The 107065-nt window shown below is 74.9% G+C and carries 97 protein-coding genes, 1 tRNA gene and 1 pseudogene; 66 read left to right on the forward strand and 33 right to left on the reverse strand.

The genetic code is table 11. The annotated features are described in order from the left end of the window. Together GD970_RS06265 and hpf are read left to right on the forward strand one after the other, a co-directional pair. On the forward strand, positions 1-297 hold a 297-nt coding region (locus tag GD970_RS06265), incomplete at its 5' end, for a phosphoribosyltransferase family protein (RefSeq protein WP_264372231.1). A 369-nt stretch (positions 298-666) separates the two neighbouring features. After that, positions 667-1362 (forward strand): ribosome hibernation-promoting factor, HPF/YfiA family, encoded by a 696-nt coding sequence (gene hpf / locus GD970_RS06270; protein WP_152202037.1) that lies wholly within the window; start codon positions 667-669, stop codon positions 1360-1362. Between the two features lie 180 nt (positions 1363-1542). On the opposite strand, the gene aroD is transcribed toward hpf, so the two are convergent. From aroD to GD970_RS06290, 4 genes are read right to left on the reverse strand one after another with little or no spacing between them, the layout of a single operon-like run. Further along, the gene (aroD, locus tag GD970_RS06275) at positions 1543-2304 is read right to left on the reverse strand and encodes a type I 3-dehydroquinate dehydratase (RefSeq protein WP_152202038.1); all 762 of its coding nucleotides are present in this window, start codon (positions 2302-2304) and stop codon (positions 1543-1545) included. 34 nt (positions 2305-2338) lie between these two features. After that, positions 2339-4231, reverse strand: a complete 1893-nt coding sequence (locus GD970_RS06280) for a sugar phosphate isomerase/epimerase and 4-hydroxyphenylpyruvate domain-containing protein (protein ID WP_152202039.1) — start codon at positions 4229-4231, stop codon at positions 2339-2341. Then, entirely contained in the window at positions 4228-5163 is a 936-nt protein-coding gene (locus tag GD970_RS06285; RefSeq protein ID WP_152202040.1) for a shikimate dehydrogenase, read from the reverse strand. Before GD970_RS06285 ends, GD970_RS06280 begins: the two co-directional genes overlap by 4 nt. 57 nt (positions 5164-5220) lie before the next feature. Continuing rightward, on the reverse strand, positions 5221-5982 hold the full coding sequence (locus GD970_RS06290; RefSeq protein ID WP_152202041.1) for an IclR family transcriptional regulator: 762 nt from the start codon (positions 5980-5982) through the stop codon (positions 5221-5223). 279 nt (positions 5983-6261) lie between these two features. On the opposite strand from GD970_RS06290, the gene GD970_RS06295 reads away from it, so the two are divergent. The 8 genes from GD970_RS06295 to GD970_RS06330 all read left to right on the forward strand — a co-directional run bounded on the left by GD970_RS06295 (position 6262) and on the right by GD970_RS06330 (position 17759). Then, positions 6262-7617 carry an MFS transporter gene (locus GD970_RS06295; RefSeq protein WP_170297262.1) on the forward strand — a complete coding sequence of 452 codons (1356 nt, stop codon included), beginning with the start codon at positions 6262-6264 and terminating at the stop codon, positions 7615-7617. A gap of 132 nt (positions 7618-7749) precedes the next feature. Next, positions 7750-8595 carry a DUF72 domain-containing protein gene (locus tag GD970_RS06300; RefSeq protein ID WP_152202043.1) on the forward strand — a complete coding sequence of 282 codons (846 nt, stop codon included), beginning with the start codon at positions 7750-7752 and terminating at the stop codon, positions 8593-8595. Positions 8596-8603: 8 nt separating this feature from the next. Then, complete coding sequence (locus tag GD970_RS06305; RefSeq protein WP_152202044.1) at positions 8604-9233, forward strand: UdgX family uracil-DNA binding protein; 630 nt, start codon at positions 8604-8606, stop codon at positions 9231-9233. An 81-nt stretch (positions 9234-9314) separates the two neighbouring features. Then, positions 9315-10622 (forward strand): winged helix-turn-helix domain-containing protein, encoded by a 1308-nt coding sequence (locus GD970_RS06310; protein WP_152202045.1) that lies wholly within the window; start codon positions 9315-9317, stop codon positions 10620-10622. 158 nt (positions 10623-10780) lie between these two features. Beyond that, positions 10781-13609, forward strand: coding sequence for a preprotein translocase subunit SecA (gene secA / locus GD970_RS06315; protein WP_152202046.1), 2829 nt, complete (start codon positions 10781-10783; stop codon positions 13607-13609). Positions 13610-13928: 319 nt separating this feature from the next. Continuing rightward, a complete protein-coding gene (locus GD970_RS06320; protein ID WP_152202047.1) occupies positions 13929-15125 on the forward strand; it encodes a CE1758 family FMN-dependent luciferase-like monooxygenase in 1197 nt (398 codons plus the stop codon). Between the two features lie 34 nt (positions 15126-15159). Beyond that, entirely contained in the window at positions 15160-15777 is a 618-nt protein-coding gene (locus GD970_RS06325) for an FMN reductase (RefSeq protein ID WP_152202048.1), read from the forward strand. 437 nt (positions 15778-16214) lie between these two features. Next, a complete protein-coding gene (locus GD970_RS06330; RefSeq protein WP_319593451.1) occupies positions 16215-17759 on the forward strand; it encodes an HNH endonuclease in 1545 nt (514 codons plus the stop codon). Between the two features lie 44 nt (positions 17760-17803). Here the strand turns inward: GD970_RS06330 and GD970_RS06335 are convergent, their stop codons facing one another. From GD970_RS06335 to GD970_RS06345, 3 genes are read right to left on the reverse strand one after another with little or no spacing between them, the layout of a single operon-like run. Continuing rightward, on the reverse strand, positions 17804-18829 hold the full coding sequence (locus GD970_RS06335) for an NADPH:quinone reductase (RefSeq protein ID WP_226925196.1): 1026 nt from the start codon (positions 18827-18829) through the stop codon (positions 17804-17806). Between the two features lie 48 nt (positions 18830-18877). Then, positions 18878-19486, reverse strand: a complete 609-nt coding sequence (locus tag GD970_RS06340) for an Rv3235 family protein (protein ID WP_152202050.1) — start codon at positions 19484-19486, stop codon at positions 18878-18880. Further along, a complete protein-coding gene (locus GD970_RS06345) occupies positions 19483-20412 on the reverse strand; it encodes a LysM peptidoglycan-binding domain-containing protein (protein WP_152202051.1) in 930 nt (309 codons plus the stop codon). Before GD970_RS06345 ends, GD970_RS06340 begins: the two co-directional genes overlap by 4 nt. 201 nt (positions 20413-20613) lie before the next feature. On the opposite strand from GD970_RS06345, the gene GD970_RS06350 reads away from it, so the two are divergent. Beyond that, positions 20614-21147: a hypothetical protein gene (locus tag GD970_RS06350; protein ID WP_152202052.1), complete on the forward strand. Its 534-nt coding sequence runs from the start codon at positions 20614-20616 to the stop codon at positions 21145-21147. A gap of 2 nt (positions 21148-21149) precedes the next feature. On the opposite strand, the gene GD970_RS06355 is transcribed toward GD970_RS06350, so the two are convergent. Then, positions 21150-21356, reverse strand: a complete 207-nt coding sequence (locus tag GD970_RS06355; RefSeq protein WP_152202053.1) for a helix-turn-helix domain-containing protein — start codon at positions 21354-21356, stop codon at positions 21150-21152. 119 nt (positions 21357-21475) lie between these two features. Here GD970_RS06355 and GD970_RS06360 point away from each other — a divergent pair, with 119 nt between their 5' ends. From GD970_RS06360 to GD970_RS06375, 4 genes are all read left to right on the forward strand, one after another. Then, entirely contained in the window at positions 21476-22171 is a 696-nt protein-coding gene (locus tag GD970_RS06360; RefSeq protein ID WP_152202054.1) for a hypothetical protein, read from the forward strand. Next, the gene (locus GD970_RS06365) at positions 22168-23772 is read left to right on the forward strand and encodes an AAA family ATPase (protein WP_152202055.1); all 1605 of its coding nucleotides are present in this window, start codon (positions 22168-22170) and stop codon (positions 23770-23772) included. The genes GD970_RS06360 and GD970_RS06365 overlap by 4 nt, the downstream gene beginning before the upstream one ends. Before the next feature lie 25 nt (positions 23773-23797). Next, positions 23798-24265: a DUF6912 family protein gene (locus GD970_RS06370; RefSeq protein ID WP_152202056.1), complete on the forward strand. Its 468-nt coding sequence runs from the start codon at positions 23798-23800 to the stop codon at positions 24263-24265. Positions 24266-24374: 109 nt separating this feature from the next. Continuing rightward, positions 24375-24680, forward strand: a complete 306-nt coding sequence (locus GD970_RS06375; protein ID WP_152202057.1) for a hypothetical protein — start codon at positions 24375-24377, stop codon at positions 24678-24680. Between the two features lie 21 nt (positions 24681-24701). Here the strand turns inward: GD970_RS06375 and GD970_RS06380 are convergent, their stop codons facing one another. The 7 genes from GD970_RS06380 to GD970_RS06410 form a co-directional block, all read right to left on the reverse strand. Then, entirely contained in the window at positions 24702-27869 is a 3168-nt protein-coding gene (locus GD970_RS06380) for an AAA family ATPase (RefSeq protein WP_152202058.1), read from the reverse strand. After that, positions 27869-29068: an exonuclease SbcCD subunit D gene (locus tag GD970_RS06385; protein ID WP_152202059.1), complete on the reverse strand. Its 1200-nt coding sequence runs from the start codon at positions 29066-29068 to the stop codon at positions 27869-27871. The genes GD970_RS06380 and GD970_RS06385 overlap by 1 nt, the downstream gene beginning before the upstream one ends. A gap of 120 nt (positions 29069-29188) precedes the next feature. Continuing rightward, entirely contained in the window at positions 29189-29995 is an 807-nt protein-coding gene (gene hisN, locus GD970_RS06390; RefSeq protein ID WP_152202060.1) for a histidinol-phosphatase, read from the reverse strand. Between the two features lie 63 nt (positions 29996-30058). Continuing rightward, complete coding sequence (locus tag GD970_RS06395) at positions 30059-31243, reverse strand: glycosyltransferase (protein WP_152202061.1); 1185 nt, start codon at positions 31241-31243, stop codon at positions 30059-30061. Continuing rightward, positions 31244-32266 carry a ribosome small subunit-dependent GTPase A gene (gene rsgA, locus GD970_RS06400; protein ID WP_152202062.1) on the reverse strand — a complete coding sequence of 341 codons (1023 nt, stop codon included), beginning with the start codon at positions 32264-32266 and terminating at the stop codon, positions 31244-31246. 2 nt (positions 32267-32268) lie between these two features. Continuing rightward, positions 32269-33609: a 3-phosphoshikimate 1-carboxyvinyltransferase gene (aroA, locus tag GD970_RS06405; protein WP_152202063.1), complete on the reverse strand. Its 1341-nt coding sequence runs from the start codon at positions 33607-33609 to the stop codon at positions 32269-32271. Positions 33610-33681: 72 nt separating this feature from the next. Then, positions 33682-34179 carry a DoxX family protein gene (locus GD970_RS06410; protein ID WP_152202064.1) on the reverse strand — a complete coding sequence of 166 codons (498 nt, stop codon included), beginning with the start codon at positions 34177-34179 and terminating at the stop codon, positions 33682-33684. A 134-nt stretch (positions 34180-34313) separates the two neighbouring features. Here GD970_RS06410 and GD970_RS06415 point away from each other — a divergent pair, with 134 nt between their 5' ends. From GD970_RS06415 to GD970_RS06435, 6 genes are all read left to right on the forward strand, one after another. Further along, positions 34314-35036 carry a sigma-70 family RNA polymerase sigma factor gene (locus GD970_RS06415; protein WP_152202065.1) on the forward strand — a complete coding sequence of 241 codons (723 nt, stop codon included), beginning with the start codon at positions 34314-34316 and terminating at the stop codon, positions 35034-35036. Next, on the forward strand, positions 35033-35368 hold the full coding sequence (rsrA, locus tag GD970_RS06420; protein ID WP_152202066.1) for a mycothiol system anti-sigma-R factor: 336 nt from the start codon (positions 35033-35035) through the stop codon (positions 35366-35368). Before GD970_RS06415 ends, rsrA begins: the two co-directional genes overlap by 4 nt. Before the next feature lie 260 nt (positions 35369-35628). Continuing rightward, positions 35629-35703, forward strand: coding sequence for a 50S ribosomal protein bL37 (locus GD970_RS22655; RefSeq protein ID WP_405002565.1), 75 nt, complete (start codon positions 35629-35631; stop codon positions 35701-35703). 139 nt (positions 35704-35842) lie between these two features. Then, positions 35843-36817, forward strand: a complete 975-nt coding sequence (locus GD970_RS06425) for a zinc-binding dehydrogenase (protein WP_152202067.1) — start codon at positions 35843-35845, stop codon at positions 36815-36817. 10 nt (positions 36818-36827) lie between these two features. Further along, positions 36828-37661, forward strand: a complete 834-nt coding sequence (locus tag GD970_RS06430) for a DUF4097 family beta strand repeat-containing protein (protein WP_152202068.1) — start codon at positions 36828-36830, stop codon at positions 37659-37661. Further along, positions 37658-38263 (forward strand): hypothetical protein, encoded by a 606-nt coding sequence (locus GD970_RS06435; protein WP_152202069.1) that lies wholly within the window; start codon positions 37658-37660, stop codon positions 38261-38263. The genes GD970_RS06430 and GD970_RS06435 overlap by 4 nt, the downstream gene beginning before the upstream one ends. On the opposite strand, the gene GD970_RS06440 is transcribed toward GD970_RS06435, so the two are convergent. Beyond that, on the reverse strand, positions 38260-39273 hold the full coding sequence (locus GD970_RS06440; RefSeq protein ID WP_152202070.1) for an NADH-quinone oxidoreductase subunit I: 1014 nt from the start codon (positions 39271-39273) through the stop codon (positions 38260-38262). The two genes, GD970_RS06435 and GD970_RS06440, sit on opposite strands and share 4 nt — an antisense overlap. Further along, on the reverse strand, positions 39270-39977 hold the full coding sequence (locus tag GD970_RS06445; protein ID WP_211489935.1) for a TorD/DmsD family molecular chaperone: 708 nt from the start codon (positions 39975-39977) through the stop codon (positions 39270-39272). The genes GD970_RS06440 and GD970_RS06445 overlap by 4 nt, the downstream gene beginning before the upstream one ends. Positions 39978-40179: 202 nt before the next feature. Between GD970_RS06445 and GD970_RS06450 the strand changes: the two genes are divergently transcribed. Together GD970_RS06450 and GD970_RS06455 are read left to right on the forward strand one after the other, a co-directional pair. Then, a complete protein-coding gene (locus GD970_RS06450; protein WP_152202071.1) occupies positions 40180-40515 on the forward strand; it encodes a DUF6457 domain-containing protein in 336 nt (111 codons plus the stop codon). Beyond that, positions 40512-40976, forward strand: a complete 465-nt coding sequence (locus GD970_RS06455) for a molybdenum cofactor biosynthesis protein MoaE (protein WP_193314894.1) — start codon at positions 40512-40514, stop codon at positions 40974-40976. Before GD970_RS06450 ends, GD970_RS06455 begins: the two co-directional genes overlap by 4 nt. Positions 40977-41082: 106 nt before the next feature. Here GD970_RS06455 and GD970_RS06460 read toward each other — a convergent pair whose 3' ends face one another. The 9 genes from GD970_RS06460 to GD970_RS06500 all read right to left on the reverse strand — a co-directional run bounded on the left by GD970_RS06460 (position 41083) and on the right by GD970_RS06500 (position 53710). Continuing rightward, complete coding sequence (locus GD970_RS06460; protein ID WP_152202073.1) at positions 41083-42012, reverse strand: dimethyl sulfoxide reductase anchor subunit family protein; 930 nt, start codon at positions 42010-42012, stop codon at positions 41083-41085. A 1-nt stretch (position 42013) separates the two neighbouring features. Beyond that, complete coding sequence (locus tag GD970_RS06465) at positions 42014-42628, reverse strand: DMSO/selenate family reductase complex B subunit (protein WP_152202074.1); 615 nt, start codon at positions 42626-42628, stop codon at positions 42014-42016. Positions 42629-42639: 11 nt separating this feature from the next. Beyond that, the gene (locus GD970_RS06470) at positions 42640-45087 is read right to left on the reverse strand and encodes a DMSO/selenate family reductase complex A subunit (RefSeq protein WP_152202075.1); all 2448 of its coding nucleotides are present in this window, start codon (positions 45085-45087) and stop codon (positions 42640-42642) included. A gap of 202 nt (positions 45088-45289) precedes the next feature. Beyond that, positions 45290-45586 carry a MoaD/ThiS family protein gene (locus tag GD970_RS06475; RefSeq protein ID WP_152202076.1) on the reverse strand — a complete coding sequence of 99 codons (297 nt, stop codon included), beginning with the start codon at positions 45584-45586 and terminating at the stop codon, positions 45290-45292. A gap of 1 nt (position 45587) precedes the next feature. Beyond that, on the reverse strand, positions 45588-46757 hold the full coding sequence (moaA, locus tag GD970_RS06480) for a GTP 3',8-cyclase MoaA (RefSeq protein WP_152202077.1): 1170 nt from the start codon (positions 46755-46757) through the stop codon (positions 45588-45590). 70 nt (positions 46758-46827) lie between these two features. Continuing rightward, positions 46828-47424, reverse strand: a complete 597-nt coding sequence (locus GD970_RS06485; RefSeq protein ID WP_152202078.1) for a GDSL-type esterase/lipase family protein — start codon at positions 47422-47424, stop codon at positions 46828-46830. A gap of 332 nt (positions 47425-47756) precedes the next feature. Next, entirely contained in the window at positions 47757-51596 is a 3840-nt protein-coding gene (locus tag GD970_RS06490; protein ID WP_152202079.1) for a multifunctional oxoglutarate decarboxylase/oxoglutarate dehydrogenase thiamine pyrophosphate-binding subunit/dihydrolipoyllysine-residue succinyltransferase subunit, read from the reverse strand. A gap of 295 nt (positions 51597-51891) precedes the next feature. Continuing rightward, positions 51892-52962 (reverse strand): HAMP domain-containing sensor histidine kinase, encoded by a 1071-nt coding sequence (locus GD970_RS06495; RefSeq protein ID WP_152202080.1) that lies wholly within the window; start codon positions 52960-52962, stop codon positions 51892-51894. Continuing rightward, entirely contained in the window at positions 52955-53710 is a 756-nt protein-coding gene (locus tag GD970_RS06500; RefSeq protein WP_152202081.1) for a response regulator transcription factor, read from the reverse strand. Before GD970_RS06500 ends, GD970_RS06495 begins: the two co-directional genes overlap by 8 nt. 205 nt (positions 53711-53915) lie before the next feature. Between GD970_RS06500 and GD970_RS06505 the strand changes: the two genes are divergently transcribed. The 8 genes from GD970_RS06505 (at position 53916) to GD970_RS06540 (ending at position 62959) form a co-directional block, all read left to right on the forward strand. Then, positions 53916-55220, forward strand: a complete 1305-nt coding sequence (locus GD970_RS06505) for a hemolysin family protein (protein WP_152202130.1) — start codon at positions 53916-53918, stop codon at positions 55218-55220. After that, positions 55217-56260 (forward strand): hemolysin family protein, encoded by a 1044-nt coding sequence (locus tag GD970_RS06510; RefSeq protein ID WP_152202082.1) that lies wholly within the window; start codon positions 55217-55219, stop codon positions 56258-56260. The genes GD970_RS06505 and GD970_RS06510 overlap by 4 nt, the downstream gene beginning before the upstream one ends. Before the next feature lie 236 nt (positions 56261-56496). Further along, on the forward strand, positions 56497-57849 hold the full coding sequence (locus tag GD970_RS22450) for a M23 family metallopeptidase (RefSeq protein ID WP_152202083.1): 1353 nt from the start codon (positions 56497-56499) through the stop codon (positions 57847-57849). A 346-nt stretch (positions 57850-58195) separates the two neighbouring features. Further along, a complete protein-coding gene (locus GD970_RS06520) occupies positions 58196-58957 on the forward strand; it encodes an ABC transporter ATP-binding protein (RefSeq protein ID WP_152202084.1) in 762 nt (253 codons plus the stop codon). Next, positions 58950-59642, forward strand: coding sequence for an ABC transporter ATP-binding protein (locus GD970_RS06525; protein ID WP_152202085.1), 693 nt, complete (start codon positions 58950-58952; stop codon positions 59640-59642). Before GD970_RS06520 ends, GD970_RS06525 begins: the two co-directional genes overlap by 8 nt. Positions 59643-59822: 180 nt before the next feature. Further along, entirely contained in the window at positions 59823-61043 is a 1221-nt protein-coding gene (locus GD970_RS06530; RefSeq protein ID WP_452179187.1) for an ABC transporter substrate-binding protein, read from the forward strand. Positions 61044-61100: 57 nt separating this feature from the next. Then, complete coding sequence (locus tag GD970_RS06535; protein WP_152202087.1) at positions 61101-61970, forward strand: branched-chain amino acid ABC transporter permease; 870 nt, start codon at positions 61101-61103, stop codon at positions 61968-61970. Then, complete coding sequence (locus GD970_RS06540; RefSeq protein WP_152202088.1) at positions 61967-62959, forward strand: branched-chain amino acid ABC transporter permease; 993 nt, start codon at positions 61967-61969, stop codon at positions 62957-62959. Before GD970_RS06535 ends, GD970_RS06540 begins: the two co-directional genes overlap by 4 nt. 157 nt (positions 62960-63116) lie before the next feature. On the opposite strand, the gene GD970_RS06545 is transcribed toward GD970_RS06540, so the two are convergent. Together GD970_RS06545 and GD970_RS06550 are read right to left on the reverse strand one after the other, a co-directional pair. Continuing rightward, a complete protein-coding gene (locus GD970_RS06545; protein ID WP_152202089.1) occupies positions 63117-64991 on the reverse strand; it encodes a helix-turn-helix domain-containing protein in 1875 nt (624 codons plus the stop codon). A 204-nt stretch (positions 64992-65195) separates the two neighbouring features. After that, the gene (locus GD970_RS06550; RefSeq protein ID WP_152202090.1) at positions 65196-65957 is read right to left on the reverse strand and encodes a 3-hydroxybutyrate dehydrogenase; all 762 of its coding nucleotides are present in this window, start codon (positions 65955-65957) and stop codon (positions 65196-65198) included. A gap of 103 nt (positions 65958-66060) precedes the next feature. On the opposite strand from GD970_RS06550, the gene GD970_RS06555 reads away from it, so the two are divergent. Both GD970_RS06555 and GD970_RS06560 read left to right on the forward strand, forming a co-directional pair. Continuing rightward, positions 66061-66831 (forward strand): glycerophosphodiester phosphodiesterase, encoded by a 771-nt coding sequence (locus GD970_RS06555; RefSeq protein ID WP_152202091.1) that lies wholly within the window; start codon positions 66061-66063, stop codon positions 66829-66831. Between the two features lie 71 nt (positions 66832-66902). Then, positions 66903-67496, forward strand: coding sequence for a TetR/AcrR family transcriptional regulator (locus tag GD970_RS06560; RefSeq protein ID WP_152202092.1), 594 nt, complete (start codon positions 66903-66905; stop codon positions 67494-67496). 170 nt (positions 67497-67666) lie between these two features. Here the strand turns inward: GD970_RS06560 and GD970_RS06565 are convergent. After that, positions 67667-67739, reverse strand: a tRNA-Arg gene (locus GD970_RS06565). Positions 67740-67899: 160 nt separating this feature from the next. On the opposite strand from GD970_RS06565, the gene GD970_RS06570 reads away from it, so the two are divergent. From GD970_RS06570 to prmC, 10 genes are all read left to right on the forward strand, one after another. Further along, a complete protein-coding gene (locus tag GD970_RS06570) occupies positions 67900-68586 on the forward strand; it encodes a hypothetical protein (protein WP_152202093.1) in 687 nt (228 codons plus the stop codon). Positions 68587-68683: 97 nt separating this feature from the next. Continuing rightward, positions 68684-70330, forward strand: coding sequence for an arginine--tRNA ligase (gene argS / locus GD970_RS06575; RefSeq protein WP_152202094.1), 1647 nt, complete (start codon positions 68684-68686; stop codon positions 70328-70330). A gap of 68 nt (positions 70331-70398) precedes the next feature. After that, complete coding sequence (gene lysA, locus GD970_RS06580; protein ID WP_193314896.1) at positions 70399-71766, forward strand: diaminopimelate decarboxylase; 1368 nt, start codon at positions 70399-70401, stop codon at positions 71764-71766. Between the two features lie 133 nt (positions 71767-71899). Continuing rightward, positions 71900-73207: a homoserine dehydrogenase gene (locus tag GD970_RS06585; RefSeq protein ID WP_152202095.1), complete on the forward strand. Its 1308-nt coding sequence runs from the start codon at positions 71900-71902 to the stop codon at positions 73205-73207. Beyond that, positions 73207-74307, forward strand: a complete 1101-nt coding sequence (gene thrC, locus GD970_RS06590; RefSeq protein WP_152202096.1) for a threonine synthase — start codon at positions 73207-73209, stop codon at positions 74305-74307. The genes GD970_RS06585 and thrC overlap by 1 nt, the downstream gene beginning before the upstream one ends. A gap of 16 nt (positions 74308-74323) precedes the next feature. Next, positions 74324-75214, forward strand: coding sequence for a homoserine kinase (gene thrB, locus GD970_RS06595; RefSeq protein ID WP_152202097.1), 891 nt, complete (start codon positions 74324-74326; stop codon positions 75212-75214). A 351-nt stretch (positions 75215-75565) separates the two neighbouring features. Then, complete coding sequence (gene rho, locus GD970_RS06600; RefSeq protein ID WP_226925197.1) at positions 75566-77584, forward strand: transcription termination factor Rho; 2019 nt, start codon at positions 75566-75568, stop codon at positions 77582-77584. 236 nt (positions 77585-77820) lie between these two features. Next, the gene (gene rpmE, locus GD970_RS06605; RefSeq protein ID WP_152202099.1) at positions 77821-78042 is read left to right on the forward strand and encodes a 50S ribosomal protein L31; all 222 of its coding nucleotides are present in this window, start codon (positions 77821-77823) and stop codon (positions 78040-78042) included. 105 nt (positions 78043-78147) lie between these two features. Then, positions 78148-79227 (forward strand): peptide chain release factor 1, encoded by a 1080-nt coding sequence (gene prfA, locus GD970_RS06610; protein ID WP_152202132.1) that lies wholly within the window; start codon positions 78148-78150, stop codon positions 79225-79227. 1 nt (position 79228) lies between these two features. Next, on the forward strand, positions 79229-80119 hold the full coding sequence (gene prmC / locus GD970_RS06615) for a peptide chain release factor N(5)-glutamine methyltransferase (protein ID WP_152202100.1): 891 nt from the start codon (positions 79229-79231) through the stop codon (positions 80117-80119). Here prmC and GD970_RS06620 read toward each other — a convergent pair. Continuing rightward, positions 80098-80517, reverse strand: a complete 420-nt coding sequence (locus GD970_RS06620; protein WP_226925198.1) for a VanZ family protein — start codon at positions 80515-80517, stop codon at positions 80098-80100. The genes prmC and GD970_RS06620 overlap by 22 nt on opposite strands. Before the next feature lie 4 nt (positions 80518-80521). Between GD970_RS06620 and GD970_RS06625 the strand changes: the two genes are divergently transcribed. The 20 genes and pseudogenes from GD970_RS06625 (at position 80522) to GD970_RS06720 (ending at position 97162) form a co-directional block, all read left to right on the forward strand. Further along, a complete protein-coding gene (locus GD970_RS06625; RefSeq protein WP_405002564.1) occupies positions 80522-81319 on the forward strand; it encodes an L-threonylcarbamoyladenylate synthase in 798 nt (265 codons plus the stop codon). Then, positions 81316-82500 (forward strand): annotated as a pseudogene (locus GD970_RS06630) (MraY family glycosyltransferase); the annotation flags it as partial. The gene GD970_RS06625 and the pseudogene GD970_RS06630, both read left to right, overlap by 4 nt. A 281-nt stretch (positions 82501-82781) precedes the next feature. Next, complete coding sequence (locus GD970_RS06635) at positions 82782-83255, forward strand: hypothetical protein (protein WP_152202104.1); 474 nt, start codon at positions 82782-82784, stop codon at positions 83253-83255. Positions 83256-83444: 189 nt separating this feature from the next. Further along, positions 83445-84230: a F0F1 ATP synthase subunit A gene (gene atpB, locus GD970_RS06640; RefSeq protein ID WP_152202105.1), complete on the forward strand. Its 786-nt coding sequence runs from the start codon at positions 83445-83447 to the stop codon at positions 84228-84230. Between the two features lie 83 nt (positions 84231-84313). Further along, entirely contained in the window at positions 84314-84517 is a 204-nt protein-coding gene (gene atpE / locus GD970_RS06645; RefSeq protein WP_152202106.1) for a F0F1 ATP synthase subunit C, read from the forward strand. Next, positions 84517-85092: a F0F1 ATP synthase subunit B gene (locus GD970_RS06650; protein WP_152202107.1), complete on the forward strand. Its 576-nt coding sequence runs from the start codon at positions 84517-84519 to the stop codon at positions 85090-85092. Before atpE ends, GD970_RS06650 begins: the two co-directional genes overlap by 1 nt. Beyond that, entirely contained in the window at positions 85092-85907 is an 816-nt protein-coding gene (locus tag GD970_RS06655; RefSeq protein ID WP_152202108.1) for a F0F1 ATP synthase subunit delta, read from the forward strand. The genes GD970_RS06650 and GD970_RS06655 overlap by 1 nt, the downstream gene beginning before the upstream one ends. A gap of 59 nt (positions 85908-85966) precedes the next feature. Further along, complete coding sequence (gene atpA, locus GD970_RS06660; protein ID WP_152202109.1) at positions 85967-87607, forward strand: F0F1 ATP synthase subunit alpha; 1641 nt, start codon at positions 85967-85969, stop codon at positions 87605-87607. Positions 87608-87609: 2 nt separating this feature from the next. Beyond that, positions 87610-88506 (forward strand): F0F1 ATP synthase subunit gamma, encoded by an 897-nt coding sequence (locus GD970_RS06665; protein ID WP_152202110.1) that lies wholly within the window; start codon positions 87610-87612, stop codon positions 88504-88506. A gap of 41 nt (positions 88507-88547) precedes the next feature. Next, the gene (gene atpD, locus GD970_RS06670) at positions 88548-90026 is read left to right on the forward strand and encodes a F0F1 ATP synthase subunit beta (RefSeq protein ID WP_152202111.1); all 1479 of its coding nucleotides are present in this window, start codon (positions 88548-88550) and stop codon (positions 90024-90026) included. 37 nt (positions 90027-90063) lie between these two features. Continuing rightward, complete coding sequence (locus GD970_RS06675; protein WP_226925203.1) at positions 90064-90339, forward strand: F0F1 ATP synthase subunit epsilon; 276 nt, start codon at positions 90064-90066, stop codon at positions 90337-90339. A gap of 35 nt (positions 90340-90374) precedes the next feature. Then, a complete protein-coding gene (locus GD970_RS06680) occupies positions 90375-90764 on the forward strand; it encodes a DUF2550 family protein (RefSeq protein ID WP_152202113.1) in 390 nt (129 codons plus the stop codon). Positions 90765-90938: 174 nt separating this feature from the next. Beyond that, positions 90939-91409 (forward strand): NUDIX hydrolase, encoded by a 471-nt coding sequence (locus tag GD970_RS06685; RefSeq protein ID WP_152202114.1) that lies wholly within the window; start codon positions 90939-90941, stop codon positions 91407-91409. Positions 91410-91466: 57 nt separating this feature from the next. Next, positions 91467-92162: an endonuclease NucS gene (gene nucS, locus GD970_RS06690; protein WP_152202115.1), complete on the forward strand. Its 696-nt coding sequence runs from the start codon at positions 91467-91469 to the stop codon at positions 92160-92162. A 167-nt stretch (positions 92163-92329) separates the two neighbouring features. Continuing rightward, positions 92330-93550, forward strand: a complete 1221-nt coding sequence (locus tag GD970_RS06695) for an N-acetylglucosamine-6-phosphate deacetylase (protein ID WP_152202116.1) — start codon at positions 92330-92332, stop codon at positions 93548-93550. Then, positions 93547-94950, forward strand: a complete 1404-nt coding sequence (locus GD970_RS06700) for a GH1 family beta-glucosidase (RefSeq protein ID WP_152202117.1) — start codon at positions 93547-93549, stop codon at positions 94948-94950. Before GD970_RS06695 ends, GD970_RS06700 begins: the two co-directional genes overlap by 4 nt. Positions 94951-95005: 55 nt before the next feature. Further along, positions 95006-95317: a hypothetical protein gene (locus GD970_RS06705; RefSeq protein WP_152202118.1), complete on the forward strand. Its 312-nt coding sequence runs from the start codon at positions 95006-95008 to the stop codon at positions 95315-95317. Between the two features lie 140 nt (positions 95318-95457). Next, on the forward strand, positions 95458-96270 hold the full coding sequence (locus GD970_RS06710) for an alpha/beta fold hydrolase (RefSeq protein ID WP_152202119.1): 813 nt from the start codon (positions 95458-95460) through the stop codon (positions 96268-96270). 47 nt (positions 96271-96317) lie between these two features. Beyond that, complete coding sequence (locus GD970_RS06715; protein WP_152202120.1) at positions 96318-96806, forward strand: GNAT family N-acetyltransferase; 489 nt, start codon at positions 96318-96320, stop codon at positions 96804-96806. Continuing rightward, complete coding sequence (locus GD970_RS06720; RefSeq protein ID WP_152202121.1) at positions 96806-97162, forward strand: GntR family transcriptional regulator; 357 nt, start codon at positions 96806-96808, stop codon at positions 97160-97162. The genes GD970_RS06715 and GD970_RS06720 overlap by 1 nt, the downstream gene beginning before the upstream one ends. 94 nt (positions 97163-97256) lie before the next feature. On the opposite strand, the gene GD970_RS06725 is transcribed toward GD970_RS06720, so the two are convergent. Continuing rightward, positions 97257-99215, reverse strand: coding sequence for a hypothetical protein (locus GD970_RS06725; protein ID WP_152202122.1), 1959 nt, complete (start codon positions 99213-99215; stop codon positions 97257-97259). Positions 99216-99479: 264 nt separating this feature from the next. On the opposite strand from GD970_RS06725, the gene GD970_RS06730 reads away from it, so the two are divergent. Genes GD970_RS06730 through GD970_RS06740 form a run of 3 tightly spaced genes read left to right on the forward strand, consistent with a single transcriptional unit; the run spans position 99480 to position 102866 of the window. Next, positions 99480-100844 carry a hypothetical protein gene (locus GD970_RS06730; RefSeq protein ID WP_152202123.1) on the forward strand — a complete coding sequence of 455 codons (1365 nt, stop codon included), beginning with the start codon at positions 99480-99482 and terminating at the stop codon, positions 100842-100844. After that, complete coding sequence (locus GD970_RS06735; RefSeq protein WP_152202124.1) at positions 100841-101866, forward strand: hypothetical protein; 1026 nt, start codon at positions 100841-100843, stop codon at positions 101864-101866. Before GD970_RS06730 ends, GD970_RS06735 begins: the two co-directional genes overlap by 4 nt. Positions 101867-101924: 58 nt before the next feature. Continuing rightward, positions 101925-102866, forward strand: coding sequence for a tetratricopeptide repeat protein (locus GD970_RS06740; protein ID WP_152202125.1), 942 nt, complete (start codon positions 101925-101927; stop codon positions 102864-102866). 189 nt (positions 102867-103055) lie between these two features. On the opposite strand, the gene glgB is transcribed toward GD970_RS06740, so the two are convergent. Both glgB and GD970_RS06750 read right to left on the reverse strand, forming a co-directional pair. Beyond that, the gene (gene glgB, locus GD970_RS06745; RefSeq protein WP_152202126.1) at positions 103056-105473 is read right to left on the reverse strand and encodes a 1,4-alpha-glucan branching protein GlgB; all 2418 of its coding nucleotides are present in this window, start codon (positions 105471-105473) and stop codon (positions 103056-103058) included. A 43-nt stretch (positions 105474-105516) separates the two neighbouring features. Further along, on the reverse strand, positions 105517-106935 hold the full coding sequence (locus tag GD970_RS06750; protein ID WP_152202127.1) for a maltokinase N-terminal cap-like domain-containing protein: 1419 nt from the start codon (positions 106933-106935) through the stop codon (positions 105517-105519). Positions 106936-107065 lie beyond the last annotated feature (130 nt).

Below are 107065 nucleotides of genomic sequence, written 5' to 3' on the forward strand. Positions count from 1 at the left end.
CCGGGCCCGGCCCGGGTGCTCGTCGTCGACCCCCTGCGCCGCCGCCGCGGCGGTGCGCACCAGGTCGGGCTGGGCGCGCGGGGGCGGGCGGCGAACCGGGCGGGCGCCGTCGTGGCGCTGGCCGCGCCGCCCGCCGGCGCCGTCGTCCTGCTGGTCGACGACGTGGTCACCACCGGCGCGACCCTCGCCGCCAGCCGGGCGGCGGTGGAGGAGCGCGGCGGACGGGTGGCGGGCGCGCTCGTGCTCGCCTCGACGCCGGCCCCCGGGCGTGCCGGCCGGGCGACACGCCGGTCCTAGAGCGGAGCGGTCCGGAACCGGGCCCGCGGCGGACTCATGTGTTCCGCTTCCCTCCCGCCGGGCCCGTCGCGCGATTTTCGGCCAAATTGCACGGAAATTCGAAATCGGCGCCATGGTGCGCTTTCCACGCTACCCCCAGCGGTGGACGCGCGGGTAGGACCAAGGAGATGATCGCCCTTCCTGATGCGACTAGCGTTGATGCATGGAGCCAGTCCCATCCCGCAGGCGAGGTGTCGAGACGGCGCCGCCCGGGTCCGGACGGGTCCTGGAGGAGGTGGTCCCCACCCCAACCGCTCGCCCGTGAGCCTGGCGAGCAGCACGAGTCCGGGGCCGCAGAGCCCCCACGTCTAAGGACCGCTGGAGGTCACCATGGAGATCGTCGTCAAGGGTCGCAACACCGAGATCGCCGACCGCTTCCGCACCACCGTCGAGGAGAAGCTCGCCAAGGTCGAGCAGCTCGCGCCGCGGGCGCAGCGCGTCGAGGTCGAGCTCACGCGCGAGAAGAACCCGCGACTGGCGGACCAGGCGGAACGCGTCGAGATCACCGTCCGCGACAAGGGCCCGGTCATCCGGGCCGAGGCGAAGGCCTCGGACCGCTACGGCGCCCTGGACCTCGCGACCGGCAAGCTCGTCGAACGGCTGCGGCGCGCGCGTGACCGGCGCAAGAACCACCATCGCTACGCCGCTCCGGCCCCGGCGGACGCCCTCGTGCCCGCCCCGGAGGCGCCGGAGGAGGAGACCGCGGAGCGGATGACCCCGCCCACCACGCCGGGCGAGGCGGTCGAGAGCCAGCTCGGCGACTCCCCGGTGGTCGTGCGCCAGAAGTGCCTCGAGGCGACCCCCATGACGGTGGACCAGGCCCTGTACGAGATGGAGCTCGTCGGGCACCCGTTCTTCCTGTTCATCGACGACGAGACCGGTCAGCCCTGCGTGGCCTACCACCGCCACGGCTGGACCTACGGCGTCATCCGCCTCAACGCGGTGATCGCCGACCACCAGCAGAGCGAGCCCGCCGCCGCGGAGAACGCCGCACCGGCCGAGCCCGTGGTCGCCAACCACGCCTGATCCCGCTGCTCACCGGGGCCCGTCGCCACCGCGGCGGGCCCCGGTCCGTGCCGGGAGGCGCCGGCCGCCCTTCGCTGGCACGGCGCCCGCTCACGCGGCCTCGCCCGCTCACGCGGCCTCGCCCGCTCACGCGGCCTCGCCGGCCACCGGACCCGGCGCCCGCTCGCGCGGGCCCGGCCCTCAGCTCGCCTGGTGAATGAGGTCCAGGGTGCGCCGCAGCGCGTCGGCGTCGACCTGCCCGGGCGCGGAGGCCGGGCCCACCGTCCCGAACGTCGCGGCCGAGCCGAAGACCTCCCCGGCCAGGCGGGAGACGACGCCGGTGCCGGCCATGGCCATGGTGATGAGCGGGACGTCCGGGAGCTCCCGGTGCATCGTCCAGGTCGCCTCGAGGAGGACGAGGACGTCGCCGGGGTCGGCCGGCATGACGGCGATCTTGGGGATGTCCGCCCCGAGCTCGTGCATGCGCCGCAGCCGGGCGAGGATCTCCGCCCGCGGCGGCGTGGCGTCGAAGTCGTGGCTGGACATGACGACGGCGACCCCGGCGTCGTGCGCCGCGGCGACCAGGTCGCGCACCACCGCGGCGTCGCGGAAGAGCTCGACGTCGATGAGGTCGGCCGCCCCCGAGGCCACGACCGCGCGGTACAGCGCGCCGTAGGCGGCGTCGTCGATGGCCCGGGCGCCGCCCTCGGCGGCGGTGCGGAAGGTGACGAGCAGCGGCAGGGCGCCCAGGGCGGCGGCGAGCTCGCGGGCGGCGGCGGCGACCCGGTCCGGCTCGGCCGGCCCGGTCAGGTGGTCCACGCGCCACTCGACGACGTCGACCGGTCGACCGGCCAGCGCGGCGGCCTGCGCGCGCAGCGCCGGGAGGTCGTTCCCGGTCAGCGGCACGATGATCTTCGGCCGCCCCTGGCCGATGATGACGTCCTTGACGGTGACGACGGGCATGGTGCTCCTCGGTGGTGGTGGGGTTTTCGGGCGGTCAGGCGTGCGTGCGCACGGCGGCGTGCGCGGCCATCCGGACGGGGGCGTCGGCGGCACCGTAGCCGCGGTAGCCGCCGCGACGCTGCGCCACCTCGAAGAAGACCTGCGACCCGATCACGCGGGTGAACAGGTGGAGGTACTCCCCGCCGTCGGCGTCCCGGTCGTACATGACGTCGTGCTCGCGCAGCGCGGCGAGCAGGCCCTCGTCGACGTCGAGCCGGGCGGCGAGGTCGTCGTAGTAGTTGGCCGGGATGCGCAGCAGCGGGGCGCCGCGCTCGCGCAGGGCCCGGGCGGTGGCGAAGACGTCGTCGGTGCGGAAGGTGACGCTCTGCGGGGCGGGCACGCCCGGCGCCCACGAGCCGCGGCGCAGCACCGAGGAGTTCAGGCCGACGGCGAGGTCGCCGGCGCCCAGGACGGTGGTGCGCACGAGCCCGAACAGGCCCGAGACCTCGGCGGCGTCCCGGACGGTGAGCCCGAGGACCGAGCGGAAGAAGAGGGTCGCCTCGTCCGAGCGGTCGAACGGCTGGGTGAGGGTGACGTGGTCGACCGCGACCAGGCCGACGGCGGCCGGACGCGCCGGCACGGGAGCGGGTTCGCCCGCGGCAGCCGGGACGTCGCCGGCCGGGACCGTGGCGCCGTCGGTGTCCTGCACCGGGGCGAAGTCGGCCCGCCAACCCCCGGGGCCGTCGTCGGGCCCGCACAGGAACACGGCGGTGCCGTCGGGGGCGATGAACGCCGGCAGCTGCGCCTCCCGGGCCCCCACGACCCGCGGCAGCGGCGGGGCGAGCAGCTCCTCGGCGCGGCGGGCGGCCCCCGCCGGGTCCTCGACGGCGACGCCCAGTGCCGTGATGGCCGCGTCCGGGCGGGGGGTGGCGGTGGGGCGGGAGGTGTTGAGCAGCAGCGCGGCCGTGCCCTGCTCCCACAGCTCGACCGGCTTGGAGCGGTGGACGCCGGTGCGGGCGAAGCCCAGCGCGCGCAGGGCGGCGCGCACGCGCAGGGCCGAGCCGGGCGAGGCCTCGATCTCCACGAAGCCCGGCCGCGGGCGCGTCGGCGCCGGGGTGAGGCCGGCGCCGTCGTCGACCTTGGACTCGAGGTCGACGAGCGAGCGCATGGCGTCCACCGCGGTCAGCGCGGGCACGGACTGGCGGAAGACGTCGTTGAACACCTCCAGCGACAGCGGGCCGGCGTAGCCGGCGGCGAGGACGGTGCCCACGAAGCCCGGCAGGTCGAAGCTGCCCTGGCCGGGGAAGAGCCGGTGGTGCCGGCTCCACTGCAGGACGTCCATGTCCAGGCTCGGGGCGTCGGCGAGCTGGAGGTAGAAGATCTTCTCGCCGGGCACGCCGGCGATCCCGGCGACGTCGTCGGTGCGGGAGAGCACGTGGAAGCTGTCCAGGCACAGGCCCAGCGCCGGGTGGTCGGCGCGGCGCACGATCTCCCAGGAGTGCTCCCAGGTGCTCACCACCGACCCCCAGGCGAGGGCCTCGTAGGCGATCCGCAGGCCCCGCGCCGCGGCCTCCTCGGCCAGGTCGCGCAGCTGAGCGGCGGCGAGGTCGTCGTCGGCGATCACCCACGGCGCCACCGAGGAGCACACGAGCACGGTGTCCGTGCCCAGCTGGGCCATGACGTCGAAGGCGTGCCGGGCCCGGCGCAGGGTCCGCGCGTGCAGCTCCGGCGGGGCGCCCTCGACGTCGCGGAAGGGCTGGTACAGGTCGATGCCCAGGCCGAGGTCGGCGCACAGGTCGCGCGCCTGGGCGGGGGAGAGGTGCGACCCGACCAGGTCGGGGGCGAAGAGCTCGACGCCGTCGAAGCCGGCGTGGGCCGCGGCCGCGAGCTTGTCCTCGAGGGCGCCGGAGAGGCAGACCGTCGCGATGGACCTGCGCCGCCCGGTCATCGCCCGGCCCCCGCGGCCGTGGCGGTCGCCGCCGTCGCGGCCGGGGCGGCCGTCGTCGTCCCCGTCTCCGCGGCCACCAGCGCGAGGAAGTCGGCGCGCATCGCCGCGACGTCCGCCTCGGCGCCGGTGATGAGCCGGAAGGCGTCCACCGCCTGGCCGACCGCCATGTGCCCGCCGTCGAGCACCCGGCACCCGCGCGCGGCGGCGAGGCGCAGCAGCGCGGTCTCCACCGGCCGGTAGATGACGTCGGCCACCCACAGCCCGCCGTGCACGGCGTCGGCGTCGAGCGGGAGGCTCGGGTGGTGGTGCATGCCGATGGGCGTGGCGTTGACCAGGCCGTCGGCGGCGCGCAGCGCGGCGGGGACGTCGGCGGGGGCGATCGCCTCGACCGTCCGGTCCGGGAACAGGGCGGCGAGCGTCCGGGCGCGCTCGGCGGCCCGGTCGGCGGCGACGTCGCTGATCCGCAGCGTGCGCACGCCCGCGTCGAGCAGGGCGTAGGCGACGGCGCCGCCCGCCCCGCCGGCGCCGAGCTGGACGACGGTGCCGAGGGCGGCGCCGGGCAGGCCGGTGCGCAGGCCCCAGGCGAAGCCGGAGTAGTCGGTGTTGTCCCCGACGAGCCGGCCGTCGCGCACGAGCACGGTGTTGACGGCGTCGAGGCGGCGGGCGGCGGGGGAGAGCTCGTCGAGGTGGGCGATGACGAGCTGCTTGCACGGGTGGGTGATGTTGAAGGCGTTGAACCCCAGGTCGCGGCCGGCGCGGAGGAGGTCGCCGACGTCGGCGCCGGGCCGGCCGACGACGTCGAGGTCGACGGGCCGGTAGAGGTAGCGCAGGCCCTGCCGGTCCGCCTCGCGCTCGTGCAGCGGCGGGGTCAGCGACGCGGTGATGCCGCTGCCGATCAGGCCCACGAGGTAGGACTCGGAGGGCAGGCTCATGTGCGGTGCTCGCTTTCTGGCGGGTCTCGGTGGGACGGCGGTCGGCGGTGCGTCGGGTCAGCGGTGCATCGGCAGGCGGGCGCCGAGCTCCTCGGCGGCGTCGCGCAGCTGCGGCAGCAGCGTCAGCAGCGTGGTCATGCTGTGGCGGAAGACCGGCGCGGCGAGCGCGACGGCGGCGACGAGGTCGCCCGCGGCGGTGCGCACGGGCACGGCCAGGGCGACCATGCCGACGTCGTGCTCCTCGTCCTGGCCGGCCCACCCCTGCTCGCGCACCGCGTCGATCTCCCGGCGCAGCGCCGCCCGGTCGGTGATGGACCGCTCGGTGCGCGCCTCGAGCGCGAGCGTGGCGAGCAGGTGCTCGCGGGTGTCGTCGGGGGCGAAGGCGAGCAGCGCCTTGCCCATGGCCGAGGTGTGCAGCAGCCCGCGCTCGCCCGGGTCGGTGGTGGTGCGGAACTGCGGGCCGTCGACCTTGTTGACGGTGAGGAACCGGTCGCCGTCGAGCACGCAGAGCAGCGAGCTCTCCTCCGTCCCGGCGGTGAGCCCCCGCAGCACGGGCGCGGCCATCCCGTCGAAGCCGTGGCTGCTCGAGGCCCGCTGACCGAGCTGGAAGATGCGCAGGCCGAGGCGGTAGCGCTTGTCCCGCGGGTCGTAAGCGAGGAAGTTCTCGCGCACGAGCGTGCTCAGCAGCCGGTAGGCGGTGCTGAACGGGTAGCCCACGTCGCGCGCGACGTCGGCCGCGGTGGCGCCGTCGGGGTGCTCCCCGACCGCGGTGAGCACCCGAAAGGCCTTGCCCACGGTGCCGCTCGACGAATCCGACATAGCTCCTCTTTGACATGTAGCGGACGCCACAGCAGGATAACGACTCAACATATAGCAGGTGTTGCCACTATCTGGAAACGGAGCGTGGCGGCAGCGCGGATCGCGGTCGCCGGAAGGGCCCTATCGGGTGCGTGCCGGCGCGGCGGGTCCCGGCCCACCCGGCCACGGAGCCCGCCCCCCGTCGCCGATCCGTCCACCGGGGTGCGGCCGACGCACCCCGGCCTGCCCGTCAGCTGAGCAGGTTTCGTCCTCGGGACCCGTCCAATGAAGGATCACCACATGCCCGTCGCACCCACCCACGAGAAGACGCCCCGGAAGGCGGCACTGGCGAGCTGGATCGGCTCGGCCCTCGAGTACTACGACTTCGCCGTCTACGGCACCGCCGCGGCCCTCGTCCTGAACCACCTGTTCTTCTCCGAGGACGCCTCGCCGGTGGTCGCGGTGCTGCTGTCCATGGGCACCGTCGGCGTCGCGTACGTCGTGCGACCGCTGGGGGCCATGCTCATGGGCCCGCTCGCCGACAGGTTCGGCCGCAAGTTCGTCCTCATGCTCACCCTGTTCCTCATGGGCGGCGCGACGTTCGCGATCGGCTGCCTGCCCACCTACGACCAGGTGGGGGCGCTCGCGCCGGCGCTGCTGGTGCTGTGCCGGATCCTCCAGGGCCTGTCCGCCTCCGGCGAGCAGGCGAGCGCGATCTCCATGTCGCTCGAGCACAGTGACGAGGACCGGCGCGCGTTCACCACGAGCTGGACCCTGCAGGGCACCCAGTTCGGCACGCTCCTCGCCACGGCGATCTTCATCCCCTTCACGTTGCTGCCGGACGAGATCCTGTTCAGCTGGGGCTGGCGGGTGCCGTTCTGGCTCTCTGCCTTCGTCGTCGTGACCGCCTACATCATCCGCCGCTCCCTGGAGGAGCCGCCCGCCTTCCACGAGGCCAGGGAGGTCACCGCCCAGCAGACCCCGCTCGCGGCGACCTTCCGCCACCACAAGGCGGCCGTCCTGCGCATCGCCGCCGCGGCGATGATCAACACCGTCAACATGGTGTTCACCGTCTTCTCCGTCAGCTACGCCACCAACGGCGTCGGCCTGGAGCGCTCGACCATGCTGTGGGTGCCGGTCGCGGCGAACGCCGTCGCCCTGGGCGCCATCCCGCTCGCCGCCCGCCTCGCCGACCGGGTCGGCCGCAAGCGCGTCTTCGTCACCGGCGTGGTCGGCTCGGCCGTGCTGATGTACCCCTATCTCGCCGCCATCTCCGCGGGGAACTGGGGCCTCGTCTTCGCCTTCGGCGTCCTCATGTCCGGGATGCTGTACTCCCTCGCGAACGGCATCTGGCCGTCCTTCTACGCCGAGATGTTCCCGACGCGCGTGCGCGCCACCGGCCTGGCGCTCGGCACCCAGATCGGCTTCGCCGTCTCCGGCGGCCTCGCCCCGGCGATGGCGACCTACCTCGCCGGCCCGGACCTGCAGAGCTGGATCGGCCCCGCCGTCTTCGTCTCGGCCATGTGCGTCATCTCCGCGCTCGCGGCCCTGACGGCCAAGGAGACCGCGCACCGCACCCTCGACGAGATCGACGAGCTGCAAGGCCGCCGCACCGGTGAGGTGCCCGCGGTGGCGGCCCCCGCCGTCGCCGGCTGACCCGCGGACGCGGTGACCGTCCGCGCCGTCGCCCGCTGACCAGGCCCCGGTGGGGCGAGCCTGCCCGCCCCACCGGGGCCCGCGACGGCGCCCGCCGCGCCGCCGTCGCCGCCCGCCAATACAGTCGGGCCCATGGTCGTGCGGGTCGGCATCTCGGGGTGGCGGTACGCCCCCTGGCGCGGGGTGTTCTACCCCCGCGGGCTGCCCCAGCGGCTCGAGCTGTCCTACGTGGCCAGCCACCTCTCCAGCGTGGAGATCAACGGGTCCTTCTACTCCCTGCAGCGCCCGCCGAGCTACCGCGCCTGGGCCGAGCAGACCCCGCCCGGGTTCGTGTTCGCCGTCAAGGGCGGGCGGTTCATCACCCACATGAAGAAGCTGGTCGACGTCGCGACCCCGCTGGCCAACTTCTTCGCCTCCGGCGTCCTCGCCCTGGGCGACAAGCTCGGCCCCGTGCTCTGGCAGCTCCCGCCGCAGCTGCCGTTCGACGCCGCGCGGGTCGAGGGCTTCCTCGCCCAGCTGCCGCGCACCACCACCGACGCGGCGGCCCTCGCCGCCGGGCACGACGACCGGCTCACCGACGAGCAGACGTGGACCACCACCGACGCCGACCGGCCCCTGCGCCACGCCATGGAGGTCCGCCACCCCAGCTACCGCGACCCCGCGTTCGCCGCGCTCCTGCGCGAGCACGGGGTGGCCGCCGTCGTCGCGGACACCGCCGGGCGCTGGCCGCTGCTGGAGGACGTCACCGCCGACATCGTCTACGTGCGCCTGCACGGGGACCAGGAGCTCTACGTCAGCGGCTACACCGACGCCGCGCTGGACACCTGGGCGGAGAAGATCCGCCGCTGGCACGGCGACGGGCGGGACGTCTACGTCTACTTCGACAACGACGTCAAGGTCCGGGCCCCGGTGGACGCCATCGCGCTGGCCGACCGGCTCGGCGACATCGCGGCCCGGCCGGCGGCCGTGGCGGGGTAGGAGGGGAGATGTCCGAGGAGCGGCCCGGCGCCCGGCGGTGGGTGCCGCCGGAGGCGGACGTCGACGGCCTGCGGGCGGCGGCCCCGGGGTGCCGCGGGTGCGAGCTGTGGGCCGACGCCACCCAGGTGGTCTTCTCCACCGGCAGCGACCGGGCGCGCATCGTGCTGGTCGGCGAGCAGCCGGGCGACCGGGAGGACCGCGAGGGCAAGCCGTTCGTCGGCCCGGCCGGCCGCATCCTCGACGACGCCCTCGAGGCGGCCGGCATCGACCCGGGCGGCGTGTACGTGACCAACGCCGTCAAGCACTTCCGCTTCCAGATGCGCGGCAAGCGGCGCATCCACAAGACGCCCGGGGTGGCGCACGTCGAGGCGTGCCTGCCGTGGCTGGAGGCCGAGCTGGCGGCGGTGCGACCGGGCGTCGTCGTGTGTCTGGGCGCCACCGCCGGGCGGGCGGTCCTCGGCCGGGAGGTGCGGGTCACCGCCGAGCGCGGCACGCCGCTGAGCCGGCCGGGGCCCGACGGCGAGGTGCGGGTCGTGGTGACGACGCACCCGTCCGCCGTCGTCCGGCTGCGCGGCAGGCCTGGCTTCGACGAGGCCTTCGACGCCCTCGTCGACGACCTGCGCCTCGCCGCCGCCTGAGCCCCAGCAGTCGGACTGCCGTTTCGGCCGCCACCGAGCGCTTCGCGGGTCGATGTCGGTGGGACCGGGCACGATGGGCACGTGACCACCACCGTCGCGCGACCCACCGGGGCGGCCCGACCGCCTCGGCCCGGCCGCACGCTGACCCCCGGCCAGGCCCGCCGCATCGCCGTCGCCGCCCAGGGCCTCGACCGGTCACGGTCCGTCGCCCCCACCATGGGCCACCTGCAGCGGGCCATCGACCGCATCGGGCTGCTGCAGATCGACTCGGTCAACGTCCTGGCCCGCGCCCACCTGCTCGTCCTCTTCTCGCGCCTGGGCCCCTACGACGTCGCGCTCGTCGACCGCGCCAGCGGGCGCGCGCCCCGACGCCTGGTGGAGTTCTGGGCGCACGAGGCCTCCTACGTCCCGCCGCGCACCTACCAGCTGCTGCGATGGCGCATGGAGGACTACCGCCTCCGCGACCACTGGGGGCGCGAGCTCGCCCACCACCCCGGCGTCCTTTCGGCCGTGCGCGAGGTCGTCGCCGAGGCCGGGCCGGTCACGGCGAGCCAGGTGCACGAGGCGCTCGGCCACCGCCGCGGGCCCCGCGAGCACTGGGGCTGGAACTGGACGCCGGCCAAGCGTGCCCTCGAGCACCTGTTCAACATCGGCGAGATCGCCGCCGCCGGCCGCACCCTGCAGTTCGAGCGCGCCTACGACCTCACCGAGCGGGTCCTGCCCGCCGACGTCCTGGCCGCGCCGGTCCCGGACCGGGCCGACGCCGTGCGGCAGCTCGTCGCGGTCGCCGCCCGCGCGCACGGGGTCGCCACCGTGCGGGGCCTGGCCGACTACTTCCGGCTGCCCGTGGCGGCGACCGCCGCCGCCGTCGCCGAGCTCGTCGAGGACGGCGCGCTCGAGCCCGTGCACGTGCCGGGCTGGAAGGAGGCCTACCTCGCCGCCGGGGCGCGGGTGCCGCGACGGAGCGACGCCCGGGCGCTGCTGGCGCCCTTCGACCCGCTGGTCTTCGAGCGCCGCCGGGTGCGGGAGCTGTGGGGGATGCACTACCGCATCGAGATCTACACCCCCGCCGCGCGCCGCCGGCACGGCTACTACGTGCTGCCCTTCCTCCTGGGCGAGCACCTCGTGGCCCGGGTGGACCTCAAGGCCGACCGGCGCGCCGGCGCCCTCGTCGTCCGGGCGGCGCACGCCGAGGCCCCGGACGCCGTCCCCGGGCTGGTCCGCGCCGGGTCCGGGGCGTGGCCCGCCCGGGGCCTCGTGAGCGAGCAGCTCGCCGCGGCCCTGGGCGAGATGGCCGGCTGGCTGGGGCTGGGGGCGGTGCACCTCGACGACGAGGCGCACGGTGACCTCGTCCACGACCTGGCCGGCGCCCTCCGCACCGCTCGCTGAGCCGCCGCGCGCGGGCCGGCCTCGCGCCCCGCCGCGCCGTCGCCTCGTGTGGCGGCTGTGGCCGTCGTCCGGCACCGCCTACTATGGAAACCGGGTGCGCCCATCCGGGGCACCGCACCGGCGTGTCCGGTGGACGTGAGACGACCAGGAGCTGGCGCGTGCCGAAGATCCTCGACAAGATCCTGCGAGCGGGCGAAGGCCGTGTCCTCAGGCGGCTCAGCGCCATGGCGGACCAGGTCGACGCGCTCGAGGACGAGTTCAAGTCCATGTCCGACGCCGAGCTGCGCGAGGAGACGGACCGGTTCAAGCAGCGCTACGCCGACGGCGAGAAGCTCGACGACCTCCTGCCCGAGGCGTTCGCCACCGTGCGCGAGGCCGCCACCCGGACGCTGGGCCAGCGGCACTACCGCGTGCAGGTCATGGGCGGGGCGGCGCTGCACCTGGGCAACATCGCCGAGATGAAGACCGGTGAGGGCAAGACCCTCGTCGCGACCCTGCCGAGCTACCTCAACGCGCTGACTGGCAAGGGCGTGCACGTCGTCACGGTCAACGACTACCTCGCCGGGTACCAGAGCGAGCTCATGGGCCGCGTCCACCGCTTTCTGGGGATGACGACGGGCACGATCCTGTCCGGCCAGAGCCCCGACGAGCGCCGCGCGCAGTACGCCGCGGACATCACCTACGGCACGAACAACGAGTTCGGCTTCGACTACCTCCGCGACAACATGGCGTGGGCGGTCAGCGAGCTCGTCCAGCGCGGCCACCACTTCGCCGTCGTCGACGAGGTCGACTCCATCCTCATCGACGAGGCCCGCACCCCGCTCATCATCTCCGGCCCCGCGACCGGCGACGTCAACAAGTGGTACGCCGAGTTCGCGCGCCTGGTGACCCGGCTGAAGCCGGAGGTCGACTACGAGGTCGACGAGAAGAAGCGCACCGTCGGCGTGCTCGAGCCGGGCATCGAGAAGGTCGAGGACTACCTCGGCATCGAGAACCTCTACGAGTCCCTCAACACCCCGCTGATCGGGTTCCTCAACAACGCGATCAAGGCCAAGGAGCTCTTCAAGAAGGACAAGGACTACATCGTCAAGAACGGTGAGGTCCTCATCGTCGACGAGCACACCGGCCGCGTCCTGGCCGGGCGCCGCTACAACGAGGGCATGCACCAGGCGATCGAGGCCAAGGAGGGGGTGGCCATCAAGGCCGAGAACCAGACCCTCGCCACGATCACCCTGCAGAACTACTTCCGCCTCTACGACAAGCTCTCCGGCATGACCGGTACCGCCGAGACCGAGGCGGCGGAGTTCTCCAGCACCTACAAGATCGGCGTCGTGCCGATCCCGACGAACAAGCCGATGGTCCGCAAGGACCAGTCGGACCTCATCTACAAGGGGGTCCAGCAGAAGTACACGGCGATCGTCGACGACATCGCCGAGCGGCACGCCGTCGGCCAGCCGGTCCTCGTGGGCACCACGAGCGTGGAGAAGTCCGAGGTCCTCTCGGCGCTGCTGAAGAAGAAGGGCATCCCGCACCAGGTCCTCAACGCCAAGCAGCACGAGCGCGAGGCGGCGGTCGTGGCCATGGCCGGGCGCAAGGGCGCCGTCACCGTGGCGACCAACATGGCCGGGCGCGGCACCGACATCATGCTCGGCGGCAACGCCGAGTTCATCGCCGTCCAGACGCTCAAGCAGCAGGGCCTCGACCCGGCCGAGACGCCGGAGGAGTACGAGGCCGCCTGGCCGGCGGCGCTCGAGGCCGCCAAGAAGGCCTCCGCCGCCGAGCACGACGAGGTCAAGGAGCTCGGCGGGCTGTACGTGCTGGGCACCGAGCGGCACGAGTCGCGCCGCATCGACAACCAGCTGCGCGGCCGCTCCGGCCGTCAGGGTGACCCGGGCGAGTCCCGGTTCTACCTGTCCCTCGAGGACGACCTCATGCGGCTGTTCAACTCCGGGCTGGCGATGCGCGTCATGGACAGCGCCTCCTTCCCCGACGACATGCCGCTCGAGCACAAGTTCGTCTCCCGCGGCATCGCCAGCGCCCAGGCGCAGATCGAGGCCCGCAACTTCGAGATCCGCAAGAACGTCCTGAAGTACGACGACGTCATGTCCCGCCAGCGCGAGATCGTCTACGCCGAGCGGCGCCGGGTGCTCGAGGGGGAGGACCTCCAGCAGCAGATCCAGGCGTTCCTCGACGACGTCGTCGCCGGACTCGTCGCGGTGCACACCGCCCAGGGCGCGCCGGAGACGTGGGACCTCGAGGCGCTGTGGACCGAGCTGAAGACCACCTACCCGGTCACGATCACCCCGGAGGACATCGTCGAGGAGGCGGGCAACGCCACCCGGGTGACCGCCGAGATGCTGACCGAGGAGCTGCAGTCCGACATCCACCTCGCCTACGCCGCCCGCGAGGAGCAGCTCGGCTCGGAGATCATGCGTCAGCTCGAGCGGCGGGTGGTCCTCTCGGTGCTGGACCGCAAGTGGCGCGAGCACCTCTACGAGATGGACTACCTCAAGGAGGGCATCGGCCTGCGGGCCATGGCCCAGCGCGACCCGCTGGTCGAGTACCAGACCGAGGGCTACCAGCTCTTCCAGGCCATGAACGAGGCCATCAAGGAAGAGTCGGTCCGGTACCTGTTCAACCTCGAGGTCAAGCGCCAGGAGGCCCCGGTCAACGCGCCGTCCGAGCTCGTCGACAACGCCTCGGCCGCGGCGACCGCGGCGAAGGCGGCCGCGCACGCCCGGAAGCGGAAGGCCCCGGCCGCCGCCACCGCCGCCGCCCCGGCGACGGACGAGCTGGGCCTCGAGGCGCCGGAGCGGCCGCAGCGGCTGTCGTACTCCGCCTCGGCGCTGGACGGCAGCATGCCCACCGGCGTCTCCGGCGACGGGGAACCGGCCGCCCAGGTGGCCGGCGAGGACGGCCAGCCGGCCGGCGCGGGCAACCGCGAGCAGCGCCGGGCGCAGGCGAAGGCGGCGCGCCGCCGGCAGTAGCTGCCGCGCGAGCGCTGCGGGCGCCGAACATGTCACCGCCGTCGGGCCTCACCACATCCGTGGTGGGGCCCGACGGCGTCGCGGCGGGGTGGTCGTTTCGGCCCTGCGCCGCGTGGTGGGCCGGTCGCTGTGCCCGGGCTGCGCTGCTGGTCGGCCGGTGCTCCCGGGCTGGTCGGCCGGCGCGCCCGGGCGTCGGCCGGCGCGCCCCGGGCTGCGCCGTCGCGTGGCGCTCGTCACGATGGGGGCGGAATACCGACCTAGGTCCCGCTGTTGGTCCGGATGTACATGCAAATGCATCGATCTTGCGAGGGGCGCAGCCATGCAGTTCGGAATCTTCACGGTCAGTGACGTCACGACCGATCCCACGACCGGCACGACGCCGAACGACACCGAGCGCGTTCGGGCGATCCTCAAGATCGCGCAGCACGCCGACCAGGCGGGCCTGGACGTCTTCGCCACCGGGGAGCACCACAACCCGCCGTTCGTGGCGTCCTCGCCGACGACGATGCTCGGTTACCTGGTCGGGACGACGAAGAACATCATCCTGTCCACGTCGACGACGCTGATCACCACGAACGACCCGGTGAAGATCGCCGAGGACTACGCGATGCTGCAGGTGATCGCCGACGGGCGCATGGACCTGATGATGGGCCGCGGGAACACCGGCCCGGTCTACCCCTGGTTCGGCAAGGACATCCGCCAGGGCATCAACCTCGCGATCGAGAACTACGCGCTGCTGCGCAGGCTGTGGGAGGAGGAGGTGGTGGACTGGCAGGGCCGGTTCCGTACCCCGCTGCAGGGCTTCACCGCCACGCCTCGCCCGCTCGATGGCGTGCCCCCCTTCGTGTGGCACGGCTCGATCCGCAGCCCGGAGATCGCCGAGCAGGCCGCGTACTACGGTGACGGCTTCTTCCACAACAACATCTTCTGGCCGATGAGCCACACCAAGCGGATGGTGCAGTACTACCGTCAGCGCTTCGAGCACTACGGCCACGGGCGCGCCGACCAGGCGATCGTGGGCCTGGGCGGGCAGTTCTTCGCCCGGAAGAACTCCCAGGACGCCAAGGCCGAGTTCCGCCCCTACTTCGACAACGCCCCGGTCTACGGGCACGGCCCGTCGATGGAGGACTTCACCCGGGAGACGCCGCTGACGGTGGGCTCGCCGCAGGAGATCATCGACCGCTACGCCGCCATGCGCGAGGACGTCGGGGACTACCAGCGCCAGCTGTTCCTCATCGACCACGCGGGTCTGCCGCTGAAGACGGTGCTCGAGCAGATCGACATCCTCGCCGAGGAGATCGTCCCCGCGCTCCGCAAGGAGAACGAGTCCAAGCGCCCCGCCGGGGTGCCCTCCGACCCGCCGAGCCACGCCGACCGGGTGGCCAAGGCCCGCGCCGCCGGCGCGGTGGCGGGCGAGCACGTCGCCGGCGAGGACCGCTGGACTGGCGCGACCGCCGAGGACGACGCCGCCGCGGCCCACGCCGCCACCAAGAAGGGCGCAGCCTTCGGGCTGTGAGCCGCCGAGCACACTTGCGAGAACGAGGAGAACCATGAGCGAGCGCACGATCGTCGCCGTCTCGGCTGGGCTGGGCCAGCCGTCGTCCACCCGGCTGCTGGCGGACCGGCTGTCCGAGACCACCGTCGCCGCGTTGGGTCAGCGGGGGGTGAGCACGCGAGTCGAGACCGTCGAGCTGCGTGACGTCGCGCACGAGATCATCAACGCGATGCTCACCGGTTTCCCCACCGGTGCGCTGCGGGAGGTCATCGAGAAGGTCACCGGCGCGGACGGGCTGATCCTCGTCACCCCGCTGTTCACGACGACCTACTCGGGGCTGTTCAAGTCCTTCGTCGACATCCTGGACAAGGACTCCCTCGTCGACATGCCGGTCCTGCTCGGTGCGACCGGCGGGACGCCGCGGCACTCGCTCGCGCTGGAGTACTCCATGCGGCCCCTGTTCACCTACCTGCGCGCCGACGTCGCGACCACCTCGGTGTTCGCGGCCACGGACGACTGGGCCGGTGAGGGCGACAAGGTCAACCCGCTGCCCGCCCGCATCCAGCGCGCAGGGCGGGAGCTTGCCGAGATGGTCGCGGCGCGGGAGAACTCGGGGCCGGCGGACCTGTACGCCGACGTCCCCACGTTCGACCAGATGCTCGGGAACCTCTGAGTCGTCTCCTTCCTTGTGCGTGCGCATAGCGCGCCGGACAAGGAGGGCCGATGGCCGTGTCCGCCGGACACGGCCATCGGCGTCTGTGCGCGCATGGTGCTGATCCGTGTTCCAGGCGCCGCGCTTGTAGCTGCCACGCGCGGTCGGCTCCTTCGTGCGGTGAGAGCACCTCCTCCGTCGCCCGCGCACGGTTGTCCCCAGGCCCGCGGCGGATGTCGGTGCCGGTCGGTAGTGTGCTACACATGTTCGATAGGCGGGGTGGCCGGGACCGGGGTGCGGGGCAGCCCGGTGCGGACCCTGCCTCGGCGAGACCTTCCGCACAGTCTTCCCTGCCACCGGTTCCGGCGGCCGCGCCGACCGCGCCGGCTCCGTCGGTGCCGGCTCCTGCCCCTCTCACCTCCGCCGACATCACCAGCTGGCGCGAAGCGCTGGCGGGGGTGGATCGGGATGTCTCGGACGCCGAGCGGGTCGATCAGCTGCGGGTGCTGGAGGAGTTGAAGGCGGCCGCAGCGGCGGCGCAGGCGCGGATCGCGGTGGACCTGGACCTCTCCCAGCGCCGGGCGCAGGAGGCCGCCGGGGTGCCCGCGGCCCGGCGCGGGCGCGGGGTGGGGGCGCAGGTGGCGCTGGCCCGCCGAGAGTCCCCGCACCAGGGCGGGCGGCTGCTGGGCCTGGCCAAGACCCTGGTGCTGGAGATGCCGCGCACCTTCGCCGCCCTGCAGGCCGGGGTGATCAGCGAGTGGCGGGCCACGGTGCTGGTGCGCGAGTCGATCTGCCTGGCCGCCCCCGACCGGGCCGCCTTCGACGCGCAGCTGTGGGCCGACCCGGCGGCGGTGGAGCGGATGGGCACCCGGGCGCTGGTGGCCCGGGCCAAGCAGCTGGCCTACCGCCTGGACGCCGCCTCGGTGGTGGCCCGGGCCCGCCGGGCGGAGGCCGAACGGGGGGTGAGCCTGCGCCCGGCCCCGGACACCATGACCTACCTGACCGGGCTGTTGCCGGTGGCCCAGGGGGTGGGGGTGTGGGCGGCGCTCACGAGGACGGCGGACGCGCTGCGCGCCCAGGGCGACGGGCGCAGCCGGGGGCAGATCATGGCCGACACCCTCGTCGAGCGGGTCACCGGCCAGGCCCGCGCCGCCGACGTGCCCATCGAGGTCCAGCTGGTCATGACCGACCGCACCCTGCTCGAAGGCGACGCCGAACCCGCCGTGATTCCCGGCTACGGCACCGTCCCGGCCGACGTCGCCCGCGACCTGCTCACCGCCCGCCTCGGCGCCTCGGCCGAGACCGACGCCCCCGCGGGCGACGGCGCGGACCGGGTGGGCGGTAGCGCCTTCGGGCCGCCCGGCGCGGGTAGCGCCTTCGGGCCGCCCGGCGCGGCTAGCGCCTTCGGGCCGCCCGGCGCGGGTAGCGCCGCGGTGCCCGGTGCGGACGAGGGCAAGGTGTTGGCGTGGCTGCGGCGGCTGTTCACCGCCCCGGGCACCGGCGAGCTGGTCGCGCTGGACTCCCGCCGCCGCATCGCCCCGCCCGGGCTGGCGAGGTTCGTCACCACCCGGGACCTGGCGTGCCGGACGAACTGGTGCGACGCCCCGATCCGCCACCGCGACCACGTCATCCCCGCCGCCGCCGGCGGGCCGACCACCGCGGAGAACCTGCGCGGGGCCTGCGAGGCCTGCAACTACGCCCGGCAGGCCCCCGGCTGGACCGCCCGCACCCTCCCCACCAGCGACGACGCCGCCACGAGCGGGGTCGGCGACGGCGCCGCGGAAGGCCCGCGGGCCGGGCCCGGCGGCCACGTCGTCGAGCTGACCACCCCCACCGGGCACACCTACACCTCCCACGCCCCACCCCTGCCCGGCCACCGACCGGCTCCAGCGACGGGGCCGCCGGGCCGTCAGCCAGCCGGACCGCCGGGCGCGCCCGAGAAGGACAGCCGCCTGAAGCGACTGGTCGAACGCCACCGAGCCACCTTCGACCGGACCGCCTGAGAAGGTCGCGCCCTAATGAGAGGCGCCGTCCGTCCGGTCGATGGTCAGGACGGGCGGCCAGTCCACACCTCCTCGCCCTCTCGCGCCCACGGGTGGAGCAACAACCGGCCACGCAGGTCACCGGCCTCCATCTGGCGGTGCGCGTCAGCGGCGAAGGCGAGCGGCAGTTCGTCGATGATGCGGGCGCTGAGGCGTTCCTCGAGGAGCATCCGGTTGATCAGCGCGGCGGCGGACGTCAGGTCGCGCACCGAGGCCAGGCTGATGACGAACCCGTGGATGCTGACGTCCCGGGTGTACAGCTCCGCCAGTGGCACCGGCCCGGAGCCGTCCCGCACGGCGGTGACCAGGATCTTCCCGCCGGGTCTCACGACCTCGGCAGAGATCTCGTGGGGCTGATGGCCCGAGGTGTCCCAGACGACGTCGACGCCCTTCGGGGCGTGGGTGCGTATGGCCATGGCCAGGTCGGGGGCTCGGTAGTCGAGGACGGCGGCGGCCCCGGCGGCGGTGCACCGCTCGTGGTCGTCGGGACGGGCGGTGGCGATGACCGTGGCCCCCGCGCGGGCGGCCAGCTCGATGGCCGAGGTGCCGACGTTGCCGCCCCCGCCGCCGACCAGGACCGTTTGTGCCGGTCGTAGCTTCGCGTGCACGAACCAGGCGAGGTACGCCGTCGCGGCCGAGTGGGCGACGGCGACGGCCAGCCGAGGGTCGACGTGATCGGGGAGGTGGTAGAGCCGCTCGGCCGGGACGACGGCGTACTGGGCGAAGGATCCCTGCCGCCCGTCGTGGCCGAGACTGTTGGACCAGACCCGGTCACCCGGGCGGAAGCCGTGCACCGCGTGGCCGACCTCGAGCACGGTGCCGACGAGGTCGCGGCCGAGGATCAGCGGGAGCGGGACCTCGGTGCGGTAGGCGCCTGAGCGCACCAGGGTGTCGACCCGGTCCACCGCCACCGACTCCACCGTCACGAGGACCTCGTCGGGGTGAGGGACGGGGACGGGCAGCTCGCCCACCCGGATCTCTTCCGCCGGCCCCAGCGCCGGTACGTACGCCGCCGTCATCGTCGAGGACATGCGGGCATCGTCGCGCGACGGGGCCTGGGCGGCACGTCGGCGGCGGGCCTACCCGATCTCAAGAGCGGTCGCCCGCCACCGGCCGCGGTGGGCCTCGAGGCGCACGGCGGCCCCGCGCACACGGTCGCCGTCGTGCACGACGACCGCCGCCTCCACCGTGCGCGGGTCGATCCGGCACACCCGCACCCGGCGGACCTGGGTGCGCCGGGCGCGAGCCGGTCGGCCGACTACCCGCTCGGCGAGCCGGGCGCGGCGCGCGAGCGGCCCGTACAGCTCGGGGGCGAGCAGCCGCGCGAGCTGGTTCGGCGGCCGCAGCCCTATCAGCGCCTCGACGGCGCCGAGCACGACGGCCCCCGCCCACGGGGCCGGCTCCGGGAGCGGTTGAGGGGTGTCCTCCCGCGGGAGCTCCGGCAGGGTGAGCACGACGGCGCCGCGCGCTGTGGCCCGCTTGGTGGATGGCGGGGCCGGTGCGATGCCGCCGACGAAGCGGACCCGGTCCCACGTCGGCCGCGTGCCGGGACGGGCAGGTGCTCTGGGCGGCGCACCGGGCGCACCGCCTGCGGAGCCGGGGAGATCGAACTCGTCACCACGGTGGACGGGTGCCGCGATCGTCGCGGACGACCGTGCCGGGGACGGGGCGAGGGTGAGGGCGCTCATGAGGACTCCTTCGTCGGGGCCTGCAGCAGCTGACCGGGTTGGATGAGGTCGGGATCGCCGCCGATCACCGCGGCGTTGGCGCGGTACCACCGCGGCCACACCGCGGCGATCTCGGCGTCGGTGGCGGAATCGGGCAGATGGTCGGCGGCGATGGCCCAGAGGCTCTCGCCAGCGGTGACGACGTGGCGGTCGGTGGGCGCGGCCGGGGCCGGCGGGGACGGCGCTACCGAAGGTGGGGCCGGAGACGGCCGGGCCCCGGGGGCGGCGGGCGTCGGGGATTCCGGCGGGCCCGCCGTCGGCAGGCCGGGCGCGTGGGGCGTCGGGGAGTCGGGTGTGCCGGGCATCGGCGAATGCGTGCCGGGGGCCGTGGCGGCAGGCGTGCCAGCCCGCGACCCCGGGTCCTCCGATGGCGCCGATGAGGGAGGCACCGAGGAGGCGGGCGGGACGGGCGGCGGGGACGGATCGGGGGCCCGGGCCGGTGCGGGTGCCGACACATCGTCGGCAGCGCCCCAGCCCAGGTCCACGGGCAGCGCGGGGTCGGGCTCGACGGTGGCGGCGGCAGCACCGCCGAGTGAGACGGCGACGCCCACACCGGTCGCCGCCGTCGTGAGCAGGACGCGTCGCAGAATCGGTGCCCCGCAGCGCCGCAGCAGGCCCTCGAGGCGGTGCCGCGGTCCGCCCCGCAGGACCAGCGCGGCCAGCGCGATGGCTGCCGTCGCGGCGTACCAGACGGCCACGACGCACCCCGCCGCCAGCAACGCCAGCGTCACGACGTCGGGCAGGTGTACGGCCGTCAGTTGCGAGACGCGGCCCTCGTCGAGGAGGGGCAGCGCGATCTCTCGCGCCCGCTGACCGAGGCCCGCCGCCAGCAGGCCCGCGCCGGCCAGCACCGTGAGCGTCACGCCCGCTCGCGTGTGAGGTCTCATGGTGGATCCTCACTCTTGATGCCTGATCGTGCACTTTGGTGTTGGAACGTGCAGATAGGTGTACGCCGCGGCCGCCAGCGGGTAAAGCCCCCGGATGGGGTGCTGTGGACGGTCCGTGCCCCGAGAACGAGGCGCCCCCAGCACCCACACAGATACGGAGATTCAGGTCCGCCCATGGCGGCGGTGCCCTAGCGTGCGGGCATGCGGTGGGAAGCGCTGTTCGCGGACCTCGAGAGCCAGTACGAGGCCGCCGCGCGTCTGGCCGACGACGACGCCGTCGCCGAGCTGGCGGAGGGCGAGATCGCCAGCGTTCGTCTCGCGGACCGCCTGCGCGCCCGGACCGGCGACCTGCTGCGCCTACGCCTGCGCTCGGGCGCGGACCTCAGCGGCCGGCTGGTCGACGCGGCGCCGCAGTGGCTCTTGATGGCGAGCGGCGAGCGCCGGATCCTGGTGCCTCTCGAGGCCATCGTGCTGGCGTGGCCGCTGGGCGCGGCGGCCCCGCGCACCGCGCGGGTGGAGCAGCGCCTCCGCGTCACGCACGCCCTGCGCGCCCTCGCTCACGAGGGGATCCGGGTGCAGGTGGCCTGCGCGGGCGGCGCCTACGCCGGCTGGCTGAGCCGGGTCGGTGCCGACCACGTCGACCTGCGCACCGACGGACCCGAACCGGGCCGGCCCGAGACCGGCGCCGTCGTCACGATCTCGCTCGCTGCCATCGAGACGGTGAGCACCGCATGACCTCAGGGACGCTCGGCCTCGATCCGCGCGCGGGTGCGCGCGTACTGCCGCTGGATGTAGTCCTCCAGCGCGGCGGCCTCGACGCGCCACTGGTTGCGCCCGCCCACCTGGATCGCCGCCAGCTCCCCGGTGCGCACCAGGACGCGTACCTGGGCGACGGACACCGCCAGCTCCTCCGCGACGTCGGCGAGGGTGAGGAAGCGCGCCATGGGCTCATCCTCTCACCGGCCCTGGCCGCCGCGGCGCATCATCGGGCAGCTGTGGACATCTCGCGGGAGCGAGCGGGCCGGAACGGCACCATGGGGCACCCACCGCCAAGGAGGCGACCATGAGCGGGGACGACCTTCCCCGGGCCCGCCGGCTCCGCCGGCCCACCTGGCGCGATCCGCGGCTCGGGGTGGGCGTGCTGCTCGTCGCCGCCTCGGTGGCCCTGGGCACGTGGGCGGTGCGCGACGCCGCCGCCACCACCGCGGTGTACGCGGCCCGGCAGGACCTCACCCCCGGGGACGCCCTGGACGGCGACGCGCTCGTCGTCGCCCACGTCCGTCTGGGCGGGCCCGAGGAGCGCTACCTGCCGGTCGCCGACGGCGTGCCGGACAGCGCCGTGGCCCTGCGCACCGTCGGAGCCGGCGAGCTGGTGCCCCGCGCCGCCGTCGGGGCCTCCGAGGCGGTGGACCTGCGCCCGGTCGTCATCCCGCTGGGGCTGTCCGTGCCCGCCGACCTCGGCCCGGGAACCGTCGTCGACCTCTGGCTCGTCCCGGCCCCGCCCACCGGCGGCCTGCAGCCGGAGGCGCCGGCGCCACCGACGCTGCTCGGGGCCGACCTCGTGGTCGCCGAGGTCCTCGAGGACTCGTCGATGTTCACGGGCGGCACGGGCGTCTCCGTCGAGCTGCTCGTGCCCCGGCTCGACCTGCCGGACGTGCTCGGCGCCCTCTCCAGCGACGGGCAGCTCGTCGCCGTGCCCACCTTCGGCGGAGAGCCCGGGCCGGCACCCGCGCCCGCCGCGGAGGACGAGGCCGGGTGAGGAGCGCCGGCGTCCTGCTGGCCCTCACCGGTTCCGAGGAGGGCACGCTGGTGCAGGCGCTCGACGCCCCGGGCACCGGCGTGCGGGTGGTGCGTCGCTGCGCCGACGTGCCCGAGGTGCTCGCCGCGGCCGCGGCCGGGCTTGGCGCCGTCGCGGTGCTGGCCGCGGAGCTGCCGGGGGTCGACCGCCCGATGCTCGCCCGGCTGCGCGCCGCCGGCGTGAGCACGCTGCTCGTAGCGGGCGCCGAGGACCTCGAGCGCTGCGCCGTCCTCGGCGCCGACGCCGTCGCCCCGGCTGACACGGCCGCGGCCACGCTCGCGGACCGGGTCGTGGCACTCGCGCGGACGCCGGGGCCGGCGGGAGGAGAGCCATCGGGGGCCGCGGACCCGCCTCCGCCTCCGCCGCCGGTCGGCGGGGAGGACGCCGGGCCGGCTGTCCCCGCCGGCACGGGCGTGCTGGCCGGGGACCTGTCCCTCCGAACCGTGGGCACGGGCCCCGGGGACCCGACGGTCGGCGACGCGGAGACGGGGACCGCTGCTGAGGCGACGAGCGCCGCCGGGAAGACGCCGGGGGAGGGCGGCGGGGGCACGAGGGGCGCCCAAACGGGACGTGCGGAGGACGACGACGGGCGTCTGGAGGGCGCCGACCGACGTGACGCGGGCGTCGACGGACGCCACGAGGAGCAGGATCGCGAGCATCTGGCTGCCCCGGGCGGCGCCCAGCTCGCAGACCTCGACGGCGCGCGCCCGGCGACCACACGGGGCCGCCTCGTGGTGGTGTGGGGCCCGCCCGGCGCGCCGGGCCGGACCACCGTGGCCGTCACCCTGGCCGCCGAGCTCGCCACCCACGGCGACGCGCTCCTCGTCGACGCCGACACCGAGGCGCCGTCGGTCACGCAGGTGCTCGGCCTGCTGGACGACGCCTCCGCGATCGCGGTGGCCGCACGGCAGGCCTCCCACGGGCGGTTGGACGCGGCGGCGCTGGCCGCGCTGTGCCCGGTCGTCGACCGCCGGCTGCGGGTGCTCACCGGCCTCACCCGGGCCGACCGGTGGCGCGAGCTGCCCGCCGCCGCCCTGGAGGTCGTGTGGGAAGCTGCGCGGCGGACGAGCCCGTGGACGGTCGTCGACGTCGGCGCCGGGATCGAGGGCGACGGCGGGCTAGACCCGACGTACGGGCCGCAGCGGCACCAGGCGACGCTGTCCGCCCTCGCCGCCGCCGACGTCCTGGTCGTCGTCGGCGCGGGAGAGCCGGTCGGCATGCGACGGCTCGTGCTGGCGCTGGGTGAGCTGGCCGACCGGGCGGTGGTCGGCCCGGACGCGCAGCGGGTGGTCGTCGTCAACCGGATCCGCACCTCCGCCGCCGGGCCGCACCCAGACCGGTCGATCCTCGAGGCCCTCGCCCGCTTCGCCGGCGTCACGGACGCCGTCCTCGTCCCGGACGACCGTCCCGCCGTCGACCGGGCGGTCCTGTACGGGCGCACCCTGCCCGACGCCGGGCCCGGCTCGCCTGCCCGCCTGGCGCTGCAGCGGCTGGCGGCCCGGCTGGCAGGAATGCCCGAGCCCGCCCGCCGTCGTCGGCTGGGCATGGCGCGTGGGCGCTGAGCCGCGAATCGGAGAGACTACGCCCATGCGCGTCTACCTGCCTGCCACCGCCGCCGACCTGCGCGAGGAGAGGGGAGTGGGGCCCCGGTGGGCGCACGCCGTCACCGCGGCGCTGCGCGGCGCCCTGCCCGACGAGGACGACGAGGGGCTGGAGATGACCGCGACGCTGGCCGCGGCGGACGAGTCCGTCGAGCGGCTGGCCGCGGACGGGTCGCTGCCGCGCCGGGTCGTCGTCGCCGCGGACGTGCCGGACGCTTCCGTGCGCGCGCCCGAGGTCCTCGGCGAGGAACAGCTCGAGACCGCCGTCGAAGTCGTCGCGCCGGTGCCGTGGTCCGCCGTCGTGGCGATCTTCGTCGACGAGCCCGAGGCCGCCGACGACGTCGCCGCGGCCGCCGCCGGGAACGAGCAGGCGCTGGAGCGGGCCGCCGAGCGGGACCTGCTGTGGTACGACGTCGTCGAGCTGGCCGACCTGCGCCGCGAGCTCGCGGGCTGACTGGCCCCGGGCGCCTCGCTGGCCGACCGCCCGCGCGGGCGCCCCGCACCGGTGGACGTTCTCCGTCGGATCCGCAGTCGCCGCCCGCACCGTCTGCCACCCTGGCCCCATGACCGCCGTCGGAGTGCTGTTCCTCCTGGCCGGCGCGGTGCTGCTCGCGCGATCGGGGCAGGTGCTCACACGGGCCAACGCCGGAGTGGCCCTGCCGGCCTGGTGGGGCCGGCCGACGGTTCTGCCCAGGGCCGTGTACACGTGGCGCTTCGGCGGCCTCTTCTGTGTCATCTTCGGCGCGAACCTCGTCGCGTCCGACCGGACCACGTGGTGGGCGGGGGTGCCGCTGATCCTTGCGGCGTGGGCGCCCGCCTTCCTGATCCACGCCCGGCACAACCGTCGGGTCAGGGCGGCGGGACACTGACCCGCAGCATGGGCGAGAGCGTCAGGCCCGCACGGTGAGCGTCGAGGCGCCCGAGGGCAGCCGGCGCACCTCGATCCGCTCGGCGATGCGGTCCTTCAGCTCGGCGACGTGCGAGACGATGCCGACGGCCCGGCCGCCGTCCCGCAGCCGGCCGAGCTCGGCCATGACCGCGTCCAGGGTGGCGGGGTCCAGCGAGCCGAAGCCCTCATCGACGAACAGGGTGCCCAGCTCCACGCCGCCGGCCTCGGCGCGGACGACGTCCGCCAGGCCCAGCGCCAGGCACAGCGAGACGTAGAAGGTCTCCCCGCCGGAGAGGGTGTGCGGGTCGCGGGGCGCCTCGGTGTAGTGGTCGCGGACCTGCAGGCCGAGCCCGGCGCGGCGCGAGCGCTGCCCGCCCTCCTTCTCGTCGATCCGCTCGAGCGTGTACCGGCCGTCGGACATGGTGGCCAGCCGGTCGTTGGCCGCGGCGACGACGTCCTCGAAGCGGCGCAGCAGCACGTACGTCGCCAAGGTGGTGGCGGTCTCCGTGCCCTCGCCGGCGGTGGCCAGGGCGGCGGTGCGCAGCACCGGGGCCGCCCGCTCGGCCTGGATCGCGTGGTCGCCCGCCGCGGCCAGCAGCTCCGCGCGCGCCGTGGCCGTGTGCGCGGCGCGCACCGCGCACTCGCTCGCCGTCCGGGTCGCGGCGGCCAGCGCGGTCATCGCGTCGCGGTGGGCGAGCTCGGCGCCCGGGACGTCGGCCTCCTCTGCGCCGGTGAGCGCCGCGATGGCGGGCTCGGCCAGCCCGGTGTCGACGCGCGCCCGGGCGGCGTGGTGGTCGAGCACCTCCCGCTCGAGGGCGTCGAGCTCCGCCGGGGCAAGGGCGGCGGCGCGGGCGGCGGCGGCGTCGGGCAGGTCGGCGTCCGTCAGCGCCCGGGCGACCTGGGCGGCCGCCTGCTCCTGGGACCGGGCGGCGCCGTCGGCCGCCCGACGCGCCTCGAGGAGGGCGGTCGCCGTGGCCGCGCGGGCCCCGAGGGCCTCCGCCCGCGCGGTCACCGACTCGGCGTCGCCGCGGGCCGCGGCGCACCGGTCGCGGTCGGCGGCCAGCTGCTCACGGAGGGTGGTGAGGCGCTCCTGCCGGGCGGCGAGAGAGGCGCGGTCCTCGCTCAAGGCGGCGTGGAGCTCGGCCGTGTGCCGGTCGAACGCGTCCAGCTCGTGCTCGAGCTCCTGGGCTGTGGTGGCCGCGGCCTCGCAGCGGCTGACCCCCTCCTGGGCGGCGGTCAGCTCGGCGCGGGCGGTCTCGGCGTCGCGGTCCTGCGCGGCGGCGCGCAGTCCGGCGATCTGCTCGGTCAGCGCGGCGACCCGGGTCCGGGCCCGCTCGAGCGCGGTGGTGGCCGCCTCGCGGGCGGCGGCCGCCGCGTCGACGTCGGCGGCGCTCGCGTGCTCGGGCGCGGTGGCGGCGGGGGAGGGGTGTTCGGTGGCCCCGCACACGACGCACGGCTGGCCGTCCTCCAGCCGGCCGGCGAGCTCGCCCGCCATCCCGTCCACCCACCGGCGCCGGACCGCGTGCTCGTGGTCCACCGCCTCCCGGGCGGCCCGGACCGCGGCGTCGGCGACGGACTCGGCCTCCCGCAGCGCGACGGCCCGCTCGACGGCCGCGGTGGCGGCGTCGCGGACCGCCGCTGCCGCCTCGGCCGCGGCGCGGGCGGCGGGCAGACCGGCGGCGTCGGTGCGGGCGCGGGTGAGGCGGTCGGCGAGAGCGGTGCGGGCGGCGGGCCGGGCGGCGAGGAGCTCCTCGGCCTCGGTCAGCGCCTCGGCGGCGGTGGCGATGCTGCGGGCGGTGGCCTCGATGCCCACCTCCCGGGTGGGGAGCTGGTGCTCGACCTGGACCAGCGCGGCCAGGGCGCCCTGCTCGGCGGTGGCCGCCTCGTGGGCGGCGCGCAGCGCGGCGAGGTCGGTGCCGTCGGCGCTCGCCGCGAGCAGGTCGGCGTGCGGGCCGGCCGCGGCGTCGGCGAGGGCGGTGGCCAGCACCGTCTGTGCGGCCGCGGCGGCGGCCTGCGCCTCGGCGTGGGCGCGCAGCGGCGCGAGGGTGGTCGCCGCCCGGCGGGCCAGGCCTAGCCGGTCGGCGGCGGCCCGGACGTGGGGGTCGCGCTCGGCGAGCCGGGCCTGCTCGGTGAGCAGGGCGGCACGCCGCTCGAGCAGCGCGGCCAGCGCGCGCACGGCGTCGAGGTGCTCGCGGGCCGTGCGCTCGTGCGCGCGGGCCTGCTCCTCGGCGGCGGCGGCCCAGGCGGAGAGGGCCTCGACCTCGGCGAGGATCTCGGCGCTGCGGTCGGTGAGCTTGGGCACATCGAGGGCCTCGGCCGCGGCGAGCAGGTCGGCGCGAGGGGAGGTCGACGAGGCCGCGTGGGCCGGGGATGCCGACTCACCGTCGGCGGCTTCGGCCGCCTCGCGGTCGGCGGCTTCGGCCGCCTCGCGGTCGGCGGCTCCGGCCGCCTCGCGATCGGGGGTGCCGGCCGCCTCGCGCTCGTCGTCGCCGAGCTCGGCGGCGCGCAGGAACGTCGCGGCCGCGGCCTGGATCTGCCGGCCGCCGCGCTCGAGGTCGGCCCGGGCGGTGCGCGCCATCTCGGCCAGCTGCTTCTGCAGCCGCTCGTAGACCTCGGTGCCGAAGACGTCCTGCAGGACCGCCCGCCGGTCCTCGGGCTTGGCCCGCAGGAACGAGGCGAACTGGCCCTGGGGCAGCACCACCGTCTGGGTGAACTGGGTGCGGTCGAGCACGACGATGCGGCCGAGCTCGGTGCCGACCTCCTGCACGTGCGCCGAGACGGGCTCGCCGGCCTCGTCCTCCACGGCCGCCAGCCGGAACAGCTTGGCGCGGGCGTTCTGCTGGGTGAAGCCGCCGCCGCGCTTCTTCGGGCGGAGGAACGCCGGGGAGCGCCACACGCGATAGATCCCAGCGCCGGTGGAGAAGACCAGCTCGACGAAGGGCTCGACGTCGGCGGCGGCGTGGTCGGAGTGCAGCCGGTCGTCCGAGGCGTGCTCGCCGGCGACCTTGCCGTACAGGGCGAAGACGACGGCGTCGATGATGGTGGACTTGCCCGCCCCCGTGGGCCCCTCGAGGAGGAAGAGGCCACCGGCCGAGAGCGTGTCGAAGTCGATGGTGTGCCGGCCGGGGTAGGGGCCGATGGCCTGCAGGGCGAGGCGGTGAATCCGCATCAGGCGCTCCTCTCGGCGGCCAGGACGGCCTCGTACGCCTCGCGCAGCACGGCGAGCTCGGCCTCGCGGGCCGGACGCCCGCCGGCCGCGGCGAGGAACTGGGCCGCGACCTCGAGCGGGTCCTGGGCGCTCGTGACCGTGGCGGCGGCGCGCTCGCGCACCCGGGCGGGCACGTGCTGGACCACCAGGGCGTGCGGGAAGCGCCGCGCGACCTGCTCCCACAGCTGCTCGGGCCGGACGTCGTCGGTCACCGTGACGCGAAGCCAGTCCGCGGTGCGGTCGTCGAAGGCCGGGCTGAGCAGCTCGGCGAGCGTGCCGGCGACGTCGCCGAGACGGCGGGGGACCGGCGTCGGCACGAGCTCGACCGCGCGCACCCCGTCGGCGCCGAGGTCGACCAGCGCGGTGGACTTGTGGTGCGCGGCCTCGGAGAAGGAGAACGCCAGCGGGGACCCGGCGTAGCGCATGACCGGGTCGACCCCCTCGCGCCCGACGCGCTGCGGCCCGTGCAGGTGCCCCAGCGCCACGTAGTCCAGGGCGGCGGCGGGGCCGAAGACCCCGGAGGGGACGGCGTCGACGCCGCCGACGCGGATGTCGCGCTCGGACTCGCTCGGCGCCCCGCCGGTGACGAACGCGTGCGCCAGCAGCATGGCCGGCACGCGGGGCCCGGACGCCCGGCGGGCGGCCAGGTCGGCGTGGACGCGGCGCAGCGCGGCGGCGGTGACGGCCTCGTGCGAGCGGGCGGGAGCGACGCGGGCGCCGTCCTCCCCGGTCTCGGCCAGCTCCTCGCGGCTCATGTCCGGGTCGAGGTAGGGCAGCGCGTACACCAGCGCCCCGGCGTCGCCGTCGGCGTCCGGCAGGACGACGGGCTCGCCCAGCCCGGCGATGCGGCTGCGCACCGCGAGGCGGTCGCGGAAGAGCCCGGCGCCGAAGCCGAGCCGGGTGGCCGAGTCGTGGTTGCCGGGGGTGAGCACCACCCGGGTCAGGGCGGTGAGCCGGCCCAGGGCGTCGGAGAGCAGCTCGACCGAGGCCACCGGAGGGACCGCCCGGTCGTAGACGTCCCCCGCGACGACGACGGCGTCGACCCGCTCGGCGCGGACCAGCTCGACCAGGTGGTCGAGGAACGCCTCGTGGGCCCCGTGCAGGTCCACCCCGTGCAGGGTGCGGCCCAGGTGCCAGTCCGAGGTGTGCAGGATCCGCATGCCGTGGACGCTAACCCCGGGCACTGACATCGCCCGGGAGTGACACGGCGGGGGCGAATCACACCCGGGCGCCGGTGGGGGTGGCCTCGCCGGTGCCGCGCCCGGCCCGGCGGGGCGAGGTCAGTCCTCCTGCGACCCCAGCTGCGCCAGCACCGCGTCGTGCAGCAGCCCGTTGGTCACCACGGCGTTGCCGCCCCAGGGCCCGTCCGCGCCGTCGAGGCTGGTGAACCGGCCCCCGGCCTCGGTGACGATCGGGACCAGGGCGGCCATGTCGTACAGCTCCAGCTCGGGCTCGCAGGCGATGTCGACCGCGCCCTCGGCGGCGAGCATGTAGGACCAGAAGTCCCCGTAGGCCCGGGTGCGCCAGACCTGCTGGGCGAGCCCGAGGAAGGCGCGCAGGCTGCCGCGCTCGGCCCACCCGTCCAGGCTCGAGTAGCTCAGCGAGGCGTCGGCGAGCTCGGCGACCCGCGAGACGTGGATCTGCCGGGCGGTCGACAGCGACCGGCCCGTCCACGCGCCCGCGCCCTGCGCGGCCCACCAGCGCCGCCCCAGCGCCGGGGCGGAGACGACGCCGACGACCACCTCGCCGTCCTCGACCAGCCCGATCAGCGTCGCCCACACCGGCACCCCGCGGACGAAGTTCTTCGTGCCGTCGATCGGGTCGATGACCCACTGGCGCGGGGAGTGCCCGGTCACCCCGAACTCCTCGCCGAGCACCGAGTCGCGCGGGCGGGTGCGGGCCAGCTGGCCGCGGACGATCTCCTCGGCGCTGCGGTCGGCGTCCGAGACCGGGGTGAGGTCCGGCTTGGTCTCCACCCGCAGGTCCAGCGCCCCGAAGCGGGCCATCGTCTGGCCGTCGACCTGGTCGGCGATGACGTGCGCCAGGCGCAGGTCGTCGGTGTAGCGGCTGGCCCCGGAGATGCTCATGCCTGGCACGGTAGCGCCCCCGCGGCGGGCCGCCGGCGCGCCGCTCCGGCACGCGGACGCAGGTCAGCGGCCGGTCAGGTCCTCCAGGAGCGCGACGGCGGAGCCCACCGGCGGCAGCGCGGCGGCCTCCGCGGCCAGGGCGGCGGCCCGACGGCGGAACGCCGGGTCCGTCAGCACCGCACCCACCGCGGCACGCACCTGCGGCGGCGTGACGGTGACCGGGTCGAGCACCGTCCCGACGCCCAGGGCGGCGCAGCGCGCGGCGTTGTCGGGCTGGTCGGCGCCCATCGGCAGGACGACCACCGGGACGCCGGCCGTCAGCGCCGCCGTCACCGTCCCGGAGCCGCCGTGGGTGACGACGACGTCGGCCGCCGCGATCACCCGGTCCTGGTCGACGAACGGCTCGACCCGCACGTGCGCCGGCTGCGGGCCGAGCAGGGCGGGGTCGAGGCCGGCGCCCAGGCTGACGAGGACGTCGGCGGGCAGGTCGCGCAGGCCGGCCAGCACCCGGGTGAACAGGTCGCCGGACTCGAGGTTGAACACCGTGCCGAGCGAGAAGTACACGAGGGGCCGGGCGCCATCGGCGGCGGGCGCGAGGCCGGGCGCGACGCTCGCCGGGCCGGTGGCGTCGTCGTCGGCCGCACCGCGCGCGCCGGCCCCGGCGCCCGGGCGCAGCAGGCGGGCCGTGGCGGGCAGCGGCGCCGCCGGGTCGCGAAAGCTCGGCGGGAACGGGCACAGCACGAGGTGCCGGGCGAGCATGGCCAGCGGCGGCTCGTCGGGCAGCCCGTGGGCCGCGCGGAGCGCGCGCAGCGGCTCGCCCACCACCGCCTCGCGCACGAAGGTGCCCGCCGCCATGACGAGCACGGTGGCGTGCGGGACCCCGAGCCGCTCGGCGGCGACCATGGCGCCGAAGTCGACCTCGTCGCACACCACGACGTCGGGGCGCCACCGGGCCGCCAGCGCCAGCAGGTCGGCGGCCCGGGAGCGTGCGGTGCGCCCGGCGTAGCCCTCGCGCAGGGCCCGGTCCTCCCGGTCGAGGTCCAGCGGCAGCAGGGCGCTCAGCCGCACCGGCCCGGCGGTCTCGGCGCTGGTGACGACGACGTCGAGGCCGTCGGCCGCCACCGCCGGCGCCGCGGAGGCCTGGCAGGCCACGCGCACCTCGTGCCCGCTCGCGACCAGGGCGCGGGCGACGGGGGCGAGCGGGCCGTAGTGGCCCAGCCCGCCGGCGAAGGCGACCAGGACGCGCACTCAGGACTCCGCGCCGGTCTTGGCCGCCAGCAGCCGGCGGAATGACGCCAGCCGGGCCTCGCCCGCCGGGCCGGCCCGCCCGGCGTCCACCCACTCGTCCAGCGCGCAGTCGGGCGCGTCGGCGGTGTGCGTGCAGCCGCGCGGGCAGTCCTGGGCGACGGCGTCGAGGTCGGGGAAGGCGCGCAGCAGGCCCTCGGCGGCGATGTGGCTCAGCCCGAACGAGCGCACCCCGGGGGTGTCGATGACCCAGCCGCCCTCGGGCAGCTCGAGGGCGACGGCCGAGGAGGAGGTGTGCCGGCCGCGGCCGGTGACGGCGTTGACGTCCCCGGTGGCCCGCCCGGCCGCGGGCACGAGCGCGTTGACGAGGGTCGACTTGCCCACGCCCGAGTGGCCGATGAGCACCGACACGCGCCCGGCGAGGCGCTCGCGGAAGGCGTCGAGGCCGTGGATGGCGCCGTCGTCGCGGGAGGTGATCAGGGCCGGGACCTCCAGCGCCTCGTACAGCGCGAGGAACGGCGCCGGGTCGGCGAGGTCGGCCTTGGTCAGGCACAGCACCGGCTCCATGCCGGCGTCGTAGGCGGCCACCAGGCAGCGGTCCACCATGCGCGGGCGCGGCTCGGGGTCGGCCAGGGCGGTGACGATGACGAGCTGGTCGGCGTTGGCGACGATGATCCGCTCCACCCCGGCGGCGTCGCCGTCCTCCGCGGAGCGACGCAGCACCGAGGTGCGCGGCTCGACGCGCACGATGCGCGCCAGGGTGTCCTTGCGACCGGAGACGTCCCCGACCACCCCGACCCGGTCGCCGACGACGATCCGCCCGCCGCGGCCCAGCTCCCGGGCCTTCATGCCCACCACGGGGGTGCCGTCGTCGGTGAGGAGCTGGTAGCGGCCCCGGTCCACGCCGAGCACCAGGGCGCCGACGGCGTCGGCGTGCTCGGGCCGCTTCTTCGTGCGCGGCCGGTTGCCCTTGGGGTTGGGCCGCACCCGGACCCGGGCGTCGTCGGTGCCGATGTCGCGGGCCATGGTCAGCCGCGCCCCGCCAGCATCGCCCGCCACATGCCGGGGAAGTCCGGCAGCGTCTTGGCGGTGGTGGCCACGTCCACCACCCGCACGCCGGGCACGCGCAGGCCCAGGATCGCCCCGAAGGTGGCCATCCGGTGGTCGTGATAGCTCTCGACGACGCCGCCGTGCAGCGGCGCGGGGTCGATCTCCACCCCGTCCGCCGTCTCGCGGGCCCGCCCGCCCAGCCGGGTGATCTCGGTGACGATGGCGGCCAGCCGGTCGGTCTCGTGCCCGCGCAGGTGCGCGACGCCGCGCAGCCGCGACGGGCTCTCGGCCAGCGCGCACAGCGCCGCGATGGTCGGGGTCAGCTCGCCGACGTCGTGCAGGTCCGCGTCCAGGCCCTGGATACGCCCGTCCGCCGGGCCGGTCACCCGCAGGGTGCCGTCCTCGAGCACCACCTCGGCGCCCATCGCGGCGAGCAGCTCGCGCAGCCCGTCGCCGGCCTGGGTGGTGGTCGCCGGCCAGCGCGGCACCCGCACGGTGCCGCCGGCGGCCAGGGCGGCGGCGAGGAACGGCCCGGCGTTGGACAGGTCCGGCTCGACGACGACGCGCCCGCCGGCCACCGGGCCGGGGTGGACGCGCCAGCGGGTCGGCGCCCACTCGGTGGTGGCCCCGGCCGGGGCGCCGTCCTCGGTGAGCTCCTCGACGGTGACGCCGCGCTCGCGCAGGACCGCCACGGTCATGTCGATGTGCGGCAGCGAGGGCAGCGTCGCGCCGGTGTGGCGCAGGTCCACACCCTGCGCGTAGGCGGGGGCGGCGAGCAGCAGCGCGGAGACGAACTGGCTGGAGGCGGAGGCGTCGACGTAGACCGACCCACCGGTCAGCGCGCCGGTGCCGTGGACGGTCAGCGGCAGGGTGGGCTCGCCGTCGGCGTTGGTGGCGGCGTCGACGGCGGCGCCGAGGTCGCGCAGGCCGCGCACCACCGGACCCATGGGGCGCTCGCGGGCGCGGAGGTCGCCGTCGAGGTGGACCTCGCCGTCGGCGAGGACCGCGAGGGCCGGGACGAACCGCATGACGGTGCCGGCCAGGCCGCAGTCCACCTGGGCCGGGCCGCGCAGCGGGCCGGGCGTGACGAGGAGGTCCTCCCCGGCGGCCTCGACGGTGGTGCCCAGGGCGCGCAGCGCGCCGACCATGAGCTCGGAGTCACGGGAGTGCAGGGGGCGGACCAGCTCGGTGGGCCCGTCGGCGAGCGCGGCGAGCAGGAGGTAGCGGTTGGTCAGCGACTTCGAGCCCGGGACGTCGACGGTGGCGTCGAGCGGGCCGGTGGCGGTCGATGCGGGCCAGGGGTCCTCGGGCAGGGTCATGCCAGCGAGGGTAGTGGGCCGGGCGCGGCCGGGGCCGGTGGGGCCCACCCTGTCAGACGGCCGCCGGGCCGGTCAGTCCTTGTACCGCTCCTTCAGGGCCGCTTTCGCCTCGCGCAGCTCGGAGCGCTGCCCCCGGGCGTTCTCCACCCGCCAGGCCCACGACGGCTTGCCGCCGCGGTAGGCGGCCGCGAAGAGCAGGCCGCCGCCGAGGCCGACGCCGCGCAGCAGCCCGGAGAGGTACTCGCGGCGCTGCTGGCCGCCGTTGGCCGCCCACACCGGGTTGTGCACCACCGTGAGCGGGACGTTGATCGCCGCCAGGGTCAGCGCGGCGGCGCGCGGGCTGCGGCCGGTGGCGAGCATGAGGCCCGCGACGGCGCTGACCGCGCCGGAGACCCGGGTGAGCAGCTTGGGGTTGGCGTACAGCGCCGCCGGCACGCCGGCCTTGCGCAGGGTCGGCTCCAGCCGCTGGAGCTTCTCGGCGTGCTTGTCGGGGTGCAGCACCGCGTCCACGCCGTCGACGACGAAGGGGGCGGCCAGGGCGGGACGGGCGAACGGGCTGACGAGGCTCATGTCACATTGCTACCGCACCAGGCGGACCGGGGCGACCCGATTGGAGGGGTGGCCCGGGACGGGCGGGACGCGGGCCGTGCGAATTGCCCCGCCACCGGCGGAATGAACAGCCCCCGGTGCCCGTTGCACCCGACATGACCAGCCTGATCCTCGACATTCCGCGCGCCGCGCAGGCGGCGGGCACCGGGGCCTGGTCGGGATTCGGTGCGCCGGCCGGCGGGCTACCCTCGTGGGTGATGACCGAGAGCCACGAGGAAGACCTCGACCGCGCGCCCGACGGTGAGACCGACGCCGAACGGGCGCTGCGTTTCGAGCGCGACGCGCTGCCGTTCCTCGACCAGCTCTACGGCGCCGCCATGCGGATGACCCGCAACCCGTCCGACGCCGAGGACCTCGTCCAGGAGACGTTCACGAAGGCCTTCGCCGCCTTCCACCAGTACCGTCCCGGCACGAACCTCAAGGCCTGGCTCTACCGGATCCTCACCAACACGTTCATCAACACCTACCGCAAGAAGCAGCGCGAGCCGCAGCAGTCCGACGCGGAGCAGGTGGAGGACTGGCAGATCCACCGGGCCGCCTCGCACACCTCGACCGGGCTGCGCTCGGCCGAGGCGGAGGCGCTGGACCAGCTGCCCGACTCCGAGATCAGGGACGCCCTCAACCAGCTGCCGGAGGACTTCCGGCTCGCGGTGTACCTCGCCGACGTCGAGGGCTTCGCCTACAAGGAGATCGCCGAGATCATGGGCACACCGATCGGGACCGTGATGTCCCGGCTGCACCGCGGCCGGCGCCAGCTGCGCGAGCTGCTGGTCGACCACGCGCGGACGCTCGGGATCAGGACGGAGGCCAAGGCATGAGCGAGGACGAGACCCCAGACCTCGTCGACCGCGCCGAACGGGCCCTGCTGGCCCTCACCGGCGGACGCGCGCGGGTGTGCAGCTGCGAGGAGCTGCTCGAGAACCTCATGGAGTTCCTCGACTCCGAGCTCGACGAGGACACCTGCACCCGCTACCGCCAGCACGCCGCGACCTGCCCCACCTGCCACGAGGCCGCCGACGCCGAGCAGCACATCCGCGAGATGGTGCGCCGGTCGTGCGCGGAGAAGGCGCCGTCCTCGCTGCGCCTGCGGGTGGAGTCCCAGCTCGCGGTGCTGCGCGTCACCCGGGTGCGGAGCACCGAGCAGTTCTGACGCCCCCCGTCCGACTCGCCGTTCCACGGCGCGACGTGCGGTCTTGTCGCGTCTCCGGGCGTCGAGACCGACGAAGTTGTGGCCCAGTAGGCGCTCGGAACCACAATCTCGTCGCACTCGGCGCTGGCGACCCCTCGAGAGCGACGACGCTGCTGGCTGGCTCCGGGCGCCGCGCGAAGGCCCCGCCAAGTGTGGGACGATGGTCGGCGTGATTCGTGCCCGCCGGACGGTGGGCGACCCCCTGAGCTGAGGAGAACGTCATGAGCAAGCGCGGTCGCAAGCGTCGGTCCCGTCGGGGCAGCGCCGCCAACCACGGCAAGCGTCCCAACGCCTGACCGCGGCGCGGATACGTTCCGCGCCCAGGGGCCGGCCACCTCGGTGACCGGCCCTTCGTCATGCCCGCAGGCCGGGACGCGCGCCGAGGCCACGGAGTTGTCATGCCACCGGACGGCGGGCGGCCCTAGTGTGGCGGCCATGCGCTGCGCCTACGTGGAGAGCCAGGACGCCGACCGGCCGCTGGACGGGCTGCGGGTGGGGGACCTGCCCGACCCCGGCGCACCGCTGCCGGGGTGGGTGCCGGTGACCGTGCGCGCCGCCGCCCTGAACCAGCACGACCTGTTCTCCCTGCGCGGCGTCGGCCTGCCGGCCGAGCGCCTGCCGATGATCCTGGGCACCGACGCCGTCGGCGTGCTCGACGACGGCACCGAGGTCGTCGTGCACTCGGTGATCCCCAGCCCGGGCTGGCAGGGGGAGGAAACCCTCGACCCGCGCCGCACCCTGCTGTCCGAGCTCCACCCCGGCACGCTGGCCGAGCGGGTGTGGGTGCCGGCCGGCAACGTCGTCCCCAAGGACCCCGCCCTGAGCTGGGCCGAGGCGGCCGCCCTGCCCACCGCCTACCTCACCGCCTACCGGATGCTCTTCGACGCCGCGGCCCTGCGGCCCGGCGCCACCGTGCTCGTCCAGGGCGCCGGCGGCGGGGTGGCCACGGCCGCCGTGGTGCTCGGCCGCGCCGCGGGCCTGCGGGTGTGGGTCACCTCCCGCTCGGAGGCCAAGCGCGCCCGCGCCCTCGACATCGGCGCCCACGCCGCCTTCCCCACCGGCGCCCGGCTGCCCGCGCAGGTCGACGCCGTCGTCGAGACCGTCGGGGCGGCGACCTGGGCGCACTCGCTGCGCGCGCTGCGCCCCGGCGGCACCGTCGCGCTGGCCGGCGCCACCTCCGGCGCCATGCCGCCGGCCGAGCTCAACCGCATCTTCTTCCGCTCGCTGCGCGTGGTCGGCACCACCATGGGCACCCGCGACCAGCTCGTCGCGCTGCAGCAGATGCTCCTCGCCACCGGCGCCCGCCCGGTGCTCGACGGCGTCGTCCCCCTCGACCAGGTGGGCGAGGCGCTGCGCCGCCTGGAGGCGGGGGAGGTGTTCGGCAAGGTCACGGTGGAGGTCTCCGCGTAGGGTCGGGGCCATGGCTACCCGTTCGTGGATCGTCCCCGGTCCCCAGGAGCACGACGTCGAGCACGTCACCGCGCTGCGCGTCCAGCTGGTCGCGGGCGCGGTGAGCGTCCAGGCCCACGACGCCGCGCACGTGCACGTGGCGGTCGAGGAGGTCACCGGCAACCCGCTGGAGATCGACGTCGAGGACGGCCGGCTCACCATCGGCTACCCCTTCCTCGGCTGGGACGGGTGGGTCAAGCGCCTGCGCTCCTTCCGCTCCTCCGACACCGCCCGGGTGCGGGTCCTCGTCCCGCGCGCGACGGCGGTGACCCTCGCCACCGCGGTGGCCGACGCCGCCGTCGAGGGCGTGCACGAGGACGTCTCCCTCATGACCGCCGGCGCCCGCGTGCGCGCCCAGGGGTGCCGCGGCGCGGCGTCGGTGAAGTCCGCCTCGGGCGGCGTCGAGGTGCTCGACCACGACGGGCCGGTGCGGGTGAGCACCGCCGCCGGGCGCACCACCCTGGTCGGGAACCTGCCGCGGGTGGAGGTCACCAGTGTGGCCGGCGCCGTCAGCGTCTCGACGACGTCGCGCACCTCGATGGTCGACCTCGCCACCGTCTCCGGCGCGATGCACGTGGACCTGCCCGCGGCCACCGGGCTGTCGCTGACCGCCCGGACCGTCTCGGGGGCGGTGACCGTCGACGGGGCCGACCGGCGCGCCCCCGGCCTCGGGGCCACCACGGTCGACGAGCGCGACGGGCAGGACGTCTGCTTCCTCACCGCCCGGTCGGTGTCCGGGTCGCTGGCCGTCGTGCGCGAGACGCGGGCGGTGGACCGGCCCGCGGCCGCGGAGGACCGGGCATGAGCGCGCCGTCCGACGACACCGTCGGCGGCTACCTGGCCCAGGTCGCCCAGGCGGCGCGCGACCGGGCGGGCGCCTGGGACGCGGTCGCCGACGTCCTCGCCGGCGGCGACCGGGCCGCCGAGCGGCTGCGCGACGGCTCCCTCGCGGCCGCCTGGCGGGCCTCCTCCCGCTGGCTCGGCGACGACGCGGAGCTGTTCGTCGCCGACCTGTACAACCTCGACGTCTACGAACGCGGGGCCGCGCGCCGGAGCATGGAGGACGACGTCGCGGCGCTGGGCGCCGACCACGCCGCCCTCGTGGCGCCCGACGCCGCGGTGGTCGCGCACGTCCGCGAGGTCGCCGAGGCGTGCCGGGCCGAGGCCGAGGCGTGGGCCGCCGGGGACACCGCGACAGGGAAGTCCCTGCGGCTGCGCGAGCAGGAGCTCATCGAGGCCCATCTCGTGCCGGTGCTGCCCGACCTCGGCGGCCGGCTCGTCCGTCAGGCGGCCATGGGGGTCTGGCGCTCCCTCGGCCGGCTCGTGCTCGCGGTGCTGTCGGTCGAGAGCGGGCGGGACTACCAGCGCGCCGTGCTCGGCGAGAACCTGGGGCGCCACCGCGCCTAACGCTGGCCGACCGGGAACGTCGAGCCGAAGGGGTTGCGGCGGCGGAAGGCGCACACCGGGCACAACCGCTCGCCCGACGACGTCGGGAAGAGGGTGCCGCAGCGCGCGCAGGTCGTCGTGGTGACCGTGGCGACCGGCGCCGGGTCGCCGGCGAGGACCCGCTCCCACCCCCACGCGCCCTCGGCGGACAGCACCGACGTCGGGCACAGGTCCACGCAGCGGCGGCAGCCGTCGCACGCCGCCGGGTCCTGCAGCACGGTCGTCAGGCCGCCGGCGTCCCGCATGCTCAGCGCGCCGGTGGGACACGCGCGCAGGCACACCCCGCAGGCGGTGCAGCCGCGGGCGCGCAGCCGGGGCGCGGGGCCGGGCAGCGTCGCGAGGGCGGCCGCCGGGCCGGCCGGCCCGCCCTCCGCCGCTCCCGCCTCGCCCGCGCCGAGCGCGTGCAGCGCCGCGACGAGCCGCTCGTGGGCGGTGAGCCCGGTGGGATCCGGCGCGGGGTCGGTGCTGGCGCCGAGGCCGAGCAGGTGGCGCCGGCTGAGGGGCATGTGGGCGGCGTCGAGCACCGGTCGGGCGCGCCGCCGCCCGAGCCGGCGCCCGCCGTCCCGCGGGGGCGGGGCGTCCTCGAGCCGCAGCCCCGTCACCCCGGCGGCGGTCAGGACGGCGTGCACGCCGGCCAGGTGCGCCCGGACGTCCTCCGGTGCTTCGCAGCCGTCGAGGCGCAGGGTCACCGTCGCCCCGGCGGCGAGCAGCTCGACGAGCTCGTGCGCGGCCACGCTCCCGGCACAGGCGGTCAGCCGCACCACGGTGCGGCCGGCCGGTCCGGCGGCGGGGTCGGGGTGCTCGGCGCAGGCGAGCTCGAGGTGGACCGGCTCGCCCGCCCGGCGCAGCCACGCCCGCACGCCGCCGAGCTCGGCGGGCGCGTCGAGCCCGGCGGCGGGCCCGGCGGGCCCACCGAGCCCGGTGGGCCCGTCCGGCTCGGCGGGGCCGGCCGCCGGATGGGCCGCCGTCACGAAAGGAAGGTCTCCCGGGCGCGGGCGAAGGTGCCCAGGCCCAGCGCGGCGACGCCCTGGTAGAAGTACGTCGCCGACCCGTCGGCCACCTGGGTGAGGCACCGCGACGCCCACCGCAGCACGTGGTCGCGCAGGAACGCCACCAGGGCGTCGAGGACCCGGGCCAGCTCGCCGTCGTCGTCGGCCTCGATCGCGTCGAGGCCGAGCACGCACAGGGTGGCGAGGAAGCCGAGCTCGAGGCCGATGTGGTCGTCGGGCTCCTGGTTGAGGCGTGGCGCCGCCAGCCCGAACTGGGCGTAGGCGGCGCGCACCTCGAGGGTCTCGCGGTCGAAGACGAGGTGGTCGGGGGAGCGGTGCACCGACTCGTACGGCGGGGCCTTGAGGCGCTCGGGGCCGACGAACAGCCGGTTGTAGTCGGTGCGGATCTTCGCCTCGGCCTCGCGCGCCGTGGCGGACTCGCCCAGCAGCGCCACCCCCCGACGGCACTCCGGGTGGTCCGGCAGCGGCCAGTGGGCGAGCAGGCCGGGGTCGCGGACCTGGCCGAGCACGGCGGCCGGGGGCGCGGCCAGCAGCAGGCGCGAGAGCGTCGTGAAGGCGCCGGCGAAGCGGTCGAGCGTGGCGGCGAGGTCCGGGTCGGTGAGCAGCGGCGGACGTGGGTGGGCCGAACCGGCCGGCGGGCCGGCGGGGCTGAGTGCGGTGCTCAAGGTGGCCCCCTTTCCTCTGGATGTGTGCATCCATCCTCCCGTCCGCGCACGTGCCCGGGCTGGGCCCTTCGGCCCCGCCGCGCCTGGGCCGTTCGGCCGCCCCGCTCCTGGGCCCTTCGGCCCGGGCGCGGGCGGCGGGTCCCGGGCACGCTGTGCCACGATGGCCGCAGGCCGCCCGTCGCGGCCGGGAAGGAGCACGAGCATGGCCCAGGAACGACCCACCCGGGTACGCGGGGACGAGTCGGAGAAGATGGCGGCGATGAACCGCTGGCTCGACGCGGTGTGCGCCGAGCTGGACGTGGACCGCGCCGTCCTGGACGCCAACTCCGCCGCGCTCCTCGCCCTCATCAGCGACGTCGCCCACGGCCCCAGCCGGCCCGGCGCCCCCGTGACGGCGTTCCTCGTGGGCCTGGCGGCCGCGCGCGCGGGCGGTGACGTCCCCGCCGCGGCGGGCGAGCGCATCGCCCGGGTCCGGCGCCTCGTCGCCGCCTGGGAGACCCCCGCGGAGGCGGCGCCGGGCGGGGCGGCCGACGCGTGAGCGAGCGGCCCGTGGACGACTCCCGGCTCACCGCGCCCGCCCGCCGGGTGGTCCTCGCCGAGGTCCGCGGCGGCCCGGTCGACGTGGCCGAGTGCGCCGCCGCCGTCGAGGACGACGCCGCCGGCGCCGTCGTGACCTTCGGCGGCGTCGTGCGCAACCACGACGCCGGCCGGGCGGTCACCGAGATCGAGTACGTCGGCCACCCGACCGCCGGGGACGTCGTCGCACAGGTGGCCGCCGACGTCGCGGCCCGCTTCCCGGTCGACGCCGTCGCCGTCGTGCACCGCACCGGTACCCTGGCCGTGGGGGACGTGGCGCTCGCCGCCGCCGTCTCCGCCGCCCACCGCGCCGAGGCCTTCGCCGCGACGGCGGAGCTCGTCGAGGAGGTCAAGCGGCGCCTGCCGGTGTGGAAGCGCCAGGTCTTCCCCGACGGCTCTCACGAGTGGACCGGCAGCGCCTGACGGCCCCCTGACCGCATCGACCGGGCCCGGTGGGGCGGCGCGCACACGCCGCCCCACCGGGCCCGAGCCGTCCGCGGCGCCGGTCGTCCCGGCGCCGCGGGGCCGGCTACATCCCGATCCGGAACATCGAGGCGTAGAACTGCGAGCGGCCGATGAACTCGCCCAGCAGCACCAGGGCGAAGGCGCTGGTGGCCAGCACGGCCAGGGTGCGCGGGTTCGCCGTGGGGTTGGCCCGGCGCACCAGCAGCATCGTGAGCAGCCCGGCGCCGGCGAAGACGAGCACGAGCCGGGCGACGAACCAGGCGCCGGTGAACACCTCGGCCGAGCGGGCCGCGACCTCCCCGCCGCCGGAGAGGTTGGCGATGTGCAGGGGGATGACGAGGAACTCCACCCCGAGCAGGGCGACGGCGGCGATGCCCAGGCCCTTGAGGGTGCCGGTGAGCAGGTCCACGGGCGCCGGGTCCGCCGTCGTCGCCCCGGCCGCGCCCGCCCGGCGGCGGCGCCACATGACGGTGCCCATGAACGCGGTGCCCACGGCGAGGGTGCCGAGCAGGAAGGCGGTGGTGAAGAACTGCGCCGGGGTGGCCCAGGTGTGCCAGGCCGGGACGGTGACGAGGCTGTAGTAGATCATCGACATCGACCACACCAGGCCCAGGCCGACGGCGGCGGTGAGCAGGGCGAGGGCCTGGCGCAGGCGGGTGCTGCCCCACCTGAACCACTGGGCCGCGGCGAAGAGGAACCCGAGGCCCGCGAAGCCGGTGCCGAAGACGATCTCGCGGGACAGCCACGAGCTGCCCACGTGGCGGACGACGTTGAGGGTGTGGGTGACGTCGTTCATGTGGAACATCGAGGCGACCAGCCCGAGGACCATGACCGGGCCGATGGCGTACAGGGCCGGGTCGGTGATCTTGTCGACCGCGGCGGTGCCGTAGCGGCGGGCGGCGGCGAGCTGGACGACGCCGAGGACGACGAAGGCGCCGACGCACATCTGGGCGGCGATGGTGAAGATCATCATCGGCAGTTCGGCGGTGTGCATGTCACAGCTCCTCGGGGTTGGCCACGGCGCCGGTGCCGGCGCCGGTGGGCTGGGCGTCGCGGTGGGGCACGATGACGAGGTTGGGATGGGTCAGGGCGGGGTCGGGCAGGGGCTCGACGGCGGCGAGGTCGCCGTGCTCGGCGCGCAGCTCGTCGACGGGCCCCCAGCCCAGCGCCCGGGAGGGGCAGGCGGCCACGCAGGCGGGGTCCTCGCCCTCGGCGCGGTAGTCGGCGCACATGTCGCACTTGGACATGTGCCCCGTCTCGGGGTTGAACTGCGGGGCGGAGTAGGGGCAGGCCCACTCGCAGTAGCGGCAGCCGACGCACTTGTCCTCGTCGATGGTCACCACGCCGTCCTCGCCCTTGTGCATGGCGGTGGTCGGGCAGACCTCCACGCAGATCGGGTTGGTGCAGTGGTTGCACGCGATGGAGGTGTAGTAGGCGAAGACGTTGGGCACGAAGGTGTCGCCATGCTGCTGCCAGGTGCCGCCGGAGTACTCCGCGACGCGCCGCCAGGTCACCCCCACGGGCAGGTCGTTCTTGTCCTTGCAGGCCACCGAGCAGGCCTTGCAGCCGGTGCACAGGGTCTGGTCGAAGACGAATCCGAGCTGGGTCATGATCTCTTCCCTCAGGCCTTCTCGATGTTGACGAGGACGGTGTGCTGGGCGTTGCCCTTGGCGATCGCCGTCGGGTGCCAGCTGGTCAGCGTGTTGACCGAGCCGCCGACGTCCACGCCCTTGTCGTCGGGGCGGTACCAGGCCCCCTGCGGCACCGAGACGACGCCGGGGGCGATGCGCGGGGTCACCCGCGCCGGCAGCTGGATGCGGCCGCGGTCGTTGAAGACCTGCACGACGTCGTCGTTGGCGATCCCGCGCGCCTGGGCGTCGGCGGGGTTGATCCACACCACCTGCGGGTGGGCCTCCTGCATCCAGTCGACGTTGCCGTAGGTGGAGTGGGTGCGCTGCTTGTAGTGGTGCCCGATGCACTGCAGCGGGTACCGCGGGTTCTCCCGCGCCTCCTCGGCGCCCTCCCACGTGGCGACGTGCTCGGGGAGGGCGGTGATCTTGTCGCCCTCGGGCAGCTCCCAGGTCTTCGACATCTCCCACAGCGGCTTGGAGAAGATCTCGATCTTGCCCGAGGGGGTGGTCAGCGGGTTGGCCACCGGGTCCGCGCGGAAGTCCTTGAGCCCGATGTAGCTCTCGCCCTTGACCTTCCACACGCCCATCTCGCGCAGCTCCTCGAAGGAGGGCAGCCCCGGGACGGCCTCGCGGCTCTCCTCGACCACCTGGCGCACCCAGTCCTCCTGGGTCCTGCCCTCGGTGAACGCCTTCTCCACCCCGAGGCGCTTGGCGATCTCGGTGCACATCTCGTAGGTGGTCTTGCAGTCGTACAGCGGCTCGATGACCTGGTCGGCGAGGATGGTGTAGCCCATGGACCCGGCACTGCCCTGCTGGACGACGTCGAGCTGCTCGGCGTTGGAGGCGTCGGGCAGGATGATGTCGGCGTAGCGGGCCGAGACGGTCATCTGGGTGTCGACGACGACGATGAGCTCGCACTTGGTGTCGTCCTCGAGCAGCTTCACCGTGCGGTTGATGTCGGCGTGCTGGTTGACCAGGGCGTTGCCGGCGTACTGCCAGACCATCTTGATCGGCACGTCGAGCTTGTCCTTGCCGACGACGCCGTCCTTGAGGGCGGTCATCTCCGGCCCGTGGTCGATCGCGTCGGTCCAGCCGAACACGGAGATCGCCGTCTCCACGGGGTTCTCGGTGATCCACGGGTTGGCCATGGGCAGGGAGTACGAGCCCTCCCGCTCGCCGGTCCCGCCGCCGGGGATGCCGATGTTCCCGGTCATCGCAGCGAGGGTGAAGATCGCGCGGGCCTGGTTCTCGCCGTTGGCGCTGCGCTGCGGGCCCCAGCCCTGGGTGATCGCGCACGGCTTGGCGGCCGCGATCTCCCGCGCGAGGCGGGTGATGGTCGCGGCCGGGACGCCGGTGATCGACGCCGCCCACGCGGGCGTCTTGGGGGTCTTGTCCGGCCCCTCGCCCAGGATGTAGGAGCGGTAGGAGTGGCCGGCGGGGACGCCGTCGGGCATGTGGGCCTCGTCGAAGCCCTGGCAGTAGGTGTCCAGGAACGCCTGGTCGTGGAGCTTCTCGGTGATCAGCACGTGGGCCATGCCGGCGACCAGGGCGGCGTCGGTACCCGGGCGCACCGGCACCCACTCGTCCGCGACGCCCAGGGCGGTCTCGGAGTAGCGCGGGTCGATGACGATGGTGCGCACCCCGCTGGCCTTCTTCGTCTGCTGGGTGACGAAGGTCTCCCCGCCGCCGCTCATGCGCGTCTCGTGCGGGTTGTTGCCGAACATGACCTGCAGCTGGGAGTTCTTGGCGTCGTCGAAGGAGTTCGACCCGATCCAGGACCCGAACGTGAAGGGCGCGGCCTGCTCGATGTTCGCGGCGCTGTAGTCGCCGTAGTGGTTGAGGTAGCCGCCCACGCAGTTCATCAGCCGCGCGAAGGGGGTGGCGATGGGCGGCCAGCTGCAGGCGATGGTGCCGCCGATGGTGCCGGTGCCGTAGTTGAGGTAGATCGACTCGTTGCCGTACTCCTTGATGAGCCGCTGGATGGTGGTCGCGATCTCGTCGAAGGCCTCCTCCCAGCTGATCTCCTCCCACTCCCCGGCGCCGCGCTTGGTGCCCGGCTTGCGCCGCATCGGGGTCTTGAGCCGGTCGGGGTTGTAGATGCGGTGGCGGATGGACCGCCCCCGCACGCAGGCGCGGATCTGCTGGGTGCCGATGGCGTCGTCGCCGGTGTTGTCCGGCAGCACGCGGACGATCTGGCCGTCCTTGACCTCCATGCGCAGCGGGCAGCGCGAGCCGCAGTTCACCACGCACGCCGACCACACGGTCCTGTCCACGTCCCGGGAGGTCAGGGTGGCGGCGTTGGCCCGGCCCACGCCGGGCAGGACGCCGAAGGAGGCGCCGGCCCCGACCAGCGCCGCTCCGCCTCCCGCGGCGGCGGACCACTTGAGGAACGAACGGCGCGGGACCGTTCTCGGGCGGGACTGCTGGGTGGGAGGCATCGGGATCCTCTCGCGACACGGGACTGGGAACGTCCTCATCGTCGCGGGCCGTACCCCCCGGAATGGTGGGGCGATGGTCCCGGCAGAAATGTCACGACACCGTTGGCTAAATCCCGCTCCGGCGCGGATTTGTCCCCGTTGTCGGCAAACGTCCGGGCCCCGCCGTCGGCGACGGCGGGGCCCGGGCGGGCGTGGGCGGGGCTCAGCCGCCGGCGAAGGGCGGGAGGACGTCGACGGCGGCCGTCGCACCCGCCGCGGTCAGCGGCCGGTCGCGGTCCTCGCGCACGACGCCGTCGACCAGCAGCGAGGAGATGCCCAGGACCCGGGCCAGGGCCGGGCCGCGGGCCGCGAGGGCCGCCACGAGGTCGGCCGCGGTGGCGCCGTCGGGCAGGGCGACGTCCTCGGCGGCGGTGCCGGCGGCCTCCGCCGCCGCGGCGAAGTAGCGCACGCGCACGGTCAGGGTGGCCGCCTCGGCGCGGGCGGGGGCGGGGCTGGTCATGTCATCCTCCGATGGCACTCATGGGGCGCTGGGGCTGCAGGAAGCCGGGGTCGTCGATGCCGTGGCCGGCGAGCTTGCCCCACATGGCGGTGCGCCACACCGCGGCGAGCTCGGCGTCGTCGGCGCCGCCGCGCAGCAGGCCGCGCAGGTCGGTCTCGGAGCGGGAGAACAGGCAGGTGCGAACCTGGCCGTCGGCCGTGAGCCGGGTGCGGTCGCACGCCCCGCAGAAGGGCTGGGTCACCGAGGCGATGATGCCCACCGTGCCGGCGGGCAGGCCGTCCGCGGCGGCGACGTCGTACAGCTCGGCCGGCGCCGCCCCGCGGCTGGCGACGTCGCGGGGGAGCAGGGTGAAGCGCGCGCGGAGCAGCTCGAGGATCTCCGCGGCGGTGACCATGTCCCCGCGGTGCCACATCTCCGGCGGGCCGAGGGGCATCTGCTCGATGAAGCGCAGCTCGTAGCCGCGCTCGAGGGCGAAGGCGAGCAGGTCGGGGGCGTGGTGCTCGTTGAGCCCGCGCATGAGCACGGCGTTGATCTTCACCGGCCGCAGGCCCGCCTCGTCCGCGGCGGCGATGCCGGCGAGGACGTCGGGCAGCCGGTCGCGGCGGGCCAGGGTCGCGTAGGTCTGCCGGTCCAGGGAGTCCAGGGAGACGTTGACCCGGCTCAGCCCCGCCTCGGCCAGGGCGTGCGCGCGGTGCGCCAGGCCCAGGCCGTTGGTGGTCAGCGAGGTCTCCGGCACCAGCCCCTGGTCGGTGCGCAGCGCGCTGGTCGCGGCGACGATGCGCTCGAGCCCCTTGCGCAGCAGCGGCTCGCCGCCGGTGAAGCGGACCTCGCGGATGCCGAGGTGCTCGACGGCGACGGTGATGAGGCGGATCACCTCGTCGTCGGTGAGGACCTGCGGGGTGGGCAGCCAGTCGAAGCCCTCCGGCGGCATGCAGTACTCGCAGCGCAGGTTGCACCGGTCGGTGAGGGACACCCGCAGGTCGTGGGCGACGCGGCCGAAGCGGTCGACCAGCTGAGGAGTGTTCGGGCGGGCGGTGGCCTGCGGGTCACCGGCGGGCGGGGCGGCGGGTGTCCCGGCGCCGGAGGGCGCCGGGCCGGGCACCGGGGCGGCGCCGGCGGGCGCGGGGGCGGCGGCGCCGCGGAGGCGGGGCAGCCCGAGCTCGACTGGCATTCCACCACTGTAGCCACCGCCAGCTAGGACCTTCAGGTCGGGAGCGGACGGTGACGGGCCGGAGGGCGGGTCAGCCCTCCGTGGGGAGGCCGAGCCAGCCGTGCCAGCCGTTGTGCAGCACCAGCCACGCGAGCAGCCCGTAGCCGGCCTGGCCGGGGTGCACGCCGTCGGAGGCGGCGACGTCGGCGTTCCACTGCTCGTGGGCGCGCAGCGGCTGGAAGGTCTCGACGTAGGGCACGTGCCGGCGCTGGCAGACGTCGCCGAAGGCGTCCGACAGGGCGGCGAGCGCCTCGCCGTCCAGGTCCGTGCGCGGCGGCGGGCCGACGACGAAGCACCCGATCCGGGAGGCGGCGGCGGCGTCGAGGATGTTGGCGAGGTTGAGGCGGGAGCGGGCGAGGGAGAGGCCGTCCTCGAGGTCGGTGGCGCCCATCCCGAGCACGAGGCGGTTGTCCGCCATCGGGGTGAAGCGACGCGTGCACTCGGTCTCCCACCGGGCGGCGAGCTCGGTGGTGTTCTCGCCCGGGACGGGCAGCTGGGCGACGAACGCCGGCTCCTCGGTGGGCGTGCGGGCCATGACCCGGCCGACCCAGCCGAGCGCCCGGGCGTCACCCATCCCGGCGGTGAGCTCGTCCCCGATCACGCAGATCCGCAGCTGGGCGTCGCCCAAGATCTCCTCCTTCGCCGTCGTCCTCCCATCCTGCCTGGTGGCGGCGCGGGAGGTGGGGCGCCGCGCGGCGGTGTGGGCGAGATCGCCCGCGGGAGCGGGCGCTTCAGCGTGGCCGGCGGATTTGGAGCGCCGCTTCGATGCGGCCGGTGCGGGGCGAACAGGGGCCCGCGGGATCGGCCCCGGACGGACGAAGGGCCGGGCCGGACATGTCGTCCGGCCCGGCCCTCCCGCTTGTCACAAGATGACGTCTCGCGACCTTCGTGACGTCTCGCGACCTTCGTGACGTCTCGCGACCTTCGTGACGTCTCAGCGCGCGTGTGCGTGGTGCTGCGTCAGCGGGCGAAGGCGCGGTCCATGAGCTCCGCGTTCTCCTCCACGTGCCGCTTGTGCGACCCGGTCGACGGCGAGGCCGCCTCCGGGCGGGAGACCACCTGCAGCGACCGCCCGCCGAGCGCGCCCGGCAGGTGGTCGGAGACGTAGGTCCACGGGCCCTGGTTCTCCGGCTCGTCCTGGACCCACACCAGCTCCGCGTTCGGGAACTTCGCGAGCTCCTCGGCGATCTGGCCGTGCTCGAGCGGGTAGAGCTGCTCGAGGCGGACGATCGCGACGGTCGGGTCCTCGTCCTTGAGCCGGCGGGCGGCCAGGTCGTAGTAGACGCGCCCGGAGCACAGCAGCACGCGGCGGACCTGCTGGGCGCCGTCGAGCACCCGCTGCTCCACCTCGCCGATGACGGGCCGGAAGGTGCCCTCGGTGAAGTCCTCCACCGACGACGCCGCCGCCTTCAGGCGCAGCAGCTGCTTGGGGGAGAACAGGATCAGCGGCTTGCGCGGGCGGGCGTAGGCCTGCCGGCGCAAGAGGTGGAAGTGGTTCGCCGGGGTCGACGGCTGCGCCACCACCATGTTCTCCTCCGCGCACAGCTGCAGGTACCGCTCGATGCGGGCGGAGGAGTGGTCCGGGCCCTGCCCCTCGTAGCCGTGCGGCAGCAGCAGCACCAGGGAGGAGCGCTGGCCCCACTTCTGCTCCGAGGAGGAGATGAACTCGTCGATGACGATCTGCGCGCCGTTGGCGAAGTCGCCGAACTGCGCCTCCCACAGCACCAGGGCGTCCGGGCGCTCGACGGAGTACCCGTACTCGAAGGCCATGGCCGCGTACTCGCTCAGGGAGGAGTCGTAGATCCAGAACTTCGCCTGGTCGGGGGTGAGGTACAGCAGCGGGGTCCACTCGGCACCGGTGCGGTGGTCGTGGAGCACGGCGTGACGCTGCGTGAAGGTGCCGCGGCGGGAGTCCTGGCCCGCCAGGCGCACCGGGGTGCCCTCCATGAGCAGCGAGCCGAAGGCGAGGATCTCGCCGAAGCCCCAGTCGATGCCGCCATCACGCGACATCTGGTCACGCCGCTCGAGGAGCTTGCGCAGCTTGGGGTGGACGTCGAAGCCCTCCGGCGGGCGCACGTGCGCCTGCCCGATGCGCTCGAGCACCTCGGCGGGCACGGCGGTGCTCCAGCCGACCATGGTCCCGGCGTCCTCGTGCTGGGACTCGGGCCGCTCCAGCCCCTGGACCTGCTCGCCCGACTCCGGCGGGGTCCACCCGCTCTCGCGGGTCTCGGTGAAGGCCCGCTCGAGCTCGCGCTGGTAGTCCTGCAGCGCGGACTGGGCCTGCTCCTCGGTGAGGTCGCCGCGGCCGACGAGGGACTCGGTGTACAGGGCGCGCACCGAGCGCTTGTTCTCGATGAGGGAGTACATCACCGGCTGGGTCATCGAGGGGTCGTCGCCCTCGTTGTGCCCGCGGCGGCGGTAGCACACCATGTCGATGACGACGTCCTTGTGGAAGCGCTGGCGGTACTCGAACGCCAGCTCCGCCACCCGGGCCACCGCCTCCGGGTCGTCCCCGTTGACGTGGAAGACCGGGATCTGCAGCCCCTTGACGATGTCGGTCGCGTAGTACGACGACCGCGAGCTCGACGGGCCGGTGGTGAAGCCGATCTGGTTGTTGACGATGATGTGCACCGTGCCGCCGGTGCGGTAGCCGCGCAGCTGGGACAGCTGCAGCGTCTCGGTGACCACGCCCTGGCCGGCGAACGCGGCGTCGCCGTGGATCATCACCGGCAGGACCGAGAAGCCCTGCTCGCCCAGGTCGATGCGGTCCTGCTTGGCGCGCACCACGCCCTCGATGACGCCGTCGGCGGCCTCGAGGTGGGAGGGGTTCGCGGCCAGGTAGACCTTGGTCTCGGCCCCGTCGGGGGCGGTGAACTTCCCGACCGTGCCCAGGTGGTACTTCACGTCGCCGGAGCCCTGGACCGTGCGGGGGTCCTGGTTGCCCTCGAACTCGGAGAAGATCTGCCGGTAGGACTTGCCCGCGATGTTGGCCAGCACGTTGAGCCGGCCGCGGTGGGCCATGGCGATGCCGACCTCGTCCAGGCCCTCCTGGGCGGCCCCGGTGAGCAGCACGTCCAGCAACGGGATGAGGGACTCGCCGCCCTCGAGGGAGAACCGCTTCTGGCCGACGTACTTCGTCTGCAGGAACGTCTCGAACGCCTCGGCGGCGCCGAGCTTCTTGAGGATCTGCAGCTGTTGCTCGCTCGACGGCTTGGCGTAGGGCCGCTCCAGGCGGTCCTGGAACCACTGCCGTTGGGTGCGGTCGGCGATGTGCATGTACTCGATGCCGACCGTGCGGCAGTACGCGTCGCGCAGCTGGTTGAGGATGTCGCGCAGGGTGGCGCGGGAGGTGTTGCCGAACCCGCCGGTGGGGAACTGGCGCTCGAGGTCCCACAGCGTCAGCCCGTAGTTGGTGATGTCCAGGTCCGGGTGGCGGCGCTGGCGGTAGGCCAGCGGGTCGGTGTCGGCGATGAGGTGGCCGCGGGAGCGGTAGGCGTGGATGATCTCCGCGATCCGCGCCGGCTTGCCCAGCTCGTTCTCGGGGCTGTACTCGACGTCCTGCATCCAGCGCACGGGCTCGTAGGGCACGCGCAGGGAGGTGAAGACGCGGTCGTAGAACCCGTCGGTGCCGAGCAGCTTGGTCTCGATGATCTTGAGGAACTCGCCCGACGCCGCCCCCTGGATGATGCGGTGGTCGTAGGTCGAGGTCAGGGTGAGGACCTTCGAGACGCCCAGCCGCGCGAGGGTGGCGGGGGAGGAGCCGGCGAACTCGGCCGGGTAGTTCATCGCCCCGACGCCGATGATCGTCCCCTGGCCCTTCATCAGGCGCGGGATGGAGTGCACCGTGCCGATGCCGCCGGGGTTGGTCAGCGAGATCGTCGTCCCGGCGTAGTCCTCGAGGGTCAGCTTGTTGTTGCGCGCCTCGCGGACCAGGTCCTCGTAGGCGGCCCAGAACTGGGCAAAGTCCATCTCGTCGGCCGCCTTGACGGAGGGCACCACGAGGGAGCGGGTGCCGTCCGGCTTGGGCAGGTCGATGGCCAGGCCGAAGTTGACGTGCGCAGGCTGGAAGACGGCCGGCTTGCCGTCCTCGGTCTGCGAGTAGGAGTAGTTCATGTCCGGCATCTCGGCCAGCGCCTCGACCATGGCGAAGCCGATGAGGTGCGTGAACGAGATCTTCCCGCCGCGCGAGCGCGCGAGGTGGTTGTTGACGACGATCCGGTTGTCGATCATCACCTTCGCCGGCACGGCCCGCACGGACGTGGCGACCGGCACCTCGAGGCTGGTCTCCATGTTCTGCACGGTGCGGGCGGCGACGCCGCGCAGCTTGACCGTCTCGTCCTGGGTCTCGGGGTAGACCTCGGCCGCACGGGCCGCGGTCACCCGCTCGGCGTAGGGCGACGTCGGCGGCTGGGCGGCCACCGGCGGGGCCGGCGGGAGGTCGGCGCGGACGGCCTCGGTGGCCGGCTGCTGGGACCGGGCGTCGACGTGCAGGCCCGGCTCGCGGGTGACGGCGGCGTCCGGGCGGCTGGTCGGCGCCGCGTCGGCCGGGGCGCCGGGGACGCCAGGGGCCGGGCGGCTGGACGGGGGCGCGGCGGGGGCCTCGGCCGGGGCCGTGGACGGGCGGGCGGGGGAGGCGGTGGTGGCCGAGCCGCCGTTGCCGCCGTCATAGCTCTCGAAGAAGTCCCACCACGCGGGGTCGACGGACTTCTTGTCCTTGCGGTACTTCTCGTAGAGCTCCTCGATGAGCCATTCGTTGGCACCGAAAGCAGCCATGGGGTCGTGGTGTTCCTGCGTGGACACTCGGAAATCGCCCTCTTCCAGGGGGTGTGACGAAGATCCCTACAACCCTAGGCGATCTGGGCGGTCGACCTCGCATCCAAGGGCCCCTCGGCGCGATTTTCGGGCGCTCTCGGGGGGCTGTGCGGGGGCGGGACCAAGCGGGGGTCAAGCCGTCGTCACAGGTGACTAGGACCTTGGTCCGGGGTCGGTCTGGGACGGCCGTCGACGCCGCGTGGGTGCGCGCGGGGTGAGCCCCGCCTGTCGCCCGCCGGCGCACGGGGGCAGCCGGGCCGGCCCGTGCGCGGCGCGCCCGGGGTCAGCCCTGCCGATCGGCGCGCGGCCCCCGGGCGGGCAGCCGCACCCGGATCGTCGCGCCCTCGCCCGGCGCGGAGTCGGCGACGGCGATCGTGCCCCCGTGCAGGGACACCGCCCACCGGGCGATGGCCAGGCCGAGCCCGGTGCCGCCGGTGGCCGGCCCGGTGCCGGTGGTGGTCCCGCGCTGGAAGCGGCCGAAGATGCGCTCGCGCTCGGCCGCCGGCACCCCGGCGCCCTGGTCGACGACGTCGAGGACCACCTCCTGGCGCCGGGCGCCGAGCCCGGCGCGCACGGTCACCTCCGACCCGGGCGGGGTGTGCCGGGCGGCGTTGTGCAGGAGGTTGGCCAGCACCTGCGACAGCCGCGCGGCGTCGGCCCGCACCCGCAGGTCCGGCGGGGTGACCTGGACACGCCAGCGCACGTCCCGGCCCGCGGCCCGGGTCGCCCCGGCGACCTCCTGGACGACGTCGTCGACGAGCTCGCGCACCGCGAGATCGGCGAGATCCAGGCCGACGGCGCCCGCCTCCAGCCGCGACAGGTCCAGCAGGTAGGTGACCAGCTCGCCCAGGCGCTCGGTCTGGGCCAGGGCGGCGCCCAGGGTGGCGGCGTCGGCGGGCACGACGCCGTCGACCATGTTCTCCAGCTGCGCGCGCAGCGCCGCCACCGGCGTGCGCAGCTCGTGGGAGACGTTGGCGACCATCTCCCGGCGCAGCCGGTCCTCGGAGGCTAGGTCGTCGGCCATGGAGTTGAACGCCTCGGCCAGCTGGCCGACCTCGTCGCGGCTGGTGGCCCGCACCCGGCGGGAGTAGTCCCCGCGTGCCATCGCCCGCGCGGCCGCCGTCATCTCGCGCAGGGGGGAGGTCATGCCGCGGGCGAGCACCTGGGTGAGCACGAGCGCGCCGACGATCGCCAGCGGGAAGGTCCGGGTGGGCCCGAGGTGGTGGTACAGGCCGATCCACGTGAGGAAGGCCGCCGCGGTGACCGTGGCGGCGACGAGGACGCCGAGCTTGGTCTTGATCGAGCGCAGGCGGTCCAGCGGGCGCGGCACCAGCCGGCCCACGCCCTCACGCATCGCGGGCGGGAGCGGGCCGGGTGGGCCGGGCCGGCTGGGCGGGCTCCAGGGCGTAGCCCACGCCGTGGACGGTGCGCACCAGGTCCGCGCCGAGCTTGCGCCGCAGCGCCTTGACGTGGGAGTCCACGGTGCGGGTGCCCGAGGCGTCGACCCAGTCCCACACCTCCTCGAGGAGCTGCTCGCGGCTGAGGACGCTGCGCGGGCGCCGCGCCAGGCACACCAGCAGCTCGAACTCCGTCGGGGTGAGGTGGGCCTCCCGGCCGTCGCGGGTGACGCGGTGCTGGTCGGTGTCGATGACCAGGTCGCCCAGGACGAGCGGGGCGCGGGGGTCCGGCTCGGCCCCGGCGCGCGAGCGCTCCCGCTCCACCCGGCGCAGCAGCGCCTTGAGCCGGGCGACGAGCTCGCGCATGGAGAACGGCTTGGTCATGTAGTCGTCGGCCCCCACGCCCAGGCCCGCGAGCATGTCCGCCTCGTCGTCGCGGGCGGTGAGCATGAGCACCGGCACGGCCCGCTCGGCCTGGATGCGCCGGCAGACCTCCAGCCCGTCCAGGCCCGGCAGCATCACGTCGAGGACGACGACGTCGGGCGCCACCGACCGCGCGGCCGTGACGGCGGCCGGGCCGTCCGCGGCCAGGTGGACCCGCCAGCCCTCGGCCTCGAGCCGGTGGGCGATCTGGGTGGCGATGTCCGGCTCGTCCTCCACGACGAGGACCGCCGGCGGGACCGGGGCCTGCGGCACTGTGCTCATGGGCCGAAGCGTGGCACACCGGCCCGCGCGGGGCCTGGACGACGGGCCTGCCACGCTCCGGCCGCGCTCCCTCGTAGAATCGCCTCACCATGCGACGCTCCCGCCGCGGTCGACATCCCGACCCTCCTGATCCCGACCGACCTGCCGCCCCGACCGCCGCCCGCCCCGCGTGCCGCGGCGCCGCCCTCCCCGGGGGCCCCGCGTGCTGACCGAGTGGTTGCTCGTCCTGCTCGGCGTCGTCCTCACCGCCGGGACCGCCGTGTTCGTCGCCGCGGAGTTCGCCCTCGTCGCGCTCGACCCGGGCACCGTCGAGGGCCGGGCGGCGGCGGGGGACCGCCGCGCCGCCCGGGTGAGCCGGGCGCTCAAGCGGCTGTCCCTGGAGCTCTCCGGCGCCCAGGTGGGCATCACGCTCACCACCATCCTGCTCGGCTACACCACCCAGTCCGCGCTGGCCGCGCTGCTCGTCGGGCCGCTGGGCGACGCCGGCCTCGCCCAGGCCGCGGCGACCGCCACCGCCGTCGTGCTCTCCCTGGTGGTCGTCAACACCTTCTCGATGGTCTTCGGCGAGCTGGTGCCCAAGAACCTCGCGCTGGCCGACCCCCTCGCCACGGCCGGCCTCGTGGCCCCCGTGCAGGCCGGGTTCACCCGCGCGCTGCGCCCGCTCATCACCGCGCTCAACGACTCGGCCAACGCGATCCTGCGCCGCTTCGGCATCGAGGCGGCCGAGGAGCTCTCCGGCGGCCGCTCCGCCTCCGAGCTCGCCGCGCTCGTGCGCCGCTCGGCCGAGCAGGGCACCCTCGACGTCTCCACCGCCACCCTGCTCACCCGCTCCATCGGGCTGGGCGCCCTGACGGCGGTGGACGTCATGACCCACCGCACGCGCCTGCACACCCTCACCCGCACCCAGACGGCGGCCGAGGTCGTCGCTCTCGCCCGGACCACCGGGCACTCCCGCTTCCCGGTCATCGGCGACGACAGCGACGACATCGTGGGCCTGGTCCACCTGCGCCGGGCCATCGCCGTGCCCTACGAGCGGCGCGGCGAGGTGCCGGTGGCGTCGTCGTCCCTCATGGTCCCCGCGCCGCGGGTGCCCGAGACCCTCGCCCTGGCCCCGCTGCTGGTCCAGCTGCGCGACTCCGGGCTGCAGATGGCCGTCGTCGTCGACGAGTACGGCGGCACCTCCGGGGTGGTCACCCTCGAGGACGTCGTCGAGGAGATCGTCGGCGACGTCGCGGACGAGCACGACCGCCGCCGGTCCGGCGTGCACGCCGGGCCGGGCGGGACCTGGGTGGTCCCCGGGGTGCTGCGCCCCGACGAGCTCGGCCACAAGACCGGCCTGTGGGTGCCCGACGACGGCCCCTACGAGACCCTCGGCGGGCTCGTCATGGACCGGCTCGGGCGCGTGCCGCGCGCCGGGGACGAGGTCCGGGTGGGCGGCGCGGTGCTGCACGTCGAGCAGATGGACGGCCGGCGGGTCGACCGCCTGCGGGTCTGGCCGGAGGAGGCATGAGCACCTCCACCGCCCTGCTCGTGGGCCTGCTGCTGCTCGCCGGCAACGCCTTCTTCGTCGGTGCCGAGTTCGCCGTCATGTCCGCCCGCCGCAGCCGCATCGAGCCGCTGGCCGAGCGCTCGCGGGCGGCGCGCACCGTGCTGTACGCGATGGAGCACGTCACCCTCATGCTCGCCTGCGCGCAGCTCGGGGTGACGCTGTGCTCCACCGGGCTGGGCGCCGTGGCCGAGCCGGCCATCGCGGGCCTGGTCGAGGCGCCGCTGGTGGCGCTCGGCCTGCCCGCCGGCGCCTCGCACGTCGTCGGCTTCACCCTCGCCCTGGTCCTGGTCGTGTACCTGCACGTGGTGATCGGCGAGATGGTGCCCAAGAACCTGTCGGTGACCTCCCCGGAGCGCGCGGCGCTGCTGCTCGCCCCGCCGCTGGTCGCGCTGTCGAAGGTGCTGCACCCGGTGATCGCCGGGCTCAACTGGGTCGCCAACGTCTTCCTGCGCCTCGTCGGCATCGAGCCGAAGGACGAGGTCGCCTCGGCCTTCACCGCCGAGGAGGTGGGCGCCATCGTCGAGCGCTCGCGGGCGGAGGGGGTGCTCCAGGACGACCTCGGCCTGCTCACCGGGGCGCTGGAGTTCTCCGCCGAGACCGCCTCGCGGGTGATGGTCCCGCTCGGCTCGCTGGTGACCCTGCCGCTGGGCTGCACGCCCGAGGAGGTCGAGCGGGAGGTGGCCCGCACCGGCTACTCCCGCTTCCCGCTGGCCGACGCCGCGGGGGAGCTGGTGGGCTACCTGCACGTCAAGGACGTCCTCTACGCCGAGGGCGACGCGCGCAGCCGCCCGGTGCCCTCCTGGCGGGTGCGGGCGCTGGCGTCGGTCGCGCCCGGGGACGAGGTCGAGGAGGCGCTCGGGGCGATGCAGCGGTCGGGCGCCCACCTGGCGTCCGTGGCGGACGCCGGCCGCGTCGTGGGGGTCGTGTTCCTCGAGGACATCCTGGAGGAGCTGGTCGGCGAGGTGCGTGACTCGATGCAGCGGGAGCAGGCCCGCGGCTGAGGCGGCGGCGACGCGCTTGTGACCTGCGTCACAGGATAAGGACTGTTTGCGTCCCTGGCGTTTGGCGGCGTAAAGCCCCAGGTCAGCGGGTTGTGGGGCCCTGGCTCGGTTGTGAGCAGGTTTTGGACTCACATGTTTGTCGTCCGTTACTGTTCCGTGACAAGCCACCCCCCGGGGCTCGCCCCGACCGTAGTTCCGCTCGGCCTCCGGCCGAGTTCCCTCCGGAGGTCGTACCGATGTCAGGTCCTGCTGTGCCCGCCCCCGAGGCACCGCTGACTCGTCGACAGATCCGCGAGGCGGAACGCGCCCGGGAGGCCGCACGGCAGGCCGCCGCCGCACCCGTCCAGGCGACCGCGGGGGCGCCCGCCCCGGCCGAGGTGGCCGCGACCCCGCTCCCGACCCGCAGCAGCCTCCGCGCCGCCGAGCGCGCCCGCGCCGCGGGTGAGGGCGTCCAGGCGGCCGCCGTCGCACCCGCAGAGGCGGCCACCGCCGTCCCGCGTGGCACCGTCAGCCCGGCGACGGCGCCGACCCCCGCCGCGGCGCCCCAGGCCCCCGCGCAGCCCGAGGTGCGCACCCGTGCCGCCGCCCGCCGCGCCGCCCAGGAGGCCGCCGGCCGGCAGGAGCGGGCCGGCGCACCGGGGGGCCTCGCGTGGGTCCCGGTCGGCGGCCAGGCCGCGGCCGAGCCGACGCCGGCCGCCGCGCGGGCCGACCGCACCCCGACCGAGGTGTTCATCCACCAGTCGCACACCCGCCCGGCCGCCAGCCGGCGGGCGATGCGCGGCCAGGCCGCCCACCCCGTAGCCCACGGCCGGACCCGCGGCTGGGCGCCGCGCGCCGCCGTCCTCGGCGCCCTCGGGGCGCTGACCATCGTGGCGCCCCTGACCGGGCTGGCCGGGCCGGACGAGGCCTCCTCGGCGCAGGCGCTCACCTCGGTCGACACCGAGGCGAGCCTGCTCGAGCTGCTCGACGCCCAGTCCGCCGCCACGGCGCTGGCCGCCGCGCCGGCCAGCCTGCTCGCCGACCCCGGCGCCGCCAGCCGGGCCGCCGCCCTGCAGGCCTCCCGGGCGAACGAGCGCGACGCCCTCACGTGCACCCCCGACGGCGCGAACGGCGTGCGTGCCGCGGTGACCGAGCGCAAGACGCAGGTCGTCATGCCGGTCGCCGCCGGCTCCTACCGCCTGTCCTCCTCCTACGGCTACCGCAACAGCCCGTTCACCGGCTACAGCAAGCACCTGGGCGAGGACTTCTCCGCCCGGATGGGCACCCCGATCCACGCCGTCGCGGACGCCACGGTGGACTACGTCGGGGTGGGCAAGGACGGCCGCTCGAGCATGCTGGTCATCCTCAAGCACCAGATCGGCGGCCAGACCTTCTACAGCTGGTACGTGCACATGTACCCCGACGGCATCCACGTCCGGGAGGGCCAGCAGGTCCAGGCCGGGGACGTCATCGCCGAGGTGGGCAGCAACGGCAACTCCACCGGCCCGCACCTGCACCTCGAGATCCACGCCGCCGACGGGAAGACCACCCTCGACCCGCTGGTGTGGCTCAAGGAGCACGGCGCCGTCGACGTCTCCGCCCTCTGCTGACGGGCGAGCGCCCCTTCCGCCGCTGACGGGCCGGCTGCCGCCGTCGTCCGTCGTCCCCTCTCGCCGGCGCGCGTCCCGCGACGCCGGCACCACCTCCCGAGGGCCACTCGAGACCCTCCGGCGCTGGTGCCGACCCACACCTCCGCGACCGGGCGAGCCCACCGACACGTCCACCCGGGCAGCCCCTCACAGCGGGGTGGCGCCGTCCGGAAAGTGGTCGAGGCGGACATTTCTCTCGTGTGCTTTGTGGTGATCGGGCACATGGCCCGGTCCCGGGCCTGTTTCTAACGTTCCCCCATGCCCCGCCGCGCCCGGCGGGGACGGCAACGAAGCCAGGGAGGAACGCGTGACGTCGAGCAGTGCGGCGCTGCGGGCCAGCGGCCTGTCCAAGGAGTTCCGGGGGTTCCGGGCGGTCAGCGCCGTCGACCTCGAGGTGGCCGCGGGCAGCGTGCACGCGCTCGTCGGTCCCAACGGGGCCGGCAAGACCACCCTGTTCAACCTCCTCACCGGCTTCCTCAAGCCCACCACGGGCACCATCACCGTCTTCGGCGAGGACGTCACCGGCCTGCAGCCGGAGCAGATCGCGCACAAGGGGGTGGCCAGGTCCTTCCAGATCACCAGCCTCTTCGAGAACCTCAACCCCCGCGAGCACGTCGAGCTGGCGCTGCAGAGCCGCACGCGCCAGGGCCGGAAGTTCTGGCGCTCGGAGAAGCTGCTGGGCCGTTTCACCGGCCGTGCGAGCGAGCTGCTCGACCTCGTCGGGCTCGCCGAGCTCGCCGAGAAGCCGGCCGGGCTGCTCGCCTACGGGCAGAAGCGCGCGCTGGAGATGGCCATCGTGCTGGCGCTCGAGCCCAAGGTGCTCCTGCTCGACGAGCCGACGGCGGGCATGGGCATCGAGGACGTCCACCGCACCATCGAGCTCGTCCGGCGGATCGCCGAGGGGCGCACCGTGGTGTTCGTCGACCACAACATGCACGTGGTCGGCAGCCTCGCCGACCGCGTGACCGTGCTCCAGCAGGGGAAGGTCCTCGCCGAGGGCACCTACGACGAGGTCCGCACCGACCCCCGGGTCATCACCGCCTACCTGGGGGAGGCCAGCCATGCTTGAGGTCCGCGGCCTGAAGGCCTGGTACGGCGAGGCCCAGGCGCTCGACGACGTCGACATCGACGTCGCCGAGGGCGAGGTGGTCACCCTCGTCGGGCGCAACGGCGCGGGCAAGACCACCTTGCTGCGCAGCCTCATCGGGCTGCACCGCCACGTCGCCGGCAGCATCCGCTTCGCCGGCACCGAGCTGGTCGGCATGCCTGCCCACCGCCGGGCGCGGCGCGGCCTGGGCTGGGTCCAGGACGACCGCGGCATCTACGCCAGCCTCGACGTCGAGGAGAACCTCCTGCTGCCGCCGGTCGTCTCGGACCGGGCCTGGCCGCTGGAGAAGGTCTACGACGCCTTCCCCGTCCTGGCCGAACGACGCCGGGCCGCGGGCACCACCCTCTCGGGCGGCGAGCAGCAGATGCTCGCCATCGCACGGGTCCTGCGCACCGGCGCGCGCCTGCTCCTCCTCGACGAGCCCACCGAGGGGCTCGCGCCCGTGATCGTCCAGCGCATCGGGGAGATCATCCGCGAGGTCAAGGCCGCCGGCGTGACCGTGCTGCTCATCGAGCAGAACGTGAAGTTCGCCGCCACGGTCGCCGACAGCCACTACCTCCTGGCCCAGGGCCGCATCGTCGCCCACCTGGGCAACGAGGAGTTCGAGGCCCGCGAGTCCGAGCTGCTCGAGCACCTCGGGGTCTGACCCGGCCGCGCCCACCGGACGGCTTCACCCGCCGGCCGCACCCACCGGGGGCCACACCACCGCCCCACCGCACGCACCACCCGATTGCACCCGCCCGAGAGCACCACCCACCGCCCTCACCGACCGACCACAGAGAGAAGGACCATGAGCAAGAAGCTTGCAGGTGGCGCCGCCACCCTGATGTCCGGAGCGCTCCTCCTGGCCGCCTGTTCCCAGGGCGGCCCGGCCAGTGCCGGCGGGGACTTCACCGACGACAAGGTGGTCATCGGCGTCCTCAACGACCAGTCCGGCGTCTACAAGGACCTCTCCGGCCCCAACAGCGTCAAGGCGGTGGAGATGGCCATCGCCGACTACAAGGAGAAGTACGGCGACAAGGCCGTCGTGGACACGATCGAGGTGGTCCAGGCCGACCACCAGAACAAGCCCGAGATCGCCAACACCAAGGCCCAGGAGATGTACGAGCGCCAGGGCGCGGACATCATCCTCGACGTGCCCGCGTCCTCGGCGGCGCTGGCGGTGGCCAGCCAGGCCGACTCGCACAAGAAGCTGCACTTCAACATCGGCGCCGCCACCACCGAGCTGACCGGCGCGCAGTGCAGCCCGTACGTCTACCACTGGGCCTACGACACCTACCAGCTCGCCAACGGCACCGGCACGACGGTGACCGAGAACGGCGGGAAGACCTGGCAGATCATCTACCCCGACTACGCCTTCGGCCAGGACATGGAGAAGTCCTTCACCGCGGCGGTGGAGGGCGCCGGGGGCACCGTGGCCGGCAAGATCGCCACCCCCTTCCCCAACGACAACTTCTCCACCTTCCTCACCCGCGCCGCGGCCGACAAGCCCGACGTGATCGGCACCATGCAGGCCGGCGGCGACCTCATCAACCTCGTCAAGCAGTACAACGAGGCCGGCCTGCGCGACCAGGGCATCGCCCTCGCCGTCGGCCTGATGTTCATCACCGACATCCACTCCCTGGGCGTCGAGCAGTTCGAGGGCACCACCTTCACCGACGCCTGGTACTGGAACATGGACGACCAGGCCCGGGAGTGGGCCGACCGGTTCCAGGAGGAGACCGGGTCCCGCCCGTCCTTCGCCCACGCCGGCAACTACTCCGCGGCGATGCAGTACCTCGAGGCCGTCCAGGCCGTCGGCAGCGACGACGCCGACAAGGTCACCGAGAACCTCGACGGCAAGGAGGTCGAGGACGTCTTCCTGCGCAACGGCAAGATCCGCGCCGAGGACCACCGCGTCATCCACGACGTCTACCTCGCCAAGGTCAAGGCGCCCTCCGAGGTCACCGAGGACTGGGACTACGAGGAGATCCTCAACACGATCCCTGCCGAGCAGGCCTTCCGGCCGGTCGCCGACTCCGCCGCCGCCGGCTGCAAGCTCGGCTGACCACGGGTGTGCCGGGCGCGCCCGCGCCCGGCACACCACGGACAAGGTGAGGGGACGATGAACGAGATCCTCCAGTACACGGTCCAGGGCCTCGCGGCGGGCAGCTTCTACGCCCTTGCCGCGCTCGGGCTGGCCGTCATCTTCGGCGTGCTCGGCGTGGTGAACTTCGCCCACGGCGCCTGCTACATGCTCGGCGCCATCGCCGCCGCCGTCCTCCAGGACCTGCTGGGCCTGAGCTTCTGGTGGGCGCTGCTGGTGGTGCCGGCCCTGCTCTTCCTGTTCGGGGTCCTCATGGAGCGCCTCTTCGTGCGCTGGCTCCTGGCGCTCGACCCGCTGTACAACTTCCTGCTCACCTTCGGGCTGACGCTGGTGCTGGTCGACCTCGTCAAGCGCCAGTACGGCGTCTCGGGACTGCCCTACGCCCGGCCCGACATCTTCAACGGGCAGGTCCTGCTCGGGAGTCTCCGCCTGCCCACCTACCAGGTGTTCGTCTTCCTCTTCTCGGTGCTCGTGTGCCTGGCGGTGTGGCTGATCATGACCCGCACCCGGATCGGCATGATCGTGCGGGCTTCGACCGAAAGGTCGGAGCTCGCCCAGGCCCTGGGGGTCAACGTCGGCCGGTGGGTGACGCCGGTGTTCGGCTTCGGCATCGCGCTCGCGGGCCTGGCCGGGGTGCTCGCCGCCCCCTTCCGGGCCATCACCGCGGACATGGGGTCGAACTTCATCATCATCCTCTTCGCCGTGGTGGTCATCGGCGGGCTCGGGTCCATCGTGGGCGCCGTCGTCGCCGGCTTCCTCGTCGGGCTCGCCGAGGCCTTCGGGCAGGCCTACGCCCCGACGTACGCCCAGGTTGTGATCTTCGTGCTCATGGCCGCCGTGGTGCTCGTGCGCCCGGCCGGCCTGTTCGGACGGGAGGAGATGGCATGACCCAGTCCGCCGTGCTGCCCGAGTCAGCGGTCGAGGCGGAGGCGCGCGTCGCCCGCCGCCCGTGGCAGCGCTGGGCGCTGCTCGCCGTCGGCCTCGCCGTCGCCCTCACCCTGCCGTGGGTGATCTACCCGCCGGTGGCGATGGACATCGCCTGCTGGGCGCTGTTCGCCGTCGCCCTGGACATCCTGCTCGGCTACGGCGGGCTGCTCTCCTTCGGCCACGCCGCCTTCTGGGGCGGGTCCGCCTACGTCACCGGGCTCGTCGCGCTCAAGGTGGGCGTCCCCTTCCCGCTGGCGGTGCTCGCCGGCGCGCTCGCGGCCATGGCGCTCGCCCTGCCCGTGGGCTACCTGTCGGTGCGCCGGTCGGGGATCTACTTCGCCATGGTCACGCTGGCCTTCGCGCAGATGGTCTACTTCCTGGCCAACAAGCGCGGCGACATCACCGGCGGGGAGAACGGGCTGCAGTCGGTGCCCACGTCGTTCTTCGGGATCGAGGCCGTGGAGACCGACTCGTTCTACTTCTACTACGCGGCGCTGCCGATCATCGTGGCGGGGCTGTGGTTCGCCTGGCGGGTCGTGCACTCGCCCTTCGGCCGGGTGCTCGTCTCCATCCGCGACAACGCCCCCCGCGCCCGGGCCCTGGGCTACGACGTCGACAAGTACAAGGTCGCCGCGTTCGTCATCTCCGCCGGGCTGGCCGGCCTGGCGGGCGGGCTGTACGCCATCAGCCACGGGTTCGTCTCCCTGCAGGAGGTCAACTGGACCACCTCGGGGAAGGTCGTGCTCATCACCGTCCTGGGCGGGATCGGCACGCTGTGGGGCGGCGTCGTCGGCGCGGCGATCATCATCACCCTCGAGGACCAGCTCGCCTCGTCCGGGTTCGAGGGGATCGGCATCATCACCGGCGCCGTGTTCGTCGTCGTCGTGCTGCTCTTCCGCCGCGGGGTGTGGGGCACCGCGCGGCACCTGCTGGCGCGCAAGCGGCAGTAGCGGGGGAGCTGGTGCGTCGGCGTCGGCGTCGGCGTCGGCCGGGGTAGGGGAAAGTGGGGGAGCGGGCCCGGGACCGAGAGGTCCCGGGCCCGCGCGCGTGGTGCCGTGGGCGCGAGGATCGGTAGCGCTCGCGGGGATGGGTAGCGCTCGCGCGACGTCAGGGGCGCAGCAGGCCCGCCAGCCGCAGCGCCAGCTGCACCTCGAGGAGGCGCTCGGGCCCGTTCCACCCGGCGCCGAGGAGCTGGGTGACCCGGTCGAGGCGCTGGGTCACGGTGTTGGCGTGGACGTGCAGGGCCGCGCCCGTGCGGCTGAGGTTCGAGCCCTGGGCGAAGTAGGTCTGCAGGGTGCGCACCAGCGCGGTGCCGCGCTCGGCGTCGTAGTCGAGCACCGGCCCCAGCACCGAGCGCACGTAGGCCCCGACGTCGCGGCGCTCGCCGAGCAGCAGCCCGACGAAGCCGAGATCGCCGGCCTCGGCCACGTCGCCGGTGCGCCCCAGCGCCAGCAGCGTGGCCAGGCACCGGGCCGCCTCGGCGTGCGCGGCGGTGATGGCGGTGGTGCCCACGGCCGGGCCGGCGGCGCCGGCGGTGAGCCGGCGCCCGACGGCGTGCCCGACCTCCTCCCCGGCCAGCCGGGCGGCGGCGCGCGGCTCCAGCCCGGGCAGGACGAGCACGAGCCGGCCCTGGTGGACGGCCGAGAGCCCGTGGTGGCGCGAGGCGAGGAACTCGGCCGCCTGCGCCGCCCGGGTGCGGTCCCCGGCGAGCTCGGCGACGACGACGGCGTGCGGGGCGTCGAGGTCCGCGCCGACGAGGCGGGCCCGCTCGCGCAGCACCTTGGGGTCGCGCTCGTCCTCGGCGAGGACGTCGAGGAGCAGCTCGCCGCGCAGCCGGCCCTCCGTCTCGGCGAGGCTGCGCCGGAAGAGCAGCAGCAGGGCGGTGACGAGGGCCGCGCGCTCGAGGATGCGCCGGTCGGCCTCGTCGAGGGGCTCCTCGCGGCGCAGCACCAGGGTGCCGAGGTGGTCCGCGCCGGCGGCCACGGGCGCGGCGCACAGGCCGGGGGCCAGGGTGGTCCGGCTGGTGGGGGAGATGCCGGCGAGCAGCGCCGCCTCGCCGTCCGGCTCCGGGGCGCCGGGATCGGTGCAGGCCAGCACGTGCCCGGCGGGGTCGACCATGCGGACCTCGCCGCCGAGGACGGCGCGCAGCTCGCGGGCGACGTCGTCGACGTCGCCGCCCTGGAGGACCAGCGCGGTGAGGCGGTCGTGGGCGTCGGCGGCCCGCTCCACGCTGAGGGTGCGCGCCTGGAGCAGCTCGCCGGCCACGCGCAGGTCGTGCAGCGCCTGCTGGGTCTCGGCGAGCAGGCGGGCGTTGTCGATGGCGATGGCCGCGTGGGCGGCGAAGGAGACGAGCAGGGCGATGTCGTCGCGGCCGAACGGACGCACGGTGCGGTTGGCGGCGTAGAGGACGCCGATGACCCGCCGGCCCAGCAGCAGCGGCACCCCGACGATGGAGGTCAGGCCCTCGTCGGCGACCGCGTCGTCGATGCCGCTGGTGTGGTCGAACCGGGCGTCCTCGAAGTAGCTCGCGGTGGCGTAGGGGGTCGCGGTCTGGGCCACCAGGCCGCCCAGGCCGGCGCCGAGCGGCAGGCGCACCGCGCGGAAGAGAGCCGACGTCGCGCCGTCGGTCACCCGCATGTAGGTGTCCCCGGCCTCCTCGTCGTTGAGGGAGAGGTAGGCGACGTCGCTGTGCAGCAGCAGCCGCACCCGGTGCACGATCGCCTCGAGCACCTCGTCGACGTCGCTGAGGGCGGCCAGCGCGGCGGCCGTCTCGTACAGCGCGGCCAGCTCGCTCTCGCGGCGTCGGCGGCTCTCGAGCACCCCGCGCACCTGCAGCGCGAGCACCTTGGCCCGCTCGACCTCGGCGAGGGTCGCGGGGTCGGCGCCCGCCGCGCGCGCCGCCAGCACCGGCCCCTCGAACTCGACCGGGGCGGCGTCGCGCGCCAACAGCTCGAGGTACTCCAGTGTGGCCACGGGCCACATTGTGGCCGAACCCGGCGTGGAACGGGCGCGGCTGGTGGGCAGCGGCGCGCCGCGCGCCCCGGCCCGCGGCGGGCGGGGCGAGGGCAGCGGCCCCGGGCGGGGGCCGTCGGGCCGTCGTCCGGCGTCGTCCCCGTGCCGGCGGCCGGCGTCGTCCGCGTGCCGCCGGCCGGCCCCGCCCCCGGCCGGCGCGCTGCCCGGTGCCATCTAGTGTGCCGACCAGCCGCCGTCGAGCACGAGGTTGGTGCCGGTGACGAACGCCGCGTCGGGCGAGCACAGGTAGGCGACGGCGGCGGCCACCTCCTCCGGCTCCAGCAGGCGCTTGATCGCGGACTTCTGCAGCATGACCGTGCTGAGCACCTCCTCCTCGGAGATGCCGTGGACCCGGGCCTGGTCGCTGACCTGCTGCTCGACCAGCGGGGTGCGCACGTACCCGGGGTTGACGCAGTTGCTCGTCACCCCGTGCGGCGCGCCCTCGAGGGAGAGGACCTTGGACAGGCCCTCCAGCCCGTGCTTGGCGGAGACGTAGGCCGACTTGAAGGCGCTGGCGCGCAGCCCGTGGGCGCTGGAGATGTGCACGAGGCGGCCCCAGCCGCGCTCGTACATGTGGGGGAGGGCCGCCCGGGTGAGGAGGAAGGGCGCCTCCAGCATGAGCCGGAGGATGAAGGCGAAGCGCTCGGGCGGGAACTCGTGCACCGGGGCGACGTGCTGGACCCCCGCGTTGTTGACGAGGATGTCCGCCTCCAGGCGCAGGTCCGCCAGGTCCTCCGTCCGGGCCAGGTCCACCGCCCACGGCTCCCCGCCGATCTCCTCGGCCAGCGCCCGCGCCCCCGCCGCGTCGCGGTCGCACACCACGACCTGGGCCCCGGCCGCGGCGAGGCGGCGGGCGACGGCGGCGCCGATCCCGCTCGCGCCACCAGTGACCACTGCCCGCCTGCCCTGCAGGTCGACACCATTGTCCTGAATCATGGCGAAAACCTACGGACGGGGCCGCGCCCGCTCGATGGTCCCGGGCCACATAGTTCAGCACCCGGGAGTGTGGCCGTCCCAATGCCGCCCGGGCCGGCCCGCAATGGAGGAAGATAGAACCGTGAGTTGCAGGTATCTCGAGGGCCCCGGCCCCATCGCTTTCGCCCATCGCGGCGGCGCCCGCGAGGTCCCGGAGAACTCCCGGGCGGCGGTGGAGCACACCCTCGCGCTGGGCCTCGGGTACCTCGAGACGGACGTGCGCGCGAGCGCCGACGGCGTCGCCGTCCTGAGCCACGACCCCACCGTGGACCGCACCACCGACGGCACCGGCCGGGTCGACGAGCTGACGTGGGCCCGGCTGGCCGAGCTGCGCGACGCCTCGGGGGAGCGCCCCCTGCGCCTGGACGAGCTGCTCGGCGACTACCCGACGCTGCGCGTGAACATCGACGCCAAGGACGACCGCGTGGTCGACCCGCTGGTGGCCGCGATCGAGCGCACCGGCGCCCAGGACCGGGTCGGGCTGGCCTCCTTCTCCGACGCCCGCCTCGCCCGGCTCGGAGCCCGGCTGCCCGGGGTGGCCAGGAGTCTCGGCCGGCGCGGCGTCGGCCGGCTCCTCGCCGCGGCCCGGGTGGGCCGGCTGGCGCCCGTCCCGCCCGCCGCCTGCGTCCAGGTGCCGCCGAGCTACCGAGGCGTGCCCGTCGTCACGCCCCGCTTCGTCCAGGCGGCCCACCGCCGCGGCCTGGCGGTGCACGTGTGGACCGTCGACGAGCCCGCCGAGATGGTCCGCCTCCTCGACCTGGGCGTGGACGGCCTCATCACCGACCGGCCCCGCGTGCTGCGCGACGTCCTCGACGGGCGCGGCGCATGGCACTGACCGGGGCGGACACGACCGCCCGATATGCTCCGGCGGACACCCTCCCCCAAAACTGGCGGCAGAATACTGACATGACACTGGACGACAGGCGTATGGACCCCCGGACCCGGCGGACGCTCGCCGCGTTGCGCCATGCGCTGGCGACGCTGCTCGAGGAGGAGCCGCTGAGCCAGATCACCGTCTCCCAGCTGTGCCGCGTGGCCGGCATCCACCGCACCACGTTCTACAAGCACTTCGAGACCGTCGCGGACCTCGCCGCCACCGTCGTCCAGGACCTCGGCCGCCGCGTGGTGGGCCCGCGCCGGTCCGACGACGGCGCGCTGACTTACCGCGACTGGCTCGAGGCCGTGCTCGAGCACGTCGCGGACAACCGGCGCCTCTACGCCCGCCTCGTCGGCAGCGGCGGTGACGCGGCGCTCATGCGCGCCGTGGCGTGGCAGTTCCGGCTCCGCACCGACCGGTTCCTGCGTGACGCCGGGGCGGCCGCGGAGGTCGACGTGCCCGAGCTGTCCCGGGTGCTCGGCTACGGGTTCTACGGCGTCGTCGAGGCGCTGCTCGAGCACGACGACCCGGTCGACGTCGAGGCCGGCGTCGCCCGCTTCCTCGCCACCGTGCCGGCACCGGTGGCCCGGGCGCTGGACGCCGGGGAGCGGCTGGGAGCCTGAGCGCGCTGGCCCGGGCCAGCCGCCCGGGCCCACCGCAGCAGGTGGCCAGAAGCAGCCGGCGGCCGGTGCTGGCGCCATGGGAACAGACGCCGCCGGCGGGCGGCGCCAGAGAACCAGTTGCCACAGAAGCAGAAGAGCCCTCGTCCCGACCGGGACGAGGGCTCTGCTCGTGCCCCCTACTGGATTCGAACCAGCGACCTTCTGCTCCGGAGGCAGACGCTCTATCCACTGAGCTAAAGGGGCGCGGCGTGATCGCGCTCTGCGATGTTACCAGCCGCCGGGCGCGCGTTTCACATCCGCCCGGCGGGGCGACAGCGCCCGGCCCGGCGCCCTAGCCTGGGGCCGGACGCCTGCCGGGAGGCCGGCGCCGGTGCGCGCCCGGGCCGCGCGAGGAGGAGGAGCGATGAGCCAGAATCCGCCGCAGGGCGCGGGCGGGCCGGACCCGAGCTCCCCGCTCACGCCGCCCCCCGGGCAGTCCGGCGTGCCGGTCACCGAGGGCGACAAGCCCCCGCGGCGGCGCGGCTGGGTGGTCCCCGTGGTGCTCATCGCCGTGGTCGTGATCTTCGCCGCACTCGCGGCCTATCTCTTCCTCCGGGACAGGGAGCAGCCTCCCCAGGCGACCCCCTCGGCCACCGCCACGCCGACCGCCAGCCCCACCCCCGACCAGCGCACCGTGAGCACCGACCCGCTCGAGCCGCGGCTGGACACCGCCGTGGCGAACACGAGCTACAAGCTCACCGCCGAGGGCTGGGCCGCCGACCCCGACGCCGTCGCCGCCGGCGCCCGCGAGGCCTTCAAGGGCACCTACTCCGACGGCGCCACCGACGTCGCCGTCACCGCCGCCGCCTTCGACACCATCCAGGGGCAGGACACCTACAGCGAGCAGCTGGCCGGCAAGCTCGAGTCCGGCGGGGCGGCCCTGCAGGGCGAGGGGTCGGTGTACGCCAACAACACCGGCCACTACTGGTACTTCGTGGAGGGCGACGGCAAGACCACCACGATCGTGTGGCGCACCGACGACGGCGTCGTGCTCACCCTCTCCGGGCCGGCCGACGCCGTGCAGAGCGTCTACCGCAACATGCTCATCTGACCGGGCGCCGCCCGCGGCCACGCGTGTGACCAGCGCCGCACCGGAGGCCCTCCGCGCGGTCCGCGTCGCCCCCTGGCCTGCGACTACCCTGTGCCAGGTGACCCCCGCTGAGCTCGCGTCCCAGATCCGTGCCGTCCTCGTGGACGCCGCCGCCGCCGGCGACGTCGCCCTCGCCGTCGAGGACGTCCCCGAGCCCAAGGTCGAGCGGCCCCGCCAGCGCGAGCACGGCGACTGGGCCACCAACATCGCCATGCAGCTGGCCAAGAAGGCCGGGACCAACCCCCGCGCGCTCGCCGAGCTGCTCGCCGCGCGCCTGACCGGCTCCGACGGCATCGCCGCCGCCGAGGTCGCCGGGCCGGGCTTCCTCAACATCCGCCTCGAGGCCGGCGCCGCGGGCGACCTGGCCCGCGCCGTCGTCGAGGCCGGCAGCGCCTACGGGCGCAACGACGCCCTCGCCGGGCACGTCGTCAACCTCGAGTTCGTCTCGGCCAACCCCACCGGCCCGCTCCACATCGGCCACACCCGGTGGGCGGCCCTGGGCGACGACCTCGTGAGGCTGCTGCGCGCCTCGGGCGCCGCGGTCACCCCGGAGTACTACATCAACGACGCCGGGTCGCAGATGGACAAGTTCGGCGCCTCGATCCTCGCCCGGGCCACCGGCCAGGAGGTGCCCGAGGGCGGCTACCAGGGCGAGTACATCGCCGAGCTGGCCCAGCAGGTCCTCGCCCAGCACCCGGACCTGCCCGAGCTGCCCCCCGAGGAGGCGCTCGACGTCGCCCGTGAGGCCGGCTACCGCCTCCAGATGGCCGAGATCGAGCAGACCCTCGCCGACTTCAACGTCCACTTCGACGTCTACTTCTCCGAGCGTGCGCTGCACGACGGCGGCGCCGTGGCCCAGGCGGTGGCCCGGCTGCGCGAGCAGGGCCACGTCTACGACGCCGACGGCGCCGTGTGGCTGCGCACCACCGACTTCGGCGACGACAAGGACCGGGTGCTCATCCGCGCCGACGGCACCCCGACCTACTTCGCCGCCGACGCCGCCTACTACCTGTCGAAGAAGGACCGCGACTTCCCCGAGAAGATCTACCTCCTCGGCGCCGACCACCACGGGTACGTGGGCCGGCTCAAGGCCATCGTCGCCTGCGCCGGGGACGACCCCGAGCGCAACATCGAGATCCTCATCGGCCAGCTCGTCTCCGTGGCCGGGGTCCGCCAGTCCAAGCGGGCCGGCAACATCATCGAGCTGCGCGACCTCATCGACCGCATCGGCACCGACCCGGTGCGCTACACCCTCGCCCGCTACCCCGCGGACTCCCCGCTGACCCTGGACGCCGAGAAGCTGCGCGAGCACAACCTCGACAACCCCGTCTACTACGTCCAGTACGCCCACGCCCGCACCCGCAACGTCGCCCGCAACGCCGAGGCGCACGGCGTGACCCGCGACGACTTCGACCCCGCCGCGCTCGACCACCCCGCCGACGGCGAGCTGCTCGGCGAGCTCAGCCGCTTCCCCGACGTCGTCGCCCGCGCCGCCCGGCTGCGCGAGCCGCACCGGGTGGCCCGCTACCTCGAGGAGCTCGCCGCGGCCTACCACACCTGGTACGGCCAGTGCCGCGTCACCCCCCGGGGGGAGGACCCGGTGGAGGCCTCCCACCGCGCCCGCCTCATGCTCAACGACGCCGTCACCCAGGTCATCGCCAACGGTCTCGACCTGCTCGGCGTCTCCGCCCCGGAGCGGATGTGAGCCGGCACCGGGCCGACGTGCCCCACGACCAGCACCCCGCCCAGGCCGAGGCGGTCGAGGCGCCCGCGCTGCCCGCGCCCGAGCCGGACGGCACGCCCACCGGCGTGTGGTCCACCGGCACCGGCCGCGGAGATGACGGCGCGCTGCGCGTGGCCGGCCTGGACGTGCGCGACCTCGCCCGCGAGCACGGCACCCCGGCCTACGTCGTCGACGAGGCGGACCTGCGCACGCGGGCCCGCGCCTACGCCACCGCCTTCGCCGAGGCGTTCGCGCCCGAGGCCGGCCTGGCCGGGGCGGACGTCTACTACGCCGGCAAGGCGTTCCTGTCCGTCGCCGTCGCCCGCTGGGTGCACGAGGAGGGCCTGCGGGTCGACACCGCCACCGGCGGCGAGCTCGCCGTCGCCCTGCGCGCCGGCGTGCCGGGAGAGGCCATCGGCCTGCACGGGAACAACAAGTCCGACGCGGAGCTGACCACCGCCCTCGAGCACGGGGTGGGCCGCGTCGTCGTCGACTCCCTGCCCGAGATCGAGCGGGTGGCCGCCGTCGCCGAGCGCCTCGGCGTCGTCGCCCCGGTCATGGTGCGGGTGACCACCGGCGTGCACGCCGGCGGGCACCAGTTCATCGCCACCGCCCACGAGGACCAGAAGTTCGGCCTGTCGCTGACCTCCGGCGCCGCGCGCAAGGCCGTCGACGAGATCCTCGCCCGTCCCGGGCTGGACCTGATCGGCCTGCACTCGCACATCGGCTCGCAGATCCTCGACCTGGCCGGCTTCGAGGTGGCCGCCCGCGCGGTGCTGGGCCTGCGCGCCGAGGTCGCGGCGCAGACCGGCCACCTCATGCCCGAGGTGGACCTCGGCGGCGGGTACGGCATCGCCTACACCGGCCACGAGGGCCCCGCGCCCACCCCGGCGCAGATCGCCACCACCCTCGCCGACGTCGTGCGCCGGACCTGCGCCGAGCTCGGCACCCCGGTGCCGCGCATCTCGGTGGAGCCGGGCCGCTCGATCGTCGGCCCCTCCACCCTGACCCTGTACACGGTGGGCACCGTCAAGGACGTCGCTCTCGACGACGGCGGCCGGCGCACCTACGTCAGCGTCGACGGCGGGATGAGCGACAACATCCGCCCGGCGCTGTACGAGGCCGAGTACACCGCGGCGCTGGCCTCGCGCGCCTCCGACGCCGAGCCGGTCCGCGCCCGGGTGGTGGGCAAGCACTGCGAGAGCGGCGACATCGTCGTCCACGGCGTCGCCCTGCCCGGCGACGTGCACGACGGCGACCTGCTCGCCGTCCCGGCCACCGGCGCCTACGGCCGCTCGATGGCCAGCAACTACAACCTCGTGCCCCGCCCGCCGGTCCTCGCCGTGCGCGACGGCGCCGCGCGGGTGCTCGTGCGACGCGAGACGATCGAGGACCTGCTCGCCCTCGACGAGGGCTGACCGTGACGAGCGGGAACGCGGCGCCGACGGTCCGTGGACACCGTCGGGGCCCCCGCCCGCCCGCCCCTATCCTGGGCGGGACCCCCATCGGGGCCGCGCCGTCCGGTGGCGCGGGGAAGGAGAGGACGACCCGGTGAGCACTTCCACCGACTCACGCGTCGTGCGCGTCGCCCTGCTGGGCTGCGGCACGGTCGGCTCGCAGGTCGTGCGCCTGCTGCACGAGCACGCCGACGACCTCGCCGCCCGCGCCGGCGCCCGGCTCGAGCTCGTCGGGATCGCGGTGCGCGACACCGCCGCCGAGCGCGCCCCGTGGGTGCCGCGCGAGCTGCTCACCGACGACGCCGAGACGCTGGTGCGCTCGGCCGACGTCGTCATCGAGCTCATCGGCGGCACCGGGACGGTGCGCCACCTCGTCCTCGCCGCCCTGGACAACGGTGCCTCGGTCGTCACCGGCAACAAGGCCCTGCTGGCCGCGCACGGCCCCGAGGTGCACGGCGCCGCCAAGCGCAGCGGCGCCGACCTGTACTACGAGGCGGCCGTGGCCGGCGCGGTGCCGGTGGTCTACGGGCTGCGCGAGTCCCTCGCCGGGGACAACGTCAACGCGGTGCTCGGCATCGTCAACGGCACCACGAACTTCATCCTCGACGAGATGGCCACCAAGGGCCTGACCTTCGACGAGGCGCTGGCCGAGGCGCAGGCGCTCGGCTACGCCGAGGCGGACCCCACCGCCGACGTCGACGGGCACGACGCCGCCGCCAAGGCGGCCATCCTCGCCTCCCTCGCCTTCCACACCCGCGTGGCCATCGAGGACGTGCCGGTCACCGGCATCCGCGACGTCACCGCCGAGGACATGGCCGAGGCCCGCCAGGCCGGGATGGTCATCAAGCTGCTCGCCGTGGCCCGGCGCGTCACCGACAACGGCACCCGCGGCATCAGCGTGCGCGTCCACCCCGCGCTGGTCCCGGCCACGCACCCCCTCGCCGCCGTGCACGGGGCGTTCAACGCCGTCCTCGTCGAGGCCGAGGCCGCCGGCCGGCTGATGTTCTACGGTCAGGGCGCCGGCGGGGCGCCGACGGCGTCGGCGGTGCTCGGCGACCTCGTCGCCGCGGCCAGCCACAAGGTCCACGGCGGCAACGCCCCGCGCGAGTCCACCTACGCCGCGCTGCCCCTGCTCGACCCCGAGCACACCCCCGCCCGCACCCAGGTGGAGATCCGGCTGGTCGACCAGCCCGGCACGCTCTCCGCCGTCGCGGGTATCTACGGCCGCAACGGCGTCTCGATCGAGAGCGTGCGCCAGACCGGCGCCGACGAGAACGACGCGCGAGTGACCATCACCAGCCACCGGTCCACCGAGGCGGCGCTGGCGCGGACCGTGGCCGAGCTGTCCGAGGACCCGCGCGTGCACGAGGTCGTCTCGGTGATGAGAGTCGAGGGAGTCTGATGGCCCACCAGTGGCGCGGTCTGATCGAGGAGTACCGCGAGCGGCTGCCGATCGGCGACGGCGACCCCGTCGTCACCCTGGGCGAGGGCGGCACCCCGCTGGTCGCCGCCCCCGCGCTGAGCGGGCGCACCGGCGCGGAGGTGTACGTCAAGGTCGAGGGGGCCAACCCCACCGGCTCCTTCAAGGACCGCGGCATGACCATGGCGATGTCCAAGGTCGCCGCCACCGACACCAAGATGGTCGTCTGCGCCTCGACCGGGAACACCTCGGCCTCCGCCGCCGCCTACGCCGTGCGCGCCGGGCTGGGCTGCGCCGTCGTGCTGCCCGCGGGCAAGATCGCCGCGGGCAAGCTCGCCCAGGCCATCGTCCACGGCGCCACCCTCGTGGCGGTGGACGGCAACTTCGACGACTGCCTGCGCATCGTGCGCGAGCTCGCCGAGACCTACCCGGTGGCGCTGGTGAACTCGGTCAACCCCTACCGGCTGCAGGGGCAGAAGACCGCCGCCTTCGAGGTGGTCGACGCCCTGGGCGACGCCCCGGACATCCACGTCCTGCCGGTGGGCAACGCCGGGAACATCTCGGCGTACTGGATGGGCTACAACGAGTACGCCGGGCGCACCACCGCCGCGTCCGTCGACGACGTCGCGACGCGCCTCCCCGCCGTGGCCACCCGCACCCCGCAGATGTGGGGCGTGCAGGCCGAGGGCGCGGCCCCCTTCGTCAAGGGCGCCCCGGTGGAGCACCCCGAGACCGTCGCCACCGCCATCCGCATCGGCAACCCCGCCTCGTGGGCCTACGCCGCCGCCGCCCGCGACGACTCCGGCGGCCGCATCGACGCCGTCTCCGACGCGCAGATCCTCGACGCCCAGGCGCTGCTGGCCGCCGAGGTCGGCGTGTTCGTCGAGCCGGCGTCCGCGGCCTCGGTCGCCGGGCTGCTGCAGGCCGCCGAGCTGGGCCAGGTGCCCGCCGGCGCCCGGATCGTGTGCACCGTCACCGGCAACGGCCTGAAGGACACGGCGACGGCGCTGGGGGAGACCCGCGTCGAGCCGCGCGTCATCGCGCCCACCCTCGAGGCCGCCGTCGCGGCCCTGGCCCTCTAGGCCGCGGGCGGGACGCATGCGGCTCGTGCGCGACCTGGTCCGGGTGCGGGTGCCGGCCACCTCGGCCAACCTCGGCCCCGGCTTCGACACCCTCGGACTGGCGCTGGGCGTGTGGGACGAGGTCTCCGTGCGCGCCGTCGCCGGGGAGACCACGGTGCGGGTGACGGGGGAGGGGGCCGGGCAGCTGCCCGACGACGAGGCCCACCTCGTCGTGCGCGCCCTGCGCACCGGGCTCGAGCACGCCGGCGCCCCGCAGGCCGGCCTCGAGCTCGTCTGCCACAACGCCATCCCGCACGGGCGCGGCATGGGCTCCTCCGCGGCCGCCGTGGTCGCCGGCCTCGTGGCCGCGCGCGGCCTGGTCTCCGAGCCCGCGGCGCTCGACGACGACGCCGTCCTCGCCCTGGCCACGCAGATCGAGGGGCACCCGGACAACGCCGCGCCGGCGCTGTTCGGCGGGGCCACCGCCGCCTGGGTCGACGCCGACGGCCCGCACGCCGCCGCGATCCCGCTCGACGACGCCTTCACCCCGACCGTGCTCGTGCCGGCCGACCAGCTGCTCACGCACACCGCGCGGGCGGTGCTGCCCGGCGAGGTGCCGCACCGCGACGCCGCGTTCAACGTCGCCCGCACGGCCCTGCTGGTCCTCGCCCTGGGCGGGCGGCGCGAGCTGCTCATGGCCGCCACCCAGGACCGGCTGCACCAGCACTACCGCGCCGACGCCATGCGTGGGACCACCGAGGCGGTGCGCGCGCTGCGCGATGCCGGCTGGCCCGCCGTCGTCTCCGGGGCGGGGCCGAGCGTGCTCGTCCTCGACGACCTCGACGACCGCACCGCCCAGGCGCTGACGAGCCACGGCTGGCGGGTGCTGCGCCCGGGGATCGCGCGTACCGGGGCGTACCTGTACTGAGGGCCGCGGCCCTCGACAGCGGGCGCGCCGACCTGGGATCCTGGAGGGGCGACCTCGCCCGCACCTGCCCCGCCGGAGGGGAAGGAGACCTGGCGCACGGTTGCCGCGAAAAACCTCACCATCGGCGCCGCTGCTGATAACATGGAGGCGCACCGACTCCCTGCGGACGTCTTCCGCGCACCTGGGTGCGTCTACCACGTCGTCGTACAGACGGAGCATCGCCGCGAACCGCCGCACGAAGCGATTGTGCTGCGCGCCGGAGCGGCCCCCCGACACTCCCAGCCTTCTGGCTGGACCCAGACGACGTCCCCCCGCATCAGCGGCCGGACATCTACCGAGGGAAGGAACCTCGTGACCGACACTGTCGAAGCCCCCCAGAGCGCCAGCCGTTCCGGGCGAGGGGGCTCGCTGACCACCATGCGCCTGCCCGAGCTGCAGGCGCTGGCCAGCGAGATGGGTCTCAAGGGCACCACGAAGATGCGCAAGAGCGATCTCATCGCCGCCATCCGTGAGCGCCGTGGCGAGGGCGCTGCCTCCGCCGAGAAGTCCGCCAAGGCCGACAAGACCGAGAAGACGCCGGCCGCGGAGTCGGCCGAGAAGGCTCCCGCGCAGCAGGCCGGCGAGGACACGGCCCCCGCCGCGAAGGCCCCCGCGCAGCGCGCCACGCGCGCCCGTCGCGCCGTCGCCCCCGCCCAGGCGCCCGCCGCCACCGACGGCGCCGAGAGCGCCCCCGCCGCGAGCACCGCCGCCCAGCAGGCTCCCGCCGAGGCCCCGGCCACGTCCGCCGAGACGTCCGCCCGCACCGAGGGCCTCGACCTCGGCCTGGGCGAGCACGCCCCCCGCGCGCGCCGCGGCTCGCGCCGGGCCACCGCGCCGACGGCCACGCCGGAGTCGCACGACGACGCCAAGGAGGCGCTCAAGCGCGAGCTGGCCGCCCAGGCCGCCGCGAAGAACGGCGGCGCCGCCGAGGAGCCGCTGCTCACCCTCGACGCGCTCGGCGAGGCCGCCGCGCGGCGCCGGGCGACCGAGCACGAGCACGACGGCCAGCACCCGCACGGCCAGCAGCGGCCCCGGCGCGACGACGCCGAGGACGACCGCGGCGCGCGCAGCCGCCGCCGCAACCGCGACCGCGGGCGCGACCGCAAGCGCCGCACCGGCCGGCCCGGCGACTTCGCCTTCGACGAGCCGGTGGAGGTCGGCGAGGACGACGTCCTGCTGCCCGTCGCCGGCATCCTCGACATCCTCGACAACTACGCGTTCGTGCGGACCTCGGGCTACCTGCCCGGACCGAACGACGTCTACGTCACCCTGGGCCAGGTCAAGCGCAACGGCCTGCGCCGCGGCGACGCCATCACCGGCGCCGTGCGCCAGCCCCACGAGGGCGAGGGCGAGAACAAGCGCCAGAAGTTCAACGCCCTGGTGCGCCTCGACGCCGTCAACGGCATGAGCGTGGACAAGGCGCGCCAGCGCCCGGAGTTCAACAAGCTCACCCCGCTCTACCCGCAGGAGCAGCTGCGGCTGGAGACCACGCCCAAGGCCATCACGCCGCGCGTCATCGACCTCGTCGCCCCCATCGGCAAGGGCCAGCGCGGCCTCATCGTGGCCCCGCCCAAGGCCGGCAAGACGATCATCATGCAGCAGATCGCCAACGCGATCGCCGTGAACAACCCCAACGTCCACCTCATGGTGGTCCTCGTGGACGAGCGTCCCGAGGAGGTCACGGACATGCAGCGGATGGTCAAGGGCGAGGTCATCGCCTCGACCTTCGACCGCCCCGCCTCCGACCACACCATCGTCGCCGAGCTGGCCATCGAGCGGGCCAAGCGCCTGGTCGAGCTGGGCCAGGACGTCGTCGTGCTGCTCGACTCCCTGACCCGCCTCTCGCGCGCCTACAACCTCGCGGCCCCCGCGTCCGGGCGCATCCTCTCCGGCGGCGTGGACGCCTCGGCGCTGTACCCGCCGAAGAAGTTCTTCGGCGCCGCGCGCAACATCGAGCACGGCGGCTCGCTGACGATCCTCGCCTCGGCGCTGGTCGAGACCGGCTCGAAGATGGACGAGGTGATCTTCGAGGAGTTCAAGGGCACGGGCAACATGGAGCTGCGCCTGTCCCGCCAGCTGGCGGACAAGCGGATCTTCCCCGCCGTGGACATCAACGCCTCCGGCACCCGCCGCGAGGAGCTGCTCATGGCGCCGGAGGAGCTGAAGATCGTCTGGAAGCTGCGCCGCGTCATGGGCGCGCTGGACCAGCAGCAGGCCATCGACCTGCTCCTGGGCAAGCTGCGGGAGACGACGTCGAACGCCGAGTTCCTGCTCACCGTCCAGAAGACCTCGCCCAGCCCGACCGGCGAGCCCGAGCTCGCCATCCGCTGACCCTCGGTGAGACGTCAAGTACGGCGCGAGACGTCAAGAAGTGCAAGCGAGCCCTTGAGCACAAGTTGACGTCTCGCGCGCAAGGTGACGTCTCGCCACCTGCGCGGGGTGGCGTCGCTCACAGCGGCGCCGCTCGGTGTGACCGGGCGCGATCGCGTCTGGCAGAATGTCTCGTCGGCTTCCGGTTCACGTGCGTGCCGCGCACGACCCGGGGCATCCACGAACCTAGGAGAATCATGAAGCAGGGCATCCACCCCGAGTACGTCACCACCACCGTGACGTGCACCTGCGGGAACACCTTCACCACCCGCAGCGCCGCGACGAGCGGCGAGATCCGCGCCGACGTGTGCAGCGCCTGCCACCCGTTCTACACGGGCAAGCAGAAGATCCTCGACACCGGTGGCCGCGTCGCCCGCTTCGAGGCCCGTTACGGCAAGAAGGCGGCCAAGCAGGCCTAGCCGTTCCTCAGCGCCGGCGGTGACGTCGACGGACCCTTCGGTCCGCGGCTCCCGCCGGCGCTGTCGTATCCGGTCCGAGAGAAGGGGAGAGCGTTGAGCGAGGACATGGGCATCGAGCCGCTGCTGGCCGAGCACGCCGAGATCGAGCAGGCCATGGCCGACCCCGCCGTGCACGCCGACCCCGGCCGGGCCCGCCAGCTGGGCCGGCGCTACGCCGAGCTCGGCCGCATCGTCCGCGCCCACCACGCCTGGCAGCAGGCCGACGGCGACCTCGCCGCCGGCCGCGAGCTCGCCGAGGCCGACGCGTCCTTCGCCGAGGAGCTCCCTGCCCTCGAGGCCGCCGCCGCCGAGGCTGCCGAGCACCTCCACAAGGTCCTCGTCCCCACCGACCCCGACGACGCCCGCGACGTCATCCTCGAGGTCAAGGCGGGGGAGGGCGGCGAGGAGTCGGCCCTCTTCGCCGGGGACCTGCTGCGGATGTACCTGCGCTACGCCGAGCGGCAGGGCTGGACCACCCAGATCCTCGACGCCACCGAGTCCGACCTGGGCGGGTACAAGGACGTCTCCGTCGCCATCAAGACCCGGGGCGTCCCGCAGGACCCCGCCGACGGCGTGTGGGCGCACCTGAAGTACGAGGGCGGCGTGCACCGGGTCCAGCGGGTGCCGGTGACCGAGTCCCAGGGCCGCATCCACACCTCCGCGGCCGGCGTGCTCGTCCTGCCCGAGGTCGACGACCCCGGCGAGGTCGAGATCGACCCCAACGACCTGCGCATCGACGTCTACCGCTCCTCCGGCCCGGGCGGGCAGAGCGTCAACACCACCGACTCCGCGGTGCGCATCACCCACCTGCCCACCGGCATCGTCGTCTCGATGCAGAACGAGAAGTCCCAGCTGCAGAACCGCGAGCAGGCCCTGCGGGTGCTGCGCGCCCGGCTGCTCGCCGCCCGGCAGGAGGAAGCCGCGGCCGCCGCCTCCGAGCAGCGCCGCTCCCAGGTGCGCACCGTCGACCGCTCCGAGCGCATCCGCACCTACAACTTCCCCGAGAACCGCATCGCCGACCACCGCACCGGGTACAAGGCCTACAACCTCGACCACGTCCTCGACGGCGACCTCGGTCCGGTCATCGCCTCCGCCGTGGAGATGGACGAGGCCGAGCGCCTCGCCGCCGCGGCCCACCGGGACTGACGTGGCCGACGACGGCGCCGCCTGGCGCCCCGAGGTGACCGTGCGCCAGGCGGTCGCCGGGGCGGCGCTCCTGCTCGCCGAGGCCGGCGTGCCCTCCGCCGACGTCGACGCCCGCCTGCTGGCCGAGCACGTCCTCGGCCGATCCCTCTTCCTCGTCCCGGCCGCGAGCACCTTCGCCGACCTGGGGGTGGGGCTGCAGACCCGCTACGCCGAGCTGGTCGACCGGCGCCGGCGCCGCGAGCCCCTCCAGCACATCACCGGCCAGATGCCCTTCCGCCACCTCGTCCTGTCCGCCGCGCCCGGCGCGTTCGTCGTGCGCCCGGAGACCGAGGTCGTCGCCGGCGTCGCTGTCGAGGCCGCCGCGGCCCTCGCCGCCGGGGGCGGCACGCCCGTCGTCGTCGACCTGTGCACCGGGTCGGGCGCGATCGCCCTGGCCGTCGCGACCGAGGTGCCGGGCGCCCGCGTGCACGCCGTCGAGATCTCCCCGGACGCGCTGGCCGTCGCGCGCCGCAACGTCGACGCCCTCGCCCCGGCGGTCGACCTGGTGCTGGGCGACGCGGCCACCGCGCTGCCCGACCTCGACGGCGCCGTCGACGTCGTCGTCTCCAACCCGCCCTACATCCCGCCCGACGCCGTGCCGCGCGAGCAGGAGGTCCGCGACCACGACCCCGACCTCGCCCTCTACGGCGGCGGGCCCGACGGGCTGGAGGTCCCGCGCGCCGTCGTGCGCACCGCCGCGCGGCTGCTGCGCCCCGGCGGCACCTTCGTCATGGAGCACGCCGAGGTGCAGGCCGAGGCGGTGCGCGCGCTGGTCGCCGCCGCCGGCCTCGGGGACGTCCGCACCGGCCAGGACCTCACCGGCCGCGACCGCTACGTCGTCGCCCGGCGCTGACGCACCACGGCGCGGGCGAGCGCGACGCCGGCGAGGACGCCGAGGACGTCCGCGACCGCGTCGAGCGGGTCCCCGGAGCGGCCCGGCAGCAGCGTGTGCTGGACCACCTCGCTGACCACGGCGTGCGCGACGCCGAAGCCGACGACGAGTGCGGGGAAGAGCCCGGCGCGCAGTGCGGTGAACGTCACGGCGGCGAAGACGGCCAGGTGGGCGAGCTTGTCCGCCCCGGGCACCGCGGTGGCGGCCGAGGGGGCGTGGGGCGCGTAGAGCACGAGCACCTGCACGACGAGCGCCGCACCCGCGGCGAGGGCCCACGCCCGGCGCGCGGGAGGGCGGGAGCGGGCGGACGGCACGGGGGGCAGGATGTCACGTCGGTCCGGCGCGCGTGAAAGACTCACCCGCGTGAGTGTGTACGACTGCCAGAACCCGGAGGAACGCAGCGCAGGCCTCGACGAGGCCGTCAACGCCCTGGGGCGCGGGGCGCTCGCCGTCATCCCCACCGACACCGTGTACGGCATCGCCGCCGATGCGTTCGACCCCCGCGCCGTCGCCGCGCTGCTGGCGACCAAGGGCCGCGGGCGGCAGATGCCGCCGCCGGTGCTGGTCGGCAGCCCCGAGACGCTCGACGGGCTGGCCACCGAGGTCCCGGGCGTGGTCCGCGACCTCGTCAAGGCGTTCTGGCCCGGCCCGCTGACGATCATCTGCCTCGCGCAGCCCTCGCTCGCCTGGGACCTGGGCGACACCGACGGCACCGTGGCGCTGCGCATGCCGGCGGACGAGACCGCCCTGGCGCTGCTGCGGCGCACCGGCCCGCTGGCCGTCTCCAGCGCGAACCTGTCCGGGCAGCCGTCGGCGACCACCGCCGCGCAGGCCGTGGCCTACTTCGGCGACAAGGTGGCCGTCTACCTCGACGCCGGCCATGCCGGCGGGGGCGTGGCGTCCACCATCGTCGACGCGACGGCGGAGCGGCTGACCATCCTGCGCCAGGGGGCGCTCTCGCGCGCCGAGCTGGCCGCGGTCGCCCCCGAGCTCGCCGAGGACGAGGCCGCCGAGCAGCCGGCCGCCGACGGCGAGGCCGCCTCCGGTGACGGCGTGGGCGGGTCCGCCGCCGAGCCGGCCGCGAGCGAGAGCGCATCCCGGCCCGCGGCGGACGACGCCGCCGCGGAGGTGCCCACCGGGGAGGGTGACGCCCCGAGGTGAGGGTCTACCTGCTCGTCATGCTGACCGCGGCGGCCGTGACGTTCCTCCTCACGCCGATCGTGCGGCGGCTCGCGCACGTGACCCGCGCGTTCACCCCGGTGCGGGCGCGCGACGTGCACACCGTGCCCACCGCGCGCCTGGGCGGGGTGGCGATGCTGGGCGGCCTCGCCGCCGCGCTCATCGTGGGCTCGCAGGTGCCCTTCCTCCACGCCGTCTTCTGGGACACCTCCACCGCCTGGGCGATCCTCGGCGGCGCGACGCTGGTGTGCCTGCTCGGCGTGGCCGACGACATCTGGGACCTGGACTGGATGACGAAGCTCGTCGGCCAGGTCCTCGCTGCCGGGCTCATGGCCTGGCAGGGCGTCCAGCTCATCACCTTCCCGGTCTTCGGGCTGACGATCGGTTCGAGCCGGCTGTCGCTGTTCGCGACGATCCTCGTCGTCGTCGTGTGCATCAACGCGGTCAACTTCGTCGACGGCCTGGACGGCCTGGCCGCCGGCATGATCGCCATCGGCGGCGGCGCCTTCTTCTTCTACACGTACCTGCTCACCCGCGAGGCGCAGCCGGGCAACTACGCCAACCTCGCGACGGCGGTCATCGCCGCCCTGGTGGGGGTGTGCCTGGGCTTCCTGCCGCACAACTTCAACCCGGCGCGCATCTTCATGGGCGACTCCGGGTCCATGCTGCTCGGCCTCGTCGTCGCGGCCGCCGCGATCGTCGTCACCGGGCAGATCGACCCGGCCGCCGTCTCGACCGGTCAGGTGCTGCCCGCCTACGTGCCGATCCTGCTTCCGGTCGCGGTGCTGCTGCTGCCGCTGCTGGACATGACCCTCGCCGTGCTGCGCCGCGTGCGCGCCGGGCACTCGCCGTTCCACCCCGACCGGATGCACCTGCACCACCGGCTGCTGGCCCTGGGCCACAGCCACCGGCGCGCGGTGCTGATCATGTACCTGTGGACCACGGTGTTCGCCTTCAGCGCCGTGGCGCTGGCCGTGTTCTCGCCGCTGCAGGTCGCCGTCGGGGCCGCCGTCGCCATCGTCGCCGCCGCGGTGGTGACGTACAACCAGCTCCCCGGGCTGCGGCACGGCGCCGCGCCCGACGTCGCGGGCGTTCCGGGCGCCGGGGCGCCGGGCGGCGCGGTGGCGCCCGCGGGGGCGGCCGCCGACGTCGACGGAGCGCCCCCACGACGAGACGTCGCCGCCGCCCATGAGCGCGCCGCCGAGCCCGACGCCGCCGCCGAGCCCGGCGTTGCCGCCGAGGCCGGCGTCGCCGCCGAGCCCGGCGTTGCCCCCGAGCCCGGCGTTGCCGCCGAGCCGGAGCTCGCCGCGGATCCGGACGTCGCCCCCGGGCCCGAGGCCGCCACCGGCCCCGCCCTCTCCTCTCCAGCCGGCACGGCCCGTGCCGGCGGCCGCCACAGCGCGCCCGCCATCGCCGCCCCTCACCCCGCGAAGGACCAGCCCCGATGACCGACCGCCCCGCCGCCGCGCCCGGACCGACGCCCGACACCTCGGGCGCCACCCGGGATATGTTCCGGCGCATCCTGCGCCAGCTGACCCTCCTCGTCGTGGTCCTCGCCGTGGGCGGCGGGGTGGTGGGTTACCTCGCGGCCGGCCAGCCCGGGCTCTGGGGTGCCCTGATGGGCGCCGGCGTCGCCGCGCTCTTCATGGTCGGCACCGTCGCCACGATGCTCCTCACCGCCGACAAGCCGCTGCACGTGGCCAGCGCCGCGGGCGTGGGCGGCTGGATCCTCAAGCTCATCCTGCTGCTCGTGCTCCTCGCGCTCGTGCGCGGCAAGGACTTCTACTCGCCGGGGGCGTTCTTCGTCGTCCTCGTCCTGGCCATCATCGGCTCCTTCGTCATCGAGGCCCGCGCCGTGCTGCACTCGCGCGTGCCGACGTTCGAGCCGCCCCACCCGCCGTCGGAGGGCCAGGCCTGACACGAGGGCCGTCCGCGGCCCGGGCCGTGGTCTTTGACCGCGTAAACATGCGTTAGGCTCTGTGCAGTCCCTGGGTGCGCGACGTGATTCGCGCATGCGCGGGAACCCGAATTGAGAGCCGGAAACGAGCCACAGGGGGACGTCCTGTCTGTCGTAAGTCTGCTGACGCTCACCGCCCCTGGCCAGGTCATGGCCGCGGACGAGGGAGCCAGCTTCCACGGTCCCTCCCTCGCCGACTTCTTCCCGGCGCCGATCCTGTTCGAGGGCACGATCTTCGAGTTCAACCGCATCACGCTGGTGCGGATCATCGCGACGGCGGTGCTGGTGCTGCTGTTCTGGCTCGCGTCCCGCAACGCGCGCCTCGTGCCCACCCGCGGGCAGTCGCTCGGTGAGCTCGCGATCGACTTCGTGCGGTCGAACATCGCCGAGGAGTCGCTGGGCAAGGAGCTGGGCCGCAAGTACGCCCCGCTGCTCATCGTGATCTTCTTCGGTGTCCTCACGATGAACATCACCGGCATCATCCCGTTCCTCAACATCGCGGGTTCCTCGGTGATCGGCCTGCCGCTGATCTTCGCGATCATCGCCTACGTCGCCTTCATCGCCGCCGGCATCAAGGCGCACCACGGCGGCGGGCGCTTCCTCAAGTCGCAGCTCTTCCCCCCGGGCGTGCCGTGGCCGGTCTACATCCTGCTCACGCCGATCGAGTTCTTCTCGACGTTCATCCTGCGCCCCCTCACGCTGACGGTCCGTCTCATGGCGAACATGCTCGCCGGGCACCTGCTGCTCGTCCTGTGCTTCGCCGCCACGAGCTTCTTCTTCTTCGAGATGGCGAGCGCGCTGTCCGTCGTCGGCGTGGTGACGTTCGCCGCCGGCTTCGCCTTCACGATCCTCGAGCTCTTCATCGCGTTCCTGCAGGCGTACATCTTCGCCCTGCTCACCGCGGTGTACATCCAGCTGTCCGTCGAGGCTCACTGACCCCCGGCGGGCCGCACGGTTCGCCACCACCCTGACGTACCGGGACCGGCCCGGTTCGCACCACCGGAAGGAAATCCTCAGACATGATCGGAAGCATCGCCACCGTCGGTTACGGTCTCGCGGCGATCGGCCCCGGCATCGGCATGGGCATCCTCGTCGGCAAGACGCAGGAGTCCCTGGCTCGCCAGCCTGAGCTCGCCGGCCCGCTGCGCGTGAACATGTTCATCGGTATCGCCCTCATCGAGGCGCTCGCCCTCATCGGCCTGGCCGCCGGCTTCGTCTTCTGATGACTCCCACCGACCTGGTGCTGGCTGCGGCGGAGGAGCACAACGTCCTCCTTCCGGCCAGCTACGACATCCTCTGGTCGGCGGTGTGCGTCGTCATCATCGCGTTCTTCCTCACGAAGTACGCCGTGCCGCGACTGACCGCGATGCTCGACGAGCGCGCCGCCAAGATCGAGGCCGGACTCGCCCAGGCGGAGGAGGCCCAGCAGGCCGCCGCCCAGGCCGAGGAGCAGATCGCCGCCGAGCTCGGCGCCGCGCGCCGCGCGGCCGCCGAGGTGCGGGAGCGCGCCCAGGAGGAGGGCAAGCAGATCGTCGCCGACGCCCGGGCCAAGGCCCAGGCCGAGGCCGACCGGGTCACGGCCAACGCCTCCCGGCAGATCGAGGCGGACCGGCAGGCTGCGCAGATCTCCCTGCGCACCGACGTCGGCATGCTCGCCAGCGAGCTGGCCTCGCGCATCGTCGGTGAGTCGGTGACGGACCGGGCGCTGCAGTCCCGCGTCATCGACCGCTTCCTCGACGAGCTCGACGCCCAGACGGCGCAGCAGGCCCCGGCGGACGCGAAGGTGCAGGAGGCCTGATGCGTGCGAGCAGCGAGGCGGCCCTGGAGCGGGCGCAGGAGCGGTGGGAGCCGGTCCTGCGCGAGGTGGGGGAGCGCGCCCTGGCCCTGGGCCAGCAGCTCTTCGGCGTCGTCGACGTCCTCGACGGCTCCGGTGCGCTGCGGCGGGCCCTGACCGAGCCGTCCCGCAGCGGCGAGGACAAGGCCCGGCTGGCCGGCGCCGTCCTCGGCGGGAAGGCCGACCCCGAGGTGGTCGACCTCGTCGCCGGGCTGGTGCGCGAGCGCTGGTCCGACGACCGGGACCTGGCGGAGGCGGTGGAGTCCCTCGCGACGGAGTCCGTGCTCGCCGCGGCGCAGGCCGCAGGTCGGCTCGCCGACGTCGAGGACGAGGCCTACCGCCTCGTGCGGATGCTCGCCGACGAGCGCGACCTGCGCAACGCCGTCGAGGACCGCAACCTGCCGGCCGAGCGCCGCGCGGGCCTCATGGAGGCCGTGCTCAACGGCAAGGTCTTCCCGGAGACCTCCGTGCTGGCCGTGCGGGCCGCCCGGTCGCTGCGTCGCCGCTCGGTCACGACCGCGCTGCGCACCGTCACCGAGCTCGCCGCGCGCCGGCGGGCCCACGTGGTGGCGTCGGTGACCTCCGCGGTCCCGCTCTCGCAGGAGCAGATCGACCGGCTCTCGGCGATCCTGAGCCGCAACTACGGCCGGGACGTGCAGGTGCACGTCGGCCTCGACCCCGAGCTGCTCGGTGGCGTGCGGGTGCAGGTGGGCGACGACGTCATCGACGGCACGCTGGCCACCCGCCTCGCCGACGCCCGGCGCCGGCTCGCGGGCTGACCCCGCACCCCGAACCTGAGACATCGACCGCGCGGCGGTCACTACGTGAAGGAAGACCAATGGCTGAGCTGACGATCCGGCCCGACGAGATCCGGGCTGCGCTGGACAGCTTCGTGAGTTCCTACGAGCCCACCCAGGCGGCGAGCGAAGAGGTCGGTCACGTCACTCTGGCGGCCGACGGCATCGCCCAGGTGGAGGGCCTGCCCGGTGTGATGGCCAACGAGCTCCTGCGCTTCGAGGACGGCACCCTGGGCCTGGCGATGAACCTCGACGTGCGCGAGATCGGCGTCGTCGTCCTCGGTGAGTTCACCGGCATCGAGGAGGGCCAGGAGGTCCGCCGCACCGGCGAGGTGCTCTCCGTGCCCGTCGGCGAGGGCTACCTCGGCCGCGTCGTCGACCCGCTCGGCCACCCCATCGACGGCCTGGGCGAGATCACCGGCATCGAGGGCCGCCGCGCCCTGGAGCTGCAGGCCCCCGGCGTCATGATGCGCAAAAGCGTGCACGAGCCGCTGCAGACCGGCCTCAAGGCCATCGACTCGATGATCCCGATCGGGCGCGGCCAGCGTCAGCTCATCATCGGCGACCGCCAGACCGGCAAGACCGCCATCGCGATCGACACCATCCTCAACCAGAAGGCCAACTGGGAGTCCGGCGACCCGACCAAGCAGGTCCGCTGCATCTACGTGGCGGTCGGCCAGAAGGGCTCGACCATCGCCGCCGTGCGCGGGGCCCTGGAGGCGGCCGGCGCGCTGGAGTACACGACCATCGTCGCGGCCCCGGCGTCCGACCCGGCGGGCTTCAAGTACATGGCCCCCTACACCGGCTCGGCCATCGGCCAGCACTGGATGTACCAGGGCAAGCACGTCCTCATCGTCTTCGACGACCTGTCCAAGCAGGCCGAGGCCTACCGCGCCGTGTCCCTGCTGCTGCGCCGTCCGCCGGGCCGCGAGGCCTACCCGGGCGACGTCTTCTACCTGCACTCCCGCCTGCTGGAGCGCTGCGCGAAGCTCTCCGACGAGCTCGGTGCGGGCTCGATGACCGGCCTGCCGCTCATCGAGACCAAGGCCAACGACGTCTCGGCGTACATCCCGACCAACGTCATCTCCATCACCGACGGGCAGATCTTCCTGCAGTCGGACCTGTTCAACGCCAACCAGCGTCCCGCCGTCGACGTCGGCATCTCGGTGTCCCGCGTCGGTGGTGACGCCCAGATCAAGGCGATGAAGAAGGTCGCCGGCACGCTGAAGATCACCCTGGCGCAGTACCGGTCGATGGCGGCGTTCGCGATGTTCGCCTCCGACCTCGACCCGACCACGCGTCAGCAGCTCACCCGCGGCGAGCGGCTCATGGAGCTGCTCAAGCAGCCGCAGTACACCCCGTACGCGGTCGAGGACCAGGTGGCCTCCATCTGGACCGGTACCAACGGCTACCTCGACGACGTCGAGGTCAAGGACGTCGGCCGCTTCGAGAACGAGCTGCTCGACCACCTGCGCCGCAACTCCGACGTGCTCACCACCATCCGGGAGACCGGCAAGCTCGAGGACGCCACCGAGGAGGCGCTGCGCGCCGCCGTGGAGGAGTTCCGCCGCGGCTTCCTCGACTCCGAGGGCAACCCGCTGGGTGCCGAGCCGGCGGTCGAGGCTGACGAGGTCGAGGCCGAGCACGCGCAGGAGCAGATCGTCAGCGCGAAGCGGGGCTGAGCATGGCGGGATCACAGCGCGTCTACAAGCAGAAGATCCGGGCGACGCAGACGCTCAAGAAGGTCTTCCGGGCCATGGAGCTCATCGCCGCCTCGCGCATCGGCAAGGCGCGCGACGCGGCGCAGGGCACCGACGCCTACACCCGGGCGCTGATCCGGGCGGTGGGCGCGGTGTCCGCGCACGCGAACCTCAACCACCCGCTCATCGCGGGCCGCACGGACACCAACCGGGTCGCGGTCTTCGCCGTGACGTCCGACCGCGGCATGGCCGGGGCCTACTCGGCCACGATCCTGCGCGAGACCGAGCGGCTGATCGAGCGGCTCGAGGACGAGGGCAAGGAGGTGGCGCTCTACGTGTCGGGCCGGCGCGGGGAGAGCTACTTCCGGTTCCGGGGCCGCGAGATCGTCCGCTCGTGGACCGAGGGGTCGGACAACCCCCAGCCCGAGCGGGCGCGGGAGATCGCCGACGCGCTGCTCGGCGCCTACCTGGCCCCGGTGGCCGAGGGCGGCGTCAGCGAGCTGCACGTGGTCTACACCCGGTTCGAGACGATGGTCACCCAGGTGCCGCAGGTGCGGCGCATGCTGCCCATCGAGGTCGTCGAGGGGGAGGGGTCCGCCGAGGGCGAGGCGCTGCCCCTGTACGAGTTCGAGCCATCGGCCGACGAGGTGCTCGACGCGCTGCTGCCGATGTACGTGCGCCGGCGCATCTACGGCGAGCTGCTCATGGCGGCGGCCTCGGAGCTGGCCTCCCGGCAGCGGGCGATGCACACCGCCACGGACAACGCCGAGAACCTCATCCGTGACTACACCCGGCTGGCGAACACCGCGCGCCAGGCGGACATCACCTCCGAGATCACCGAGATCGTCTCCGGGGCCGACGCGCTGGCGTCGAGCCGCTGACCCCCACCCCGCCGCCCGGGACAAGTGAAGGAACAAGGACAATGACTGCCACATCCACCGAAGCGCCGAAGCAGGGCGCAGCCGGCGTCGGCCGGATCTCCCGCGTCACCGGGCCCGTCGTGGACATCGAGTTCCCGCCGGACGCCATCCCCGAGATGTACAACGCGCTGACCACCGAGGTGAACCTCGCGGCGCAGGGCGACGGCGAGGCCAGCGGCCCCGTGACGATGACCCTCGAGGTGGCCCAGCACCTGGGTGACAACCTCGTGCGCGCCATCGCGCTGAAGCCGACCGACGGCCTGGTGCGCGGCCAGGAGGTGCGCGACACCGGCGCCCCGATCTCCGTGCCGGTCGGCGACGTCACCAAGGGCCACGTGTTCAACGTGACCGGCGACGTCCTCAACCTTCAGCCGGGCGAGCAGCTCGAGATCACCGAGCGCTGGCCGATCCACCGCGAGCCGCCGGCCTTCGACCAGCTCGAGTCGCGCACCCAGATGTTCGAGACGGGCATCAAGGTCATCGACCTGCTCACCCCGTACGTCCAGGGCGGCAAGATCGGCCTGTTCGGCGGCGCCGGCGTGGGCAAGACGGTCCTCATCCAGGAGATGATCCAGCGCGTCGCCCAGGACCACGGCGGTGTGTCCGTGTTCGCCGGCGTCGGCGAGCGCACCCGTGAGGGCAACGACCTCATCATGGAGATGGAGGACGCGGGCGTCTTCGACAAGACCGCCCTCGTCTTCGGTCAGATGGACGAGCCGCCGGGCGTGCGTCTGCGCGTGGCCCTGTCGGCGCTGACCATGGCCGAGTACTTCCGCGACGTGCAGAAGCAGGAGGTGCTGCTCTTCATCGACAACATCTTCCGCTTCACCCAGGCCGGCTCGGAGGTCTCCACGCTGCTGGGCCGTATGCCCTCCGCCGTGGGCTACCAGCCCAACCTGGCAGACGAGATGGGCCAGCTGCAGGAGCGCATCACCTCCACCCGCGGGCACTCCATCACGTCCCTGCAGGCCATCTACGTGCCGGCCGACGACTACACCGACCCGGCCCCGGCGACGACGTTCGCCCACCTCGACGCGACCACGGAGCTCTCCCGTGACATCGCCTCGCGCGGCCTGTACCCGGCGGTGGACCCGCTGGCCTCGACCTCGCGCATCCTCGACCCGCAGTACGTGGGCCAGGAGCACTACGACGTGGCCACCCGGGTGAAGTCGATCCTGCAGAAGAACAAGGAGCTGCAGGACATCATCGCCATCCTCGGCGTCGACGAGCTCTCCGAGGAGGACAAGATCACCGTGGCCCGCGCCCGGCGGATCGAGCAGTACCTCTCGCAGAACACCTACACCGCGGTGAAGTTCACCGGTGTCGAGGGCTCCACCGTGCCCGTGTCCGAGACCGTCGAGGCGTTCAAGCGCATCGCCAACGGCGACTACGACCACGTGCCGGAGCAGGCGTTCTTCAACATCGGCGGCATCGAGGACCTCGAGCGCAACTGGCACAAGATCCAGTCCGAGCTGCGCTGAGCGGGCGCCGGAAGCGAAGGAGGCCCCGACGGTGGCGATGAAGGTAGAGGTTGTGTCCACGCGCGCCGCGGTGTGGACGGGCGAGGCGACGAGCGTCGTGGTGCCCGCCGCGAACGGCGAGCTGGGAATCCTCACCGGGCGTGAGCCCGTGCTCGCCGTGCTGCGCCAGGGCACGGTGCGCATCACCCCGACGGAGGGCGAGCTCGTGACGGTCGACGTCACCGAGGGCTTCGTCTCCGTGGACCGCGACAACGTCACGGTCGTGCTCGAGAGCGCGGAGGACACCGCGCTGCTCGGTGGCCTGGGGGAGTAGGAGCGCCGTTGACGGGGGCGGGAACCACGTGGGGAATGCTCGCGGTTCTCGCCCTCGTCCTGCTCGCGGCCCTGGTGGTCGCGTTCGCGGTGCGCGTGCGGCGCATCGCCAACCGGGTGGGCTCCTTCGAGTGCGCCCTGCGCCGGACCGGCGCGAAGGACTGGACCAGCGGCATCGCCTGCTACGGCGCGGGCCGGATCGACTGGTACCGGCTGGTGTCCCTGCGGCTGCGCCCGTCGCGCTCGTTCTCGCGCGACGGGCTCGTCGTGCTCGAGCGGCGGGTGCGCGCCGGGGCGGGACATGTGATCGAGGCGCGCGTGGCGTGCGGGGGCGAGCAGCTCGAGCTGGCGATGGTGCGTGAGGCCTTCGCGGGCCTGGTGAGCTGGCTGGAGGCCGCCCCGCCGCGGGGCGAGCCGCGCCTCTGACCCCTCCGGCCCTCCCGCGAGACGTCAAGTTGGTACCGAGACGTCAAGTTGGGAGCGAGGCGTCAAGTTGGGCGCGAGGCGTCAAGTGGGCTGCGAGGCGTCAAGTCGGCAGCGAGGCGTGACGTTGTCCGCGCGCCGTCCGTTTTCAGTCGCGCGGTGTCTACCGTTGGCCGGGTGAACCGCTTCCAGGTCGTCCCGGCCGCCTATGTGCTTCTCGTCGAGCCGGCGAGGGGCGGGTCCGCCGACCGGGTCCTGCTCTCGCTGCGGCGCAACACGGGGTACATGGACGAGCACTGGTCCTTCGGTGCCGCAGGCCACGTCGAGGCCGGCGAGTCCGTCCTGGCTGCCGCCGTCCGCGAGGCGCGCGAAGAGCTCGGCGTGGAGCTCAGCACATCGGACCTCGAACCGCTGACCGTCATGCACCGCACGGCCGGCACGGGCGATCCCGTCGGCGAGCGGGTGGACTTCTTCTTCGCCGCGCACACCTGGACGGGCCGCCCCGAACGGTGCGAACCGCACAAGGCGGCGGCCCTGGGATGGTTCGCGCTGGACGACCTGCCAACGGGCGTGGTCCCGCACGAGCGAGAGGTGCTCGAGCGCCTCCGGACAGGCAACGTTCCCGCCGTCACCGTGGTCGGGTTCTGAGACCGACGCACGAGCGGGTGCGTGGTCGGTGGAAATCGGAAGGTAAGGTTCTTCGTCGTGCGCGTCGTCATTGCCAGCTGCTCCGTGGACTACTCCGGGCGCCTCGATGCCCACCTGCCGCTCGCCACGCGGCTGCTCATGGTCAAGGCGGACGGCTCCGTCCTCGTCCACTCCGACGGCGGGTCGTACAAGCCGCTGAACTGGATGTCCCCACCGTGCCGGCTCACGGTCGCCGAGCCCGACGACACCGACGCCGAGCAGGGCGTGCGCGAGGTGTGGACCGTGCAGAACGCCAAGAGCGACGACCGGCTGGTCGTGCGCGTCCACGAGGTCGTCGCCGACCACACCGTGGAGCTCGGCGTCGACCCCGGCCTGGTCAAGGACGGCGTCGAGGCGCACCTGCAGAAGCTCCTCGCCGAGCAGATCGACCTGCTCGGCCCCGGCCACCAGCTCGTGCGGCGCGAGTACCCGACGGCGATCGGCCCGGTCGACATCATGGCTAAGGACCCCGACGGCGCGTCGGTGGCCGTGGAGATCAAGCGTCGCGGCGACATCGACGGCGTCGAGCAGCTCACCCGCTACCTCGAGCTGCTCAACCGCGACCCGCTGCTCGCCCCGGTCCAGGGCGTCTTCGCCGCCCAGGAGATCAAGCCGCAGGCCCGGGTCCTGGCCACCGACCGGGGGATCCGCTGCCTCGTGCTCGACTACGACGCCATGCGCGGCATCGACGACGTCGAGTCGCGCCTGTTCTGAGGCAGCTGTCCCTCGCTCGCGGAGCGAGTGGGCCCGCACCACTCGACGTCTCGCGACCAACTTGACGTCTCGCGACCCGTTTGACGTCTCGCGACCTACTTGACGTCTCGCGCGCGTCGAGTCGCGGCGGGTGGGTATCGGACCGCCCCCGGGTGTTGGATGGGGGCATGGCTGACGAGCGATGGGCGCTGCGTGGGCGGGTCGTGACCCCCGACCGCGTCCTGGCCGACGGCGCCGTCGTCCTCGCCGGCCCCACGATCGCCTGGGTCGGCCCGGCCGAGGAGGCCGCCGCCGCGGGGCACGGCGCCGCCGTCGCCGCCGCCCCGGCGCCCACCGACGGCCGTCACGTCCTGCCCGGGCTGGTCGACCTGCACTGTCACGGCGGCGGCGGGGCGTCCTTCCCCGACGCGGAGGACGCCGAGGCCGCGCTGCGCGCCGTCGCCGAGCACCGCCGCCACGGCACCACGACGCTGCTCGCCTCGCTGGTCACCGCCGCCCCGGACACGCTGCGCGCCCGGGTGGGCCTGCTCGCCGACCTCGCCGACGCCGGGGAGATCGACGGCATCCACCTCGAGGGCCCCTTCCTGGCCCCGACCCGCTGCGGCGCGCAGGACCCCGCGCTCATCCGGGCGCCTGACCCGGCCCTCGCCGGCGAGCTGCTCGCCCTCGGCCGCGGCCACGTCGCCACCATGACGCTGGCCCCCGAGCGGCCGGGCAACACCGGGCCCGACGGCGTCGCCGCGCGCCTCGTCGCCGGCGGCGCGCTGCCCTCCTGGGGCCACACCGACGCCGGGCCGGAGGAGACCCGCGCGGCCCTCGCCGAGTCGGTCGCGCTGCTCGCCGCCACCCCGGGCGCCCGCGCCGCCCGCCCCACCGTGACCCACCTGTTCAACGGCATGCGCCCGCTGCACCACCGCGACCCCGGCCCCATCGGGGAGCTGCTCGCCGCCGCCCGCCGCGGGGGCGCCGTCGTCGAGCTCATCGGCGACGGCGTCCACCTCGCGCCGGCCGTCGTGCGCGCGGTGTACGAGCTCGTCGGGCGGGAGAACGCCGCCCTCGTCACCGACGCCATGGCCGCGGCCGGCATGCCCGACGGCGCCTACCGGCTCGGCTCCATGGAGGTCACCGTCGCCGCCGGGGTCGCCCGTCTCGCCGGCGACGGCGCCATCGCCGGGGGCACCGCCCACCTGCTCGACGTCGTCCGCGCCACCGTCGCCGGCGGCGTGCCGCTCGTCGACGCCGTCTACATGGCCGCGACCACGCCCGCGGCCGTCCTGGGCCGCCGCGATGTCGGGGCCCTCGAGGCCGGCCGCCGCGCCGACGTCGTCGTCGCCGACGCCGACCTGCGGCCCCTCACCGTCCACCGTCTCGGCCAGGAGGTCAGATGAACCAGCGCACGTTCCCCGACAGCTTCGTGTGGGGTGCGGCGACCGCCGCGTACCAGATCGAGGGCGCCGCCACCGAGGGCGGGCGCGGCCGGTCGATCTGGGACGACTTCTCGCACACCCCCGGGCGCACCCTCGGCGGCGACACCGGCGACGTCGCCGACGACCACTACCACCGCTGGCAGGACGACGTCGCCCTGATGTCCGAGCTGGGGCTGGGCGCCTACCGGCTGTCGATCTCCTGGCCGCGGGTGCAGCCGGGCGGCCGGGGCCCGCTCAACCCCGAGGGCGTGGCCTTCTACACCCGCCTGCTCGACGCCCTGCGCGCCGCGGGCATCGAGCCCGTGGTCACCCTCTACCACTGGGACCTGCCCAGCGAGCTCGAGGCCGCCGGCGGCTGGACCAACCGCGAGACCGCCTACGCCTTCGCCGAGTACGCCCGCGCCATGGCCCGGGCCCTGGGGGAGCGGGTCGGGCTGTGGATCACGGTGAACGAGCCCTGGTGCTCGGCGTTCCTCGGCTACGCCTCCGGCGAGCACGCCCCCGGGCGCACCGAGCCGGCCGCCGCCCTGGCGGCCGCGCACCACCTCAACCTCGCCCACGGCCTGGCCGCGGCCGCCATCCGCGACGAGCTCGGCGACGAGGCGCAGGTCTCCGTCAGCCTCAACCTGCACGTCACCCGCCCGGCCGACCCCGAGTCCGCGGCCGACCTCGAGGCCGCGCACGAGGTGGACCTGGTCGGCAACCACATCTTCCTCGGCCCGATGCTCGACGGCTCCTACCCCATCGGGCTGCGCGACCTCACCCGCGACATCACCGACGCCGGTTACGTCCGGCCCGGGGACATGACCCTCATCCGCCAGCGCCTGGACGTCCTGGGCGTCAACTACTACTTCACCAACTACGTGCGCCGCAGCGACGGCCCCGCCGCCGGCGGGTCCGGCGGCCACGGCAACGGCCCGGCCAGCCCCTGGGTGGGCCTGGACCGCGTGGAGTTCCTCCCGCCGTCCGGCCCGACCACCGCGATGGGCTGGAACATCGAGCCCGACGGCATCTACGAGCTGCTCACCGCCCTGGACAACGCCTACGACGGCCTGCCGCTCATGGTCACCGAGAACGGCGCGGCCTTCGACGACGTCCCCGGGCCCGACGGCGAGGTGCACGACCCCGAGCGCGTCGACTACCTGCGCCGCCACATCGACGCCGTCGGCCGCGCCCGGCAGGACGGCGCCAACGTGCACGGCTACTTCGTGTGGTCGCTGCTGGACAACTTCGAGTGGTCCTACGGCTACAGCAAGCGGTTCGGCATCGTCCGGGTCGACTACGACACCCAGCGGCGCACGCTCAAGGACTCCGCCCGCTGGTACGCCCAGCTGGCGCGCACCGGCACGCTGCCGGACTGACGCACGGCGCGGACGGCGCTCGCACGCCGCCCCTGCCCGGGGCGACAATGGGCCCATGCCCTCCTCCCGCCGCTCGCGCCGCCGCCCCTACGGGGCGGAGCACGTGCCGCTGGACCCCGAGCGGCTGCGGGGCATGCCGCGCAGCGAGCGCGGGCCCGACGGCGGGTCGTACTCGGTGCGGCAGGTGCGCGGGTCGGAGAAGTCCTACCGCTGCCCCGGCTGCGACCAGCTCATCCCGCCCGGCGTCGCGCACGTCGTCGCCTGGCAGACGGACCACCTGCTCGGCGCCCAGGCCGGCATCGACGACCGCCGCCACTGGCACAGCGGCTGCTGGCAGGCCCGCGGGCGCCGTCGGCCGACCCGCTGACGCAGGCGAGCTCGCGCCGCGCCGTCGCCGCCGCGACCCGGCGCCCGCGACGAACCCGCACGTCGCGGGGTCGCCGCGCCGGACCCGAACGGACCCAGCCGGGCGAGCGGACCCGGCGGCGGCCGTGCCATGCTCGGCCCATGACCCTCGCCCTGCACCGTCACGGCCCCGACGAGGGGCTCCCGCTCGTCCTGCTCCACGCCTTCCCGTTGGACGCGCGCATGTGGGACGACGTCCTGGCCCAGCTGCCCGGCCTCGCCGTCGTCACCGTCGACGCCCCCGGCTTCGGCGCCTCCCCGGCACCGGACGCCGTCGCCGCGGCCGTGGGCCGGCCCGCCGAGCCGTCCCTGGAGACCTACGCCGACGCCGTCGCCGCCGCGCTCGGCGACGCCGGGATCGACCGGGCCGTCGTCGCGGGGATCTCCATGGGCGGCTACGCCGTCCTCGCCCTGGCCGAGCGCCACCGGGGCCTGCTGGCCGGCGCCGGCCTGCTCGACACCAAGGCCACCGCGGACGACGACGCCGCCCGCGCCACCCGGCTCCAGGTGGCCGAGGACGCGGAGGCACGCGGCGCCGACGCGGTCGCGCCGATGGTCACCCAGGTCCTCGGCGACACCAGCAAGGCCGAGCGCCCCCAGGTCGTCGAGCGGGTGCGGGCGTGGCTCGCCGAGGCCCCGCCGGCCGGGATCGCGTGGGCACAGCGGGCGATGGCCGCCCGGCCCGACCGGGTCACCGCGCTGGAGGACCTCCACGTACCCGCGCTGGTGCTCCGCGGCGCGGAGGACGCGTCCGCCCCGCAGGCCGCCGCGAACACCATGGCCGAGGCGCTGACCGACGTCGAGGTCGTCGTCGTGCCGCGGGCCGGCCACCTCAGCCCGGTGGAGGCGCCCGGCGAGGTCGCCGCCGCCCTGCGCGACCTGCACGAGCGCTGCGCCCAGGGCGCGGTGTCCTGACCGGCCGCCGTCCCGGGCGCTCCCGACGGCGCCCTACGCTGGGAGGCATGCCGACCCTCCCCGCCGCCCGCATCCGCCCCGCGACGGTGCTCGACGCCCCCGCGATCGCCCGCGCGCACCTCCAGGCCTGGCGTGAGACCTACGGCGAGCTCGTCCCCGCCGGTGTCTACGCCCAGCGGGAGGCCGAGGGCCCGGGGCGGTGGGAGGCGATGCTGGCCGACCCCGGCGCCACCATGACCTGGGTGGCGCAGCGTGACGACGAGGTCGTCGGGTTCGCGACGGCGCTTGCCGCCGGACCCGCCGGCGTGCGGCCCCTGCAGCTGTCGCGGCTGTACGTCCTGGCCGCGGAGCAGGGCCGGCGCACCGGCACCCACCTTCTCGAGCTGGCCATCGGGGACGCGCCGTGCTTCCTCTGGGTCGCGGAGGGCAACACCCGCGCTCAGGGCTTCTACCGCTCCCACGGCTTCGAGGCGGACGGCGCCCGCGAGCCGGTGGCCGCCGGCGGCCACCTCCTCGCCATCCGGATGGTGCGCTGATGGACCTCGACCTCAGCGTCGACCCCGCCTCCGCCACCCCGCCCTACGAGCAGGTCCGGGCCCAGCTCGCCGCCGCCATCGACGACGGCGCGCTGCAGCCCGGCACCCGGCTGCCCACCGTGCGGGCGCTCGCCGGCGAGCTCGGGCTGGCGGTCAACACCGTCGCCCGGGCCTACCGCGAGCTCGAGCAGGCCGGCGCGGTGGTCACCCGCGGCCGGTCGGGCACCGTCGTCGCCGACGACGACGCCGAGCACGCGGCGAAGGCCGCGGCCGCCGCCTACGCCGCCCGGGCGCGGGAGCTGGGCCTGACCCCGGCTCGGGCGCTGGAGCTGGCCCGGGACGCGCTCGGCGCCTGAGAGCGGGCGGGGACGTCCGGACGCGGTCGGAGTCGGCCGCCCGGCGGCGTCCGGCCGGCTGCCGACGTGGCTGCCGGCCGGACGCCGCATGCTGTCAGCGGCCGCCGCGTGAGCGGGGCTTGCGCGCCCCCCGAGCGGGCGACCGGGGCGCGCTCGGGCGCGAGGCGCCCTTGGCGGGCGCCGGGGCGTCCTGGATGGCGTCCATCCTCTGGGTGTCCGGCCCGACGGCCTCGATGCGCTCGGTCCGGTCGGCCGGCTCCTCGATGGCGCGCACCTCGTCGGGGCCGGCGAGGCGGGCGACGTCGTCGGGCGCGAACGGAAGCTCGAGCACCGCGGTCTCGTCGGACTGGTCGCCAGCGTCGGGCTTGCCCTGGGGGGCCTTCTCTGCCGCGGGCTTGCCCTGGGGCGCCTTCTCCGCCGCGGGCTTGCCCTGTGGTGCCTCGTCCGCCGCGGGCGCGGCCTTCGGCGCCTGGGCAGGCGGGGCGGGCGGCTCGGCCGCGGTGTCGGGCGTCTTGGCGGCGCCCTTCTTCTCGGGGGCGTCGGCCTTCGACTGCTGGGCCTTCTCGGCTGCGGGTGCAGCCTGCGGGGCCTTCTCCGTCGCGGGCTTGGCCTGGGGCGCCTTCTCGGCCGCCGGCGTGGTCTGGGGCGCCTGGGCGGCGGGCGGGGCCGGCGGCCCGCCGGGGGCGGGCTTCGACTCCGCCGCTGCCTTGCCTGCCGGGGTGTCGGCCCTGGTGTCCGGTGCCTTGGCGGCCGTGGTGTCGGCCTTGGTGTCGGGCGCCTTGGCGGCCGTGGTGTCGGCCTTGGTATCCCGCGCCGCGGTCACCGGAGCCTTGGCCTCGGCCGTCTTGGCCACCGGCGCGCCGGCGGCCGGTGTCGCGGGGGCAGGGACCTTGCTCGGCGCGGTGCCGGCCGGAGCCGGGCCGGCGGTGTCCGTGCCGGCGGATGCCTTGTCGGCGGGCGCCGGTGTCGTGGCCTTCCCGCCCGGCGCGGCGGGCGGGGCCGGGGGCGCCGGGGGCGCCGGGGGAGCAGGCCGAGCCTCGTCGACGGCCGCCGCGGCGGACAGCCCGAGCATCCCGCGCATGTCGTCGAGGTAGGCGGCGACCTCCTCGCGCTGGCGCGTGAGCTCCTCGACCCGGCGCTGCGCGGTCGCCAGGGTGGCCTCCGCGTCCGCCTCGGCCTCCCGGCGCACCCGGGCGGCCTCCGCCTGGGCGTCCGCCAGCAGACGGGCGATCTCGGCGCGGGCGTGCTCCTCGCGCTCGCGCACGGTCGTGTCGGTCTCGACCAGCAGCCGCTCGCAGCGCTGCACCGCCTCGGCCAGCCGGCGCTCCGCGTCGAGCGCCCGGCTCTCCGCGTCGCCGGTCATGGTGTCGATGCGGGCCTTGGCCGCCGCGAACGCCTCGGACGCCTCCTGCTCGGCGCGGGCGCGGACGTCCGCCGCCTCCTGCTCCGCGTGGGCGCGCATCTCGGTGGCGAGCTTCTCCGTCGTCGTCCGCATGACGCCGAGCTCCCGCTCGAGGCTCGCGCGCCGCTCGCTGGCCTCGGCGGTGCTGGTGGCGGAGAGCCGCGCGGCCTCGCGCTCGGCGGAGGCGACCAGCTCCTCGGCGCGGCGGCGGGCGTTGAGCAGGGTGGTCTCGGCCTCGGTGCGCGTGTGGGACTCGACGTGCTCGGCCTCCTGGCGGGCCTCGGCGAGCCGCTGGGCCGCCTCCTGCTCGGCGCGTTCCTGCACGGCCCGGGCGCTGGCGCGAGCGCGCTCGAGGGCCTTCTGGGCGTCGTCGTTGGCGCGGTTGACCACCTCCAGCGCCTGCTCCTCGGCCGAGCGCAGCAGCCGCTCCACCCGGGACCCGAGCCCGGCGTAGGTGGGCCGCTCGTTCTCCCGCAGCTGTCGCTGCGCCTCGGAGAGCTCGCCGGACATCTTCATGACGCGGGTGTCGAGCGCCTCCACCTCACGCCGGGCCTCGCTCAGGGCCTCGGTCAGCGCCTGCACGCGCTGGTCGACCTGGGCGCGGTCGTAGCCGCGCATGACCACCGGGAACACCGGTCGCTCGTTGCTCACACTCAGTCCTCCGTGTCGTACCCCGACCCCTCTGAGGCCGGATGAGCGTCTCCCCAGACTAACCACGCGGGCGACGGGTGCCCGGGGACGGGACGGCAGCTGGGACGGGCGCCCGGGGCATCGCGCCGGCTGTGAGATGGGCCGCTGGGCCCGGCGGCGGCGGGCCCTCGACGGGTGAGGGGAAGCGCCCCGCCCGGGCGCACCGTATTCTGGCCCGTTGACGATGCTCTCGCGCATCCCGGAACTGGGAGGACCCTCCACCTCGTGAATCGTCGGATCATCTCCGTCGTCCTCATGGTGCTCGGGGTGATTGCCATCGCACTGGCGATCGCCTCTGCCACCGTGTGGCGCCCCACGGACACCGCGACCCTGACCCTGCCCACCCGACCCACCACGCCGGTGGTCATCTCCGACGCAGGCGTCCTCGACGCCGTGGCGCCGGACGTCCGGATCGTCGCGACGGCGGACGACGGCCAGCCCGTCACCCTCGCCGTCGGGCGCACCGAGGACGTCCAGGCCTGGGTGGACGGCGCGCCGCACACCCGCATCACGGGGCTGAGCAGCTGGGAGCAGCTGGCCGTGAAGGACGTCGCCGGCGGTGAGGCGACCGAGGGTGCGGCGCCCGCGGAGGGCCAGGCCGCGCTGCCCAGCCCGGCCGGCTCCGACCTGTGGGTCAGCGAGCAGACCGGCACCGGGACGGCCGAGCTGTCCTGGAAGGACCGGGACGGGCGGTGGAGCCTGCTGGCGGCGACCGACGGGACCGCGCCCGCCCCGCAGGTCTCGCTGAGCTGGCCGCGCGAGGTCAGCACGCCGTGGCTCGTGCCCGGACTGATCGTGGGTGCGCTCCTGCTCCTGGCCGGCCTGGCGCTGGCCGTCCTCGAGGTCCTGACCGCGCGCGAGCTGCGCCGCCGGGAGGCCGTCGCCGGGGCGCCGGAGGACGAGACCGTGGTCCTCCCGGCCGCCGAGACGGCCGGCCTGACCCGCCGCCAGCTGCGCGAGCGGGCCCGGGCCGCCGCGCAGCAGGGCAGGGGACGGCGCGGCGAGCCCGCCGAGGAGGCGGCCACCGCCGTGGTCCCCGCCGCCGCGGCGGGCGAGACCGCCGCGACCGAGGACCTGGTCACGGCCGGCTCGGCGCGCGGCGCCGGCATCGTCCCGGCGTCCCCGCGGGCGGCGGAGTACCGCCGGGAGCGTGACGCGGCCGACGAGGGCGGCGACGACGGCGCCGACCAGACCCAGCAGATGACCGCGGTGGCGGAGGGCGAGCAGGCCGGAGCCGGCGCGGACCCGACCCAGCCGATGGCCGCCGTCGGCGGCGAGACCGAGAGCCTCGCCGTGAACGAGGACGACCTGCAGGCGGCCGGCGTCGCCCGCGGCACCGGCGTGGTGCCCGCCGCCGACAGCTCTCCGGAGCTGCGCCAGGCCCGGGAGACGGGCCCGGCGGCGGGGGAGCACGAGGAGGAGGAAGCGGCCGGCGAGGCGGGGCAACCGCCCAGCTGGCGCAGCATGTGGGGATTCGGCGAGCGCAAGGAGACGACGGACGACGGCCCGGAGGCGGTGCGGCCGGGCGGAGAGCCGCAGGACGGCCGCCCCGACGCCGAGGACATCCGCGACGAGGAGGAGCAGCGATGACGCGCCGCACCCGGCTCTCCGTGGCGGCGGGCGCCGCGCTGTCCCTGGCGTTCCTCGCCGGCTGCAGCTCCGAGCTGCCCCAGCCCGATCCCGAGCCCACCGCCGAGACGGCGCCGCCGGTGCTCGACGGCGACCGCCTGGACCGGATCCTGACCGAGACGGCCGCGACCTTCCAGAAGGCCGACGAGGCCAAGGACCCCGAGGCCCTCGCCGCCCGGATCACCGGCCCGGCCCTCGAGGTGCGCCAGGCCGAGTACCGGCTGGCCGAGGCCACGGGGGGCAGCACCGCGCCGTCGCCCGTCACCACGGCCACCCAGGTCGAGGCGGTGGCCGCGACGTACGACTTCCCGCGCACCGCGATGGTCATCACCCAGGTGCCGGAGGGGGCCAACCTGCCCCTCCTGCTCACCTTCGCCCAGCCCGACGCCCGCACGCCCTACAAGCTGTGGGGCTGGGTCGAGCTCTTCCCCGGCATCGAGACGCCCCCGCTCATCCACCCCGACACCGGCTCCCAGCAGCTCGCCCCGGACTCCGAGGGGCTGATCGCGACGCCGGCGCAGGCGGTGGAGCGCTACGTCGACACGCTCAACAAGCAGGACAGCGAGTACGCCGACCAGTTCGCCGGCGACCCGTACAAGGACAGCTCGCGCAAGGCCATCACCGACCTCGACAGCCGCATCGAGGCCGCGGGCGACGCGTCGATCAGCTACGCCGTCGGAGACGACGCCCCGCAGGCCCTCGCGACGGCGGACGGCGGCGCCATCGTCCTGGGCGAGCTGAGCTCCACGCAGACCATCAAGAAGACCGTGCCCGGGGCCACCCTGACGGTCGGTGGCGAGATCGGGGCGCTGCTCGGCCAGGACAAGCAGGTGCGCGGCACGGTGGCGGGCGTCTCGGAGGTGCTCGTGGCGTTCTACGTGCCGCCGGCCGGCGGCGACGCCAAGCAGATCCGGCCCCTGGGCGCCAAGACCGTGCTCACCGAGGTCAGCCGGAACGACGCGGAGGCCCCGGCTGCGAGATGATGCAGCCGACCGGGCACGGCGCCCGGCCACCGAGACGGACGAAGGACGAAGGACGACAATGAGCCAGCCGATGCCCCGCGTCAATCTCCACGGAGCGGTGGACCTCTCCTCCCTCGCGGGACCGCCCGCCGGGCAGCAGCAGGCCGCGGCGCCCGGGGGCGCCCCGGCGGGGGCCGTGCCGGGGGCGGTCGTCACCGACGTCAGCGAGGCGACCTTCGGGCAGACCGTGCAGCTGTCCACCCAGGTCCCCGTCCTCCTGCTGCTCGGCTCCGCCCGCTCGGGCGCGACGGCGGAGCTCGACGCCGTCCTGGAGAAGCTCGCCCGCGAGTACGGCGGCCGCTTCCAGCTGGCCCGGGTCGACGGCGACGCCAACCCGCAGATCGCCGCGGCGCTGCAGGTCCAGGCGGTGCCCACGGTGGTCGCGCTCGTGGCCGGCCAGCCGCTGCCGCTCTTCCAGGGCGCCTACCCCGAGGACCAGGTGCGCCAGGTGCTCGACGAGGTGCTGCGCGTGGCCGCCCAGAACGGGGTCACGGGGGTGCTCGAGGACACCGGCGACGACGTCGCCGAGGCCCCGGAGGAGCCGCCGCTGCCCCCGCTGCACGCCGAGGCGCTGGCCGCGATCGAGCGCGGCGACCTGGACGGCGCCGAGGCCGCCTACACCCAGGCGCTCAACGAGAACCCGCGCGACGCCGACGCCAAGGCCGCGCTGCTGCAGGTCCAGCTCATCCGCCGGGTGGAGCAGCACGACCCCGACGAGGTGCTCCGCCGCGCGGCCGCGGCCGGCCCGGCCGACGTCGCCGCGCAGCTCGCCGCGGCCGACGTCGAGGCCACCACCGGGCAGTTCGGCGCCGCGTTCGACCGGCTGCTCGCCGTCGTGCGCGCCACCGCCGGGGACGACCGGGAGCAGGCCCGGCTGCGGCTCATCGAGCTGTTCGACATCGCCGGCCCGACGCCCGAGGTGCAGTCGGCCCGGCGCCAGCTGGCCAGCGCCCTGTACTGAGCGCCTCGCGCGGACCCGGGGATCCTCCCGCCGTACCTGGCGACCGACGGACGAAGTCGAGGTATTGGCTGTCAGTACAGCCAATACCTCGACTTCGTCGACCCTGACGCGGCCGGCGTGGCACGTGCCCGTGCCACAGAGCAGAGCCCCGCCTGCGGTGACGTCTCACCGCGGGCGGGGCACCGTCGTTCACCGTGCGGAGCGGCGGTCCCTCCGCACGGGGCCGGGGCCGTCACCGTGCGGGTGGGTGCTCTGGGCGCCTGCCCAGCCGGTCTCGGTCGCCGCCGTGGGCGCCGCCCCGCGAGGGGCCGCCCCGCGAGGAGCCTTCTCGGGCGGGGCCGCCGCGGCAGCCGCCGCCGGCGCCGCGGCGCGCGGGGCGGTGTCCGGCACCAGCAGCAGCGCGCCCAGGGGCGGCACGCGCAGCACCGCCGAGGCGGGCCGGCCGTGCCAGCCGACGTTCTCGGCGCGCACCCGCCCGAGGTTGCCCACGCCCGAGCCGCCGTAGGCCGGGGCGTCGGTGTTGAGCACCTCGAGCCAGTCCCCGCCCTTCGGCAGCCCCACCCGGTAGCCCTCGTGCGGGGTGCCGGCGAAGTTGATGACGCACACCATCATCTGCTCGCCGTCACGGGTGCGGCGCAGGTAGGCGAGGGTGTTGTGGTCCCCGTCGCTCGCCTCGATCCACTCGAACCCGCGGGTGGAGAAGTCCTCCGCCCACAGCGCCGGGTGCGCCGTGTAGACCTCGTTGAGGTCCTTGACGAGCTGGGTGACGCCGGCGTGGCCGGGATCGTCCAGCTGCCACCAGTCCAGCCCGCGGGCCTCGCTCCACTCGGCCTCCTGGGCGAACTCCTGGCCCATGAACAGCAGCTGCTTGCCCGGGTGGGTCCACTGGTAGGCCAGCAGCGCCCGCACGCCGGCGAGCTGCTGCCAGCGGTCCCCGGGCATCTTGGTGAGCAGCGAGCCCTTGCCGTGCACGACCTCGTCGTGGCTCAGCGGCAGGACGAACTGCTCCGAGAAGGCGTAGACGAGGGAGAACGTCAGCTCCCCGTGGTGGTAGCGGCGGTTGATCGGCTCCTCCGCCAGGTACCGCAGGGTGTCGTTCATCCACCCCATGTTCCACTTGAGGCCGAACCCCAGGCCGCCGTGGGAGGTCGGCGCGGTCACCCCCGGCCAGGCGGTGGACTCCTCGGCGACCATGACGATGCCGGGCACCTTGCGGTAGGCCGTCGCCGTCGTCTCCTGCAGGAAGCTGATGGCCTCGAGGTTCTCCCGACCGCCGCGCACGTTGGGCCGCCACTGGCCCGGCTGGCGCGAGTAGTCGAGGTAGAGCATGGAGGCGACGGCGTCCACCCGCAGCCCGTCGACGTGGAACTCCTGCAGCCAGTACAGGGCGTTGGCGACGAGGAAGTTGCGCACCTCCCGCCGGCCGTAGTTGAACACGTAGGTGCCCCAGTCCTGCTGCTCCCCGCGCAGCGGGTCGGGGTCCTCGTAGAGGGCGGTGCCGTCGAAGCGGGCCAGCGCCCAGGCGTCCTTGGGGAAGTGCGCGGGCACCCAGTCGAGGATGACGCCGATGCCGGCCTGGTGGAGGCGGTCGATGAGGTAGCGCAGGTCGTCGGGGGTGCCGAAGCGCGCCGTCGGGGCGTAGTAGGAGGTGACCTGGTAGCCCCAGGACCCGCCAAAGGGGTGCTCGGCCACCGGCAGGAACTCCACGTGGGTGAAGCCCAGGTGCGTGACGTGGGCGACGAGCTCCTCGGCCAGCTCGCGGTAGCCCAGCCCGGGCCGCCAGGAGCCGAGGTGGACCTCGTAGATGCTCATCGGCCCGGTGTGCGGGTTGGTGTGGGTCCGGCGGGCGAGCCAGGCGTCGTCGTTCCAGGTGTAGCTGGAGACGTCCACGACCGAGGCGGTGGCCGGGGGCACCTCGGTGCGGCGGGCCATCGGGTCGGCCTTCTGGTGCCAGGAGCCGTCCTGATACTGGATCTCGTACTTGTACTTCTGCCCGGCGGTGGCGTCGGGCAGGAACAGCTCCCACACGCCCGAGATGCCCAGCGAGCGCATGGCGCTGGTGGAGCCGTCCCAGCCGTTGAAGTCGCCGATGACGCGCACCGCGCGGGCGTTGGGCGCCCACACGGCGAAGCTGACGCCGTGGACGTCGCCGAGCTCGCTGGGGTAGGTGTGCAGGTGGGCGCCGAGCACCCGCCACAGCTCCTCGTGGCGGCCCTCGGCGATGAGGTGCCGGTCGAGCTCGCCGACGGTGGGCAGGAAGCGGTAGGGGTCGTCGACCAGGGTGCTGACGTCGCCGTAGGTCACCCGCACGCGGTAGTCGGGCACCTCCCGGCCGGGCAGGACGGCGACCCACACCCCGTCCTGCTCGTGGGTGGCGGGGTAGGTGCCGGCGGCGGTGACGATCTCGACGCCGTCGGCGAGGTGGCGCACCGTGCGGACGGTCACGCCGCTGTCGCCGACGTGGGGGCCGAGGACGGCGTGGGGGTCGTGGGAGTAGCCGTAGGCGACGCGGTGCAGCTCGGCGGGCTCGACCGGGAGGGGCGCCGCGCTGGTGGTCGCGGAGGCATCGGGGCCGGTGGGGGCGTCGTGGCTGAGATCGCGGTCCATGGGGACCACTCTTCCATCACCCCTGCCGACGCGCGCGTCTGCGTCAGCCGACCAGCAGCCGGGTGACCCCGGCAAGGGGGATGGGCAGCCAGTCGGGCCGGTTGCGCGCCTCGTAGACGGCCTCGTAGAGCGCCTTGTCGAGCTCGAGGGCGCGCAGCAGGGCGGCGTCGGCGCGCGGGTCGCGCCCCGTGGCCGCGCCGTAGCCGTCGAGGAAGGCCTCCCGGGCCCGGGAGGCCCAGGCCTCGTGGGCGCTCAGCTCGGCGGCCTGCCCGGCCTCCCGCCCGGCGGCGGCGGGGCCCGCGGGGGTCTTGGTGCTGCCGCCGGACTCGCGGGCGGCGACGGTCGCCGAGCCTGCGGCGTAGTCGAAGGAGCGCAGCATCCCGGCGATGTCCCGCTGCGGCAGGTCGGGGGCGGTGCGCTCGGCCAGCGGGCGCAGCGGCTCGCCCTCGAAGTCCAGCAGCACCCAGCCGCGACCCGGGACGTCGAGCACCTGGCCGAGGTGGTAGTCGCCGTGGATGCGCTGCAGCGGCGGCCAGGGCGCCGCGGCACCGGCGCGCAGCACCGCCTCGACGTCCTCGGCGCGAGCGGCCAGCTCCGGGACGGCCTCGACGGCGGCGGCGAAGCGCTGGCGCCAGCCGTCCAGCATGGCCTCCCGGGCGGCCTCGTCCGCCTCGGCGGTGGGCAGGGCCCGGGCGAGGACGGCGTGCACCTCGGCGGTGGCCTCCCCGAGCGCGCGTGCCCGGTCGGCGAAGTCGGTGCCGGTCTCCAGGGCGCGCAGCGCCACCCGCCAGGCGTCCTCCACCCCGGGGAGGAACTCCTGGGCGAAGGCCAGGTGCCCCTCGGCGCGCCGGTCGCCGTCGGGCCACCAGCCGAGCAGGTCGCCCAGCGGGCGCGGCACGCGGGTGCTGCCCCCGGACGCCAGCGCCTCCTGGACCTCGACGTCGGGGTTGTGCCCGGCCTGGACCACGCGGAAGACCTTGAGGATGACCGGCGCGCCGTCGGCGACGTCGAAGATGATCGAGGTGTTGGACTGCTCCCCGCGCAGCACCCGCGAGCCGGTGGCGAACACCGCGGCGCCGGCACGGTGCCCGCGGGCGCCGAGGTCGTCGTCGCCGCCCGCGGGTCCCAGGCGCGCCTCGTCGACGACGGCGGCGAGCAGCGCCGCGGCGCCGGCCGGGTCGTGGCAGCCGTCGTAGACGACCTGCCCGGGGGCCTCGGCCACGAGGGCGTGCTCGAGCCCGGGCACGGCGGCGGGCCGCACGGTCAGCGGCACCTGGTACAGGACGGGCTCGGCGGCGCCGACGTCGCGCACGAGCCAGGTGGCGACGTCCACGCCGTCCGGCCCGGGCAGCGCGAGGCCGCCGACCGGCTCCAGGCGCGGCTCGCGTCCCTTGCCCGTGTACCACCGCTGCCGGGCCATCCAGGCGGGCAGGGCGGCCCGCAGCGCCTCCGACGCCGTCATGACTCGGGCGTCTGGGCCGTGGGGTCGGTGCGCCGGGGCGCCGGGCCGAGGGCGTCGGCCGGCCCCGCGGGGCCGCCGGTCGCGGAGGCCGGGCCGGACGGGCCGGGCCCGGCGGGGTTGACGGCCGGGC

This window comes from Georgenia thermotolerans, assembly GCF_009193185.1.
GTDB lineage: Bacteria > Actinomycetota > Actinomycetes > Actinomycetales > Actinomycetaceae > Georgenia > Georgenia thermotolerans.

Excerpts from the sequence above, each read along its gene's own strand:
- GD970_RS06695 (WP_152202116.1), top strand. The coding sequence starts at position 92,330 with ATGGCTGACGAGCGATGGGCGCTGCGTGGGCGGGTCGTGACCCCCGAC.
- GD970_RS06540 (WP_152202088.1), top strand. The coding sequence starts at position 61,967 with ATGACCCAGTCCGCCGTGCTGCCCGAGTCAGCGGTCGAGGCGGAGGCG.
- GD970_RS06305 (WP_152202044.1), top strand. The coding sequence starts at position 8,604 with ATGTCCGAGGAGCGGCCCGGCGCCCGGCGGTGGGTGCCGCCGGAGGCG.
- GD970_RS06465 (WP_152202074.1), bottom strand. The coding sequence starts at position 42,628 with ATGACCCAGCTCGGATTCGTCTTCGACCAGACCCTGTGCACCGGCTGC.
- GD970_RS06570 (WP_152202093.1), top strand. The coding sequence starts at position 67,900 with ATGAGCCAGAATCCGCCGCAGGGCGCGGGCGGGCCGGACCCGAGCTCC.
- GD970_RS06410 (WP_152202064.1), bottom strand. The coding sequence starts at position 34,179 with ATGAGCCTCGTCAGCCCGTTCGCCCGTCCCGCCCTGGCCGCCCCCTTC.
- GD970_RS06735 (WP_152202124.1), top strand. The coding sequence starts at position 100,841 with ATGACGCGCCGCACCCGGCTCTCCGTGGCGGCGGGCGCCGCGCTGTCC.
- GD970_RS06665 (WP_152202110.1), top strand. The coding sequence starts at position 87,610 with ATGGCGGGATCACAGCGCGTCTACAAGCAGAAGATCCGGGCGACGCAG.
- atpE (WP_152202106.1), top strand. The coding sequence starts at position 84,314 with ATGATCGGAAGCATCGCCACCGTCGGTTACGGTCTCGCGGCGATCGGC.
- prfA (WP_152202132.1), top strand. The coding sequence starts at position 78,148 with ATGGGCATCGAGCCGCTGCTGGCCGAGCACGCCGAGATCGAGCAGGCC.
- atpB (WP_152202105.1), top strand. The coding sequence starts at position 83,445 with ATGGCCGCGGACGAGGGAGCCAGCTTCCACGGTCCCTCCCTCGCCGAC.
- GD970_RS06500 (WP_152202081.1), bottom strand. The coding sequence starts at position 53,710 with ATGAGCACAGTGCCGCAGGCCCCGGTCCCGCCGGCGGTCCTCGTCGTG.
- GD970_RS06525 (WP_152202085.1), top strand. The coding sequence starts at position 58,950 with ATGCTTGAGGTCCGCGGCCTGAAGGCCTGGTACGGCGAGGCCCAGGCG.
- GD970_RS06375 (WP_152202057.1), top strand. The coding sequence starts at position 24,375 with ATGACCGCCGTCGGAGTGCTGTTCCTCCTGGCCGGCGCGGTGCTGCTC.
- GD970_RS06495 (WP_152202080.1), bottom strand. The coding sequence starts at position 52,962 with ATGCGTGAGGGCGTGGGCCGGCTGGTGCCGCGCCCGCTGGACCGCCTG.
- GD970_RS06415 (WP_152202065.1), top strand. The coding sequence starts at position 34,314 with ATGACCAGCCTGATCCTCGACATTCCGCGCGCCGCGCAGGCGGCGGGC.
- GD970_RS06335 (WP_226925196.1), bottom strand. The coding sequence starts at position 18,829 with ATGTCCTCGACGATGACGGCGGCGTACGTACCGGCGCTGGGGCCGGCG.
- atpD (WP_152202111.1), top strand. The coding sequence starts at position 88,548 with ATGACTGCCACATCCACCGAAGCGCCGAAGCAGGGCGCAGCCGGCGTC.
- moaA (WP_152202077.1), bottom strand. The coding sequence starts at position 46,757 with ATGCCAGTCGAGCTCGGGCTGCCCCGCCTCCGCGGCGCCGCCGCCCCC.
- GD970_RS06550 (WP_152202090.1), bottom strand. The coding sequence starts at position 65,957 with ATGATTCAGGACAATGGTGTCGACCTGCAGGGCAGGCGGGCAGTGGTC.
- GD970_RS06710 (WP_152202119.1), top strand. The coding sequence starts at position 95,458 with ATGACCCTCGCCCTGCACCGTCACGGCCCCGACGAGGGGCTCCCGCTC.
- GD970_RS06655 (WP_152202108.1), top strand. The coding sequence starts at position 85,092 with ATGCGTGCGAGCAGCGAGGCGGCCCTGGAGCGGGCGCAGGAGCGGTGG.
- GD970_RS06425 (WP_152202067.1), top strand. The coding sequence starts at position 35,843 with ATGCGCTGCGCCTACGTGGAGAGCCAGGACGCCGACCGGCCGCTGGAC.
- GD970_RS06345 (WP_152202051.1), bottom strand. The coding sequence starts at position 20,412 with ATGAGACCTCACACGCGAGCGGGCGTGACGCTCACGGTGCTGGCCGGC.
- GD970_RS06320 (WP_152202047.1), top strand. The coding sequence starts at position 13,929 with ATGCAGTTCGGAATCTTCACGGTCAGTGACGTCACGACCGATCCCACG.
- GD970_RS06555 (WP_152202091.1), top strand. The coding sequence starts at position 66,061 with ATGGAGGAAGATAGAACCGTGAGTTGCAGGTATCTCGAGGGCCCCGGC.
- rsgA (WP_152202062.1), bottom strand. The coding sequence starts at position 32,266 with ATGGCCCGCGACATCGGCACCGACGACGCCCGGGTCCGGGTGCGGCCC.
- GD970_RS06535 (WP_152202087.1), top strand. The coding sequence starts at position 61,101 with ATGAACGAGATCCTCCAGTACACGGTCCAGGGCCTCGCGGCGGGCAGC.
- GD970_RS06545 (WP_152202089.1), bottom strand. The coding sequence starts at position 64,991 with ATGTGGCCCGTGGCCACACTGGAGTACCTCGAGCTGTTGGCGCGCGAC.
- GD970_RS06680 (WP_152202113.1), top strand. The coding sequence starts at position 90,375 with ATGCTCGCGGTTCTCGCCCTCGTCCTGCTCGCGGCCCTGGTGGTCGCG.
- GD970_RS06460 (WP_152202073.1), bottom strand. The coding sequence starts at position 42,012 with ATGCACACCGCCGAACTGCCGATGATGATCTTCACCATCGCCGCCCAG.
- GD970_RS06475 (WP_152202076.1), bottom strand. The coding sequence starts at position 45,586 with ATGACCAGCCCCGCCCCCGCCCGCGCCGAGGCGGCCACCCTGACCGTG.
- GD970_RS06470 (WP_152202075.1), bottom strand. The coding sequence starts at position 45,087 with ATGCCTCCCACCCAGCAGTCCCGCCCGAGAACGGTCCCGCGCCGTTCG.
- GD970_RS06510 (WP_152202082.1), top strand. The coding sequence starts at position 55,217 with ATGAGCACCTCCACCGCCCTGCTCGTGGGCCTGCTGCTGCTCGCCGGC.
- GD970_RS06280 (WP_152202039.1), bottom strand. The coding sequence starts at position 4,231 with ATGACCGGGCGGCGCAGGTCCATCGCGACGGTCTGCCTCTCCGGCGCC.
- aroA (WP_152202063.1), bottom strand. The coding sequence starts at position 33,609 with ATGACCCTGCCCGAGGACCCCTGGCCCGCATCGACCGCCACCGGCCCG.
- GD970_RS06720 (WP_152202121.1), top strand. The coding sequence starts at position 96,806 with ATGGACCTCGACCTCAGCGTCGACCCCGCCTCCGCCACCCCGCCCTAC.
- glgB (WP_152202126.1), bottom strand. The coding sequence starts at position 105,473 with ATGGACCGCGATCTCAGCCACGACGCCCCCACCGGCCCCGATGCCTCC.
- GD970_RS06340 (WP_152202050.1), bottom strand. The coding sequence starts at position 19,486 with ATGAGCGCCCTCACCCTCGCCCCGTCCCCGGCACGGTCGTCCGCGACG.
- GD970_RS06560 (WP_152202092.1), top strand. The coding sequence starts at position 66,903 with ATGACACTGGACGACAGGCGTATGGACCCCCGGACCCGGCGGACGCTC.
- GD970_RS22450 (WP_152202083.1), top strand. The coding sequence starts at position 56,497 with ATGTCAGGTCCTGCTGTGCCCGCCCCCGAGGCACCGCTGACTCGTCGA.
- rsrA (WP_152202066.1), top strand. The coding sequence starts at position 35,033 with ATGAGCGAGGACGAGACCCCAGACCTCGTCGACCGCGCCGAACGGGCC.
- GD970_RS06380 (WP_152202058.1), bottom strand. The coding sequence starts at position 27,869 with ATGCGGATTCACCGCCTCGCCCTGCAGGCCATCGGCCCCTACCCCGGC.
- GD970_RS06715 (WP_152202120.1), top strand. The coding sequence starts at position 96,318 with ATGCCGACCCTCCCCGCCGCCCGCATCCGCCCCGCGACGGTGCTCGAC.
- hpf (WP_152202037.1), top strand. The coding sequence starts at position 667 with ATGGAGATCGTCGTCAAGGGTCGCAACACCGAGATCGCCGACCGCTTC.
- GD970_RS06700 (WP_152202117.1), top strand. The coding sequence starts at position 93,547 with ATGAACCAGCGCACGTTCCCCGACAGCTTCGTGTGGGGTGCGGCGACC.
- GD970_RS06740 (WP_152202125.1), top strand. The coding sequence starts at position 101,925 with ATGAGCCAGCCGATGCCCCGCGTCAATCTCCACGGAGCGGTGGACCTC.
- GD970_RS06430 (WP_152202068.1), top strand. The coding sequence starts at position 36,828 with ATGGCTACCCGTTCGTGGATCGTCCCCGGTCCCCAGGAGCACGACGTC.
- GD970_RS06350 (WP_152202052.1), top strand. The coding sequence starts at position 20,614 with ATGCGGTGGGAAGCGCTGTTCGCGGACCTCGAGAGCCAGTACGAGGCC.
- rpmE (WP_152202099.1), top strand. The coding sequence starts at position 77,821 with ATGAAGCAGGGCATCCACCCCGAGTACGTCACCACCACCGTGACGTGC.
- GD970_RS06750 (WP_152202127.1), bottom strand. The coding sequence starts at position 106,935 with ATGACGGCGTCGGAGGCGCTGCGGGCCGCCCTGCCCGCCTGGATGGCC.
- thrB (WP_152202097.1), top strand. The coding sequence starts at position 74,324 with ATGCGGCTCGTGCGCGACCTGGTCCGGGTGCGGGTGCCGGCCACCTCG.
- GD970_RS06325 (WP_152202048.1), top strand. The coding sequence starts at position 15,160 with ATGAGCGAGCGCACGATCGTCGCCGTCTCGGCTGGGCTGGGCCAGCCG.
- GD970_RS06450 (WP_152202071.1), top strand. The coding sequence starts at position 40,180 with ATGGCCCAGGAACGACCCACCCGGGTACGCGGGGACGAGTCGGAGAAG.
- GD970_RS06295 (WP_170297262.1), top strand. The coding sequence starts at position 6,262 with ATGCCCGTCGCACCCACCCACGAGAAGACGCCCCGGAAGGCGGCACTG.
- GD970_RS06675 (WP_226925203.1), top strand. The coding sequence starts at position 90,064 with ATGAAGGTAGAGGTTGTGTCCACGCGCGCCGCGGTGTGGACGGGCGAG.
- GD970_RS06355 (WP_152202053.1), bottom strand. The coding sequence starts at position 21,356 with ATGGCGCGCTTCCTCACCCTCGCCGACGTCGCGGAGGAGCTGGCGGTG.
- GD970_RS06435 (WP_152202069.1), top strand. The coding sequence starts at position 37,658 with ATGAGCGCGCCGTCCGACGACACCGTCGGCGGCTACCTGGCCCAGGTC.
- atpA (WP_152202109.1), top strand. The coding sequence starts at position 85,967 with ATGGCTGAGCTGACGATCCGGCCCGACGAGATCCGGGCTGCGCTGGAC.
- GD970_RS06385 (WP_152202059.1), bottom strand. The coding sequence starts at position 29,068 with ATGCGGATCCTGCACACCTCGGACTGGCACCTGGGCCGCACCCTGCAC.
- hisN (WP_152202060.1), bottom strand. The coding sequence starts at position 29,995 with ATGAGCATCTCCGGGGCCAGCCGCTACACCGACGACCTGCGCCTGGCG.
- GD970_RS06285 (WP_152202040.1), bottom strand. The coding sequence starts at position 5,163 with ATGAGCCTGCCCTCCGAGTCCTACCTCGTGGGCCTGATCGGCAGCGGC.
- GD970_RS06300 (WP_152202043.1), top strand. The coding sequence starts at position 7,750 with ATGGTCGTGCGGGTCGGCATCTCGGGGTGGCGGTACGCCCCCTGGCGC.
- GD970_RS06370 (WP_152202056.1), top strand. The coding sequence starts at position 23,798 with ATGCGCGTCTACCTGCCTGCCACCGCCGCCGACCTGCGCGAGGAGAGG.
- GD970_RS06360 (WP_152202054.1), top strand. The coding sequence starts at position 21,476 with ATGAGCGGGGACGACCTTCCCCGGGCCCGCCGGCTCCGCCGGCCCACC.
- thrC (WP_152202096.1), top strand. The coding sequence starts at position 73,207 with ATGGCCCACCAGTGGCGCGGTCTGATCGAGGAGTACCGCGAGCGGCTG.
- GD970_RS06290 (WP_152202041.1), bottom strand. The coding sequence starts at position 5,982 with ATGTCGGATTCGTCGAGCGGCACCGTGGGCAAGGCCTTTCGGGTGCTC.
- GD970_RS06705 (WP_152202118.1), top strand. The coding sequence starts at position 95,006 with ATGCCCTCCTCCCGCCGCTCGCGCCGCCGCCCCTACGGGGCGGAGCAC.
- aroD (WP_152202038.1), bottom strand. The coding sequence starts at position 2,304 with ATGCCCGTCGTCACCGTCAAGGACGTCATCATCGGCCAGGGGCGGCCG.
- GD970_RS06530 (WP_452179187.1), top strand. The coding sequence starts at position 59,823 with ATGTCCGGAGCGCTCCTCCTGGCCGCCTGTTCCCAGGGCGGCCCGGCC.
- GD970_RS06650 (WP_152202107.1), top strand. The coding sequence starts at position 84,517 with ATGACTCCCACCGACCTGGTGCTGGCTGCGGCGGAGGAGCACAACGTC.
- GD970_RS06635 (WP_152202104.1), top strand. The coding sequence starts at position 82,782 with ATGACCGACCGCCCCGCCGCCGCGCCCGGACCGACGCCCGACACCTCG.